This window comes from Mesorhizobium australafricanum, assembly GCF_033977265.1.
GTDB classification, from domain to species: domain Bacteria; phylum Pseudomonadota; class Alphaproteobacteria; order Rhizobiales; family Rhizobiaceae; genus Mesorhizobium; species Mesorhizobium australafricanum.
On the sequence record NZ_JAVIIT010000004.1, the window covers coordinates 229002 to 341988 of the forward strand.

The following is a 112987-nucleotide window of genomic DNA, read 5'->3' on the forward strand; positions in this document are numbered from 1 at the left end:
AACCAGAGTTCGACGACATCCATGTTCGAGCCCGAGGCAAAGATCGAATCGGGCTTGAATCGCTTGCTGACGAAATCGAAGCCGGCGGCGGCGAGCAGGCGATCCGCCTTCCAGCGATCGCCTTCGGCGGCATCCATTGCCATGAAGTCGGCGACACCAAGCCAGGTTGCATTGAAGTCGACAAGCGTGCCGTCCTTGTCGAACAGTATTCCCCTGATATCCGCCAAGCCTTTTACTCCTTGCCGCGCAATTGGTGGATATGAGCCACCAGTCCGGCAGTCGAGGCGTCGCGTTTTGCGGCAGTCTCCTTGCCCTCAACGACAGGCAGCAGGCCCGTCGCCAATTCCTTGCCGAGTTCGACGCCCCATTGGTCGAAGGAATTGATGTTGAACAGTGTGCCCTCGACGAAGACGCGATGTTCATAAAGCGCGATAAGCCGGCCCAACATGCGCGGATCGAGCTTGCGGTAAAGGATGGTCAGCGAGGGACGATTGCCCGAAAAGACGCGGTGCGGCGCGATCCTGTCGACGTCGGCCGGCTGCATGCCCTTGGCCAGCATCTGTGCGCGCGCCTCTTCCAGCGTGCGGCCCTTCATGAAGGCTTCCGACTGCGCCAGGCAGTTGGCAAGCAAGAGGTCGTGCTGGTGCTTGAGTTCCGGCTCATGCCCGACAGCGGCGGCGAGGAACTCTACCGGGATGAAGTCGGTGCCCTGGTGCAGGAGCTGGAAGAAAGCATGCTGGCCGTTCGTGCCGGGTTCGCCCCAGACCAGCGGGCCGGTCGGCGTGGTGACCGCGGTGCCGTCCAGCGTGACGCTCTTGCCGTTCGATTCCATGTCGAGCTGCTGCAGGTAGGCCGGCAGGCGCGAAAGGCGCTGGTCGTAAGGGATGACGGCGCGGGCCGGATATCTGCAGACGACGCGGTGCCACCAGCCGATCAGCCCCAGCAACACCGGCAGGTTCTTCCGCATCGGCGCGGTGCGGAAATGCTCGTCCATCTCATGCGCGCCGTCGAGGAAGGCGCGGAAGTTGCGCGGACCGACGGAAATCATCACCGGCAGGCCGATGGCGCTCCAGACCGAGTAGCGTCCGCCGACCCAGTCCCAGAAACCGAAGACGCGGTCCTGTTCGATGCCGAACTTCGCCACGAGGTCGAGGGCGGTCGAAACGGCGGCGAAATGCTTGCCGACCGCTTCCTTGCCGAGCGCCTTCTGAACCCAATCGCGCGCCGTCTGCGCATTGGTCATCGTCTCGACCGTGGTGAAGGTCTTGGAGGCGATGATGAACAAGGTCGTTTCGGGAGACAGGCCCTTCAGCGTGTCGTGGATATGGGCACCGTCGACATTGGAGACATAATGCGCGCGCGGCCCGTCATGATAGGGCGCGAGCGCAAGCGTCACCATCGCCGGGCCGAGATCCGAGCCGCCGATGCCGATGTTGACGATGTCGGTGATCTTCCTGCCGGTGGCGCCGGCCGCCTTGCCGGAGCGGATGGCGTCGGCGAAGGCGCCCATGGCGTCCAGCACGGCAATCACATCCGCCTTGGTATCCTGGCCATCGACGACGACGCTCTTGCCGGTCAGGTTGCGCAGCGCGGTGTGCAGCACGGCACGGTTCTCGGTGATGTTGATCTTCTTGCCTTCGAACATGGCGGCGCGGCGGCCTTCGAGATCGGCGGCGCCGGCGAGCTTCTCCAGCATCGTCATCGTATCTGCGTCGACCGCGCATTTCGACCAGTCGAGCAGGAGGTCGCCATCCGTGGCGGAGAATGTCTCGAAGCGCTTGGGATCAGCGGCGAAGGCGTCGCGCATCGAGCCCTTGGCCGCCGCGCGTTGATCTCGCAAGGCGGCAAGTTGCTTGTCGAAAGATGACTGGTCCACTGGCGGGCTCCTGGCGGTTTTTTAGACCATTTTAACAGGCCGGATGTTTCCGGCGCGTGTCGCGCAACACTCTATCTAGCCGATTTCCATTTCATTCAAGCGCGGCTTTGCCGCACCGCATCACGCTTTGATGAGGCGCGATATCGGACGGTGAGGGCTCGAGAATTTCAACGCGAGGGTGATGCGCTTCATAAGGCGACGATGCTCCGCATCGCGCCTTGGGACGGTGCCGCGACGGTGCTTCGCATCGCGCTTGGACGCTGCGCGTCGCGCTTGATAGATCACTGGCATAAATCCCAGCGATCAGAAAAATTCATTGGCGCAACCCCTTATGCCACCCATACACTCCACTGGTCCAGCCAAGTGAAAACAGCTGGCCGTCCGAGGAAGATTTCCCATGCCACAGCGCAATGACACGGCCATATGGTCCGGCCTGTTCCGGATTTCGGCTGAATCCGGCCAAACCCTTCAGGCGCAGATCCGCCAGGCGATCGTCGCGGCCATTCTCGACCGACAGATCGCTGCCTCGATGCCGTTGCCGTCCTGCCGAATTCTCGCGGAAAAACTAGGGGTTGCCCGCGGAACGGTGGTGCTCGCCTTCCAGCAGCTGGTCGACCAGGGTTTCCTGGTGGCGCGTGAACGGCGCGGCCATTTCGTCAATCCCGACGTGCTGGCCACCCCCGCCAAGCCGCACCAGAAGGCGCCCGACCAGCAGAACGAGATCGACTGGAAGGCGCGCCGGCAGATCGCCGCAAGCGACATGCCGCCGCCGGCCAAGCACGACAACTGGATCAAGTCCTCCTATCCGTTCGTCTACGGCCAGTTCGATCCGGCGCTGTTCCCGACCGCCGAATGGCGCGAGTGCAACCGCATGGCGCTGGCCGTGCTGGAGATCCGCAACTGGGCGTCCGACATGGTGGATCGCGACGATCCGCTGCTGATCGAGCAGATCCAGGCCAGGCTTCTGCCGCGCCGCGGCATCTTCGCCAATCCGGACGAGATCATCGTGACGCTGGGCGCGCAGAACGCGCTTTACATGCTGGCCACGCTGCTGATGACCAAGGGATCGAAGGTGGCGATGGAAGACCCGGGCTATCCCGATGCCCGCTCGATCTTCCGGCTCGCCGGCGCCGATATCCAGCCGGTTCCGGTCGATCAGTCAGGTATCGTAACGTCCTCTATTCCCAGCGATTCCGGCTTCGTCTTCGTCACGCCCAGCCACCACTGCCCGACCATGGTGCCGCTGTCGGCGGAGCGGCGGCAGGACCTCCTGGCGCGCGCCAACCGCAACAACCAGATCATCATCGAGGACGGTTATGACAGCCAGCTCCTCGACGAGGCGCCGCAGCAGGCGCTGAAGAGCCTCGATCGCTCCGGCCGCGTCATCTATGTCGGCTCGATGTCGAAGACGCTGGCTCCGGGCCTCAGGCTTGGCTACATCGTGGCCTCCGCCGGGCTGATCGCCGAGCTTCGCGCGCTGCGCCGCTTCATGCTCAGGCATCCGCCGGCGAACAACCAGCGCGCCGTGGCGCTGTTCCTGTCGCTCGGCCACCACGAGGCGCTGGTGCGCAGGCTTTCCACTGCCTTCGACGAGCGGCGCAAGCGTCTGGTCCATGCGATTTCCGCTTTCCTGCCGGAATGGCGCTCGACCGACTCGGCGGGCGGCACATCGCTCTGGCTGGAAGGACCGCGTGGCACCGATTCACGCGGTCTGGCCGAAGCTGCCGCTTCGCGCAGCGTCATCATCGAACCCGGCGACCGGTTCTTCGACCGCAGCGAAAAGCCCTCTCGTTTCATGCGCTTGGGTATCTCCTCGATCTCGCTGCAGCATATCGAGCCGGGCATCCGCGAACTCGCCACCGCCGCGGGGCGCAGGCCCGCGGCCGCCTGATCGCCACGGACTTCCCAAAAAGGGCCGGCGCTGCGCCGGCTCTTTTTTTTTGGGCGCACCCTTGTCGCTTTAGCATTCTGGCATATTCGACGGGATCGGTTGGCCCATAGGCTGTACCAATGCCGGCGGCATAGTCGGGGCCAGAAGGGGATGAGGCAGGCCGATGGTGGACCAACCGCCGCGCCCGCCTCGCAGTAAAGACAAAAAGGTGGAGTGCTTCCATGTCAGTGGCTCTGGAGAAGCAGGAAGCGTCGTCGGACCAGCGTTCGCGGCGCTCCGGCGGGCGCGAAGCGCGCCGCGCGATGCGGGCGGCGCCTTTGGCCGACGACATCCGTCCGGTGCGGGCGGGGCTTGAAGGCGGCAGCTATGGCCCATTGAGCCAGAACGACCGCGAACGCATCCACGAAGCGGTGCTGACGCTGCTGGAGACGGTCGGTTTCGCCAACGCCATCCCGTCCTGCATCGAGGCGCTGACCCGGGTCGGCGGCACCTATGGCGACGACGGCCGCATCCGGCTGCCACGCGCCCTCGTGCTCGACACGATCAGACAAGCGGCGCGCAACTTTACCCTCCACGGCCAGGATCCTAAGCACGACATGCTGATCCAGGGCAAACGCGTGCATTACGGGACGGCCGGCGCTGCGGTGCATCTGGTCGATGTCGAGAAGCGCGAATATCGCGAATCGCTGCTGCAGGATCTCTATGACGCCGCCCGTCTCGTCGATGGGCTGGACAACATCCATTTCTTCCAGCGCACCATGGTGCCGCGCGACATTCCCGACCCGCTCGATATGGATTTCAACACGCTCTATGCCTGCGTGATGGGGACGTCCAAGCATGTCGGCACCTCGTTCACCGTGCGCGAGAACGTCAAGCCGGCGCTCGAAATGCTCTATGCCATCGCCGGCGGCGAGGAGAATTTCCGGGCGCGGCCTTTCGTGTCGAACTCGAACTGCTTCGTGGTGCCGCCGATGAAGTTCGCCGAGGACGCCTGCGGCGTGCTGGAGGCCTGCGTCGAAGGCGGCATTCCGATCCTGCTCCTCTCGGCCGGCCAGGCCGGCGCCACCGCGCCGGCCGCGATTGCCGGCGCCGTCGTGCAGGCGGTGGCGGAAGTGCTGATGGGCCTGGTCTATGTCAATGCCATCAAGCCCGGGCATCCGGCGATCTTCGGCACCTGGCCGTTCGTTTCCGACCTGCGGACCGGCGCCATGTCCGGCGGCTCGGCCGAGCAGGCGGTGCTGACCGCGGCCTGCGCGCAGATGGCGCAATATTACGACCTGCCGGGTGGCTCCGCCGCCGGCATGACGGACTCGAAACTGCCCGACATCCAGTCCGGCTACGAGAAAGGCATCACCGATGTGATGGCCGGGCTTGCCGGGCTCAATCTCGTCTATGAATCGGCCGGCATGCATGCCTCGCTGCTCGGCTTCTGCCTCGAAAGCCTGATCATCGACAACGACATGCTCGGACATTGCCTGCGCTGCGTGCGCGGCATCGAGGTGACCGACGAGGCGCTGTCGATCGATACGATAACCGATGTCTGCATCAAGGGTCCCGGGCACTATCTCGGCAACGATCAGACGCTGAAGCTGATGCAGACCGAGTATTTCTATCCTGCCGTCGGCGACCGTTTCTCGCCGAAGGAATGGAACGAGAAGGGCCGGCCCGACATCCTGTCGCGGGCGATCGCCGAGAAGAAGCGCGTGCTTGCCGAGCGTTTCCCGCGCCATGTGCCGCGCCTTCTCGACGACAAATTGCGCGCCCGCTTCGGCGAGATGATCAAGTTGCCGCGCAGCGGCATGGGCGGCTAGGACACGTTGATATTTCGGTGAGGCCGGCCTGCAAATGGCGGCTTCCTGCGCTTCCGGCCTTTGCCAGCCGAAGCGTTCATAAGTGGCGGCGTGAGAGTCAAGGCTACGGCCGGCGAAGGCCGGTGCTCACGTACTTTAAGTACGCTCCGCTCCGGTTCTCGGAAACCACCATTTTCGACTCGGCCTGACCGAATATCAAAGTGCCCTACCAAGTCACTCGGCGCTCAGCCCGTAACGTTCAACCACTTCCGGGTTGATCAGCTTGGCGTGCAGCGTCATCAGCACGATCTGCGCGTCGAAACTGTCGCCGGCCTCCAGCGCCGCCTCGATGCGGCGCTCGACCTGCAATGTCGGCTCCCGCCCATTGGCCTGCTCGAACACTTCCGGCCCGGCAACGCAATAGCTGCAGAGTTGCGCCACGGATGCATAGGCGTCCGCCGGCGGCTCGTCGGGCCAGCGCTCGTTCATCAGATTGACGACGGTGAGTTTCACACCCTCCGGCACCAGGGCCGGATGCAGATCGGCCTTGCGCAAGGCGTCGTCGAGCTGCCGCAGGTCGCCGGAGCGGCCGAACATGCCGAGAAAGCCCAGGGAAGAGCGCCGTTTCGCCACGATGGTCTCTTCTTTCGCAAATCTACCGAGATCGAGCTTATCTGTGGATGCGAGGAAGCCGAAGCAAGGGCACGAGAAAAAGGGCGGCCCGCTGTCCGCGGGCCGCCCTTTGATCGAGCCGAATAAGGTCAGTGGTTGTCGCGCGGCACGCCGCTGGTATGCGCGACGTCCTGGTATTTCACCGCCGGCTTCAGCACCATGCCGGCCGAGAACTGGTCGACCATGCCGCGCTGGATCTCCTGCCAGGGCGTCTGGTGCTTGGGATAGTGATAGCCGCCATTGCCCTGCAGCGCGGCGCTCCGTTTGGCGATCTCCTCGTCGCTGACGAGGATATTGGCCGTGCCCTTCTTCAGGTCGATGCGGACGCGGTCGCCGGTCTTGAGCAGCGCCAGGCCGCCGCCGATCGCGGCTTCCGGCGAGGCATTGAGGATCGACGGCGAGCCGGAGGTGCCGGACTGGCGGCCGTCGCCGATGCAGGCCAGCGAATGGATGCCCTTCTTGATGAGGTAGGCCGGCGGCTGCATGTTGACCACCTCGGCACCGCCCGGGTAGCCGACCGGACCGGCGCCGCGCATGAACAGGATCGTATGCTCGTCGATGCCCTGCGCCGGATCGTCGATGCGGGCGTGGTAATCCTCCGGCCCGTCGAAGACCATGGCGTTGCCCTCGAAGGCTTCCGGATCGTTCGGGTTGGAGAGGTAGCGCTCGCGGAATTCCGGCGAGATGCCGCTGGTCTTCATGATGGCGGAATCGAACAGATTGCCCTTGAGGTTGATGAAGCCGGCATTGGCCTTGAGTGGCTTGGCGGCGCTCCGGATGACATCGTGATCCTCGGTGACGGCATCGCTGCAATTGTCGCCCATGGTCTTGCCGTTGGCGGTGATCGCATCGGGATGCGGCAACAGGCCGCCCTTCATCAGTTCGGCCACCACCGCCGGCACGCCGCCGGCATGGTGATAGTCCTCGCCGAGATACTCGCCGATCGGCTGCAGGTTGACGAGCAGCGGCACGTTGAGGCCGATCTTCTGCCAGTCGTCATTGTCGAGCGGCACGCCGAGATGGCGGGCAATGGCGTTGAGATGGATCGGCGCGTTGGTCGAGCCGCCGATGGCCGAATTGACGACGATGGCGTTCTCGAAGGCCTCGCGGGTCATGATGTCGGAGGGCTTCAGGTCCTCATGCACCATGTCGACGATGCGCTTGCCCGTCTCGTAGGCGATCTGGCCGCGCTCGCGATAGGGCGCCGGAATGGCGGCCGAGCCCGGCAGTTGCATGCCGAGCGCCTCGGCCAGCGAATTCATGGTGGTGGCGGTGCCCATGGTGTTGCAGTAGCCTGTCGACGGCGCCGAGGAGGCGACGATGTCCATGAACTCGTCATAGTTGATCTCGCCGGCCGAGAGCCTTTGCCGGGATTCCCAGACGATGGTGCCGGAGCCGGTGCGCTTGCCCTTGTGCCAGCCGTTGAGCATCGGGCCGACCGACAGCGCGATGGCCGGAATGTTGACGGTGGCGGCCGCCATCAGCAGCGCCGGCGTGGTCTTGTCGCAGCCGATGGTGAGCACGACACCGTCGAGCGGATAACCGTAGAGCACCTCGACGAGGCTGAGATAGGCGAGGTTGCGGTCGAGCGCCGCGGTGGGGCGCTTGCCGGTCTCCTGGATCGGATGGCACGGGAACTCGAACGGGATGCCGCCCATCGAGACGATGCCTTCGCGCACGCGCTTGGCAAGCTCGAGATGGTGCCGGTTGCAGGGCGAAAGGTCGGAACCGGTCTGCGCGATGCCGATCAGCGGCTTGCCCGACATCAGCTCGGCGCGGGTCAGGCCGTAGTTCAGATAGCGCTCGAGGTAGAGCGCCGTCATGCCCGGATTGTCGGGATTGTCGAACCACTCCTGCGAGCGAAATTTCTTCTTCTTGGTGGGGGCGCCTGCCATGGTGGTCTCCGTATTTGTATGACAAATCGATAGGACAATGCGTTCATGCAGGCAAGAGGCAGGCGCGCCGCGACCCGGACTTTGGTGCGATAGACTTGTTTGAGGCCGCGCGCTACGACCAATCAGCATCAGCAATCCGGGAGGTCTTGATGGCTTTGGTGATCGAAGGCGAGGAGCGGATCGCCGCACCCGTTGAGAAAGTATGGGAAGCCCTCAACGACCCGGAGATACTGAAAGGGTCGATTCCCGGTTGCCAGAGCCTGGAAAGGAGCTCGGACACCGAGATGGCCGCGACCGTGGTGCTGAAGATCGGGCCGATCAAGGCGACCTTCAACGGCGCGGTGACGCTGAAGAATCTCAAGCCGCCGCATTCCTACACCATCCAGGGCGAAGGCAAGGGCGGCATTGCCGGCTTCGCCAAGGGCGGCGCCGACGTCACGCTTACCGCCGACGGGCCGGCCGCGACAGTGCTCAAATACGCCGCCAAGGCCGAGGTCGGAGGCAAGATCGCGCAGCTCGGCAGCCGGCTGATCGAGTCGACATCGAAGAAATTGGCCGGGCAGTTCTTCTCGACGTTTGGCGAGAAGGTCGGCGCCTGACCCCTCCCCTCGAGGGTTATTCGAACACTATGCTCGGTACGGCCGCTTCGGCCGCGCCGCGCTCTTCCTGGACCCGATCCCAGACCTTGCTTGCGATGTCGCGATAAATCTTCGCCTCGGCGCCCTCCGGCTTGGAGGCGACGACCGGCGCGCCGGCATCCGAGCTTTCGCGAATACCCATCTCCAGCGGCACCTCGCCAAGGAAGGTGACGCCCAGGCGCTCGGCCTCGCGGCGCGCGCCGCCATGGCCGAAAATGTCGTAGCGCATGCCGGTGTCGGGCGCGAGGAAGTAGCTCATGTTCTCGACGATGCCGAGCAGCGGCACGTCGACCTTCTTGAACATGTTGAGGCCCTTGCGGGCGTCGATCAGCGCCAGGTCCTGCGGCGTCGAGACGATGACGGCGCCGGCGAGCGGTACCTGCTGGGCCATTGTGAGCTGGGCGTCGCCGGTGCCGGGCGGCATGTCGACCACCAGCACATCGAGCGGACCCCACTCGACCTCGCGCAGCATCTGGGTGAGCGCCGACATCACCATCGGGCCGCGCCAGATCATCGGCGTCTCCTCATCGACGAGGAAGCCCATCGACATCACCTTGAGGCCGTAATTCTGCATCGGCTTGAGGATTTTGCCGTCGACGGTCTGCGGCCGGCCATGGATGTTGAGCAGCCGCGGCATCGACGGGCCGTAGATGTCGGCATCGAGCACGCCGACCTTCAGTCCGTTGGCGGCGAGGCCCAGCGCCAGGTTGACCGCGGTGGTCGACTTGCCGACGCCGCCCTTGCCGGAAGCCACCGCGATGATGGCATCGATGCCGGGGACGCCGCGCTTGCCATGGCTCTGCGATGCGGGCGCGTGCGGCGCGGGACGCTGCGGCGCCGGCTGGGAAGCGACCGGCCGCGGCGCGGCCGGGCGCGGCGGAACCGGCGCTTCCATGCCGCCGCCCTTCTTCTCCGCCGTGAGCGCGACGACGGCGCTGGCGACGCCAGGGATGGCCTTCACCGCGCGCTCGGCCGCGGCGCGCAACGGCTCCAGTTCCTGGGCACGGGCGGCGGGAACGGTGATCGAGAAGAACACCTTGGAATCGGCGATGAAAATCTCGGAAACCATGCCCAGGTCGACGATGTTGCCGGTGAAGTCCGGCCCGTTCACCGTCTTCAGGCGCTCGACGACGGATTCCTTGGTAACGGTCATGATCTTTCCTCGGGTTTGGCGTTGGAGATAGTGCAGTTTCCCGGCAGAACCAAGCCGTGGCGCAATGGCTCGCCCGGCGTGCCCCGGAAAGCGACCGATGGTGTCGGATTTGCCGACCGGGTCGAGGTTCGAGCCTTTGTTTTGATGCATGTCGTGATCCCAGAGCCGTGCACACCTCTGGGCGACATGCATTAGTCATGGCCAATCGACCCGATCGCGCTATCTCCATTGCCATCACGACAATCTGTAAAGGAGACCGTCATGCTCCAGAACAGCAACGCGACAGCCAATCTCGCGGTGAAGGACCTGGAAAAGGCCAAGGCTTTCTATGAAGGAACGCTAGGCCTCAGCCAAGTGGGCGACATGGGCGGCGAACTGATCGTCTATAAAAGCGGCGACACGCTCATCAATGTCTACCATTCGCAGTACGCCGGCACCAACAAAGCGACGGCGGTGACATGGACGGTCGGCGACCAGATCGAGCCCATCGTCAAGTCGCTGAGATCGAGGGGCGTCAGCTTCGAGCACTATGATATGCCCGGCCTGACGCTCGAGGGCGACATCCATGTCGGCGACGGCATGAAAGTCGCCTGGTTCAGGGATCCCGACGGCAACATCCTGAACCTGGTGGACAAGTAACCGCGATTTCCGCTGTCGCGATTGGTATCGGTGTCGCGACTGGTATCCGTAATGCCGGCCCATCTGGCGCAGGCCTCCTGCGCTCGATAGGTTGCTCCGATGATCGACAAACTGGAGTTCTTCATCGCGCTCGCCAAGGAGGAGCATTTCGGCCGGGCCGCGGAGGTGTGCGGGGTCACCCAGCCGACGCTGTCGGCCGGTATCAAGCAGCTCGAGGAGCAGCTCGGCGTCATGCTGGTGCTGCGCGGCTCCCGCTTCCAGGGCCTGACGCCGGAAGGCAAGCAGGTGCTGGGCTGGGCGCGCCGCATCGTCGGCGACACAAGGACGATGCGCGAGGAGATGCGGGCGGCGCGCCACGGCCTTGCCGGCCGCATCCGCATCGCCGCCGTCCCGACCGCCCTTGCCATGGTGGCGCGGCTGACGACGCCGTTCCGCGAAAAGCATCCGGGCGTCACCTTTTCGGTCCTGTCGCGGACCTCGATCGAGGTGCTGTCGCTGCTCGGCAATTTCGATGTCGATGCCGGCATCACCTATCTCGACAACGAGCCGCTCGGGCGCGTCACCAGCGTGCCGCTCTATGACGAGCGCTACCAGCTGATCACGGCGGTCGGGAACCCCTATTCCGACCGCGACAAAGTGACGTGGGCCGAGATCAGCCAGCTGCCGCTCTGCCTGCTGACGCCGGACATGCAGAACCGTCGCATCATCGACCAGCACCTGGCAGAGGCCGGCGTGCAGGTGCGCCCGACGCTGGAATCCAATTCGATGATCGTCCTGTTCTCGCATATAAGGACCGGCAAATGGTCGTCAATCATGCCGCTCAACCTTGCGGAAACATTCGGCTTTTCCGAACCGATCCGGGCGATCCCGATCGTCGAGCCGGATGCCAGCCACACCGTCGGGCTGGTGGCGGCGCCACGCGAGCCGCACACGCCTTTGGTGCAGGCGCTGCTGGACGAGGCGATGGCGCTGGCGGACGATTTCCGCGCCCATCGCTAGGCTAGACACTGCGAGTTGCCGAGTTTCGATAGAAAATTTCTATCAAGCAACGGAAGCGCTTTATTGATTTCGGAGGTTTCCTCTGATTTCGTAAGGACTTAGCGATATTGCGTCCATGCATGTCGTTGCCCCAAAACCGCTACAGAATTGGGCGACATATGATTGGATGCCACGACCAAGGGAGGGCGCTGCGTGACCATGCAGGCCGCAAGTACCGAGATCACGTCGCGCACGGCGGCGATCATTGACGAGATGAAGGGCCTCGAAGGCCCGTTGCTGCCGATCCTGCACAGCATACAGGAAGAGTTCGGGCACGTTCCGAAGGACGCGCTGACGGTGATCGCCGATGGGCTGAACCTCTCGCGGGCCGAGGTGCACGGCGTCGTCAGCTTCTATCATGACTTCCGCGCCCACCCGGCCGGACGGCATGTGCTGAAGCTCTGCCAGGCTGAAGCCTGCCAGTCGATGGGCTCGGATGCCGTCGCGGCCAAGGTCAAGCAACTGCTCGGCATCGATTTCCACGAGACCACCCGCGACGGATCGGTTACACTGGAGCCGGTCTACTGCCTCGGGCTTTGCGCCTGCTCGCCGTCGGCGATGCTCGATGGCGAAGTGATCGGCCGGCTCGATGACGAAAAGATCGAAGAGATCGTCGCGGAGGTGCGTTCATGATCCCGCGCATCTACATTCCGGCTGACTCCGGCGCGCTCGCGCTTGGCGCCGAGAAGGTCGCAAAGGCGATTGAGGCGGAGCTCAAGGAGCGCGGCGTCGAGGCCAAGATCGTGCGCAACGGCTCGCGCGGCGCCTATTTCCTCGAGCCGATGGTCGAGGTGGCGACGGCCGAGGGCCGCGTCGCCTACGGGCCGGTCAAGCCGTCGGACGTCAAGAGCCTGTTCGATAGCGGCTTCCTCACCGGCGGTCATCACAAGCGCTGGCTGGGCGCCCCCGACAATATCCCCTTCTTCGCCAAGCAGACGCGGCTGACCTTCGCGCGCTGCGGCATCAACGACCCGCTGTCGCTCGATGCCTACAAGTCGCTTGGCGGCCTGAAGGGCCTGCAGAACGCCGTCGCCATGGCGCCTGCCGATATAGTCAAGCAGGTCACCGAATCCGGCCTGCGCGGCCGCGGCGGCGCAGGCTTCCCGACCGGCATCAAGTGGAAGACGGTGCTGGATACGGCGGGCGCGCAGAAATACATTGTCTGCAATGCCGACGAAGGCGACAGCGCCACTTTCGCCGACCGGATGATCATGGAAGGCGATCCCTTCGTGCTGATTGAAGGCATGGCGATCGCCGGCATCGCCACCGGCGCGACCAAGGGTTTCGTCTATGTCCGCTCGGAATATCCGCATGCGGTGGCGACGATGAACAAGGCCGTCGCGATCGCCCGCAAGGCGGGCGTTCTGGGCGTCAACGTGCTGGGCTCGCCCAACGCCTTCGACATGGAGATCCGCGTCGGCGCCGGCGCCTATGTCTGCGGCGAGGAAACCTCGCTCTTGAACAGCCTCGAGGGCAAGCGCGGCGTGGTGCGCGCCAAGCCGCCGCTGCCGGCCATCCAAGGCCTGTTCGGCAAGCCGACGGTGATCAACAATGTGATCAGCCTGGCCTCGGTGCCGATCATCATGGACAAGGGCGCCGCCTTCTACAAGGATTTCGGCATGGGCCGCTCGCGCGGCACGATCCCGATCCAGATCGCCGGCAACGTCAGGAATGGCGGCCTGTTCGAGACGGCCTTCGGCCTGACGCTCGGCGAAATCGTCGACGACATCGGCGGCGGCACGGCTTCCGGGCGTCCGGTGAAGGCGGTTCAGGTCGGCGGCCCGCTCGGCGCCTATTTCCCGCGCGCCTTGTTCGACACGCCCTTCGACTATGAAGAATTCGCCAAGCGTGATGGATTGATCGGCCATGCCGGCATCACAGTGTTCGACGACACAGCCGACATGCTGAAGCAGGCGCGTTTCGCCATGGAGTTCTGCGCCATCGAAAGCTGCGGCAAGTGCACGCCCTGCCGCATCGGCTCGACGCGCGGCATGGAGGTTCTCGACAAGGTCGCCGCGGGAATCGAGGCGGAAAAGAACCTCGCTCTGGTCACCGACCTCTGCAACACCATGAAGTTCGGATCGCTGTGTGCGCTGGGCGGCTTCACGCCCTACCCGGTGATGAGCTCGATCACGCATTTCCCCGACGACTTCAAGCCCGCGCCGGCGCGCGTGGCGGCTGAATAGGAGCTGGCAGATGAACATCAAGGCCGACTTCCCGACACTCATCGAAGAGATCGACTACGGAACGCCAGAGTCGACAGCGACGAAGCAGGTTACGCTGACGGTCGACGGGCAAAGCATCACCGTGCCGGAAGGCACGTCGATCATGCGCGCGGCGATGGAAGGCGGGGTCGAGATCCCGAAGCTCTGCGCCACCGACATGCTGGACTCCTTCGGCTCCTGCCGCGTCTGCCTGGTCGAAATCGAGGGCCGCGGCGGCACGCCGGCCTCCTGCACCACGCCGGTCGGCGAAGGCATGGTGGTGCGCACGCAGTCGGACCGGCTCGACGCCATCCGCCGCGGCGTCATGGAGCTCTATGTCTCCGACCATCCGACCGGCTGGAACGAGAAGGCCGGAACCGGCGCCAGCGAGTTCGACGCGGTGGCGAAGTCGGTCGGTCTCTCCGAGAACCGTTACGGCGTCGAAGGCCGCAACCACGTCAAGGAAGAGAACGGCGTCGCGCCCGGCCATGGCTCTTTAGCCGTCGACTATATCGCCCGCGACGAATCGAACCCCTATTTCACCTACGACCCGGCGCAGTGCATCGTGTGCTCGCGCTGCGTGCGCGCTTGCGAGGAGGTACAGGGCACCTTCGCCTTGACCATCGAGGGCCGCGGCTTCGAGTCGCGCATGGTGGCCGGCATGCATGAGGATTTCATCGCTTCCGAATGCGTGTCCTGCGGCGCCTGCGTGCAGGCCTGCCCGACCGATGCGCTGCGCGAGAAGACCGTGCTCGAAAAGGGCATGCCGGAGCGCTCGGCCGTCACCACCTGCGCCTATTGCGGCGTCGGCTGCTCGTTCAAGGCCGAGGTGAAGGATGACGAGGTCATCCGCATGATGCCCTACAAGGACGGCAAGGCCAATCACGGCCATTCCTGCGTCAAGGGCCGCTTCGCTTACGGCTATGCCACGCACAAGGACCGCATCCTGTCGCCGATGATCCGCGAGAAGATCTCCGATCCGTGGCGCGAGGTGAGCTGGGAAGAGGCGATCGCCCATACGGCGAAGGAATTCCGCCGCATCCAGTACCAGTACGGACGCACCGCGATCGGCGGCATCACCTCCTCGCGCTGCACCAACGAGGAGACCTACCTCGTCCAGAAGCTGGTGCGGCAGGGCTTCCGCAACAACAATGTCGATACCTGCGCCCGCGTCTGCCATTCGCCGACCGGCTACGGGCTCGGCCAGACCTACGGCACCTCTGCCGGCACGCAGGATTTCGATTCGGTCGAGTTCACCGATGTTGCCGTCATCATCGGCGCCAATCCGGCTTCGGCCCATCCGGTGTTCGCCTCGCGGCTGAAGAAGCGGCTGCGCCAGGGCGCCAAGCTGATCGTGCTCGATCCGCGCCGCACCGAGATGGTCAAGTCGGCGCATGTCGAGGCCGACTATCACCTGCCGCTGAAGCCCGGCACAAACGTGGCGGTGCTGACCGCGCTGGCGCATGTCATCGTCACCGAGGGCCTGTTCGACGAAGCTTTCATCCGCGAACGCTGTGACTGGGCGGAATTCCAGGACTGGGCGTCCTTCGTCGCCCTGCCGGAAAACAGCCCGGAGGTTGTCGGCAAGCTGTCCGGCGTCGATCCCGAGCTGATCCGGGGTGCTGCGCGCATGTACGCCAAGGGCGGCAATGGCGCGATCTATTACGGCCTCGGCGTCACCGAGCACAGCCAGGGCTCGACCACGGTGATCGCGATCGCCAACCTCGCCATGGCCACCGGCAATATCGGCCGGCAGGGCGTCGGCGTGAACCCGCTGCGCGGCCAGAACAATGTGCAGGGCTCCTGCGACATGGGCTCCTTCCCGCATGAGCTGCCGGGCTATCGCCATATCTCGGGCGAAGCGGTGCGCGACATCTATGAGAGCCTATGGGGCGTGAAGCTGGACGACGAGCCGGGCCTGCGCATCCCCAACATGCTGGATGCCGCCGTCGACGGCTCGTTCAAGGGCATCTACATCCAGGGCGAGGACATCCTGCAGTCGGATCCCGACACCAAGCATGTCGCCGGCGGCCTCGCCGCGATGGAATGCGTGGTCGTGCACGACCTCTTCCTCAACGAGACGGCGAACTACGCGCATGTCTTCCTGCCGGGTTCGACCTTCCTCGAGAAGGACGGCACCTTCACCAATGCCGAGCGCCGCATCAACATGGTGCGCAAGGTCATTGAGCCGAAGGCGCGCTACGCCGACTGGGAAGCGACGCAGGAGCTTGCCCGCGCCATCGGGCTCGACTGGAACTATACGCACCCGTCGCAGATCATGGACGAGATCGCCAAGACCACGCCGAGCTTCGCCAATGTCTCCTTCGATCTGCTCGACCGTGTCGGATCGGTGCAATGGCCGTGCAACGAAAAGGCGCCGCTCGGCACGCCGATCATGCATGTCGACGGCTTCGTGCGCGGCAAAGGCAAGTTCATCCGCACCGAATATGTGGCGACCGACGAGCGGACCGGACCGCGCTTCCCGCTGCTGCTCACCACCGGCCGCATTCTTTCGCAGTACAATGTCGGCGCGCAAACCAGGCGCACCGAGAACGTCATGTGGCATGCCGAGGACCGGCTGGAGATCCATCCGCACGACGCCGAAGTCCGCGGCGTCCGCGAAGGCGACTGGGTGCGGCTGGCAAGCCGTTCGGGCGAAACCACGCTGCGCGCGCTGATCACCGACCGCGTCTCGCCGGGCGTCGTCTATACGACCTTCCACCACCCGGACACGCAGGCCAACGTGATCACCACCGACTTCTCGGACTGGGCGACCAACTGTCCGGAATACAAGGTCACCGCCGTGCAGGTGGCGCCGTCCAACGGCCCGACCGACTGGCAGAAGGACTATAACGAGCAGGCGCAGCAGAGCCGTCGTATCGCTCCGCTGGCGGCGGCGGAGTAGTCTTGACCACGCGGCGCAAAGCCACGACGCAAATCTCTCGGCTGGCGCATCGCGCCGGCGGCACCGCTGCCGCGAACCGGATGGTGCCGGAGGAGACGCCGGTGGCGTTCTCCTATGCCGGCACCACGCATGCGGTGATGATGGCGAGCCCCGCCGATTTCGAGGATTTCGCGCTCGGCTTCTCGCTGACCGAAGGCATCATCGCCGACCCGGCGGAGATCGAGGCGATCGAAGTCGAGGATCTCGGCGCCGGCATCGATATCCAGATCCGGCTGAAGGACAAGGCCAACACGCGCTTCCAGGCGCGGCGGCGCAGGCTGGCCGGGCCGGTCGGCTGCGGGCTGTGCGGCATCGAATCCATCGAGGAGGCGATGCGCTCGGTCGACGCGGTTGGTGCGTCACGGCTTACGCTTCAGGCAGAGGATATTGCAAGTGCCGTCCGGCTGCTGTCGAAGGTGCAAAAGCTGCACGCGGAGACCGGCGCGGTGCACGCGGCCGGCTTCTATGTTCCCGGCAAGGGAATCGTGATGGCGCGTGAGGATGTCGGCCGCCACAACGCGCTGGACAAGCTCGCCGGCGCCTTGGCCAAGGCCGGCATCGACGGTTCGAGCGGCGCGGTGGTCGTGACCTCGCGCGTTTCGGTCGAGATGGTGCAGAAGACGGCGGCCATCGGCGCCGCGATCATCATGGCCGTTTCCGCGCCGACCGCCCTTGCCATCCGCACGGCGGATGCCGCCGGCATGACGCTGGTGGCGCTGGTGCGCGGCGACGATTTCGATATTTTCACCCACCCCGATCGGGTGGCTTCCGGAGTTGCCAAGCATGTCGCATGACGAAGACCACATCACCAGCACCAGGGAGAAGCTGGTGCGCATGGCCAACCAGATCGCCACCTTCTTCCATTCGAAGCCGCGCGAGGAAGGCATTGCCGGCGTTGCCGAGCATATCAACAAGTTCTGGGAGCCGCGGATGCGGCGCCAGTTCTTCGAGATGCTGGACGCCGGCACCGAGAACTTCGACGACCTCGTGATCGCCGCCTCGGCCAAGATCAAGCGGCCGCCGACACCGGAACAGGCCGACACGAGCATCGGTTACACCAGGCCCGCGCGGGTCGAGAACGCCGCTCCGCGGAAGTAGCCGGCAGGCGGTTTTCGGCACAAAAGGTCTTATATTTCCGCTCTCTAAAGTTTGCCTGCCTTAGACGGCCCGCTTCTGCTATGGTCGGCGACAACAAGTCGTCTGGCCGGCGGGGTAGTTTGCGTGAGGCCGATCGAGACCAGATACGCCCGCAGCGGGGATGTGCGGATCGCCTATCAGGTGGTCGGCCAGGGCTCGTTCGATCTGGTCTTCGTACCGGGCTTCATCTCCAATCTCGACCTGCACTGGGAAGACGAAGGCTACAGCCGCCTCCTGAAGCGGCTGTCCGCCTTCTCGCGGCTCATCCTGTTCGACAAGCGCGGCACGGGTCTCTCGGACCGCGTCGACGCCCACCACCTGCCCAGCCTCGAAACGCGCATGGACGACGTGCGCGCGGTGATGGACGCCGCGGGCAGCGGCCGCGCGGCGGTCCTCGGCGCCTCGGAAGGCGCGCCGATGGCGATGCTGTTCGCCGCCACCTATCCGGAGCGGACGCGGGCGCTCGTGCTCTATGGTGGCTACGCGAATTTCCACAAATGGGTGATGCCGCCGGAACGGCTGGAAGCTTTCATCGAGACGGCGGAAACATCCTGGGGTACCGGCGCCACCTTGCCCAATTTCGCCCCGGGCCGGGTCGACGATACGCATTTTTCGCAATGGTGGGCACGCTTCGAGCGGCTGTCGGCCAGCCCGACGGCCGCGGCAGCACTTGCACGCATGAACGCCGATATCGACGTCCGCAATATACTCGGGACGATCAGCGTGCCGACATTCCTGATCCATCGCCGTAACGACGCCCGCGTCGACCCCGACGCCAGCCGCTTCCTGGCCAGGAAGATCGCCGGCGCCCGCCTGGTCGAGATTTCGGGTCGCGACCACCCGATCTGGACCGGCGACGTCGACCGCGTGGCCGATCTGATCGAGGAATTCCTGACCGGAGAGCCAGCGGTAGCCGATGTAGAACGGGTGCTCGCCGCGCTGCTGGTGACACGCATCTATGACACCACGAGGCTTGGCGATCGCTTGTGGAGCGAACGCAGCCTGCGCTTTCAGGAGAACTGGCGATTGCTGGTCGGTCGCCATGGCGGGCGTGTAGCCGGATCGCATGGCGAACTGATGATCTCGCGCTTCGACGGCCCGGCCCGCGCCGTGCGCTGCGCGGCGCTGCTGCGCGAGGCGGCCCAGGAAATTGGTGTGGCAAGCGCACAAGGGACGCATGTCGGCGAGGTCGAGGTGCGCGGGCCGCCGACGGGGCTGACGGCGCGTGTGACAATGCAGCTTGCCGCCCATGCCGAACGTGGCCACATCCTCTGCTCACGGCTGGTCGCCGACCTGGCCGCAGGTTCCGGGCTGCATTTCACCGACGCCGGGCGCATCAGCCTCGACGAACTGGACGAGCCGCTGGCGCTGGTGCAGGTGACGGCCGAACAGCATCTGGAGCCGGCCTGCCGCCCCAAGCCCAAGCCGCCCGAGCCGACAGCACTGACGGCTCGCGAAAGCGAGGTGGTGAGCCTGATCGCCGACGGCAAGAGCAATGCCGCGATCGCCGCCGAACTCAGCCTCAGCGAGCACACCGTCAAGCGCCATGTCGCCAACATATTGCTCAAGCTCGACCTTCCGTCGCGGGCGGCGGCAGCGGCATTCTCGGCCAGACATGCTGGCCCGGACGGGCCATGAGAGCCATGGCGCTTTCGGGCGAAGCGGCCGGGGTGCCGTAGGAGTATCAATTCTCCCCATGCAGGCCAGGCGATGCAGCCACAAAGGCACTGCGAATGGAGGATGAAATGCTGAAACTCAATCGCAAGATCGGATTGCTGGCATTTGCCGCGGGCACATTGCTGGCCATCACCGCCGCGCGGGCCGAAGACGCTTCGGCCGCCGCCGCCTACAAGGACATCCAAGCCACGCTCGGCACGGTGCCCGACATGTTCAAGACGCTGCCGGATGTCGCGGTCGCCGGCGCCTGGGCCGAAATCAAAGGCGTGCAGCTCAATCCGAACACCGCCCTCAATGGCAAGACCAAGGAGCTGCTGGGGCTCGCGGTCGCCTCGCAGATCCCCTGCCAGTACTGCATCTATTTCCACACGCTGGCGGCCAAGGCGAACGGCGCGAGCGACGAGGAGATCAAGGAGGCCATCGCGATGGCGGCGATCGTGCGCCACTGGTCGACGATGCTCAACGGCAGCCAGGTCGACCTCGCCACCTTCAAGAAGCAGACCGACGACCTGTTCGCCGCCGTCAAGGCGAAGTCGCAGTGAAAGACCCGCAGCCCGGCGATCGTGCCGGGCTGCGGTCCCAGCAGTCGAACGCCCGGTCAGACGGGCCATGGAGACAAGAAATGTTGACCAAGACAAAGACAGTGGACGGCGCGGCGATCAAGAAGGCGATCGAGGGTCGTGATGGCAAGCTGCTGTCGAGCTTCTACACCGACGATGCGCTCGTGCGCGTCGTCGACCGCAACAACCCGCCGAGCAAGCCGCGCGAAATCCGCGGCCGCGCGGCGATCAGCACGTTCTGGGACGACATCTGCAGCCGGGCGATGACGCACAAGGTCGACACCACGATCGCCGAGGGCGACAACCTCGCCTTCATGCAAGCCTGCGCCTATCCGGACGGCACGAAGGTGGTCTGCGCGGCGATGCTGGAGCTGAAGAACGGCCTGATCGCGCGGCAGACCGTGGTGCAGGCCTGGGACGAATAGTCAACCGCGGACAAATCAGACAGCGGCCTGGGCCGCAATCATGAGGGAGAGCAAGCATGTTCAGCGCCAGATGGCAGATCGACGCCAAGTTCGGGCACAAGCAGACCGCACTTGAGCTGATGCGGAAATGGGAGCGCGAGATCGGCTCGCAGGTCGGGCTCGCTGACTTGAATTTCCGCCTCATGACCGGCTCGATCGGCGCACGCGAAGCGACGATCGAGTCCCATCACGAGGTCGAGAGCCTGGCCCAGTTGGAAGCATTCTTCGCCAAGATCGCCAAGATCGACGCGCATGCCAAGTGGGGCAAGGAGCTGGAACCCTATGTGGTGTCGGGCACCAGCCTGTGGCAGATCTTCCGGATCGTCGAGTAGTGGCCTGCTTTCTTCTCCCCGTTCACGGGGAGAAGATGCCGGCAGGCAGATGAGGGGCAGAGCCAGCGTAGCAGAAGTTTGCGCTGCCCCTCATCCGGCCCTTCGGGCCACCTCCTCCCCGTGAACGGGGAGAAGGAATTTCCTACCCGTGCGCCACCATCACATGGCGCACCGCTGTGTAGTCTTCCAGGGCGTAGAGCGACATGTCCTTGCCGTAGCCGGATTGCTTGAGGCCGCCATGCGGCATCTCGTTGGTCAGCATGAAGTGAGTGTTGATCCAGGTGCAGCCATATTGCAGGCGGGCGGCGGTGGCCATGGCGCGCGAGACATCCCTGGTCCACACCGACGAGGCAAGGCCGTAGTCGCTGTCATTCGCCCAGTTCACTGCTTCGTCGACATCCGAGAAGCGGGTGACCGAGACGACCGGGCCGAACACTTCGCGGCGCACGATCTCGTCCTCCTGCAGCGCCCCGGCGACGACTGTCGGCTGGTAATAGAAGCCGGAGCCCTCGCCCGGCTTGCCGCCGGTGGTGATCTCGATGTGCTTCAGCTCCGATGCGCGCTCGACGAAGCTCGACACGCGGTCGCGCTGGCGGCGCGAGATCAGCGGGCCGATCTCGTTCTCGGTGTCGTCGGGCTGGTTGTACTTGATGGTCGAGACCGCCGAGGAGAGATCGGCGACGAGCTTGTCGTAGATTTTCTTGCCGGCATAGATGCGGCAGGCGGCGGTGCAGTCCTGGCCGGCATTGTAATAGCCGAAGGCGCGCAGGCCGTTGACCACGGCGCCAAGATCGGCGTCGTCGAAGACGATGACCGGCGCCTTGCCGCCGAGCTCGAGATGCGTGCGCTTGACCGACTTGGCGGCTGCCTGCAGCACCTTCTTGCCGGTGGCGACGTCACCGGTGATCGAGATCATGTTGACCTTGGGGTGGTTGATCAGCGTGTTGCCGACGCTGTCGCCGCGGCCGAGCACGACGTTGACGACGCCCTCGGGCAGCACATCGGCGAGGATCTTCGCCAGCTTCAGCGCAGTCAGCGGCGTCTGCTCCGACGGCTTGAAGACGGCCGTGTTGCCGCCGCCGATCGCCGGCGCCAGCTTCCAGGCCATCATCATCAGCGGATAGTTCCAGGGCGCGATCGAGGCGACGATGCCGATCGGGTCGCGCCTGACCATCGAGGTGTGGCCCGGAACATATTCGCCGGCCACCTGGCCGGGCATCGAACGCACCGCGCCGGCGAAGAAGCGGTAGCAGTCGACGATCGCCGGTATCTCGTCATTGAGCACCGCGTTGATCGGCTTGCCGCAGTTCAGCGCCTCGAGCGCCGCGAACTCCTTCGCTTCGGCCTCGATACGGTCGGCGATCTTCAGAAGATAGCCGGAGCGCTGCGCCGGCGTCGTGCGCGACCAACTGACGAACGCGTGTTCGGCGGCACTGACAGCCGCCTCGATCTGCGCCGGGCTTGCCTCCGGCAGGTTCAGGATCGTCGCCCCGGTCTTCGGATTGAGGATCGGCTCCTCGGTCTCTGTGCCCTTCTCGAATTTCGAGCCGATCAGCATCTGGGTGTCCATCAGATTTCTCCCTTAACAGGAGCGAATAGGGAGTAGCGAATAGCGAGTAGGGTTTGGCCATCGATTTCCCTATTCGCTATTCGCTACTCCCTATTCGCTGTTTTCATTTGCCCGAGCCAGCGATCTGGTCGCCGTCGCGGGTCAGGTAATAGGCAAAGAGGATCGGCAAGAGCGTCACCAGCACGACGACCATGGCCACGACATTGGTGACCGGGCGCTGGCGCGGGCGGATCAGTTCCTCCAGCATCCAGATCGGCACCGTCTGCTGCTGGCCGGCGGTGAAGGTGGTGACGATGACCTCGTCGAAGGACAGCGCGAAGGCGAGCATGCCGCCGGCAAGCAAAGCGGTCGCGATGTTGGGCAGAACGACATGCCGGAAAGTCTGGAAACCGTCGGCGCCGAGATCCATCGAGGCCTCGATCATCGAGCCGGACGTGCGGCGGAAGCGGGCGACGGCGTTGTTGTAGACGACGACCACGCAGAAGGTGGCGTGGCCGAGCACGATCGTCCAGAACGAGAACGGAATATCGGCCAGCGCAAAGGCGGACCGCAACGCGATGCCGGTGATGATGCCGGGCAGCGCGATCGGCAGGATGACCAGCAGCGAGATGGCCTCCCGGCCGAAAAAGCGGGTTTGCGAGACGGCGGCGGCGCACAGCGTGCCGAGCACCAGCGCGATCGCCGTCGAGATGGCGGCGACGCGAACCGACAGCGACAGCGCCTCCCAGACGTCCGGCCGGTTCCAGGTGACGGCGAACCATTGCGTGGTGAGCCCTGGCGGCGGCCAGACGAAGCTCTTCTCTTCCGTCGTGAAGGCATAGACGAAGATCAAGAGGATCGGCAGATGCAGGAAGAGCAGGCCGCCGGCAGCCGCGATCTTCAGGCCGAGCGGAGCACGTTGGCCACGGTCAGAGCGCATCGAAAGCCCCCATGCGCTTGGCGCCCCAAAGGTAGAAGCCCATGATGACGATGGGCACCACGGTGAAGGCGGCAGCGAGTGGGATGTTGCCGGCGGTGCCCTGCTGCGAATAGACGGCCTGGCCGATGAACAGGCGCGAGGTGCCGATGATCTGCGGGATGATGTAGTCGCCGAGCGTCAGCGAGAAGGTGAAGATCGAGCCGGCGACGATGCCGGGCAGCGCCAGCGGGAACAGCACGTTGCGGAAGGTCTGGCCTGGCGAGGCGCCGAGATCGGACGAAGCCTCGACCAGGTTGCCGGGCACGCGCTCGAGCGCGGCCTGAACAGGGAGGATCATGAAGGGCAGCCAGACATAGACGAAGACGATAAAGGTGCCGGTGAAGGAGACGGACAGCGAGTTGCCGCCGACGATCGGCAGCGACAGCCAGCCGTCGAGCAGCCATAGAAGGTCGAGCTTGGCCAACAGCCAGGTGAGGATGCCTTCCTTGGCCAGGATCAGCTTCCAGGCGTAGATCTTGACCAGATAGCTCGACCACAGCGGCAGCATGACGCCGAGATAGAACAGGGCCTTCCAGCGGCCGCGCGCGTAGCGCGCCGCGTAATAGGCGATAGGGAAGGCGACGATCGCGGAGGCGAGCGTGACGAGCGCCGCCATCGTCACCGTGCGCAGGATGATGTCGAGATTGGCGGCCTGGAGCAGATCGCCATAGGTCTTCAGTGTGAACTCGCGGTTGATGAGGCCGGAGAACTCGTCGATGGAAAAGAAGCTCTGGGCGAGCAGCGCAAACAGCGAGCCGATGTAGACGATGCCGAGCCATAGAAGCGGCGGCAGCAGCATCAGGAACAGCAGGAATTTCGGCCGGCGCCAGAAGAGATCGGAGAACGCGCCGCGCAGGCCGCCGCTGCCCGGCAGGATGGCGGGTGCTGGATTGGAATTGAGCGCGGCGATGGTCATGGGGCCGCTCCGTCGTGACGGAGATCATATGAGGAGAAGTCGAGATCCTTCGCGCCCCCCTCTGTCCTGCCGGACATCTCCCCCTCTAGGGGGGAGATTGGGTGTCGCAGCCGCTTTCGCCAATTGTCAGCGTTGGAAAGAGTGAGCCGGCGCCGGAACTGCCAATCTCCCCCCTTGAGGGGGAGATGGCCGGCAGGCCAGAGGGGGGCGCCGTAGAGCGCTACACCTGCGCGATCTGCCATTGCTGCGAGCGCCGTCATGCCGTCTCATCCATCAGATGCAGGCTCTCCCGATTGAAGGTGAGCATCACCGCCTCGCCTTCCGCGGGCAGCGACGTTCCCGCCGGCACCACGGCATGCAGCCTCAGCCCGTCCGCATCGAGCGCCAGCCTCGTCGTGGCGCCGAGATAATTCGTGCCGACAAGCCGCGCGGCAACGCCGTCACCGCTTGCCGCGCTTGAAACGCGGATTGATTCCGGTCGCAGGCTGCCCCAGCGATGCTGGCCGGAGTAGCGCTGGACGAAATCCGGCGGCAGCACGTTGGACGAGCCGACGAAATCGGCGACGAAGCGCGTGTTCGGCCGCTGGTAGATATCTTCCGGCGTGCCGACCTGCATGATCTTGCCGTCGTTGAAGACGGCGACGCGATCGGCCATCGACAGCGCCTCGCCCTGGTCGTGGGTGACGAAGACGAAGGTGATACCGAGCACCTTCTGCAGCGACTTCAATTCCTCCTGCATGTTCTCGCGCAGCTTGAGGTCGAGCGCGCCGAGCGGCTCGTCGAGCAGCAGCACCTTGGGCTGGTTGACGAGCGCGCGGGCGAGCGCGACGCGCTGGCGCTGGCCGCCGGAGAGCTGGCCGGGGCGACGCGTGCCATAGCCCGGCAGGCGCACCAGCGACAGCGCCTCCTCCGCTGCTTTCAGCCGTTCGGCCTTGCCGACACCCTTGACCATCAGGCCATAGGCGACGTTGTCGAGCACGTTGAGATGCGGGAACAGCGCATAGTCCTGGAAGACGGTGTTGACGTTGCGGCGATAGGGCGGAACGCCTTCTGCGCGCTCGCCGAAGATCGAGATCGAACCTGCCGTCGGCTGCTCGAAGCCGGCGATCAGCCGCAGACACGTCGTCTTGCCGGAACCGGACGGCCCGAGCATGGCGAAGAACTCGCCCGCGGCGATGTCGAGATCGACAGCGTCGACGGCGCGCACGCTGCCGAAATGGCGCGAGACTTGTTTGAAGGAAACGGCAGAGGTCATGGGGCCTATCAGTTCAGTTGCCGGTTAAACGAAGGCGAGTTCGCACGACGCCCACCTCCCCCTCGATGGGGGAGGTCGCGGCGAAGCCGCGGGTGGGGTTGATTTAGCACTAACTGCCGCGCTGACCCCCACCCCGACGCTGCGCGTCGACCCTCCCCACAAGGAGGAGGGTAATGGCGTTACCGCCCGCCGATGACGCCGATATAGTCCGACACCCAGCGGTAATAGGGCACGCACTGGTCGTTCTGGCTGGCGCATTTGGTCACCGGCGTCTTCCAGAACTTGATCTTGTCGAAATTGTCGTAGCCGTTGGTCTTGCAACCTTCGTCGGTCAAAAGCTCATTGCCCTTGCAGGCGGCGGGCACGACCGGCAGCGAACCGAACCAGGCCGAGACGTCGCCCTGGACCTTCGGCGACAAGGAATGCTCGAGCCACATATAGGCGCAGTTCGGATGGGCGGCGTCGGCTTCCATCATGGTTGTGTCGGCCCAGCCGGTGACGCCTTCTTCTGGCACGGTCGAGGCGACCGGCTTCTTGGCGGCGACCAGCGTGTTCACCTGATAAGGCCATGAGCCGGAGGCGACGACACCCTCGTTCTGGAAGTCGTCGACCTGGATCGCGGCATCATGCCAGTAGCGGCCGACCAGCGTGCGCTGCGTGCGCAAGAGATCGAGCGCCGCCTTGTACTGGTCCTCGTTGAGCTCGTAGGGGTCCTTGATGCCGAGTTCCGGCTTGTGGAACATCAGATAGTTGGCAGCGTCGGCGATGTGGATCGGGCCGTCATAGGCCTGGACGCGTCCCTTGTTCGACTTGCCGTCGGGCAGCTTCATTTCCTCGAAGACGACGTTCCAGCTCTTGGGCGCTTCCTTGAAGACATCGGTGTTGTACATCAGGATGTTCGGGCCCCACTGGTAGGGAACGCCGTAATGCACCTTGTCGACGGTGAACCAGGGCGCGTCCTTCAGGCGGTCGTCGACAGTCTTCCAGCTTGGGATCAGATCGGTGTTGATCGGCTGCACGCGCTTGCCGGCGACGAGGCGCAGCGATGCATCTCCCGAAGCGGTGACCAGGTCGAAGCCGCCCTCGTTCATCAGCGAGACCATCTCGTCCGAGGTGTTGGCGGTCTTGACGTTGACCTTGCAGCCGCTTTCCTTTTCGAAAGCCGTCACCCAGTCATAGCCCTTGTCGGTCTCGCCACGCTCGATATAGCCCGGCCAGGCAACGATGTTGACTTCGCCCTCGCCCTTGCCGAGTTCCTTGACCTGGGCCATGGCCTGACCCGAGAAGGTCAGCGCGACAGTCAACGCCGTGCACGACTTCAGGAATGCATTCATCGTCGATCTCCCATTTTGGCGCATGACCCCGAAACCGCTCCGGTTTTCGGAAAGAATCATGCGCAAACTCAAAATGTCAGGACCCGCTTTGCCCTGACGGCAGCGCTTTCAGGGCGCGGCTTTGTTCCCTGAGCAAAAAGTGCTGTGAAAAATCCGGTTTCGCAAATTCATTTATCAGAAAGCCGATATCGGTTTTTCCGATATTTCTATTTGACGCAATTCAGGACGGAAGGCTACGGCGAAGTCGCCGAACCCAACCGTTTCACACTTCCTGGAATTGCTCGATCAGAGCCGCTGGCGAACCATGCGCTGCGATTGCGCGAGGCCGATGAAATCACGCGCCGACTGCGGCAGACTGGAGCCGCGGCGCCAGACCATACCGACCTGGACCACCGGCAGCGAGCCGGAAATGTCGCGCGATTCGATGCGGTCGCCTTCGAGCGACCAGGGCCGGTAGACAAGGTCTGGCAGCAGCGCCACGCCGGCGCCGGTGGCGACGAGGCTGCGCACGGCCTCGACCGAGCGGGTGCGGAACGCGACATGCGGCCGCGCGCCGATCGCCGACAGCAGCTTGCCGGTGTTCTCCTCGATCTCGTCGACTGTGAGCATGATCAGCGGCTCGGCGGCGATATCGCTGATGCCGATGATGTCGGCGCTGGCGAGCCTGTGGCTGAGCGGGATCCACAAGCGGTAGGCCGAGACTTCGAGGATTTCCGACTGCAGCGCGGTGCGATCGCGCAGGTTCGACGTGACCATGACGGCAATGTCGAGCTTGCCGCCGACCAGAAGGTGCTCGAGATAGTCGCCATTGTCCTCGATGGCCGAGACCTCGACGCCTGGATAGGCGCGGCGGTAGCGGGCGAGCAGGTCGGACAGCACATAGCCGGCGACCAGCGAGGTGACGCCGAGCTGCAGGCGGCCGCCGGTAACGGCCTGCTCGCTGAAGAAAGAACGGCGCGCATCGGAGACATCGGCCAGGATCTTGGTCGCGTGCCGCAGGAACTGGTGGCCCTTGTGGGTGATGTTCAGCCCACGCGGATGGCGCTCGAAGAGCTCGACGCCGAGATCGCTCTCCAGTTCCTTGATCGCCTCGGTGACCGAGGACTGGGAAATCGACAGGTTCTGCGCGGCGCCCGAGACGGTGCCCTGCTCGGCGACCGCGACGAAGAACTGCAATTGGCGGATGGTGAAAGCCATGGCCGGACTAAACACCGGCACGCGTGGGAAAGAAAGCCGGCGCAGCCGCCTTGCGCCGGCAGCTTTTACCCTCCTGCCGGTCTGACGCGACGCCAGTGGGAGCGCAGCGCAACGAGAAACGCGACTTCCAGCGCGAGCACGATGGCCATGATGCGAAACGCCACCGTGAGCAGATCGTGGACGCTGTCGCGCATCGCATAGCCGGCAAGAAGGAAGCCGGCGTTCCACAGCATTGCGCCAAGCAAGGTGGCGAGCGTGAAGGGCAAAGCCGGAAGCCGCAAGGCGCCGGCGGCGATCGGCAGATAGTTTCGCACCGTGGGCACGAACTGCGCCAGCAGCGACGCCCGCACGTGGTTGCGGCGGTAGGCGCCAGAAAAACGGAGATAGGTTTCATGGCGCAGGAAAATATAGCGGCCGAAACGCCGGGCCAGAACGTCGGCGCGCGCCGGTCCCAGCCGGCCGCCCAGAGCGTACCAGAACAGGCAGCCGGCCGTCGAAGCCAGCGTCGTCACCGCCAGCAGGGCGCCGAGCGCCGTAAGATCGGACGCCCGGGTCATGCCGAGAAAGAGCAGCAGGACATGCGACGGCGGCACCGGAAGGATCTTTTCGGTGAAGGCCAGACAGGCAGCGCCGAACAGGCCAAGCCCCAGCATCATCGACACGAGATCGATCATGCGAAGCGCCAATCATAGGTGCTGAGGCTCTTGATCCTGGAGACGCGATAGACCGTCGCCGGCGGGAAGTTGCGGAAGGTGCCGCCGATGCGGACAGCTTCAAGGTCGAGCCTGTCGAGGACTGCCTGATCGAACGGGCATCGGCGGCCAAAGGTAAACTGGTAAAGTGCCGCGCCCGGCCGAAGAGTGGCAAAGACACCTTCCAGAATTGCGGATGATTTGCGCGGCGATATCAGGCGAAACGGCAATCCACTGACCGCCGCGCCGACGACTGGGCCATCGAACAGCGGCAGATGGCGCAGGCTGGCCGCATCCATCTCGAAGATGCGCGCCGACGGGAAACGGCGGGTGAGCAGCGAGGCGAAATCCGGGTCGGACTCGACCAGCGTCAGGTCGTTTTCGCGGACGCCGCGCTCCAGCAAGGCGCGCGTGAAGGGACCGGTGCCCGGGCCGAGTTCCAGCACCGGACCAGTATCGGGACCGATCTCGCCCGTGATCAGCGCCGCCAGCCGCGGGCTGGAGGGCGTGACCGAGCCCATCCGGAACGGCGCCAGCGTCCAGGCCATCAGGAAGGACAAAGCGTCATTTACAGGCATGTTGACCTCATTGCTTACACGGGCGATTCGGTTGCCCGGCATTCGACGAGGGCTGTTTGCGGGCGCGGCATTGCATGGACATTGCGCATGGCGGAGCTTGGCGAAAGAAAGGTTCGACGCCGGCAGCGCAAACTGGCGCCATGTTTGCGCAATCTTGGCGCGCTAGTCGGCCGGCAAGCGATTGTAAGGGCTGGGGACTGTAAGAGGTTTTGAATGCGTATCCTGCTGGTCGAGGACGAGCCGGAAATGGTTTCGGCGCTGCGCGCGGCGCTTAGGCGGCACGACATGGTGGTCGACCATGCCGGCTCGCTGCTGGAAGCGGAAGGGTTCGTCGCCGTCGACGGTTATGACGCGATCCTGCTCGACCGGCAGTTGCCGGACGGCGACGGTCTGTCGCTGGTGCCGAAGCTTCGCGCCGCAAGGAATACGACGCCGGTGCTGATGCTGACGGCCAAAGGCGATACCGTCGACAAGGTCGAAGGGCTCGACATGGGCGCCGACGACTATCTGGCCAAGCCCTTCGCCTTCGAGGAACTGCTAGCGCGGCTCAGGGCATTGCTGAGGCGCCCGGCGGCGATCGAGACCCAGACGATCCGCGCTGGGCACCTTTCGCTCGACGTCGGCCATCGCGAGGCTTCTATCCGCGGCGAGCCGCTCGCGCTGCCGCGGCGGGAACTGCTTGTGCTGGAGGCGCTGATGCGGCGAATGGGACGGATGGTGCAGCGCGAAGCCTTGATGGAAGCGGTGTTCGGGCTCGACGACGAAATCCAGTCCAACGCGCTCGACACCCATGTCTCGCGGCTGCGCCGCAAGCTTGCCGATGCCGATGGCGGAGTCGTCATCAACGGCATTCGCGGCGTCGGCTATCTCCTGCGCGAAACGACATGAGCGCCAGGCGATGAGCATCAAACGCCCGCGTTCGCTGAAATGGAGCCTGGTGCTGCGCATCGCCTTGCTGCAATGCGCCATGCTGACGCTGATCATCGCCGGCATTCTCGGCGCCATGCTGGCCACCGGCATCATCCCACACGACTATGAAGACGGCACAATGGACGTGCTGGCGGATGCCGTGGCGCGCGACGCTGGCGGCAAGCTGGTCCTGCGTGAAACTCCGGATGTCACGAAGCTGCGCGCCGGGGTTCCCGACCTCTGGTTCATCATCCGCGACAAGCAGGGGCAGCGGCTTCAGGAAGGCACGGTGCCGGTCATTTTCCAGGCTTTTGTCGGACTGCTGGACAACATCAGCGACGCCCGTATCGACAATTCGATCGGCGAGAGCGCCCCACCGGATGCAAAGATCCGCTGGACCGACACCGCCGCCGGGAACGTCCAGATTTTTACCGGCACCAAAGGCAGGCTTTCGCTGCTGCGTTTGCTCGGGCAGGCGCCGCAATTCTTCCTGCAGGGCATATTGCCACTCGCCGGGCTGATGGCGCTGGCCACGCTGTTCGCGACGCCCTGGGTGGTGCGTGGCGCGCTGTCGGGTCTTGGCCATGCGGCCGCCGAAGCCGAGCGCATCGACATCGACCAGCGCGGCGTGCAGCTGCCGCTGAAGGATGTACCGAGGGAAGTCACACCGCTGGTGAAGGCGGTGAACGCCGCGCTTGCGCGCCTGGACAAGGGCTATGAACGGCACAAGCGCTTCCTGACCGACGCAGCGCATGAACTCAGAACGCCGGTCGCCATCCTCAACACGCGGCTCGCCGCGTTGCCGGCGACGCCGGAGCGGGCGCGGCTTCTGCAGGACGCCGCACGGCTATCGACGCTTGCCGATCAGTTGCTCGACCTGCAGCGGCTCGACCGCCAGGCCGAGCATTTCGGGCCGGTCGACCTGGTCGCCATCGCGCGCAACGTCGTGGTCGACCTGGCGCCGATGGCCTTCGCCGCCGGCTACGAGATGTCGTTCGAGCCGGCCAGCGAAAAGCTCATAGTGCGCGGCGACCGCACGGCGATCGAACGCGCCGTGACCAATCTTGTCCAGAACGCGATCGACCATGGCGGCAAGGCCGGCCGGATCACTGTCAGTGTGCGGCCGCCCGCGGCGATCGAAGTGCAGGACGAAGGCGACGGCGTGCCGACATCCGAACGCGAGCGCATCTTCGAGCCGTTCCACCGCTTGCATCGGCAGGACCATGGCGCCGGCCTCGGCCTGAACCTGGTCCGCGACCTGATGCAGCTGCATGGCGGCAAGGTCGAGGTGCTTGACGGCAAGGACGGCGGTGCCTGTTTCCGGATGATTTTTCCGGGCGTGCCGGCCGCCTAATTCAGCTTCCAACAGTCGTCGCAAGCAAGAGCGATTTGGCGCCATGGCCAGGGTCGCGGCGCATCAGCCGCTGGTGTTCGGATAGGTTCTTGTTTCTTGGGTAACATCAGGCCGTCGCAATGGCCAAGCGCGCGCCGGCCTGGCTCAGCGCGGCGGCGATGTCGCGCGGCGGCGGCTGGTCGGTCGCAAGCTCGGAAAAGCCGTCGAAGCCGCAGACCCGGACCAGGCCCTGGCGACCGAACTTGGTATGGTCGGTGATGACCAGCGAGCGCTGACCGCGCGACAGCACCATGCGGGCGAATTCCGCCTCGTCCAGATCATAGTCGGTCAGACCGGCGGCGGCATCGACCGCGCCGATCGAGATCACCGCATGATCGACCGAAAAGCGGCTGACGAACTCGATTGCCGAAATGCCGAAAGCCGCGCCTGAATCGCTGCGCAGTTCGCCGCCCGCCATATAGACCCTGTTGCCGTTCACCGTCGCCAGCGTGCGGGCAATGTCGGAGGAATTGGTGACCACCGTCAGCCGGCGATGCCCCAGCAGTTCACGCGCCAGGAAGGATGTGGTCGTGCCGGTGTCGAGCATGATCGCCTCGCCATCGCGGATCGTGGCCGCGACCATCTTGGCGATCAGGCGCTTGGCTTCGGCATTCTCGCGCATGCGCCGCTCGAACGGCGCCTCGCCCACCATCGAGGCAAGGCCCACGGCGCCGTGCATCTTCAGAACCGACCCGTCATCGGCAAGCGGCTTGACGTCGCGCCGCACCGTTTCCAGCGAGACGCCCAGCCGTTCGGCGAGGCTGGCTATGGTGATCGTGCCCTCCTCCTTGAGGAGCCGCAGGATTTCGCCATGCCGTTTCGAATGGATCATCTGAATGTCCGGGTTTTTGACCGAATTTAAGGTTTCAGCAACGCTTTGAAAGGAGTCGCTTATGTTTTCGGGCAAAACACCCAAAAAAGGTCACAGCTTTTGATTGACAGCTCTGCCACCCCGGCGTGAAACTAACCCAGTGTCAGGCTCGGAACTGCCACGGGAGGGTGATGGCAGAGCCGCAACCTAACGACCAGATTGTCTGGAACCATCCAGACTCGGGCTTTTGTCGAATCCGCGGGGGCGGACGCCGGGATACTAAACCTGGCCAAGGGGCTCGTCGGTGCGGTGCGGGATACCGATCCTGGCGTCTCGCACCGACGAGGCTTTTTCGTTTTTTCCCATCGTTGTTTTCCGGAGGACCGGCTGAGGCCGGAGCGAAACCGTGAATGCCGAGGACCGCATCCGCGCCTTGCCGTGCTGGAGCGGCGGCATCGAGATCGAGCCGTTGCCGGGCGGCCTCAGCAACGCCAATTATGTCGTCACGGACGCCGCCGGACGCCATGTCGTGCGCTTCGGCCAGGACTTCCCGTTCCACCACGTCTTTCGCGAGCGCGAGGTGATGACCGCGCGGGCCGCACACGCCGCGGGTTTCGCTCCGGCCGTGCACTATTCCGAGCCAGGCATACTGGTGACGGAATTTCTCGGCGCCAAGACTTTTCTGGGCGAGGATGTGCGCGCCAATCTCGGCCGTGTGGCGGCGTTGCTGCGCGGCTTCCATCGCGAGATGCCGAACCACGTCTCCGGCGCCGGCTTCATGTTCTGGGTGTTCCACGTCATCCGCGACTATGCGCGCACGCTCAACGAAGGCGGCAGCCGCAAGAAGGACCAGTTGCCGCGTTATCTTTCGCTCGCGGACGAGCTCGAGCGGGCGCAGAAGCTTTTGCCGATCGTCTTCGGCCACAATGATCTTTTGCCGGCTAATATCCTGGACGACGGCAGGCGGTTGTGGCTGATCGACTTCGAATATGCCGGCTTCAACACGGCGATGTTCGACCTCGCCGGCGTGGCCTCCAATGCCGGCATGAGCGACGACGAGTCCTTCGCCTTCATGACCGCCTATTTCATGAAGGAACCGGACAACGAAATCCGCCGCTCGCATGCCGCCATGCAATGCGCCTCGCTGCTGCGCGAGGCGATGTGGAGCATGGTCTCCGAGCTCTATCTCGACGCGCCCGGCATCGACTACGTCGCCTATACCGAGGAAAACCTCGTACGGCTCGATGCGGCGCTGGAGAATTACCGGACGAAGTACGGACCAAAGTCATGACGTTGCCCAGCCATGCCGAAATCGTCGTCATCGGCGGCGGCATCATCGGCTGTTCCACCGCCTATCATCTGGCGCGCGACCACAAGGCCAATGTGGTGTTGCTCGAACAGGGCAAGCTGACCTCGGGCTCGACCTGGCACGCCGCCGGCCTGGTCGGGCAGTTGCGCTCCTCGGCCTCGATCACGCGCGTGCTCAAATATTCGGTCGAGCTCTACAAGGGCCTCGAGGCCGAGACCGGCCTGGCGACCGGCTGGAAGATGACGGGGTGCCTGCGGTTGGCGACGAACGCCGACCGCTGGACCGAGTTCAAACGGCTGGCGACGACGGCCAAGAGCTTCGGCATGGACATGCAGCTTCTGTCGCCGGCGGAAGTGAACCGCATGTGGCCGCTGATGGAGACCGGCGATCTGGTCGGCGCCTCGTGGTTGCCGACCGACGGGCAGGCAAGCCCTTCCGACATTGCCCAGTCACTCGCCAAGGGCGCGCGAATGCATGGCGCAAAACTGTTCGAGGACGTGCGTGTCACCGGCTTTACGATGAAGCACGGCCGCATCGCCGCGGTGAAGACTTCAAAAGGCGACATCGCCTGCGACAAGGTGGTGAACTGCGCCGGACAGTGGGCAAGGCAGCTCGGCGCGATGGCCGGCATCAACGTGCCGCTGCAGCCGGTGAAGCACCAGTACATCATCACCGAGAAGATCGAAGGCCTTGCGACCGACGCGCCGACGATCCGCGACCCGGATCGCCGCACCTATTTCAAGGAAGAGGTCGGCGGGCTGGTGATGGGCGGCTATGAGCCCAACCCGCAGGCCTGGACGACAGGCGATGTGCCCAACGACTGGGAATTCCGCCTGTTCGACGACGACTACGATCATTTCGAACAGCATATGACCCAGGCGATCGCGCGGGTTCCCGCCTTGGAAACCGTCGGCGTCAAGCAGATGATCAACGGGCCAGAAAGCTTCACGCCGGACGGCAATTTCATTCTCGGCGTGGCGCCGGAATGCGCCAACATGTTCGTCGGCGCCGGCTTCAACGCCTTCGGCATCGCGTCCGGCGGCGGCGCCGGCTGGGTGCTGGCGCAGTGGGTGGTCGACGGCGAGGCGCCGCTCGACCTGTGGGTGGTCGACATCCGACGCTTCTCCGGCCTGCATCGCGACCGCGACTGGGTCCGCGACCGCACCCTGGAAGCCTACGGCAAGCACTACACGATCGGCTTCCCGCATGAGGAGTATCTCTCCGGCAGACCGCGCATCGTCTCGCCGCTCTATGAGCGGCTGAAGACGCATCGCGCGGTGTTCGGCTCCAAGCTTGGCTGGGAACGGCCGAACTGGTTCGCGCCGGATGGCACAGCCGCCGAAGACGTCTATTCGATGGGCCGGCAGAACTGGTTCGGCCCGGTGGGCGACGAGCACCGGCATGTGCGCGAGAAGGTCGGCATCTTCGACCAGTCGTCCTTCGCCAAATATGAGCTGACCGGCACTGACGCGCTGAAGGCGCTCGACTGGGTCTGCGCCAACGACGTCAACAAGCCGGTCGGGCGGCTGACCTACACGCAGATTCTCAACACACGCGGCGGCATCGAGGCTGATCTCACCGTATCGCGGCTGGGCGAAGACAGGTTCTACATCGTCACCGGCACCGGTTTCCGCACGCATGACCTGTCCTGGATCGGCGATCATATCGGCTCCGGCCTGGACGCGAGGCTGAAGGACGTCACCGAGGATTTCGGCACGCTGTCGCTGATGGGACCGCGCGCCCGCGACGTGCTGTCGGCGGTGACCGATGCCGACGTCTCGAACGGCGCCTTCCCCTTCGGCCATGCGCGCGAGATCGCGATTGCCGGCCATAACGTGAAGGCGCTGCGCGTCACCTATGTCGGCGAGCTTGGCTGGGAGCTGCATGTGCCGATCGCCGCCACCGGCGAGGTTTTCGACGCGCTGATGGCGACAGGCAGGAAGCATGACATCCTCCCGGTCGGCTACCGGGCGCTGGAATCGCTGCGACTGGAGAAGGGCTATCGCGCCTGGGGTTCCGACATCACGCCGAACGACACGCCGCTGGAGGCGGGCCTCGGCTGGGCGGTGAAGCTTCGCAAGAACACCGACTTCGTGGGACGCGGGGCGCTGGAGAAAGCGACAGGCAAGCCGCTGACGAAACGCTTTGCCGGCTTCACCGTGGACGACCTGGAGACCGTGCTGGTCGGGCGCGAGACGATCCTGCGCAATGGCGAGCCGGCCGGCTATCTGACCAGTGGCGGTTACGGCTACACGGTGAGCAAGAACATCGGCTACGGCTATGTGCGCAATGCCGACGGCGTCAGCGACGATTTCCTCGCCTCGGGCGATTATGAGCTGGTGGTGGCGATGGAGCGCACGCCAGCCAGGATCCATCTCGAGCCGATGTATGACCCTGCTGGGGCGAAGATAAAGTCCTGATCCACGAAGAGCGGGTCAGCTCACGCGCAGCACAAGCCCCCTGCTAGGCACGGTATGGGTTTCGCCCGGCATCGAGGCATAAGGCGACGTTTCCTCGACACGCGCCAGCGTGCCCTGCTTTTCGAGCTCGGCAATGCGCTCGGCGAAGCCGGCATGCCAAAGCGTGTTCTTGACCGTCAGCACGATGACGCCGCCGGAACGGCAAATGCGGATCAACTCGTCCAGGCCCTCGATCCCGACATGGCCGGAGGTGAAGACGCCTGCCGAAATAATCCCCGCATAGGCGCCGTCGGCGAAGGGCAAAGTGTCACCCATCGCCAGGCGATGCAGCGCCGTGTAGACGCCCTTCGCCCCGGCCTTGTCCAGCATGCCTTGCGAAATATCGAGCGCCTCGACCCGCGGGTAGCCGGTGATGGCGAGCCACTCGCCGATCAGGCCGGTGCCGGCGCCGGCGTCGAGCAAGGGTTCGGCGCCGCGCGGCAGGTGCCGGGCCAGCAGCGCCAGGCAGATCGTCGGATGGCGATAGCCGGCCGCCGACATGTCGGTGTCGTAGGTGTCCGCCCAGCCGTCATAGATCGCGGCCACTTCCTCCGGTCGCTGCGCCGCATAAGCGGCGCCCAGCGCGCTGTTGTGCTTGCCGTCTGCCATTGCCGCTCCCGACGCCCGATTCTCGTTCAACCGATGATAGCCAAGCAGCTAAAATTGTGGAACCGTCAGAACGACAACAATGGCGTGAAGGGGACACGACATGACCGACGAGCTGCGCGCGGCGCTGGCGGCTGTTCCGGTGCTGGCTGGCTATGACGGACCCCTGGAGCGGCTCGGCGGTCTCACCAACATGGTCTACAGGGCCGGCAATGTGTGCCTGCGCATTCCCGGCAAGGGCACGGAAGAATACATCAACCGCGCCAACGAGGCGGTTGCGGCGCGCGAGGCGGCCAAAGCCGGTGTCAGTCCCGAAGTGCTTTATGCCGATCCGGCATCCGGCCGGATGGCGACGCGCTTCATCGCCGGCGCCGAGACGATGTCGCCGGAGAAATTCAAGGCGAGACCGGGCAGCCCGGCGCGTGCGGGCGAGGTTTTCCGAAAACTGCATTCCTCCGGCGCGGTCTTTCCCTTCCGCTTCGAACTGTTCGCGATGATCGACGACTATCTCAAGGTTCTGTCGACGAAGGACGTGGCGCTGCCCGCCGGCTATCACGACGTGGTGCGCGAGGCAGGCGCAGTACGCGCCGCCCTTGACGCGCACCCCATCCAGCTCGCCGCCTGCCATTGCGATCCGCTGTGCGAGAATTTTCTCGATACGGGCGACCGGATGTGGATCGTCGACTGGGAATATTCCGGCATGAACGATCCGCTTTGGGACCTGGGCGATCTCTCGGTCGAAGGCAAGTTCGACGCGGGCCAGGACGAAGAAATGATACGCGCCTATTTCGGCGGCGAGGCGCGACCGGCGGAGCGCGGCCGCATCGTCATCTACAAGGCGATGTGCGATCTGCTCTGGACGCTGTGGGGCCTGATCCAGCTCGCCAGCGACAATCCGGTCGACGATTTCCGCGCCTATGCCGACGGCCGCTTCGCCCGCTGCAGGGCGCTGATGGAGACGCAGGAATTTTCACGTCACCTTGCGGCGATACGAAACGGCTAGGCAAGACTCGTCAAACCGGGCGATGCCCGACTTATCGTCCCTCGGCGCCGAGCTGCCTCAGAAAACTCCGATAATCGGTGCGGACGAACTCCTCGACCAGGCGGCCGTCGTCGGTGAATATGAAGATGTTGATCAGGTCCATGGTGATGTCGGCGCCATTCGGGGGCAGCGGCCCGGCCGGCGACATGGTGAATGCGTGGACGAAGCGGCCGGTTATCCAGGTCTGGCACGCAACCATATTCCCTTCGACCACCATAATGCCGCGCCGGATCTTGCGATCCTCGAATGCCGCGCGGATCGCGGCGAAATAGCTGTTCAGCCCATCGAAGTCGCTTTCAAAGCCGTCCGGCCCGTGAAAGCGAAAATTCTCGACGTCGAAATAGCCGGTGATTTCAGCCGCCGGCGCGCCGGCGACCTCAAGTTCACCGGCTTTGACAAGGCGGGCGACAAGTTCGTCTCGTGCCAACTGCATGCTCATGGCGATATCCCTTTCCTCTGGTGTAATCGCGCTTGCCAGCAGACTGCCACGGCAGGCGCGAACCGATCAGCCTTCGGCGAGCTGCCAGGGAGATAGACAGTTTCCATTCGTCGAATAAGATGGACAAACCCGCATGGGTTCGTGAATGGTTTTCACCAATGACTCGGCCGATTTTCAACGAGCTCGAAGCGTTCCGCGCGGTCGCCACCAAGCGCAGCTTCCGCCAGGCGGCCGACGCGGTGGGCGTATCGCGTTCAGCGCTCAGCCACACCATCATCGCGCTTGAAAAGACGCTGGGCGTGCGGCTCCTCAACCGCACCACCCGCAGCGTATCACCTACCGAGGCCGGACAGCGGCTGCTCCGGCTTTTGGAGCCGGCGCTGCGCGAGCTCGATGCCGCCCTCGACCAGCTTGCCGACGATCGCGGCGCGCCGAACGGAATATTACGCATCAATGCAAACAAGGCCGCGGCGGCATGGCTGCTCGGCCATGTCGTGCCGCATTTCCTCAGGCAATATCCAAGCGTCGAGCTCGACCTGGTTTCGGAAGGCCGCCTCGTCGACATCGTCCGCGACGGCTTCGACGCCGGTGTGCGATTGGCCGATGCGATACCGCAAGACATGATTGCGGTGCCGCTCGGTGGTCCCGCGCGCTTTGTCGCGGTTGCCGCGCCGGCCTATCTGGCTGACCGGAAGCCGCCGGCAACGCCTGAGGATCTGCGGTACCATGCCTGCATCCGCCAAAGATTGCCGAGCGGCAAACGATATTTCTGGGAGTTCAGCCGCGACGACCAGGAACTCTCGATCGATGTCCCCGGTCCGCTGTCGCTCGACGACAACGTCTTGATGGTCCAGGCTGCGGTGAATGGCCTGGGGATCGCCTACGTGCCTGAATCTTTCGCCGGCAATGAACTGCGCTCGGGCCAACTCGTGACGGTGTTGACCGAGTGGTGTCCGCCGATACCTGGGCTAGCGCTCTATTATCCCGGCTATCGTCATGTGCCGTCGACCTTGCGCGCCTTTGTCGACACGATCAAACAACACCGGCACAGCGCCGAAGATCAGGGCATAGGCGCCGGCACGATCGACGAAGCGTCTTCTGCCGATCCCTAATTCACGCCCTTCGGCACGTTCTCAGGCGGCACCTCCGTCTCCACCACCTTCTGGCGATGGAAGATGAACATGCCGGCCAGCACGACGATGGCCGCGCCGACCAGGATGCGCGGGCTGGGTACATCGCCGAAGAAGGCCAGGCCGAAGACCACCGCCCACAGAAGCAGGCTGTAATGCAGCGGCGCCAGCGTCGAGGCCGGCGCCAGCTTCAGCGCCCTTGTGATCATCAGATGGGCGGCGCAGGAGACGACGCCGAGCAGGAGCATGGCGCCGAGATCGAGCGCCGACGGCGTGCGCCAGGCGCCGATGGCAAGCACACCGCCGACCAGCAGCGTGCCTGTGGTCTGCCAGGTGACCAAGGTCGTGTCGCTGGTGCCGCGCAGCAGGCGGCTCAGGATGATGGCGAAGGCGAAAGCGATGCTGCCGACCAGCGCAAAGCCGGAAGACATGGAGAAGGCCGCCGAGGACGGCTTCAGCATGATCAGCACGCCGCAGAAGCCGACCAGGATGGCCAGCCAACGGCGCCAGCCGACCTTTTCGCCAAGCAGCAGGTGCGACAGCGCCGCGACGTAGATCGGCCCGGCCATGTAGAAGCTCATCACGTCGGCGAGCGGCAGATAGACGACCGCGGCATAAAAAAGCGCGGTATCGGTGGTGGTGGCGACGACACGCAGGACCTGTAGAAGCGGCCGTTCCATGTGAAACAGCCTGGCCGTGCCCTGGTTGGCGATCATCGGGCCGAGCACGATGAAGGCGCCGATCGAGCGGATCAGCACCACCTGTCCGACGGAGAAGGAGGCGACCAGCCATTTGCCCATCGCGTCGTTCAGCGCGAACATGAAGTCGCCGGCCAGCATCAACAGGATGCCGGCGAGCAACACGTTCCTGACCGTGAAGTTGCGGGCAAGGGATTGAGCCATGCTGGCTCCCTAGACGCAAGCAGCCGGCTTGACGAGGGAAATCCGTAAGACCAGCAGCGGAAATCGAGGTTGGCCGAGGCGCCGGAACCTCGTCATCCACGGGCGGAGCGGGAGCGAAGCTGACGCGCAGACCCGAGGATCCATGCCGTGACCTCGCGCGAAGGGCGGAAGCGGCGCAGGACAAGGTCGTTCCGCATCGCGGCGACGCTTAGAGGTAACGGCATGGATTCTATGGTCTGCGCCGCGTCGCTTCGCTCCTTGCTTCGCCATAGAATGACGAAGTCGCGAGCTAATGCGACTGGTCCAGCCGAGACGCAGAGACCTACGCTGCTTTATGCCGTCGGTTGATGCTTTCCGGCCGGCCCGCGATCGACAGCCGCGTTTCCTGCTTGGTACGTTGCGCCACGACCTTGCCTCGGGCGATGACGCAGAGCCGTTCGGGGCGCAGGCGAACGGCCTCGATCGCATTGCCTGCATCGAGCACGACGAGGCTCGCCCGCTTGCCGACGGCAAGGCCAAGATCGTCGAGCCCCATGATGGCGGCGTTGACATTGGTGACCATGTCGAAGCAGCGCGCCATGTCGGCCGGGCTCGACATCTGGGCGACATGCAGGCCCATGAAGGCGACATCGAGCATGTCGGCCGTGCCCAGCGAATACCAGGGGTCGAGCACGCAATCCTGGCCCCAGCCGACGCGGATGCCGAGCGCCAGCATCTCCTTCACCCGGGTCAGGCCGCGCCGCTTCGGGAAAGTGTCGTGGCGCCCCTGCAGCATGATGTTGATCAGCGGATTGGGGATAGCCGAAACACCGGCTTCGGCGATCAGCGGCAAAAGCTTCGAGACGTAATAATTGTCCATCGAATGCATCGATGTGAGGTGCGAGCCGGCCACCCTGCCCTGCAGGCCGAGCCGTTGCGTTTCAAAGGCGAGCTGCTCGATATGGCGCGACAGCGGATCGTCTGTCTCGTCGCAATGCATGTCGACCATCAGGCCGCGCTTGGCCGCGATCTCGCAAAGCTCCGTCACCGAGCGGGTGCCGTCGGCCATGGTGCGCTCGAAATGCGGGATGCCGCCGACGATGTCGACGCCCTTGTCGAGCGCGAGGATGGTGTTCTTGAACGCCGTCGGCGAGCGATAGAGGCCGTCCTGCGGAAACGCGACCAGCTGCAGGTCGATATAGGGCGCGACGGTTTTCTTGACATCGAGCAGCGCTTCCACCGCAAGCAGCCGGTCGTCGCAGACATCGACATGGCTGCGGATGGCGAGCAGGCCCATCGACACGGCCCAGTCGCAATAGGCAAGCGCGCGCTCGCGCACCGCCTCATGCGTCAGAAGCGGCTTCAACTCGCCCCAGAGCGCAATGCCTTCGAGCAGCGTGCCTGATGCGTTGATGCGCGGGATGCCGAAGGACAGCGTGGCATCCATGTGGAAATGCGGATCGACGAAGGGCGGCGAGACAAGATCGCCGCGCGCGTCGATCTCCGTCGGTGAAGAACCCGGCAAGTTCGGCTCTATGGCCCGGATGGTTTCGCCGGTAATGCCGATATCGGCAATCCTGCCGTCCGGCAGCGTGCCGCCGCGCACGATGAGGTCGAAATCCATCTGTCGTCACCCCTCTGAAGAATCGGCAATCATCGTGGCCGAAAAGACAGCCTGGCGCAGCCTTTTCTTTCCCCGGCGGCCGAAAGGTTCCAACGCGCCGCAACTCGCTCTATAAGCCGCGTCTCGCCCTCGTGGCGAATTCGAAATTCTTGCAGCCAGACACAGGGATCGGCCGTTGTTTCGCTTCTTCCGTTTCACGGAAAACCAGCGCCTCATCGCGAGGCTGGTGAGGGAATCCTTCCACGAGCACAAATTCGGCTATGGCTCCGCCATCGTGTCGATGCTGGTGGTAGCGGCCACGACTGCCGCCAGCGCCTGGATCCTTAGCGTAATTACCAATGAGTTCGTGATCTATAAAAGAGTCGAACGCATTAACTGGATCGCCTTGGCGGTCGCCGCGATCTTCATCGCCAAGGGCATCGCCAACTTCGTCCAAGCGTACTTCATGAGCCGCGTTGGCAACGCCATCATCGCCGACCGGCAACGCAAGATCTACGACCGTATCCTGGCGCAAGGCATCGAATTCTACCATTCGACCTCATCGTCCGACCTGATCACCCGCATGACGAACAACGCACAGGCTGCACGCGGCGTTCTTGACCTCGTCGTCACATCCTATGTACGCGATCTGGTGACTTTGATCGCCCTGGTGGCAGTCATGATCTGGAAGCAGCCGGTGCTGTCGCTGATCTGCTTTGTCGTCGGACCGGTGGCAATCTATGGCGTCAACCGCATTCTGAAGCGTGTCCGCAGCATCGCTGCCATGGAATTCCGTTCACTCGGCCAGATCGTGCATGTGATGCAGGAAACGGCGATCGGCGTGCGGGTCGTCAAGTCCTTCAACCTCGAAGGGGCGATGCGCAAGCGTATGTACAAGGCCGTGTCCGACGTCGAGAACCGCGCCAACAACATCGCTACGCTGGAGGCAGCCACCAGCCCGGTCATGGAAACGCTTGCCGGCCTGGCGATTGCCGGCGCCGTTTTCGTCAGCGGCTTCCTGGTGCTGCAAGGTGGCCAGATGCCGGGCAACATCATGGCCTTCATCGCGTCGCTGCTGCTCGCCTATGAGCCGGCAAAGCGCCTGGCCCGCGTGCGCATCTCGCTCGAGACGGGCATCGTCGGCGTGCGCATGATGTTCCAGCTCGCCGACCGGCCGCTGACGCTCGCCGAAAAGCCCGATGCCAGGCCGCTGCAGCCCGGCCCAGGTGAAATCCGCTTCGACAATGTGAGCTTCGCCTATCCGGAAAGCTCGCCGGTGTTCGAAGGCTTCAACCTGACGCTGGCAGCCGGCAAGATGACCGCGCTGGTCGGGCCATCGGGCAGCGGCAAGTCGACGATCCTGAACCTGATCATGCGCATGTATGACCCGCAAACGGGCAAGGTGTCGTTCGACGGCCAGGACATTTCCTTCGCGACACTCGATTCGCTCAGGCGCAAGATCGCCTATGTCAGCCAGGACACGTTCCTGTTTGCCGGCACCGTCATGCATAACATCCGCCTCGGCCGCGAGGATGCGACCGACGAAGAGGTGATCGCCGCAGCCAAGGCCGCCAACGCGCATGATTTCATCAGCGCCATGGCCAAGGGCTACGACACGGAGGTCGGCGAGAATGGCTCGCTGCTCTCCGGCGGCCAGCGCCAGCGCATCTCGATCGCGCGCGCCATGCTGCGCAATGCCGAGATCCTGCTGCTCGACGAGGCGACCAGCGCGCTCGACGCCGAATCGGAAGCGCTGTTTCGCGATGCGCTGCAGCAGCTTACCGTCGGGCGCACCACGATCGTGATCGCGCACCGGCTGTCCACGGTGCATCAGGCCGACACCATCGTGGTTCTGGAGAACGGCAAGGTCCAGGAAAGCGGCCCGCACAAGACCCTGCTCAAGCAGGGCGGGCTTTACCAGAAGCTTTATGAGTATCAGCTGATGCCGTAGGGCGTCCTTGCCTTCTCCCACAAGGGGAGAAGGAAAAGCGCTCCCTACTCCGGCACTTTCCTTACGGCGCCCTTATCGGCGCTGGTGGCGAAAGCCGCATAGGCGCGCAGCGCGGTCGTCACCTTGCGCTTGCGCTTTTCCGCCGGCTTCCAGGCGTCAGCGCCCTTCGCCGCCATCGCGGCGCGGCGAGCATCGAGCTCGGCGTCGCTGACGGCGAGATGGATCTTGCGGTTGGGGATGTCGATCTCGATCGTGTCGCCTTCCCGGACCAGCCCGATCACTCCACCCTCGGCGGCTTCCGGCGAGACGTGGCCGATCGACAGGCCGGACGTGCCGCCGGAGAAGCGGCCATCGGTGATCAGCGCGCAGGCTTTGCCGAGGCCCTTCGACTTCAGATAGCTCGTGGGATAAAGCATCTCCTGCATGCCCGGGCCGCCGCGCGGCCCCTCATAGCGGATGACGACGATATCGCCGGCCTTGACCTCGTTGCCGAGGATCGCCTTGACGGAGGCGTCCTGGCTTTCGAAAACGCGGGCCGGGCCAGTGAATTTCAGGATAGACTCGTCGACGCCGGCGGTCTTCACGATGCAGCCGTCGAGCGCCAGATTGCCCTTGAGCACGGCAAGGCCGCCATCCTTGGAGAACGGCGTCTTTGCCGAGCGGATGACGCCCGTCTCGCGGTTCGTGTCGAGCTCGTCCCAGCGGCGGTCCTGGCTGAAGGCGACCTGCGTCGGCACGCCGCCGGGGGCGGCGAGGAAGAAGTCGCGGACATTCTGGCTGGAGGTGCGCGAAATATCCCAATGGTCGAGCGCCTCGCCGAGCGTTGCCGTGTGCACTGTCGGCAGGTCGCGATTGATCAGGCCTGCTTCGTCGAGCTGGCCGAGGATGGCCATGATGCCGCCGGCGCGGTGGACGTCCTCCATGTGCACGTCGGACTTGGCCGGCGCCACCTTGCACAGCACCGGCACCTTGCGCGACAGCCGGTCGATGTCCGCCATGGTGAAATCGACCTCGCCCTCATGTGCCGCGGCAAGGATGTGCAGCACCGTATTGGTCGAGCCGCCCATGGCGATATCGAGCGTCATGGCGTTCTCGAAGGCGCCCTTGGAGGCGATGCTGCGCGGCAGCGCGCTTTCGTCGTCGTGCTCGTAGTAGCGCTGGGCGAGATCGACGGCGAGGTGGCCGGCCTCTACGAACAGGCGCTTGCGGTCGGCATGGGTGGCCAAGGTCGAGCCGTTGCCGGGCAGCGACAGGCCCAGCGCCTCGGTCAGGCAGTTCATCGAATTGGCCGTGAACATGCCCGAGCAGGAACCGCAGGTCGGGCAGGCCGAGCGCTCGATGACCTTGACGTCCTCGTCGGAGATCTTGTCGTCGGCGGCCGCGACCATGGCGTCGACGAGGTCGAGCGCCTGCGCCTTGCCGGCCAGCACCACCTTGCCGGCCTCCATCGGACCGCCGGAGACGAAGACTGTCGGGATGTTGAGGCGCAGCGAGGCCATCAGCATGCCGGGAGTGATCTTGTCGCAGTTGGAGATGCAGACCATGGCATCGGCGCAATGCGCGTTGACCATGTATTCGACGGAATCGGCGATCAGCTCGCGCGACGGCAGCGAATAGAGCATGCCGTCGTGGCCCATGGCGATGCCGTCGTCGACGGCAATGGTGTTGAACTCCTTGGCGACGCCGCCGGCCTTCTCGATCTCGCGCGCGACGAGCTGGCCAAGGTCCTTCAGATGCACATGGCCCGGCACGAACTGGGTGAAGGAATTGACCACCGCGATGATCGGCTTGCCAAAATCGGAGTCCTTCATGCCCGTGGCGCGCCACAGGCCGCGGGCGCCGGCCATGTTGCGGCCATGGGTGGTGGTGCGGGAACGATAGGCAGGCATCTGATTGTCCTTGCTGGCTGGCCGTGCCGATGCGCGGCAGGGCGGCGCTCAAATTTTAGTCGGCAGCGGTTATAGCGGCCATGATCCCGCCTTGCCACAATTTTGCACTGCGCCAAGATTCTTCAGGAAATTTGAAATGACTGTCGGATCGCGCCCCGCCGGTCCGTCCTTGAGAGGCGGACGGCACCAAATCGCCGGCGCGCCGTTTGAAGATGGAACCAACCTAAACAAGTCCGAGGAGCAAGACATGCAGAAGATCACCACCTTCCTTTGGTTCGACAACCAGGCCGAACAGGCGATGAACCACTACATCTCCATTTTCAGGCACTCGAAGGTGCTGAGCGTCACGCGCTGGCCCGAAGGCCATCCTCAGCAAGGCCAGGTGCTGGTCGCCTCGTTCCAGCTCGACGGCGTGACCTTCCAGGCGCTGAACGGCGGGCCGCAATACAAGTTCACCGAGGCAATCTCGCTGTCGATCGACTGCGAGACGCAGCAAGAAGTCGATCATTTCTGGACGCGGCTTACCGAAGGCGGCGGCGAGCCCGGGCCTTGCGGCTGGCTGAAGGATAAGTTCGGCGTTTCCTGGCAGGTCGTGCCGGAGCAGTTGCCGCGCCTGCTTCAGGATCCCGACCGTGCCAAGGCCGGCCGTGTCATGGACGCCATGATGAAGATGGGCAAGATCGAGATCGACAAGCTGGAGGAAGCGGCCCGAGGCTGAGCGCTTCTCCTTCTCCCCTTGTGGGAGAAGGTGGATCGGCGCGCCAGCGCCGAGACGGATGAGGGGTGTTCCAGCGGAGTGAGACGTCGGCTTTCCCTGGAACACCCCTCATCCGACCTCGCTTCGCGAGGCCACCTTCCCCCACAAGGGGGGAAGGGAAAAACAGCTTACGCCGCCTTGTCGCGGATCTGATAATCCTTGACCGCAGTGAAGCGGATCGCCTTCCAGCGCTCGGCTTCGTAGTTCAGCGAGAAGGCATGCTGGGCGAGGAAGACGGGATCGTTGTCGAGGTCGCGGGCGATATCGCCGCGATGCGCTTCGATGAAGCGCTGCACTTCCGCCTTGTCGTCGGCCGCGATCCAGCGGCAGACCGAGAAGCGCGACATCTCGAAATCCACCGGCAGCGTGTATTCGATATTCAGCCGCTCCTTCAGCACATCGAGTTGCAGCGCACCGACGACGCCGACGATGGCCGGCGAGCCGTCCTCCGGCGAGAACAGCTGCACGACGCCCTCTTCGGCCATCTGGTGCAGCGCTTCCTTCAGCTTCTTGGCCTTCATTGCGTCGCCGAGGCGCACGCGGCGCAGGATTTCCGGGGCGAAGTTCGGCACGCCGCGAAACAGGATCTCCTCGCCCTCGGTCAGCGTATCGCCGATGCGCAGCGTGCCGTGGTTGGGGATGCCGACGACGTCGCCTGCAAAGGCCTCGTCGGCGGTGACGCGGGTGCGGGCGAAGAAGAACTGCGGCGCCGACAGGCTCATCGGCTTGCCGGTGCGCACGAGCTTGGCCTTCATGCCGCGTTCCAGCTTGCCGGAGCAGACGCGCACGAACGCGATGCGGTCGCGGTGGTTGGGATCCATGTTGGCCTGGATCTTGAAGACGAAGGACGTCATCTTGTCCTCGGTCGCCTCGACCGTGCGCTCGTCGGCTTCCTGCGCCCGCGGCGGCGGGCCGTAGGCACCGAGCGCCTCGATCAGGTCGCGCACGCCGTAATTGCGCAGCGCCGAGCCGAAATAGACCGGCGTCAGATGGCCTTCGCGGAAGGCGTCGACATCGAGCGGACGGCAGGCTTCGCGCGCGAGTTCCAATTCCTCGATGAAGGCTTCGCGCTCATTGTCCGGCAACAACCCGGCGACGCGGTTGGAATCGGGCCCATTGACCGGCGTGCGTTCCTTCTCGTCGTCGCCGCGACGCACCGCGTTCTGTGCAAGGTGGTAGGTGCCCGAAAAGGTCCTGCCGCGGCCGATCGGCCAGGTGATGGGCGCGGTGTCCAGCGCCAGCTTCTGCTCGATCTCGTCGAGGATCTCGAAAGGATCGCGGCTCTCGCGGTCCATCTTGTTGACGAAGGTGATGATCGGGATGTCGCGCAGCCGGCAGACCTCGAACAGCTTCAGCGTGCGCGGCTCGATACCCTTGGCGGCATCGATGACCATGACGGCGGAATCCACCGCCGACAGCGTGCGATAGGTGTCGTCGGCGAAGTCTTCGTGGCCGGGCGTGTCGAGCAGGTTGAAGACGTTGTCGTCATATTCGAAGGTCATCACCGAGGTGACGACCGAGATGCCGCGCTCGCGCTCGATCTTCATCCAGTCGGACCGGGTCTGGATGCGATCCTTCTTGGCCTTGACCTCACCGGCAAGCTGGATGGCGCCGCCGAACAGCAGCAGCTTTTCGGTGAGCGTGGTCTTGCCGGCGTCGGGGTGCGCGATGATCGCGAACGTGCGGCGGCGCGCAACCTCTTCGGGTATTGTTTCGGGCATTTCTTTCAAGGCGTTCCGTGTGACAGGCGGCGCTTCTATCAGCGCGGCGCCGGCCTGTCGACATGGGGCGGGCAACGCTTCTTGCCCGCCGCGCCGGCTCATGCCGGTTCGGCCGTGCTTTCCGCCTGGGCAATCTGCGGCAACCAGCCGGCAATGGCCTTGCCGATCGCATCGGGGTGGTCTTCCTGCAGATAGTGAGCGCCCGGCCCCAGATCGATGAAGCGGCAGTTCTTCAGCCCGGCCGCGAATTCCTTTGCCGCCTGGGCTGAAATCAGAGCGCCGGGGTCGCCAGCGACAAGCAGTTTTGGATAGGAGGAGAGCCGCAGCGCACGGTGGTCGTGCTCGCTGATCGCGGCGACATCGGCCGGCTGGCCTTCGATCGGCAGTTCGCGCGGCAGGCGCAGTGCCGGCTTGCGCGACTGCGGCGTCGGGAACGGCGCCCGATAAGCGTCCATCTCCTCCTCGCTCATCTTGCGCAAGATAGAAGCAGGCAGGATCTTTTCGACGAAGACATTGCCCTCCAGCACCAGCTTCTCGCCGGCGCCGGGTGAGCGCAGCGCCTTGAAGAGTTCGCGCGCCTGCGGACGCTGATGGAAATCCTCCCAGCGCTCGAAGGGCCGGATGAATTCCATGAAAGCAAGGCCGAGAACACGCCGTGGCCGCCGCGCGGCGAAATGGAACGCCAGCGCCGTGCCCCAATCCTGGGCGACGATCACCATTTCCTTGAGATCGAGCGCCTCGATGAAGGCGTCGAGATAGCGGACCTGATCGAAGAAGCGATAGTCGATGTCCGGCTTGCCCGACTGGCCATAGCCGATCAGATCGGGCGCAATGCAGCGGCCAAACGGCGCGACATGCGGGATGATGTTGCGCCAGATATAGGAGGAGGTCGGGTTGCCGTGCAGGAACAACACGGTCGGGCCGGATGCCCCGGCCTCCAAGTAGGACATGGTGGAATCAAGCACAGCGATCTCGGCGCGCTGCAGCTGTTGCTTATCAGTCGTTGAATTCATCGGACTCACTCCCTCGCGAATACGGTGCTGAAGATGATTTTCTTGAACCGATCGAGCGGCTCGGGGCTGCGCTCGACCTTCATGCGCAGCATGGCGCCCTGCCAGGACGACAGCAGGAAATCGGCAAGGTCCTCCGCGTCGAAGGCCTTGGTGATCTCGCCCGCCGCCTGACCCTCGGCGATGCAGGCCGCGAATGGCTGGCGCCAGCGCTCGAAAATGTCGACCAGCCTGAGCCGGAGCGGCTCGCTGTGAACAGCCGTTTCCAGGCTGAGATTGCCGATCATGCAGCCCCGCGCCCAGTCATGCGCTTCGAGCTTGGAGGTGATGACATCGAGATAGCGGCGAAGCCTGCCGATGGGCGGCGTGCCGTCACGCGCCAGCGCGTTTTCCACCAACCCGCCGACATAAGCGAAGTAGCGCTCCAGCACCTCGCCGGCGAATTCCTCCTTGGAGGCAAAATGGTTGGTGAAGGAGCCTGGCCGGGCGCCGGCCGCAGCGACGATGTCGCGGACGCCGGCTGCGGTGTAACCGGAATTCCAGATGGTCTGGAAGCCGGCCTCGATAAGGTTTTCGCGGAGTGATTGTCTAGCCATGCCGATATAATACGTACGTACGTATTGATGTCAAGCGCACAAGTTTGCGTTGGCAAGTGCTCCCGCAAATGGCAGGTGGAGGGACCTCACCTGGAACAGGATGGAGATCAGCGTGATGAAAGAAATCATCGTCATCGGCGCCGGCATCATCGGGGCTTCGATCGCCTGGCATCTGACGAAGGCCGGCGCGCGGGTGACGGTCATTTCCGAGAGCGGCGCCGGCGGTGTCGCCACACCCAATTCCTTCGCCTGGATCAATGCCAGCTGGGGTAACCCGGAAGTCTATTTCCGGTTGCGCATCCGCGCCATGGCCGAATGGAAAAGGCTGGCGAAAGACGTGCCCGGACTGCCGCTCGCATGGTGCGGCGGCCTGTGCTTTGACCTGCCGCCGGACAGGCTCGAAGCCTATGCGGCCGAACACTCGTCATGGGGCTATGGCATCGAGCGTGTCGACCGTGAGCAGGCGGCGCAAATCGAACCCAACCTTGTCGATCCCCCTGATTTCGCCGTTTACGTCGCGGAGGAAGGCGCGGCCGAGCCGGTGTCAACCGCCAAGGCATTGCTGGCCGATGCCGAGCGGCTTGGCGCGCGGGTGATCGACGGCGCCGCGGACCGGCTGACCCTATCGGGCAGCAAGGTGACCGGTGCGGTCGTTTCGGGCGAAACCATCGGCGCCGACGAGGTGGTCGTCGCGGCCGGCACCGGTGCCCCGGCGATTGCCGCGACGGCCGGCATCAAGCTGCCGCTCGACACGCCGCCGGGTCTCATCGTGCACTCCCGCCCCTACAGGAAATTGCTCAACGGGCTGGTGCTTGCCGAGAGGTTGCATATGCGCCAGACGGTCAAGGGCCGCATCATCGTCGGCTCGGACTTCGCCGGCGGCGATCCTGGCGAAAACCCGGAAGCCGCCGCGCGGGAATTGTTCGTGGTCGCCAAGACTGCATTGCATGGCGCGGACGGGCTGGAGCTCGATTTCCACACCGTCGGTTACAGGCCGACACCGGCCGACGGCTTTCCGATCATCGGCCGCGCCGAAGGAGTCGGCGGTCTCTACATCGCCGTCATGCATTCAGGCATCACACTGGCGCCGGCCGTCGGCCTGTTTGCCACCCGCGAAATCCTCGACGGCGAGCGGGATGGGCTGCTCAAGCCTTACGCCCTGTCGCGTTTTGCTCAGTAGGCCGGCGGGCGGCGGAAACCGCCGGTGAGCGGCGCGATCGCAGCTGCGATGCCGAGCAGCTTCGCCTCCGACCAGTGCTTGCCGACCAATTGCAGGCCGATCGGCAAGCCGTTGCTGTCCTGCCCGCAAGGAAACGCGACTGCCGGATGGCCGGAATAGTTGAACACCGCGCCGTGGGCCGGCAGCATCCAATAGCTTTCGTCCCTGCCGTCCACCTTCAGCGAGCTACCCGGCTTGCAGTGTGCAAAGGCGGTTGTCATGGCGACCGGGCAAAGCAAGGCGTCGCAGCTTTCGAAGAAGCGCTCCCAGGCGAGGATCGAGCGGTCGCGGCGGGCGAGTGCCGCGAACCATTGCGACACCGGCGTCGGCTGCTCCGGCAGTTCCGGCTGGGCGGCCTCGAGCATCATGCCGATCAGCTTGCCGCCCTCGGATAAATCGTCATGCAGATCGAGCTTCGGCAAAGTTGCATCCTCGACGCGCGCGCCGGCTGACGCGAGTTGCGCAGCCAGTTTCTCCAGCGCGGCGCTGATCTCGGTGGCCGCGGGAAAGCCCGGGAAAGCACCGGCGAAGGCGATGCGCAGCGATTTCAGCTGGAGCTTCGGCATCGTCTCGATCGGCATCGGCGGCAAGTCGGTGTCCGCTCCGTCCGGCCCGGCGATGATGCGATAAATCAGCGCCAGATCCTCGGCGCTGCGCGCCAGCGGACCTGGACAGGACATCAGCCGCACACTGCGCGGCGCGCCACCAGGATTGGGGAAGGCTCCGGCAAGCGAGACGCGATGCTCGGTCGGCTTCAGGCCATAGACGCCGCAGAAGGCGGCAGGCAAGCGGACGGAATCCTGCATATCGGTGCCGACCTCGAAAGGCGTCATGCCTGTCGCAACGGCTGCCGCGGCGCCACCGCTAGAGCCGCCCGCGGTGCGCGACAAATCCCAGGGGTTGCCGGTGCGGCCGAACAGCGGGTTGTCCGACTGCCAGTCGCCCAGCATCGTGGCGACATTGGTCTTGGCCATAAGCACGCCGCCAGCCGCCTTGAGCCTGGCCACGACGGGGCTGTCCTGCCCGGCCATGTAATCGGCGAAGGGCGGGAAGCCGACGGTCGTCTTCATGCCCGCGGTCTCATGCGCGTCCTTCAGGGTGAAAGGCACGCCATGCAACGGTCCGAGCGTATCACCGCGAGCCTGCGCCGCATCGGCTTGCCTGGCGCGTTCGAGCGCCCCCTCCCGGTCGAGGATGACGACGGCGTTCACCGCTTCATTGTGCCGGTCGATCTGCGCCAGATACGCATTGAGCGCCTCGACAGCCGATATTTTGCGCCCGGCGATCGCGGCCGCGAGCTCGATGGCGGAGGAGAAGGCTAGGTCCATGGCGAAGGCTCCGGCTGCTGCCGCTACGAAGATGGAGGATCGCGCGACAGCTTCAAGCCGAGTTCAGCATCCGGAGGACGGCGGTGCTTGATCGAAATTGCGGTTCAGCCCACCAGCGCCAATGAGGCCACCGCCGGCGCGAACGGCCTGATGCTGGTGCCGCCCCTCGTCATGGTGACGAAGCTCGATGGCGGGATCGCCTGCCATTCGCCGCCGTCTCGGTCGAAGGGTTCCGAGACGATGCAATGGCCGGCGCGCTTCGTGAAGGCACCGGTATAGAGCGTCGGCGCGTGGTCGTCGGTGGCATAGCGAACGGCGTACAGCGCCTCGCCATCGGAAAAGGCCGCCGTCAGTTTCAGGGCCGGCTCGATGCCGGCGCGGCGCGAGGCCTCGACGACACGGCCGGTTGCCCGCGACACCGCGCCCTGCGGGTCGGCCGCCAGGCCCTGGTCGATCATCAGAAGGAAGAAAAGCTCGGAATCGGTGGTGCCCTCGCGCTGATCGAAGACCTGGTCGGAAAGCATGTTCTCCAACGCCCGGCGGATCTTTTCGAAGCCGCCGATCTGGCCGTTATGCATGAACGACCAGCGGCCGGAGATGAAGGGATGGCAGTTCATGCGACTGGTGGCGCCGCCGGTCGAGGCGCGCACATGGGCGAGGAACAGTCCCGATTTGATCTGCCGGCAGAGGCTCTTCAGGTTGGGGTCGGACCAGGCCGGCAGGATGTCGCGATAAAGGCCGGGCTCTGGCCGGTCGCCATACCAGGCAAGGCCGAAGCCGTCGCCATTGGTCGGCGACTTGGCTTCCTGGGCGCAGTGGCTCTGGGCGATCAGCGAGTGGCAGGGCGCGGTGATGATGTCTTCGAGGAAGACCGCTTCACCAAGATAGGCCGCCCACCGGCACATCGCTTTCCACCATCCCTAGAGCATGATGCCGAAAAGTGTGAAACGGTTTTCGGACGACATCATGCTCCACTCCTTTGATCTAGCGACGGATTCAGATTTCAGGTCGAATCGACCTGAAATCATCCGGCTCTAGGCGCGATCCATCAGAGCCGCCGGCTCGTTGACCGCATGTGAGCCTCGGTTGTGCGTGCGCTCATAGAGCTCGCGTACGATTCGGCTCGCCGTAGTTTCGAACAGAAACGGCAAGAAAGCGTGAACAAGCGCGGCACCAGCGGCCATCGACAGGCGCGAACAGAACCAGGCGGCGAAGGCCATGTGGCCGAAATAGGTCTCGCCGACCTTCTGCGGGTGAGAGGTGAACAGCGCCGTAAACCGTGTCGTCATGGTGATCCCTCCTGCCGGGATGAGCCCCGATGGTGAGTATCATGCCATGGTGCCTCGGTTCATTGGTCCCAAATTATCCTTGCATCTGGCAGTTTAATGGGACATTTATCCCAAAATGGCGACGGAAATCGATGAGATCGATCGAAGATTGCTGGCCGAGCTGCAGCGCGACGGCACGCTTTCAGTCGATCAGCTGTCGGAGCGCGTGGCGCTGTCGCGCAATGCCTGCTGGCGGCGCGTCAAGCGGCTGGAGGAAGACGGCGTCATCACCGGGCGCGTGGCGCTCGTCGACGCCGACAAGGTCGGGATCGGCCTCTCCGTTTTCATCCTGATCCGCACCTCCAACCACGATCCGGACTGGCTGCGGAAGTTCCGCGCGGCGGTGACCGGCTTTGCCGAGATCACCGGCGTCTACCGCATGTCGGGCGACCTCGACTATGTGCTGAGGGCCCGCGTCGCCGACGTGAAGGCCTATGACCGGCTCTACCAGCGGCTGATCGCCAAGGTGGCGCTGTCGGATGTCTCGGCGTCCTTCGTCATGGAGGAGATCAAGGAGACGACCGTGGTGCCGGTGGAATTGCGCTAGGTTGGCCGAAACCTACCAACTTCGTCATCCCTGGGTCATCCCTGGGCGAAGCAGGAGCGAAGCTCCGTCGCGGAGACCCTGGGATCCATTCCGTGACCTCAGCCAAAGAGTGCAGCGGAGCAGAATTCTGTACCGTAGCGGCGCTCAAGCGTCGCGGCATGGACCTCGGGTCTGCGCCGCGTCGCTTCGCTCCTTGCTTCGCCCGTGGATGACGAAGCGATGGGTGTTTTCGCCAATCGTAGATGGCGGGGTCATAGTCACGCCAGAAAGAAAGCCGTTGATAGCATGGCGGGCGAGTTGACCGAATCGCCGCTCGCGCCGATAGGATCGATTTTATGCGCACCGCTGTCTATCCTTCCTCCGTCATCGGCCCTGCCGTCGGTTTCGTCAGACTTCCGCATGGCGAAGGCCTGCCTCTGCCGGCCTATGAAAGCGCCGGCGCCGCCGGCATGGACCTGCGGGCCGCGGTGCCTGAAGACCGGCCGCTGCTGATCCTGCCCGGAAAACGCGCTTTGGTGCCGACCGGGCTGATCCTGGAAATCCCCGAAGGCATGGAAGGCCAGGTGCGGCCACGCTCCGGCCTTGCCTTCAAGCATGGCCTCACCGTCCTCAATACGCCCGGCACCGTCGACAGCGACTATCGCGGCGAGGTGAAAGTGTTGCTCATCAATCTCGGCGACGAGGATTTCTCGGTGACGCGCGGCATGCGCATCGCCCAGATCGTTTTTGCCGCGGTGACGCAGGTGGCCAGCGAGGAGCGGGCACTGGCCGGTGGCACGACGCGCGGCGCGGGCGGGTTCGGATCGACCGGCACCGCCTAAATGCAAGTTCCAAAACTGGTCATCTTCGACTGCGACGGGGTTCTGGTCGATACCGAGAACCTTGCCAATCGACGATTGGCCGAATGGCTCACTGCCGCCGGGTTTACGACCAGCTTCGAATATTGCCGCAAGCATTTTTCCGGCCGCAGCATGGTCTCGGTGCAGAAAGAGATCGAAGAGACGACAAAGGTCAGGCTCGGCGCCGACTTCGTCGAACGCTGGAATGCCGGCCTGCCGGATCTTTTCGCTCATGGCGTCGAGGCGATCCCTTATGTTCGTGAGTTCGTCGAGAAAGTCCGCGCGGCCGGCATCGCCTATTGCGTCGCCTCATCGGCGCGGGTCTCGAAGATGCACATCACGCTCGGCCAGACCGGGCTCTTGCCGTTGTTCGAGCACGCCATGTTCTCCGCCACCATGGTCAGCCGCGGCAAGCCGTTCCCGGACCTCTTCCTCCATGCGGCAGAGACGATGGGTTTCGCGCCCCCCGATTGCATCGTCATCGAGGACAGCGTCGCGGGAACTCAAGCCGGCGTCGCCGCCGGCATGCGGGTGTTCTCCTACCACGCCGATCCGCTCTCCGACCGCGACGGCCTGGCGGCGGCCGGCGGCATCCTGTTCGACGACATGCGGGAACTCGCCGGACTCGTGCCGATCCGCTGATCGCACCCGGCTGCGCGCTGCGAAACGCCGTGCTAGCGTGAGCGCATCCGAGGGGCGCGGTCCATGGTTTCCACGTTATGCCGTTTCATGCTCGCATGCCTGCTGCTGCCTTCTATTTGGACGGCTGCGCAGGCCCAGGCCGTCAGCTTTCCGGAGCTGAACAGCGCCGTTCGCGGACATCAGGACGTCACCTATTTCGACCTCGCCAAGATGATCGTGCCCGATCTCAAGGCCGGCGGAGACCGTTTCTACAAGGGCAGCGCGCCGATCGAGATGCGCGACATCCTCGGCGGCGACGACGGCGGATCGCCGCCCGAAGCGGTCAACCTGCCGAATGCGGCGGTGCTAGCCATCAAGGCCGGCGGCAAGGACCGGCTGACGATGCTTTTCGACCTCGGCCAGTCGCAGGACAGCGCCCAAGGGTTTGCCGTGCTGGCGCTCTACGACCTCACCGGCAAGCCGAAGCTGCTCGACGCCGTCAATGTCGGAACCGACCAGAGCACCTATTTTCGCGATCCGGGCAAGCTCGCGGTCAGTGCCGGCGACGATGCGCTCATCATCATGAGCACGCATTTCAATTCGAACCAGGGCTATGTCGGCACGATCCTGATCCTGGTTCGCAACGACCGCTTCGAGCCGATCGACCAGATCAATACATTCGACGAGAATGTCTGCGCCTACAAACGGACACAGGATCTCTCCTTCCAGACGCGCGGCGGTGAAAAACCCTATGCGGCGATCAAGGTGACGGTGACCGATGCCACCAAGCCCAGCGATGAAAGCTGTGAGGAGCCAGCACCCAACGCCGTCTCGCAAGACATTTCGGTCATCTATCGCTGGGACAAGGCCGGATCGCGTTACGTTCGGAATTCCGACGCCTTCGAGAAATTGTCAGTAGAAAACGCCAAACGCTTCTGAACCCCGTCGCATTCGTTTGCCCGGCTCGAACGGCCGCGATAAATTCCCCGCACGACCCCACTCATGATTGAGGACCCGCCATGGACAAGGGCAAGATTTTTCGCGATCTGCATGCCTCCGCCTTCGTCATGCCCAACCCCTGGGATATCGGCACGACCAAGCTTCTCGCTTCGTTCGGTTTCAAGGCGCTGGCCACGACCAGCGCCGGCTTCGCCTTCTCGCGCGGCCTGCCGGACGGCGCCGTGACTTTCGACGCCATGATCCACCATTGCCGCGAGGTGACCGGGGCAACCGACCTGCCGGTTTCGGCCGATCTCGAACGCGGCAAGGGTGACAGCCCCGAACAGGCTGCCGAGACCATCTTCGCGGCGGAAGCCGCCGGTCTCGCCGGCTGTTCGATCGAGGACCATACGGGCGACCCCGCCAATCCGATCTATGATTTCTCGCACGCCGTCGAACGCGTCGCGGCCGCCGTCGAGGCGGCTCGGGCGCTCAAGCACGATTTCATCTTTACCGCGCGGGCCGAGAATTTCCTCTGGGGCAAGACCGACCTCGACGACACCATCAAGCGGCTGCAGGCCTTCGAGCAAGCCGGCGCCGACGTGCTTTATGCGCCGGGAATCGGCGACGTCGAAATGGTGCGCACCATCTGCTCGTCAGTGAGCCGACCGGTCAATGTGATGGCCCGACCCGGCTTCACCACCGCCGACCTTGCCATGGCCGGCGTCAAGCGCATCTCGCTCGGACCATGGCTGACCAACTTTGCTTATGGCATGCTGGAGACGGCGGCGCGCGAGATCCAGCAAGATGGCACCTTCGGCTTCACCCGGGCGGCGATGCCGTTCGGCAAGCTGCAGGCGCTGTTCCGCAGCGGCGCGGCTGAGGAAGACTAAATCGGCTCTCGCGCCGCAACCGCCTTGTGCAGATGCACCATCATTGCGGCCGCGAAAAGCGGCGTCAGAAGGTTGAGCAGTGGCACGGCAAGGAACACGGCGATGACAAGCCCGGCCAGGAAGACCGTGCCGGCATATTTGCGGCGCAGCGCCTTGGCCTCGGCCTCGGGGCGAAACCGCATGGCGGCGAACTCGAAGAATTCCCGGCCGAGCAGATAGCCGTTGACGATGAAGAAGGCGGCAATGTTGATGCCCGGCACCAGAAGCAGCAGCAGCGCGACGATGTTGCCGAGGACCACCACGCCGAAGAATTTGATCGCCAGTGCAAGCGAATGCAGTGCCGGCACGGCGCGACCGGGCGGATCGTCGGGATAGTCGGAACGCTCGACCACTTCGGCGACATCGTCGAGGAACAGGCCGGCGACGATCGCCGTCACCGGCGCGATGAGTAGGGCCGTGCCCATCGCCAGGACGATACCGGCAATGATGCCGCCCAGCCATCCGGCCCAGGACGGCAGACCCGGCAGCAGCGTCTGCAGCCACGGCCAGGCCAGCCATTCGAGCAGGCTCTCCAGGCCGAGCCAGAGCGCCACCAAAGCGAGCAGCGTCAGCCCCAGCGTCTTCAGGAAAACTGAGCGGAATTCAGGCGAGAACAGCCGGCTGGCAGCGGCGCGGGCAGCGTCTAGGATCACGGCAGGTCCAAGCCCTCATCGAGAAGCGACGTCTCCGAGATAGGCTGCGACGGCAACCGGCGCAACTATTGCGCCAGGCGAGGGTGGTTCCCCTGAGGCTACGGCAAAGGCACCGAACCCAACCGTCTCACACTTTTCCTGGAATTGCTCCGGCCCGCCGGGCGGGAATAGTCATAGCGGCAACGCCGGCGACGACGAAGCCCATGCCGACCCAGGCCGCCGGTCCAAGGCTTTCGCCGAGGAAGACGGCGCCGATGCCGACGCCGATCGGCACGCGCAGATAGGCCTGCGAGGTGGTGCCGACCGAGCCCAGCGTGTGGATCAGACGGAAATAGATGACGAAGGCCAGCGCCGTCGAAAAGATCGACAGTCCGAGCAGGGCCAGGATCGATGCGGCCGACGGCACAAGCGTCCATGGCCGGTCGACCAGCAGGCTGAGCGGCACGAGCATCACCGCGCCGCAAAGCATCGAACCCGCGGCGGGTATCATCGGATCGAGGCCCTTGAAGCCGCGGCCGAAGATCGCCGCCCCGGCATAGGAGATCGTCGCAATGATGATCGCAAGCTGCGCCCACAGCTCATGGCCAAGTCCGCCAAGCGCTTCCGTCCCGATGATGAGACAGATGCCGACGATGCCGGCGCCGACGCCGACGAGCTTGCGCACCGTCACGGGCTCATGGCGCGTGATCAATGCGGTCAGCAGGAAGGTGAAAATCGGCGACGTCGCGTTGAGGATGGTGGCGAGGCCGGCATCGACCGAGCGTTCGGCGGCGGCGATCAGCGTGAACGGCACGACGCTGTTCAGGCAGGCCTGGAAGGCGAACCGACGCCAGGTTGACGCATCGGCGGGCATGGCAAGGCCGCGCCAGCGAATGATGGTGAAGAGAATACCCCCGGCGATCAGCGTCCGTGCGGCGATAAAGGTCACAGGCGGGATCGTCTCGACGCCGATCTTGATGAAGGTGTAGGAAGCGCCCCACAGCACCGCCAGTAGGCCAAGCAGCGCGAGATCGGTGGACATTTCGGTTTTTTGAGACATTCGTGGTTCGCGCCTTCAGCCTGTTGCCGGAACGATCCGCTTCTAGCGCATGAGCAGGCGGCAATGTTTCGATGACAGCGAAACCATAGCCGTCCGGGCGGCGCCTGATATGGGCCAGTTCGATGCGACCACTGCCGCAGCCGGCGTACAATCCCGGCCAAGATCGAGGCGACGGCGAATGGTCCCGATTTTCGGGGTAGGCAAAGCTGTTGCGACCAGCTAGACCCGCGCGCGGCCGGCATGGCAGAAGCCGGGTAGGTCCTTGGCGGAGATTTCGATGCCGGAATATGACGTGCTTTGCATCGGCAATGCCATTGTCGACATCATCGCGCAATGCGACGAGGCTTTTCTCGAGACCAACGGCATCATCAAGGGCGCGATGAACCTGATCGACGCCAGGCGCGCCGAGCTGCTCTACAGCCGCATGGGACCGGCGATCGAGGCTTCCGGCGGCAGCGCCGGCAACACGGCGGCCGGTGTCGCCAGTCTCGGCGGACGCGCCGCCTTCTTCGGCAAGGTTTCGAACGACGCGCTGGGCGAAATCTACACACACGACATCCACGCCCAGGGCGTGGCCTTCGATACCGGGCCGCTCGAGGGCGAGCCGCCGACGGCGCGCTCGATGATCTTCGTCACGCCGGATGGCGAGCGTTCGATGAACACCTATCTCGGCGCCTGCGTGGAGCTTGGCCCCGAGGATGTCGAAGCCGACAAGGCGTCCGGCGCCAAGGTGACCTATTTCGAGGGTTATCTCTGGGATCCGCCGCGCGCCAAGGAGGCTATCCGCCAGACGGCGAAGCTGGCGCATGCGGCGGGCCGCGAAGTGTCGATGACGCTGTCGGATCCCTTTTGCGTCGACCGCTACCGCGACGAGTTCCTCGAGCTGATGCGCTCGGGCACCGTCGACATCGTCTTTGCCAACAGCCACGAGATCAAGTCGCTTTACCAGACCTCTTCCTTCGAGGAGGCGCTCGACGCCATCCGCAAGGATTGCAGAATAGCCGCGGTCACCCGTTCCGAAAAAGGCTCGGTCATCGTGCGCGGCGAGGAGACTGTCGCCATCCAGGCGACAAGGATCAAGGAACTGGTCGACACGACCGGCGCCGGCGATCTCTATGCCGCCGGCTTCCTTTACGGCTACACCACCGGACGCAGCCTCAAGGATTGCGGCGACCTCGGCTCGCTGGCCGCCGGGTTGGTGATCCAGCAGATCGGCCCGCGTCCGCGCCAGAATCTGCGCCGCGAGGCCGAGCAGGCCGGGCTTCTTTAAAGCTTCTTACCTCTCCCTTGTGGGAGAAGTCGGATTGCCCCGATTTGTCCTTGCAAATCGGGATGGCAATCCGGGTGAGGGGTAAGCAGCGCCAAGCTGGAGCACCCTCATCCGTCTCGGCGCTACGCGCCGAGCCACCTTCTCCCACAGGGGGAGAAGGAAGAACGCCGGTTGTCGCGGACCTGTCACGTTGGACTTCTAAAACGCAAAATAAGGCGTTCCGCGACTGACATTTCGGCGCGCCAAAACCAGGGTGTGAAGATGCAAGCCAGCAACCTGCCGGGCCGCGGCGTCCGTTGCCGCCGCGATTTTTGTTTTCCACTATAGAGTTCAGCAAACCGCCGGTGCCTAGGGAGGAGCGCGGGCCACAAGACAGATGCATGACCAGATTCCAGAACCCGTCTGAAGGGATTTCACAAGCGGCTTTGGCCGGCCTTGTGGCCGAAGCGGTGCAACAGGCCCTGACACAGCATGGTGTCCTGTTGGACACCGAGGCGCTTGTAACGGCCGGCAAGATCGCCGGCCATGTGGCTGCCGCCCTTTTCTTCCTGCCGCCGGCACAGCGCCTTGCAATCGGTTCCTTCAAGGGTGAGTGGACCGGCCTTGCCGCCGATTTTTTCCGCGTGATGGCGGACAGGATCGCGAGCGAGGATTCGGCCGACCGCGCTTTTGAGCGCGCGCCGAAACCGGAGACGGCAAGGCTGACGGCCCAGCAGATTGCCGAACGGGCCGCGGATCTTCAGTCGATGCTGATCGAGGATTGGGCCGGCGAGGTCGCCGGCTCGACCTATCTGGAAGAGAAGCTCCGCATCCCGCGTTCCACGCTGCATCGATGGCAAAGGCGCGGCGAGGTCGTTGCGCTGCGCAAGGGCGGCCGCAAGCATGTCTTCCCGTTGGCCCAGTTCGTCGACGGCAGGCCGGTTCCGGGAATCAGCGACGTGCTGTCGGCGATCGCCAGTCCGAGGCTTGCCTGGTTCTGGCTGAGCCGGCCTTCGCCCGAGCTTGACGGCCGGGTCCCCATCGAGATGCTGAGGGAAGACATGGTCGAGGACGTGGTCCGCACCGCCCGCGCCCTGTCCTGAGCTGACCCGGCGACAACCTTCTCCGAACGGAACAAATTAGCCGGATAACTATCCACCATAGAACTGTAATGATTGGCACATTTGGCACATTGCCATGATTTCCTGACGTTTCGATTGTATAAATTGTGCAATCTGTCCCAATTTTACAAATATATGACGTGATATTTGGGCAACAAGACCTTTATAAGAGTCAAAAGGCCGCCTTTCGGACACAATCTATGTTGTGCGTGACGGCCGTTTAGGCCATGTCCGAAGCGAAGAAGCGGCGCCGGTGCGCGTACTTTTTCAACGATGGGGACGGGGGTGGCACTAGCCGAACGGCATGTCAGGCCTGTCTTGAACCTTTGACTGGAGATTCAAGAAAATGAACATCAAGAGCCTTCTTCTCGGCTCCGCTGCGGCCCTGATCGCAGTTTCGGGCGCCCGCGCCGCCGACGCGGTGACCGTCGCCGAGCCGGAACCGGCCGAATACGTCAAGATCTGCGACGTCTATGGCGCCGGCTACTTCTATATCCCCGGCACCGAGACCTGCCTGCGCGTCGGCGGCTACATCCGCTATGACGCCGGCTTCGGCGATGTCGGTTCCTTCGATGGCGCCAAGGCTATCGATCATCAAGACGGCGACGACAACAAAACGTGGCGGAAAAACGCGCGCTTCAACCTGAAAACCTGGACCGGCCAGGAAACCGAACTCGGCACGTTGAAGACCTACACCGAGACCCGCTTCAACTTCGGCAACGGCGCCGGCGTGACTGGCGGTGGCGCTGCCGCCGACAATCCGGCTGTCAACAAGTCGGTTACACTGAACTTCGCCTGGATCCAGCTCGGTGGCCTGCGCGTCGGCAAGGACGAGACCCCTTACGACCAGTTCATCGGCTATGCCGGCAGTGTCATCCAGGACACGATCATCCCGTACGGCATCAAGGATACCAACGTCGTCAGCTACTATTTCGATGCTGGCAGCGGCTTCTCGGGCGTGATCTCGCTCGAAGAAGGCTCGGACGACAAGGGCATTTCCGGCACGATCGACAGCTACGTTCCGCATGTCGTCGGCGGCTTGAAGTACAAGGGCGACTGGGGCGCGATCACCGGCGTCGTTGCCTATGACAGCTCCTACGAGGAAGTGGCCGGCAAGGTTCGCTTGGACGTCAACGTCACCAAGGAACTGTCGCTGTTCATCATGGGCGGCTACGGCACCGACGACAACCTCTCCGACGATGCGGGCAACGCTATCGACACCCATGGCCGGGGCTTCTACAAGCCGTGGGGCGGCAACTGGGCTGTCTGGGGCGGCGGCACCTACAAGTTCAACGCCAAGACCTCGTTCAACGTCCAGGCCTCGGCTGACGACGACAAGAACTACGCGCTCGCAGCCAACGTCGCCTACACCATCGTTCCTGGCTTCACGATCACGACCGAAGTCGACTGGGATCACTACGGTCACTTCGGCGACGGCACCTCGGCCGTTAACTGGACGAAGGCCGACAAGAAGGACAGCGTCGGCGGCATCGTCCGCTTCCAGCGCTCGTTCTGATCGAAGCCGCGATCTTAAAGGAAAGGCCTGCGGCATCGCCGCGGGCCTTTTTTGCTTGATCCCAAGCAGGGCCGTTGACGCGCTGGCTGCCCGTCAATTCCCCGCGGTGTAGGCCGCGATCGCAGCCATATTGACGATGTCGGAATCCTTGGCATTCAGCGACACGATCTGGACCGGCTTGTTGAGGCCGACCAGCAGCGGGCCGATGACGGTCGAGCCGCCGAGCTCCTGCAGCATCTTGGTCGAGATCGAGGCCGAGTGAAAGGCCGGCATGATCAGCACGTTGGCCGGGCCGGTCAGCCTGATGAACGGATACTGCGCCATGGCGCGCGGGTTCAGCGCCACGTCCGCCGCCATCTCGCCGTCATATTCGAAATCGACGCGGCGCTTGTCGAGGATGCGCACCGCCTCCTGGACGCGCTCGGAGCGCTCGCCCTGCGGATGGCCGAAAGTGGAGTAGGCAAGCATGGCGAGCCTCGGCTCGTAGCCCATGCGGCGGGCAAAACCGGCCGCCTCCTCGGCGATGTCGGCGATCTGTTCGGCGTTCGGCATGTCGTGCACGGCGGTGTCGGCGACCAGCACCGTCCTGCCGCGTGCGAGCACGATCGACACGCCGATGACGCGGTGGCCGGGCTTGGCGTCGATGATGCGGCGCACGTCGTCAAGCGCCGTCGAATAGTTGCGCGTTACGCCGGTGACGATGCCGTCGGCATCGCCCAGCGCCACCATGCAGGCGGCGAAATGGTTGCGGTCATTGTTGATCAGGCGCTGGCAGTCGCGGAACAGAAAACCCTTCCGCTGCATGCGCTCGTAGAGATAGTCGGTGTAGATGCCGTTGCGGCGCGACAGCCTGGCATTGATGATTTCGAGGCCCGGCTTGTTGAGGTCGATGCCGGCATTGCGGGCATTGTCCTTGATGATATCGTCGCGGCCGAGCAGGATCGCCGTGCCGAGCTTCTGGTTCACATAGGAGACGGCGGCGCGCATCACCTGCTCCTCCTCGCCTTCGGCGAAGACGATGCGTTTGGGCTGGCGGCGCACACGGTCGTAAATGCGCTGCAGCGTGGAGGCGATCGGGTCGCGGCGGGCGGACAGTTCCTGTGCATAGCGGTCGAGATCGAGGATCGGCTTGCGGGCGACGCCGGATTCCATCGCAGCCTTCGCCACCGCCAGCGGGATCGCCGAGATCAGGCGCGGGTCGAACGGCACCGGAATGATATAGTTGGGGCCGAATTTCGGCCGGTTGCCCTGATAGGCGGCGGCGACGTCGTCCGGCACGTCCTGGCGCGCCAGCTCGGCCAGCGCCCTTGCGGCAGCGATCTTCATCTCGTCATTGATGGTGGTGGCGCGCACATCCAGCGCGCCGCGGAAGATATAGGGGAAGCCCAGCACATTGTTGACCTGGTTGGGATAGTCCGAGCGGCCGGTCGCCATGATGGCGTCGGTGCGGATCTCGGCCACTTCCTCCGGCGTGATCTCCGGATCGGGATTGGCCATGGCGAAGATGATCGGGTTCTTCGCCATCGACTGCACCATGGCGGGTGTAAGCGCCCCTTTGGCGGACAGGCCGAGGAAGACGTCGGCGCCGTCCAGCGCTTCGGCCAGGCTGCGCGCCTCGGTCTTGACCGCATGCGCAGACTTCCACTGGTTCATGCCTTCGGTGCGGCCCTGATAGACGACGCCCTTGGTGTCGCACAGGATGACGTTTTCCGGCGCAAAGCCCATCGCCTTCATCAATTCGATACAGGCGATGCCGGCGGCGCCCGCGCCGTTGCAGACCATCCTGGTGGTCTTCATGTCGCGGCCGGTGACCGCCAGCGCGTTGATCAGCCCGGCCGCCGAAATGATGGCGGTGCCATGCTGGTCGTCATGGAAGACGGGGATGTCCATCAGCTCGCGCAGCCGCTGCTCGATGATGAAGCATTCCGGCGCCTTGATGTCCTCGAGATTGATGCCGCCGAAGGAAGGCCCGAGGAAGCGCACGCAGTTGATGAACTCGTCGGCGTCCTCGGTGTCGACTTCGAGGTCGATCGAATCGACGTCGGCGAAGCGCTTGAACAGCACGGACTTGCCTTCCATCACCGGCTTCGAGGCAAGCGCGCCGAGATTGCCTAGGCCGAGGATGGCTGTGCCATTGGAGATGACGGCGACCATGTTGCCGCGTGTCGTATAGTCGAAGGCGCGGCTCGGATCCTCGGCGATGGCGCGCACGGGAACGGCGACGCCCGGCGAATAGGCGAGGCTCAGATCACGTTGCGTCGCCATCGGCTTGGTGGCGACGATCTCCAGCTTGCCGGGCCGTCCCATGGCGTGGAATTCCAACGCCTCCTCGGGGCTGACGGAGGGGCCGCTGCTTTCGGTTTTCCTGGCCATGATGCTTTTGATTTCCTCGCCTTGCACGGCACCGCTTGAAATGGGTGCTTTCTTTTGGAATTTCAGGACTAAGGCTACAGGCGACAGCTGTAAACCGGCAAGCCTGGCAAAGCTCATTCAATGCGGATCCGGTGGCTCCGGCTTGGCGCCGCGACGGCATCTGGCAGCAGGACTGCCGGCTTTCCCCTGCTTTTCGAGCGGCCGGCATTAAACCCGGCTGGCCGATCTGCTAGCGTCCGGGCATGAACATGCACATGCCAGCCGATACCGACGCCCAGGAGACGACGACCCCGGCGCCCGCCGCGAGCGGTGTCACGCCGATGATGGAGCAATTCATCGAAATCAAGGCGGCAAACCCGGATTCGCTTCTGTTCTACCGGATGGGCGATTTCTACGAGCTGTTCTTCGACGACGCGGAGAAAGCAAGCCAGGCGCTCGGCATCGTCTTGACCAAGCGGGGCAAGCACCAGGGCCACGACATCCCGATGTGCGGTGTGCCGGTGCATGCCGCGGACGACTATCTGCAGAAGCTGATCACGCAAGGTTTTCGCGTTGCCGTGTGCGAACAGATCGAGGACCCGGCCGAAGCCAAGAAACGCGGCTCCAAATCGGTGGTGCGGCGCGACGTGGTGCGGCTGGTCACGCCAGGCACCATCACCGAGGACAAGCTGCTTGCGCCCTCGGAATCGAGTTTCCTGATGGCGCTCGGTCGGGTGAAGGGTGGCGGCGCCGCGACCAGCCAGGCAGGCTTTGCCTTGGCCTGGATCGACATTTCGACCGGTGCGTTCCGGGTCGCCGAGACGAGCGCCGAGCGGCTGCTTGCCGACATTTTCCGCGTCGACCCGCGCGAGCTGATCGTCGCCGAGCCGGTTTTCCACGATCCGGAGCTCAGGCCCATATTCGACGTCCTGGGGCGGGTCGCCAATCCGCAACCGCCTTCGCTGTTCGATTCGGCTTCGGCCACGGGCCGCATCGCACGCTTCTTCGAGGTCGCGACGCCGGACAGTTTCGGCATGTTTTCGCGCGCCGAGCTGTCGGCGATCTCCGGCACCATCGCCTATGTCGAAAAGACGCAGAAGGCGGAGCGCCCGCCTTTGTCGCGCCCCGAGCGCGAGGAGCAGGGCTCGACGCTGTTCATCGATCCGGCGACGCGCGCCAATCTGGAATTGCTGCGCACGCTGTCCGGCAGCCGTGACGGCTCGCTGTTCAAGGCGATCGACCGCACCGTGACGGGCGGCGGCGCGCGTTTGCTGGCCGACCGGCTGATGGCGCCGCTGACCGATTCCGCGGCGATCGCGGCCCGGCTGGATTCGGTCTCCTTCTTCCGTTCCGAAACGCGGCTCTGCCAGGGTTTGCGGGCGAGCCTGAAAAGCGTCGCCGACATGCCGAGGGCGCTGTCCAGGCTGGCGCTAAACCGCGGCGGCCCGCGCGATCTCGGCGCGCTGCGCGCCGGCTTCGAAGCGGCCGGCGCGATCGCCGAATTGTTCGCCGCGGCCGCCCTGCCCGCCGAGCTCGCTGCCGCACTGGCCGCGATCAGAGCCTTGCCGGAGGCGCTTGCCCGCCACCTCAGCGAAGCGCTCGACGACGAGTTGCCGCTGATCAGGCGCGACGGCGGCTTCGTGCGCGGCGGCTATCACGCCGAGCTAGACGAGATGCGGGCGCTGCGCGATGAATCGCGAAAAGTGATAGCCGGGCTGGAGCGCTCGCTGATCGAGGAAACCGGCATCCGCTCGCTGAAAATCCGGCACAACAATGTGCTGGGCTATTACATCGAGGTCACGGCAAACCACCACTCGATCATGACCGGCAGCGATGCCGCCAAGGCGCGCTTCATCCATCGCCAGACCATGGCCAACGCCATGCGCTTCACCACGACGGAGCTGGCGGAGCTGGAATCAAAGATCGCCAATGCCGCTGACAAGGCGCTCGGCATCGAGCTCGCCACTTTCGACCGATTGACCGCTGAGGTCGTGGGCGAAGCCGACCGCATTCGCGCCGGCGCCGAGGCGCTGGCCGTGCTCGACGTGTCGTCGGCTCTTGCGCTGCTTTCCGAAAGCGAGGGCTGGTGCCGGCCCCTGGTGGACTCCAGCCTCGCGTTCGAGATTGCCGGCGGGCGCCACCCGGTGGTCGAACAGGCGCTGCGACGTTCCGGCGAAGGCCCGTTCGTCGCCAATGATTGCGACCTGTCGCCCGAGGGCGGCGCCAAGGCCGGCGCGATCTGGCTGCTCACCGGCCCCAACATGGGTGGTAAATCGACATTCCTGCGGCAGAATGCGCTGATCGCCATCCTTGCCCAGACCGGCTCCTACGTGCCGGCGCAAAGCGCCCATATCGGCGTCGTCGACCGGCTGTTCTCGCGCGTCGGCGCCTCGGACGATCTGGCGCGCGGCCGCTCAACCTTCATGGTCGAGATGGTCGAGACGGCGGCGATCCTCAACCAGGCCGGCGAGCGGGCATTGGTGATCCTCGACGAGATCGGCCGCGGCACCGCGACCTTCGACGGGTTGTCGATCGCTTGGGCGGCGGTCGAATATCTGCATGAAAAGAACCGCTGCCGGGCAATCTTCGCCACGCATTTCCACGAGATGACGGCGCTGGCCGGCAAATTACCGCGGCTCTCCAACGTCACCATGCGGGTGAAGGAATGGGAAGGCGACGTCGTCTTCCTGCACGAGGTCGGCAGAGGAGCCGCCGACCGCTCCTACGGCGTGCAGGTGGCGCGGCTCGCCGGCCTGCCCGAAGCTGTCGTTGCCCGCGCCAGGCAAGTGCTGCACCAGCTCGAGGAAGGCGAGGTATCGGGCAAGACCAACCGGCTGGTCGACGACCTGCCGCTGTTTTCGGTGGCGGTGAAGCGCGAAGCGCCGAAGCCGGCCAAAGGCGATGCGGTGGGCGACGCGCTCGGCGCCATCAACCCCGACGAGATGACGCCGCGCGAGGCGCTGGAGGCGCTCTACCGGCTGAAGGGGCTGGCGACGAAGCAATAGCGTGTTTCCGCCATTGACTCATTGTACCAATCGGTACAATGTCGGTTATCGATGATCGAAACCGACAGGAGATTTTCAATGAGCCGTCCGCCCTTGCCGCCATTCACGGCCGAGACAGCGGCGCAAAAGGCACGCCTCGCCGAGGACGCCTGGAACAGCCGCGACCCGGAACGGGTTTCGCTCGCCTATACCGAGGACAGCATCTGGCGGAACCGGGTGGAGTTCGTCTCCGGCCGCAGCGAGATCGTCGGCTTCCTTACGCGCAAATGGGCGCGTGAGCTGGAATACCGCCTGATCAAGGAGGTGTGGACCTGGAACGGCAACCGCATCGCGGTGCGCTTCGCCTATGAATGGCATGACGACAGCGGCCAGTGGTTCCGTTCCTATGGCAACGAGAACTGGGAATTCGACGAAGCCGGACTGATGCGCCGCCGTGTGGCGAGCATCAATGACCTGCCGATTGGTGAGAGCGAGCGGAAGTATCACTGGCCGCTCGGCCGCCGGCCGGACGACCATCCCGGCCTTTCCGAACTCGGGCTCTAGAGCATGATCCCGAAAAGTGTGCAGCGGTTTTCGGAAAAGATCATGCTCAAGCAAGAGGACTAGCCCGGTGCGGCGCGTCGCTCCAGATCGCGACCAGCTGCTGGGGATCGTTGCGGAAGTTTTCCGCGAGCATGGCTATGAAGGCGCCAGCCTGGCCTTGATCGGCAAGGCGACGGGGCTCGGCAAGGGGAGCCTCTACCACTTCTTTCCCGGCGGCAAGGAAGAGATGGCGAGCGCCGTCATCGCCCATATCGACGGCTGGTTCGAGGACAATGTCTTTGCGCCTCTGCGCGACAGCACTGACCCGCAGGCCGGGATCGGGCACATGCTCGAGGCGACGGACAGCTATTTCCGCTCCGGGCGGCGGGTTTGCCTCATCGGCGCCTTCGCGCTGGATGAATCGCGAGACCTGTTCGCCGGCCAGATCAGGGACTATTTCGGCCGCTGGGTCACGCATCTCGCCGAAGCGCTGGCGCGAGGCGGACATGGACCAGCCGAAGCCATGGAACTCGCCGAGGAAACCGTCGCCGCCATCCAGGGTGCGCTTACCCTTGCCCGCGCCGCCAATGATATCGATGTATTTTCAAGGGCATTGCGGCGACTGCGGAAGCGGCTTGGGCTACCGGCTAAGATCTAGCCCCGGTTCCTACAGATGTTCGAAGCGGAAGCCTGTTTGGGTTCGGCAAACCGTGCCGACGCCCGGTGAATCGAGATGCGCTCCGGCAACGTAATAGGCGTTGTCCGCCGCAAGCGCCAAAATGCGCAGCCGGGTTGCCCTCGCCTGTTCCTGGTCGGCGTCGAATTCCCACGTGACCTCCGGCCTATCGAACTGAAGCGACGGCACATGCACGATGTCGCCCCAGACCAGCAATGTTTCGCCCTCACTCGTAACACGAAAGCAGGTATGGCCGATTTCATGGCCCGGCGCGGCGATCGCCTCGATGTTCGCGCTCAGGCGCTGTCCCGGATCCAAAGGCTGCGCTCGATCATGGAAGCGGCTCAACCTCGCTTCCGACCGGAACATGTCGAGTTCAAGCCGGGGGACAAGCAAGCGGGCGAGCTGCGGGAAGCCGTCCCGACCATCCGGAAGGATGAGCCCGTTTATATGGTCGAGATGGGTATGGGTGAAGGCGACCGTGCGTATCCGGTCGATAGCGATCTTCGCCTCGCTCAGCGCCTGCGGCAGAAAGCCCATCGTCGGATGCCAGGCATTCGAGGATCCCGTATCGATCAGGGTGATTTCTTGGCCGTCGTCGATGGCAAAGGCATTGACCGACAATCTGAGTGCGCCGTCGAAGAGCGGTACCTGCGACGGGAGATTGTCGCCGAAGGGCTTGTCGCCCGGCTGGCGCAGTCGTCCGGTCGGCATGTCGACATAGCCGTCGCGCAGCGACGTGACGTTGATGTCTCCGACCTTGTAGGTCGTGTGATGCGGCCCGGTTGAGATTCGTTCCAACGCTTGCTCTCTTTCAACCGCACATTCCGAAGTGAGGTTTTCGGTCAGATCATCTCCAGGCCGCGCTTGCGTGTCGGCGGCGGGAAGACGCGGTCGAGCTCGGCCAAATCCTCGGGCGTCAGCTCGATGTCGAGCGCGGCGGCGTTCTGACGGACATGCTCCTGTCGGCCGGCCTTCGGGATGGCGATGACACCTTCCTGCGCCATCGCCCAGGCGAGCGCGATCTGCGCGGCGGTGGCGTCGTGGCGGGAAGCGACCGCTTCAAGCCGGGCATTGCGCGCGAGCGCGCCCTGCTCCACCGGCGAATAGGCCATCAGCGGGATGCGGCGCTTCCGGCACCATGGCGCCAGATCGAATTCGGGGCCGCGCCGCGACAGATTGTAGAGGACCTGATTGGTCTGGACGTTGCTGCCGGAGACCAAGCCGACCAGTTCCTCCATCTCATCGGTGTCGAAATTGCTGACGCCCCAATGGCGGATCTTGCCTTCGGCCTTCAGCGCCTCGAAAGCCTCCACGGTTTCGGAGAGCGGCACGCTGCCCGGCCAATGCAGCAGGTAGAGGTCGATGCGGTCGGTCGCGAGCCGCTTCAAGCTGTTCTCGCAGGCACGTTTCACGCCGGCGCGCGAAGCGTTGGAGGGCAGCACCTTGGAGACCAGGAAGGTTTCGTCGCGGCGCCCGGCGATGGCTTCTGCCACCACTTCCTCGGCGCCCCCACTGGCATACATTTCGGCCGTGTCGATGAGCGTGATGCCGAGATCGAGCCCGAGCTTCAGGGCCGCCACCTCATCGGCGCGGCGCCGCCGGTCCTCGCCCATCTTCCAGGTGCCTTGGCCCAGAACCGGGACGGCTTCGCCGGATGGCAGCTTCAAGGTTCTGATTGACGAGGGCATGGCTTTCTCCGCGTGAAGCCGGATCGCAGCACAGCCCCAGTCGGAAATCCAGACCGAAGGGCGCAAATCCAGACCGAAGGCTCCTGGCCATCCGGATTTCTCTGGTGGCTACTTCACCGGATGCTTGGCGAGCCAGTCCTGCATCTCCTTGATCTCGGCTTCCTGCGCCGTGACGACGCCTTCGGCAAGCTTGCGGATCTCCGGGTCCTTGCCGTTGGCGAGCACAACCTTGGCCATGTCGATGGCGCCCTGATGATGCGGGATCATGCCGCGGACGAAGTCGACATCGGCATTGCCGGTGTATTTGACCATCATGTCCTTGTGCATCCTTTTCATCGCCGCCTCATAGCCGACGGTGGCCGGGCTCTGGGCGCCCATCGCCATCTTGGACATGTCGTGCTTCATCTCCTCCGACGAGGCCGGCACGCTTTCGAGGAAGACGGCAAGCAGCATTCCAGCCGCCATCAGCAGCAGCACGATTTTCTTGGCCAAGGTCATTCAGGATCTCCTTCTGTCGGATAGCGTATCTGGGAGTTTTGCTCAGAGTTTCAATGTTCTCAGCCGCAAAGCATTGGCGATGACCGACACCGACGACAGGCTCATCGCCGCCGCCGCAATCATCGGCGACAAAAGCGTGCCGGTGAGCGGATAGAGCACGCCGGCCGCGACCGGTACGCCGAGCACGTTGTAGAGGAAGGCGAAGAACAGATTCTGGCGGATGTTGCGGATCGTCGCCTGGGCGAGAGTGCGGGCTCTGACGATGCCGTTGAGGTCGCCCTTGACCAGCGTGATGCCGGCGCTTTCGACCGCGACGTCGGCGCCGGTGCCCATGGCGATGCCGACATCGGCGCTGGCCAGCGCCGGCGCGTCGTTGACGCCGTCGCCGGCCATCGCGACGCCGGCACCCTTGGCGCGCAGTTCTTCCACCAGCGCGCTCTTGCCGTCGGGCAGCAGGCCGGCGCGCACTTCGTCGATGCCGAGCCTGCCGGCGATGGCTTTTGCCGTGCGCTCGTTGTCGCCTGTCGCCATGATGATGCGCAGGCCCTTGTCGTGCAGGGCCTTGATCGCCTCGGCCGTGGTTGCCTTGACCGGATCGGCGACGGCAACGAAGCCGGCGAGCTTGCCGCCGACGACAACGAACATTGCCGTCTTGCCTTCGGCCTGCAACGTCTCCGCATTGGCGGAAACAGGTGCGGTGTCGACGCCAAGGTCGGCCATCATCGCCGCATTGCCGAGCGCCACTTTTTTCCCGGACACCGTGCCGGAGACCCCCTTGCCGGTGATCGCCTCGAAGTCTTCAGCATCCGCTAGCTTGGCGCCACGCTCAGCCGCGCCCTCGACGATCGCCTCGGCGAGCGGGTGTTCAGAGCCTTTTTCAAGGGCGGCAGCGAGGGCCAGCAATTCATTCCCGTCGATGCCCTCGGCGGCCACGACGTCCGTCAGCTTCGGCCTGCCCTCGGTCAAGGTGCCGGTCTTGTCGACGATCAGCGTGTCGACCGAGGCGAAACGCTCCAGCGCCGCCGCTTCCTTGATCAGCACGCCGGCATGCGCGCCGCGCCCGGTCGCGGTCATGATCGACATCGGCGTCGCGAGACCGAGCGCGCAGGGACAGGCGATGATCAGCACCGAAACGGCAGAGACGATGGCGAAGATCAGGCTTGGCTCGGGGCCGAAGGCCGCCCAGGCGATGAAGGCAATGATCGCCACCAGCACGACTGCCGGGACGAAATAGAAGGACACGCGGTCGGCCAGACCCTGGATCGGCGCGCGCGAGCGCTGCGCCTTGGCGACCAGCTCGACGATGCGCGACAGCGTGGTCTCGGCACCGACTTTCTCGGCGCGCATGATGAGCGAGCCGTTCTTGTTCAGCGTGCCGCCGGTAAGCGCGTCGCCCTCCGTCTTCTCGACCGGAAGCGGCTCGCCGGTGATCATGGATTCGTCGATCGCCGAGCGGCCCTCCAGCACAACGCCATCCACCGGCACGGCGTCGCCGGGGCGGATGCGCAGGCGGTCGCCGGTCTGGACGCTGTCGAGCGGCACATCCCTCTCGGAACCGTCGGCCCCGATCAGCCGCGCCGTCTTCGGGGCGAGGTCGAGCAGCGCGCGAATGGCCGAGCCGGTGCGCTCGCGAGCGCGCAGCTCCAGCACCTGGCCAAGGAAGACCAGCGCGACGATGACGGCGGCGGCCTCGAAATAGACCGGCACGGCGCCGTCATGACCGCGGAACTGATGCGGGAAGACATCCGGGAACAGCGTCGCGACGAGGCTGAAGAGATAGGCCGCGCCGACGCCAAGCGATATCAGCGTCCACATATTGGGGCTGCGGTTGAGGATCGATTCCCAGCCGCGATGGAAGAACGGAAACGCCGCCCACAGCACCACCGGGCTTGCCAGCGCCAGCTCTGCCCACGTCTTGGTGCGGCCATCGATGAGGTTTTCGAAGCTGAAGCCGAGCATCGGCGCCATGGCGACGATCAGGAGCGGCACGGAGAGCACCGCGCTGACCCAGAACCGGCGCGTGAAATCGACGAGCTCCGGATTCGGCCCCTCGTCGCCGGTTGGAACGCCCATCGGCTCCAGCGCCATGCCGCAGATCGGGCAGGAACCGGGCTTGTCGCGGATGATCTCGGGATGCATCGGGCAGGTGTACTGCGTGCCCTTCGGCATCGGCTGCGGCTCGGGCCGGCCGGCAAGGTACTTTGCCGGCTCCGCCTCGAACTTGCCTTGGCAAGCGGCGGAGCAGAAATAGAAGCCCTGCCCTTCATGGCGCAGAAAGTGCCTGGCGCTTGCCCGGTCGACATTCATGCCGCAAACGGGATCGATTGCCGTCAGATATTTATCCGGCTCGGCCTGGAATTTCGTGCGGCAGCGCTCGCTGCAGAAATGAAACGTCCGGCCGCCATGCTCGGCCGTCGGCTTGCCGGCCGCCGGATCGACCGTCATGCCGCAGACAGGATCGCGAATCACCACTTCGGCAGCGAGCGCGGCGCTCTTTGCGGAACAGCAGGCTGCGCCATGAGTGTGATGGTGATTGTGGTCGGAATGGGTCATGAGCAAATGCCTCGGGATTTCTCGCAATTGAAGCGGAGGTAGTCCTTCCAGTAACTGGAAGGTCAAGGGCCGGCTTCTATTTTTGGGAATTCTGGTCGCACGGCCTTGCGCTGCATCAATCGCATGGCATTCGAACGCTTCCGCCGCCCATACACAGCGCGGACAAAACGCGCTATAGACGCCGCCGAATGGCAAAGATCTCCCTGAAACTCGACGAAATCATCGATGGCGACGCCTTGCGCCGCGACTTGACCGCGCTGACGGCGGCAAGCGCCGGCGACGGCTCAGGACCCGCTGTTCGAACGGCCGTCCTTCAGCTGCTCAAAAGCAGGATGGCGGAAGGGCGAAAGATCGCCGAAGCCATGCTGAAAGGGGATGGCGGCGGCAATGCCTGCGCCGAGCGGCTCTCGCATCTGATGGATGAGCTGATCCGGGAGCTCTATGATTTCGCCGCGACCCATGTCTACCGGGTCAAGAACCGATCGGCGGCCGAGCGCATGGCGGTCGTGGCCGTCGGCGGTTACGGCCGTGGCACGCTGGCGCCGGGTTCCGACATCGACCTCTTATTCCTGCTGCCCTACAAGCAGACGCCGTGGGGCGAGCAGATCGTCGAATACATGCTCTACATGCTGTGGGACATGGGGCTGAAAGTCGGCCACGCCACCCGCAACATCGACGAATGCCTGAGGCTGTCGCGCGGCGACATCACCATCCGCACCTCGATCCTGGAAGCGCGTTTCCTATGGGGCGAACACAAGCTCTATGACGAGCTGCTCACCCGCTTCGACCATGAAGTGGTGCGCACGACCGGGCCGGAATATGTGCAGGCCAAACTTGCCGAGCGCGACGAGCGCCATGCCAAGGCGGGCGAAAGCCGCTACCTGGTCGAGCCCAACGTCAAGGACGGCAAGGGCGGCCTGCGCGACCTGCAGACGCTGTTCTGGATCGGCAAATATTTCTATCGCGTGCGCACCGGCGAGGAACTGGTCGAAAAAGGCGTCTTCACCGAGGCCGAATATCGCGAATTCCAGAAGGCCGAGGATTTCCTGTGGGCGGTGCGCTGCCACATGCATTTCCTGACCGGCAAGGCGGAAGAGCGGCTGCATTTCGACATCCAGCGCGAGATCGCCGAGCGTCTGGGCTATACGACGCATCCCGGCCTGTCGGCGGTCGAGCGCTTCATGAAGCACTATTTTCTCGTCGCCAAGGATGTCGGCGACCTCACCCGCATCTTCTGCGCGGCGCTTGAGGAAGAGCAGGCCAAGCATGTGCCGGGCTTCAACCGCATCTTCCTCACTTTCTCGCGGCGCAAGCGCAAGCTCGCCGGCACCTCCGATTTCATCGTCGACAACCACCGCATCAACATCGCCGATGACAGCGTGTTCGAGCGCGATCCGGTCAACCTGCTCCGGCTGTTCTGGTTCGCCGACAAGCACGGGCTGGAGTTCCATCCCGATGCGCTGAAGCTGCTCACCCGCTCGCTCGGCCTCGTCAACAAGTCGCTCCGGCGCGACCCGGAAGCCAACCGGCTGTTCCTCGATATATTGACCTCGGACCGCTATGCCGAGCTCAACCTCAGGCGCATGAACGAGGCGGGATTGCTCGGCCGGCTGATCCCCGACTTCGGCAAGATCGTCGCCATGATGCAGTTCTCGATGTACCACCACTACACGGTGGACGAGCATTTGATCCGCTGCATCGGCGTGCTGGCCGAGATCGAGCGCGGCGACGGCGCGAAAGTGCATCCGCTGTCGCATTCGCTGATGCCGGGACTGAAGAAGAGCCGCGAGGCGCTCTATGTCGCGGTGCTCTTGCACGACATCGCCAAGGGCCGGCCGGAAGACCATTCGGAAGCCGGCGCCAGGATCGCCCGGCGCATCTGTCCGCATATGGGACTGTCGGCAGCCGACACCGAGACGGTCGCCTGGCTGGTCGAGAACCATCTCGTGATGTCGATGACGGCGCAGACGCGCGACCTCAACGATCGCAAGACGATCGAGGATTTTGCCTCGATCGTGCAGTCGGTCGAGCGGCTGAAGCTGCTTTTGATCCTCACCGTCTGCGACATCAGGGGCGTCGGGCCGGGTGTGTGGAACGGCTGGAAAGGGCAGTTGCTGCGCACGCTCTATTTCGAGACTGAGCTGCTTCTGACCGGCGGCTTCTCGGAAGTGTCGCGTGCCGAGCGCACTGCTGCGGCGCGCGAGCGGCTGGCCGAGGCGCTGTCCGCCTGGCCGGCCAAGGAGCGCAAGCGCTATGTCGCGCAGCATTACGAGAATTACCTGCTGACGGTCGACCTGTCCGACCAGCTTCGCCATGCCGAATTCGTCCGCGAGGCGGATGCGGCGGGCAAGAAGCTCGCCACCATGGTCAAGACGCATGAGTTCGAAGCGGTGACCGAGATCACCGTGCTGGCGCCGGACCATCCGCGCCTGCTTTCGATCATTGCCGGGGCCTGCGCGGGAGCCGGCGGCAACATCGTCGACGCGCAGATCTTCACCACCTCGGACGGGCGCGCGCTGGACAGCATCCTGATCTCCAGGGAATTCGACCTCGACGAGGACGAGCGCCGCCGCGCCGAGCGGGTTGGCCGGCTGATCGAGGACGTGCTTTCCGGCAGGAGCTGGCTGCCCGAGATGATCGAGAAGCGCACCAAGCCGAAGCGCGGCGCCAAGGCGTTCCGCATTCCGCCCCGCGCCGAGATCCGCAACACGCTGTCGAACCGCTTCTCGGTGATCGAGGTCGAGGGGCTGGACCGGCCGGGCCTGCTGTCCGAGATCACCGGAACGCTGTCCGACCTTTCGCTCGACATCGCCTCGGCGCATATCACGACGTTCGGCGAGAAGGTCATCGACACGTTCTACGTCACCGACCTGACCGGCCAGAAGATCGACAGCCCGACGCGCACCGCCACCATCCACAAGCGGCTGATCGATACGCTGGAAGGCAATTCGTCCGACCGCAACGGCAAGGCCAAGGCGGCGGCCGAGTGACATCCATTTGACGCAATTTCCCTGGCAGTCGTCCCTAGGGCGTGGCGTCAGTTATGGTTTGGAGCTAGATGAGGTCAAAAATGGCTGGATGGAAGGAGCGAGCGCAGCCAAGACTTACGTCTCGGCAAGCGAAGCGACGTTGCAGACGGCCATTTTTCACCTCACCGCCTCCGGCGGCGGGGCGCTTTTGACCGATGAGCGCGTCGGCTATCGTAGCAGGCCGAAAGGCTTGCGTCCTCACCCTCCTTCTCCTCGGTCAAAATCGCTCCCGTCTAGCCCAAACCGTAACTGACGACACGCCCTAGCATGAGCCTAGTCAAGAAATTCGCCACCGTCGCATCCGGCACGCTGATGAGCCGCGCGCTTGGTTTCGGCCGCGAGATGCTGATGGCAGCGGCGCTGGGCACCGGGCCGGTCGCCGACGCCTTCAACGCCGCCTTCCAGTTCCCCAACACCTTCCGCCGGCTGTTTGCCGAAGGTGCCTTCAACGCCGCTTTCGTGCCGCTGTTCGCCAAGGAGATCGAGCAGCACGGCAACGAGGGCGCCAAGCGCTTTTCGGAGGAAGTGTTCGGCGTGCTGTTCTCCGCGCTCTTGGCGCTGACGATCGCCATGGAACTGGCGATGCCGCTGATCGTGCGCTACCTGGTGGCGCCGGGCTTTGCCGACGTTCCGGGCAAGTTCGAGACGACCGTACGGCTTGCCACGATCATGTTCCCGTACCTGATCTGCATGTCGCTCGGCGCCATGATGGCCGGCATGCTGAATTCGCTGCGCCGCTATTTCGCGGCGGCGATCGCGCCCGCCTTCCTCAACATCATCCTGATCGGCGTGCTTGCCTATGCCTGGTATCATGGGCTCGATGCGCATGATGTCGGCTTCGGCCTGTCCTGGGGCGTGCTGGCGGCGGGCATCGTGCAGCTTGCGATCGTCTGGATCGCGGTGCGCAATGCCGGCATCTCGATCGGCTTCCGTCGGCCGAAGATGACGCCGAACGTCAAGAGGCTCTTGATCCTGGCGCTGCCGGCGGCGATCACCGGCGGCATCACGCAGATCAACCAGCTGATCGGCACGGCGATCGCCTCGGCGCAGAACAGCGCCGTGTCGTCGCTGGCCTATGCCGACCGCATCTACCAGCTGCCGCTCGGCGTCGTCGGCGTGGCCGTCGCCATCGTCCTCCTGCCCGAACTGTCGCGGGCACTGAAATCGGGCAATCTTGTCGAGGCCGCCAATCTGCAGAACCGTTCGGTCGAATTCACCTTGTTCATGACGCTGCCGGCGGCGGCGGCGCTTTGGGTGATGTCGGAACCGATCGTGCGGCTGGTCTATGAGCGCGGCGCCTTCGCCGCCAATCATTCGACGCCGACGGTGGCGGCTATCCTGGCGATCTTCGGTCTCGGCCTGCCCGCCTTCGTGCTGATCAAGGCCTTCACGCCCGGCTATTTCGCGCGCGAGGACACGCGCACGCCGATGATCTTCGCAGCCATCTCGGTCGGCGTGAACGTCGCCACCGCATTGACCCTGTTCCCGTCGATGGGTGCGCCGGGCATCGCGGTGGCTTCGGCCGTCGCCGGCTGGGTCAACGCGCTGATGCTGCTCGCCATGCTGATCAAACGCGGCCACTGGGGCCGCGACGTACCGCTTTTGAAGCGTATCCCCAGGCTGGTGCTGTCAGCGGTGGTGATGGCGACGGCGCTCTATTTCGCCGAGCACTATTTGGCCGCAAGAATCGGGCCGGGCTCGCCTTTGGTCGTCAAGGCGACGACGGTGCTCGGCCTCGTCGCTGGCGGCGCGCTGCTCTACTTCATCGCCGCCTTCAGCACCGGCGGAGCCGATTTCGGCATGATCCGCAGGAACGTCAAGCGCGGAACGGGCAAGCCGGCGCCATCGGTCACGGAACAGTCTCCAGATCCGTAAGCCTGAACCCACTCGCCGTAGACAGCATCGGAACGGCGTAGTAGCGCGCGCAAGCATAGTGGAAGCAGTCCGCCATGTTCAGGCGGATCGCATTGTTGCGAAACCGCGAAGCGGCTTCAATGGATAGCGATGTTGCCTCGGGCGCGGGCGGAAGCTCGCGCAAGGCAATTGCCCGTTCTTCAAGAAAGCGGTTCACAATCTCCGCGCTTCTGGCGATCGGTATCGCTAGTTTTTCTGGTCGCGCAAGCGCCATCGCGGCCTCCCAAACGGCTATCGCCGACGTGAACGGTGTCGATGCCTCCACGATGGCCTGCGCGCATCGCTCGGCTTCCACCTCATTGCTCAGGATCGCGACGATGGCTGCGGCGTCGACAAACATCAATCGTCGCCGGAAAGTTCGTCATAGACCGACTGCGGCAACGGTTTGCGCGCTTGTTCGCTAAGCTTGATTCCAAATTCGGCGCGCAGTCGTGCCGCGGTCTCCAGCGGCGTCTCGCGATTGCGCCGCCGCTCCAGGGCTTCACGCATGGCGATCACGATTGCCTCGGTGATGCCGACGCCTTCAGCTTTGGCGAAAGCGCGCGTCAGCCTGTCGGCTTCCTTGTTATTGATGTTGATAGCCATCGCTACATTCCTTCATGTAGCTTGAAAGATGTAGTTACTGCGCGGCAATGTCAACGCCCCGCTGAGTCATAATCGGCCCAATGTGCGCCTCTTGATCGCGCGGCCCCCTTCGTCCATAAGCCCGCCGTCGAAAGACTTTCGCCTCGCGCGAAACGGCCCTCCACAAGCCATGAGGAACTCATGTCCGCCTTCAAGCCACTCGTCTTTTCGGGCGTCCAGCCGACCGGCAACCTGCATCTCGGCAACTATCTCGGCGCCATCAAGAAATTCGTCGCCCTCCAGGAACAGTCCGACTGCATCTACTGCGTCGTCGACCTGCATTCGCTGACGGCGCAGCTCGTCCACCAGGACCTCAGCGACCAGACGCGCTCGATCACGGCCGCGTTCCTCGCCTCCGGCATCGACCCGAAGAAGCACATCGTCTTCAACCAGTCGCGGGTCATGCAGCATGCCGAGCTTGCCTGGATCTTCAACTGCGTGGCGCGCATCGGCTGGATGTACCGGATGACGCAGTTCAAGGACAAAGCCGGCAAGGACCGCGAGAACGCCTCGCTCGGCCTGCTCGCCTATCCGAGCCTGATGGCCGCCGACATCCTGCTCTACCGCGCGACCCATGTGCCTGTGGGCGAGGACCAGAAGCAGCATCTGGAGTTGACCCGCGACATCGCCCAGAAATTCAACAACGACTTTTCCGAGAAGATCGCCGCGCTCGGCGTCGGCATCGAGATGAGGATAGGCGAAGAGACCGTGAACGGCTATTTCCCGATCACCGAGCCGGTGATCGGCGGCCCGGCGGCGCGCATCATGAGCCTGCGCGACGGCTCGAAGAAAATGTCGAAGTCCGACCCGTCTGACCTGTCGCGCATCAACCTGACCGACGATGCCGACACCATCTCGAAGAAGATCCGCAAGGCCAAGACCGATCCGGAGGCCTTGCCGAGCGAGCTGGACGGACTTGCAAGCCGGCCTGAGGCGGAAAACCTTGTCGGCATCTATGCCGGCCTCGCCGAGATCTCGAAGGAAGATGTGCTGAAGGAATATGGCGGCCAGCAGTTTTCCGTGTTCAAGCCGGCGCTGGCCGATCTTGCCGTGGAGAAGTTGGCGCCGATCGCTTCCGAGATGCGCCGCATCGAGGGCGACCGCGCCTATGTCGACGCCGTGCTCAAGGATGGCGGCGACCGCGCCCGCGCGATCGCCGAGGGCACGATGAAGACAGTGCGCGACATTATCGGCCTGCTGCAGGACTGATCCCGCGACCTCGTGGGACCATTGCCGCGCCGGCGGGCGGCTTGCCGCCGGTTCGCGGCGGTGGCAGATTGCGGTCGAAACCATACCGAGCAGATAGACATGGTCTCCAAACGCCTCAGCCGCGAAGCCGGCCATCGCCGCAAGTTCCTGGCGATCATCGACGACACGCCCGAATGCGAGCGCGCCGTCGCCTACGCCTCGAAGCGGGCGCAGCACACCAGCGGCGTGCTGGTGCTGCTCTATGTCATCGAGCCTGACGACTTCCAGCACTGGCTGGGTGTCGAAAAAATCATGCGCGAGGAAGCGACGGCCACCGCGCGCGCGGCGCTCGACGGCTACGCCAACAAGGTGCGCCAGGATGTCGGGATCGAGCCGGAGCTGGTGGTGCGCGAAGGCAAGCCGACCGAAGAGATCCACAAGCTGATCGAGGAAGACCAGGACATAGCCATCCTGGTGCTGGCGGCCGGCGCCGGCAAGGAAGGCCCAGGGCCGCTGGTCGGCGCGGTGGCCGGCAAGGGTGCCGCCTTCCCCATTCCGGTCACGGTGGTGCCGCAGAACCTGTCGGACGAAGAGATCGACAGCCTGGCCTGAGATGTGTTGATATTCAGGTGAGGCCGGCCTGCGAATAGCGGCTTCCTGCGCTTCCGGCCTTCGCCGACCGAAGCACTAGCGAGTGGCGTGGCAGCGAAATTAAGGCTACGGCCGGCACAGGCCGGTTCTCGGAAGCCACCATTCTCGACTCGGCCTGACCTGAATCTCGACACATCTCGACGTAGTGAAGGGTCGAAAAAACATTCCGCCAGCCAGCTATTCGCGCGACGCGTTTCGCTTGAATGTCCAGCCGATAGAGCCTATTTAGAATTATTCCAAACTATCGGCCCAGAAGGGCCTGGAGATACCTCATGTTCATCCAGACCGAATCGACGCCGAACCCGGCGACGTTGAAGTTTCTTCCCGGCAAGGAGGTGCTGCGCGAAGGCACAGCCGATTTCCGCAGCGCCGAAGCCGCGGCGGAGGCCTCGCCGCTGGCCGGCCGGCTGTTCGAGATTGCGGGCGTCACCGGCGTCTTCTTCGGCTATGACTTCATCACCGTGACCAAGGACGGCCCCGACTGGCAGCACCTGAAGCCCGCCATCCTCGGCGCCATCATGGAACACTTCATGTCCGGCGCTCCGGTCATGGCCTCGACCGCCCCGGCGAGCCAAGCTGGCGACACCGGCGAGTTCTACGACAAGGCCGACGAAGAACTGGTGCTGACCATCAAGGAGTTGCTCGACACAAGGGTGCGCCCGGCGGTTGCCCAGGATGGCGGCGACATTACCTTCCGCGGTTTCGAGAACGGCACTGTGTTCCTGCACATGAAGGGCGCCTGCGCCGGTTGCCCGTCGTCGACGGCGACGCTGAAGCACGGCATCCAGAACCTGCTTCGCCACTTTGTTCCGGAAGTCCAGCAGGTCGAGCAGGTCGCCTGACATGTTCCCTCCCGGCCGCCACGCGACCGGTTGAGCCTCATCGCAAAAACAAAAAACCGGGCCCCAACAGCCCGGTTTTCTGTTTTTGGACGTCTTGTTGTTGCCTAGACGGTCCGCTTGCGAAAGCTTTTGGCCTCGGCCTTCGTGATCACAGCACGATGACCTTGGCGCCGACCGACGTGCGGTCGTAGAGATCGATAATGTCCTGGTTCATCAGCCGGATGCAGCCTGACGACATCGCCTTGCCGATCGAGAACCATTCCGGGCTGCCATGCAGGCGGTAGCCCATGTCACCGCCCTTGTTGAAAAGATACATGGCGCGCGCGCCGAGCGGGTTCTTCAGGCCCGGCTCCATGCCGCCGGCGAACTTGGCAAGCTCGGGCTGGCGCTTGATCATCTGCGAAGGCGGCGTCCAGGTCGGCCATTCGCGCTTCAGCGCGATATGAGCGGTGCCGTGCCACTCGAAACCCTCGCGGCCGACGCCGATGCCGTAGCGCATCGCCATGCCGTCGCCCTCGATGAAGTAAAGGAACTTGTTCTGGGTATCGACGATGATGGTGCCTGGCTTCTCCGAAGAGTCATACCGCACTTCCTGGCGGTGGTACCTGGCGGGAACCTTCTCGATCGGGATGCGCGGCAGCTGATAGCCGGCATCGCTCATCGCGCCATAGTTGTTGGTGAACAACTGTCCGCCGATGGTGCTGCAGCCGCTGATCGCGGCGGACAGCGCAAGGGCGGCGAGGATTGCAAATGACTTCAAACGCATGAATAGGTCCGACGCCCTGTCTCGATGCAGCGGCACGAGTCGGCCGCTTTCTTGACATCATTCATGCTGGCATTTCTTTTGCTTGCCAAGCGTGCACTGCCTATATGCAAGGCCTCACGTGCCGGTAAGTGCCGAACTGCGGCATTTCCGCAACAGGCCTCACAGGATTGTGAAACAAAATCAATGGGGCGACTTGAGAGCCGCCGGGAACCCGAGGAGAGCGCCATGAATGTCGGTGATGCCGCCGAGCGTTCCGGGCTGCCGGCCAAGACCATCCGCTATTACGAGGAGATCGGCCTGATCCGCCCGGCGCGGGCCGAAAACGGCTATCGCGATTACTCCGGCGAGGACATCCATCGGCTGGCCTTCCTACGCCGCGCCCGCAACCTGGGCTTCTCAATCGACGATTGCAGGCAGCTGATGGCGCTTTATCAGGACCGCGACCGCGCCAGCCACGACGTGCGCGAGATCGCCGCCGCCCATGTCAGGGCGATCGAGGAGAAGGTGCGCGAATTGCAGTCGATGCGCTCGACGCTGCAGACGCTGATCCAGGCTTGCCATGGCGACCACCGGCCGGACTGCCCGATCCTGGATGACATGGCGGGAGCGGCCTGAAGCAGGACGGCCTATCAGCGCTTCCAGAAATCGCGGTGCGGGGCGAGCATCTCGTCGGCGATTTCGGGGAAAGGGCCAAAGACCTCGATCTTTTTCTGGCCGGAGGCGAATACAGTGCGCGAGGCAAGGTTCATCGTCGGATTCTCGGCGTGATCGCCGGTAAGCGCGAGAAGCGCTGTCTCCTCGAAGCCGTAGACCAGCCGCCCGATGTTCGCCCAATACATCGTGCCGGCGCACATCGCGCAGGGCTCGCCGGTCGAGACCAGCGTGCATTGCCATAGGAACTCAGGCTCGTAGGCCGCCGCGGCGCGCCGGGCCAGCTCGGTCTCGGCATGGCGCACCGTATCGAGGTTGCCCTGCCGCATCAGCACGCGATCGTCCGGGCCGACCAGCATGCAACCGAACGGATGATGCCCATGCGCCGCCGCCTCGCGCGCGACGGCGTCGGCGGATCGCAGGTGGGCGAGCATTTGATCGCGTGTCATGGGAAAAATCCGGTCACGCCGAGATTGCTGCCAAGGGGCGCGATTGGCAAGAGCTGACCATTGCTCGAGCATCCACCTTCTTCAAATAGATAATCGCCCCCACTAGGGCGATTATATATTTGACAGACCCAACGCGATATGCGATAACGAATCCAAGGAGTTATCGCTATGTCCGTCCTGTCCCGCCCCTATTTCCACGATGAAGCCGCCGCCTTCGAGCATGTCGAGGGTATGCTGTGGCCGCAGGGTCCGGTCTGCTTTCATTGCGGTTCGATGGAAAAGCACTACGCCTTGAAGGGCGGCCGCACGAAGCCTTCGAAGAAGAACCCGCACGGCGTTGAAATCCACGGCCTCTACAAGTGCTCGGATTGCCGCAAGAAGTTCACCGTCCGCATGGGCACGATCTTCGAGGAGTCCAAGCTCCCGCTGCACATCTGGCTTCAGGCTCTGCACGCGAAGTGCGCCAGCAAGAAGGGCGTTTCGGCCCATCAACTGCACCGCGCTCTGGAAATCACCTACAAGACGGCTTGGTTCCTCTGCCATCGCATCCGCGAAGCCATGCGCTCGGATGACTTCACGCCCATGGGTGGCGCTGGCAAGTTCGTAGAGGTGGACGAAACCTACATCGGCCGCTTGAAGGGCACCCCTGTTAAGTCTGGCGGCGGCGCTCACAAGAACACGGTCGTTAAGCTGGTCGAGCGCGGCGGCAAGGCCCGTTCCTTCCATGTCGATACCGCCCGCATGGGCAACGTCATGCCGATCGTGCGCGCCAACATCGCTAAGGAAAGCGCGCTCATGACCGACGAGAGCGGCATCTATCGCCGCGCCGGCCAGGATTTCGCTTCGCACGAATTCGTCACCCACTCGAAGGACGAATACGTTCGTGGCAACGTCCACACCAACACCGTCGAAGGCTATTTCTCGGTCTTCAAGCGCGGCATGAAGGGCGTCTACCAGCATTCCAGCGAGCAGCATCTGCATCGCTATCTGGCGGAATTCGACTTCCGCTATTCGAACCGCGTTGCGATGGGCGTTGATGACGTGGTGCGGTCGCTGATCGCGCTGAAAGGTGCGAAAGGCAAGCGTTTGGTGTATCGTGGGACGCCGTGAACAAGACGTAGATATCCCGACGCGAAGTTCCTACTTGAGCGTCGAAGGTTCAAGATGACCGACAGAGCGTATGACAGAAGCCGGCTAAAGACCCTACTTCACTATGTGATTTGGGAAGCGGGATCGCACGCTAATTTTGGAGCGACAAAGCTATACAAGGTCGCTTGGTTTGCAGACGCTAGACGGTTTGTGCTCACGGGCAAATCCATCACTGGCGCACCATATATCCGGCAAGAGCATGGGCCGATCCCGCGTGACGGCATGATGGTACGTGCGGACCTTGAGGCGGAGGGATCAATTCGCCAGTGGCGGGACAAGGTCTATGACCATGAGGGATGGAAGTTCAAGGCGCTTAGGCCCCCCAAAGTCGGGGTATTCGGCGACGATGAAAAAGCGCTGATCGACTATTGGATAGGGCATGTAGACAAAGATCATACCGCATCAAGCATCAGCGAGTTGTCTCACAACTACGGATGGGAAATTGCTCGCATGGGTGAACGGATACCGTTCAACTCCATCTTGGCAGAGCGGATTAGAGACCCCAACGATGAAGAGATGGAATGGGCCAAAAAAGTCCTAAAGCGAACAAGGCTGCTTTAGCTTGCACATCGTGGAGGATCCAGCAGCGCAAGCAGCGCTCGATGACGCGCTAGAGAAATGGGAGGGCACCTCCGCTGCATGGGATGCCGTTACCTGGGTGCTCGCGCGCGATCCGACACTAGGCAAACCATTGACAGAAGACGGGAAGACAAGAGCGTTCACTTACGATGGTGCGAAGTCGATCAAACAGCCGACGATAACAGTGGTGTACGAGATCACAGGAAAGCATGGGATCGTCCTTCTTGATGCAAGATTTACGGAGCCGAGACATGCCCAAGTCGGGCGAGCCTAAAACTCAAATCGACAAGTTCCGCGAACTGGCGCGTGAGATTGAAACCGTCGATTCCGAAGAGCCGTTGAACGCTGCTCTTAGGAAGGTGGCGAAGCCGCCACCCCCAAAGGACGACAAGGCGAAATCGCCTAAGTGACATTGGCCCCCGGCCCGGCAATCTGACCGGGAGCGAGCGCTGAAATCGCAAGTTGAGCGAATGACGGTGGAAGATCGCCTTTCGCCACCTTGCCGGCCAAGTAGCCCTTAAACTTGCCGCCTTCCAAATATTCATCCTGTAGCCATTCCCGATATGCACCAAGAGCAGCAAGCGGGTAGCACCACGATTCGTGCGGATTGGCTTTCGATTGAGGATGGTCGTCGGGGTAGCGATGAGGGTATTTGCGGCGAACACCGTGAATTTCCGACAGGTTGTGGTCGTCCCAATATTTTGACCAGTGTTGGCCTATCGAGATGTCCACTACGAACTTTTCGCCGATGTTGGCTCCCGCCACGATTAGCTCGTAAATGATTGTGTGGGTTTCGTTGAAGACGTGGAAATGCCCCTTGGGAGCCGACTGATAATTCAAAGCCAATCGCTCGTGCCACTTCGCGAAACGATCCTTGCCACGGCGCGGATCATAGCCGACTTGGCTATAGATCATGTCGCGAAGGCGCGAGCCGGCAAGAATGCGATAGTTGTCGCGAGCCTTCTCTGAGACGTTCACCCCCGCGTCAATGGCGTAGTATTCCATGATCGCAAGGCTGACATCCGCCGGATAGCAGTAATGGACCACGCCCCGGTGCAAGACCTCGATATGGGCGGTTGCCGGTATCTTTCCGACCTTTTCGAGGATTGCCTTTATCCTCTGAATGCGCGGCTTCTGATCAACATCATTCCATTGGCTGCTGATGGTGCCGATATGTGCGTTCTGCACGTCGCATAGCGCAGCAAGGCCGCGTTGGTTCAAGTATGGCGTTCCATCGGATAGAACGCCCATAACAACGCCGTCGATTTCGCGCTCTTTTTCGACAACAAGAGGCAAGTTGGGCTGATTTCCTTTCGGGCCGATTTGGCTCGATTTAACAGCTAAGATATTGATTTTAACTGTCATTTCGGTGATTTCCTCGATCCTAACGACACAACCTAAAGATTCGAATCACCTAAAGTAACACAACCAGAGCGATTCCTAATGTAGGTAGCGCTTTCGTGCCTGACCAAAATTGGGTGCTTCGTTATCGGTCCACGTAGCCACTTGCCAACACGCTAAACTACATAGGACCATAATCCTAGATGGGGCGATTCTCGTAGAAGGTCGCAATGGTTCGGCGCAACAAGGCAAAGCAGCTATCAGAGGTCGAGATTGAGCGGTTCATGGAGGCCGCATCGGCCATGCACACGGCAATCGTGCGGCCCCTGATATCGACGCAATGCGATCATTATCGCGCCATGGGCGATCTGCACGAAGCGCTGTTGAAAGCGGTGAAGGACGTCACCGGAAAAGATGCCGCATTCATCAAGTGGTTCGGGGCCGGATCGCGCTAGGCTAGGCTGGTACAAGGTATTGGTGCTTGAATCCTACGGCCCGTACATCAAAAACGTATTCAAATCGGCCGCTATCGCTATAGCGAAAAACATTCTGCAAATCCCCGTTGCGCCGATAGATAGCCAATCGATCACCCTCGAATACCCAGTTATGTTCGTTCTCGTTGCGACCCTCGCCAATACTCCCGTCTGGCCGGAAGGAAAGGCTCTTGCTCCCATTGTTTCCGGCCGGACTGAAATAAAAGGTCCAGCGCTGGCGGGTTAATCGATCTCTCAGTGCTTCAGGGTCTTTGATAGCTGATGCGACCCGGCGGCGCATAGCTGGCGGCCCTAGAACCGCGTCGCTAACATCATGTGTCGATAGCGTTTGCGGCGGTTTGTCGGCCTCGACAGGCTTGGGTTTGCTCCGCTCCGCTTCAAAAGCAGCAATCTTCTCGTCCCCCGCCTCGATCCGACCTTTCAGGGTTTCGATGCGCTCGCCGTACATGAAGCGGCCAATCGCCCAGCCGCCACCACCGAATAGGACGGCTAGGGTTACGAACACCCATGGCGCGGCCATTACCGCAGTCCAATTAGCTTGAAGAAAGTCGATAAGCCCCATGCGCTTTTCATATCAGCGCACCACTGATTTGGGCAATGGGTCTGTCAAATATACAATCGCCCCCACTAGCTGGGTTCAAACCGTGAACAAAATCTGGCATGGTGGCTGCCATGCCACTTGTTTCCCCGATTCCCCTCAATCCGCTGATCGACGGCCGCCAGTCGGAGCGCGCCATGCTGGTGCGGCGCGGCGTGCAGCGGCTTCTCACCGAGATGGGCGCGCATGTGCTGCCGGAACTGTCCTTGGCCACCGGGCGGCGCGCCGATCTCGTCGCGCTGACGAGGCAGGGCGATATCTGGATCATCGAGATCAAATCCTCGATCGAGGATTTCCGGGTCGACCGCAAATGGCCGGACTACCGGCTGCACTCCGACCGCTTCTTCTTCGCCACCCATCCCGGCGTTCCACAGGAAATCTTTCCGGAAGAATGCGGCTTCATCCTCTCCGACGGCTATGGCGCGGAGGTCCTGCGCGATGCGCCCGAGCACCGCATGGCGGCTGCGACGCGCAAAGCGCTGATGCTGCGGATCGCCCGCGCGGGTGCTGCCCGGCTCTTGGCGGCGGAGCTTGCCGGCGTTGCGGTGCCGGCGCTGGACGGCGAGAGCGAGTAGTAGTCGAGCGTGTGCGCCGACGTCTTGCTGCTGACACCCGGCATCAGGCCGGGCCGCAAGCCACCCCCTGCCCAAGGCCAGCGAGAATTTTCGTTCCGCACCGATGATTTCCGCCGATCGTGATTGTCTTCACCAACAGGCGCGTCCGGATGGCCGGCGGCCTGGAAAAAGAGGTGATCAAATGAAATCGCTGCAAAATCAAAATGTCGTCGTCGTCGGTGGCAGCCGTGGTGTCGGCCGCTCGATCGTGGAAGCAGCGCTTGGCGAGGGAGCGACCGTGCTTGCGGTTGCCCGTGGCGCCGCCGACCTGAAGCAACTCGCCTGGGAACGCCCGGGCTTGAGGACGCTCAGCACGGACGCGACGGCGGAGACCGCGCCGCAAGCGGTTTTCGACGCGCTGGCACCCGACGTGCTGGTGCTTTGCGCGGGGGCGCTCGCCCCTTCGGCGCCGATACAGGAGCAGAGCTGGGAGGTCTTCTCGGCGAATTGGGAAATGGACGTCAAGGCGTCGTTCCTGTTCTGCCGGGAAGCCCTTAAAGGCCGGCTCAAGCCCGGAGCCCGTGTGTTGCTGATCGCCAGCGGCGCCGCCATCAGCGGCGGACCGCCGAATTCCGGCGGCTATGCCGGCGCCAAGCGCATGCAGATATTTTTGGCCGGCCATTGCCAGAAGGAATCGGAGCGGCTCGGCCTCGGCCTGCGCTTCATGGCGCTCTCGCCGGCCCGCATCATGCCGGGCACCGGGGTCGGCGATCGCGGCATCGACAGCATTGCGGCCTATATGGGCATCCGCCCGGCCGACTTCCTGGCCAGCATGAGCGATATGCAGACGCCGGCCGATGTCGGACAAGCGGTGGTCCAGCTCGCGACGGGCAAGCCGCAGGGCTGCTCCTTCACGGTGAGCGGCAGCGGCCTTGCGGCGGCGGCATGAGACGCGCAGGATGGCAACCGAATTCAGCTCTCCGGGCTCCACATGACTAATGCTTCCGGCCCTATCGAGCCTTTGGGCCGACCAGGCCAGCCGGTCCTCGACCGGCTGGCGTTCGAGCGCCTGACCGTCGCCCACCGCCGCGAGCTGAAACTCCATTGCTACCGGATGGTGGGCTCGCTCAACGAGGCGGACGATCTCGTCCAGGAGACGTTCCTCAAAGCCTGGCGCGCGCGGTCGCAATTCGACGGACGCGGCTCGGCGCGCGGCTGGCTCTACTCGATCGCCACCAACAGCTGCCTCAATGCGATCAAGGCACGGTCGTCGGCGCGGCGCATTCTCGAGCAACCCGAGCGGCCGCCCTCCGAAGGAGGCGCGACCGATGGCCCGACCGCGGAGCTCGCCTGGCTGGAGCCATATCCGGACGCGGAACTGCCCGACATTGCCGATGACAGGCCGGGGCCGGAAGCGCGTTACGAGGCCCGCGAGGCCGTGCGGCTCGCCTTCGTCGCGGCGATTCAGCTGCTGCCGCCGAGGCAGCGCGCCGCGCTGCTGCTTTGCGATGTGCTTGGATGGTCCGCCATCGAGGCCGCGCAATTGCTGGGCGGATCGACCGCCTCGATCAACAGCGCCCTGCAGCGGGCCCGCGCGACGCTGGGCGAGCGCTACCCCCAAGGGCGCCCGCCGCAGCGATCGCTGCCCAGTGCGGACGAAGGCCTGCTGCTCGAGCGCTATATGCTGGCCTGGCAGGCCGACAATCTGGATGGGCTCGTCGACCTGCTGCGCGAGGACGCCGTCTATCACATGCCGCCATGGCGGGAATGGTACCACGGGCGCCCGGCAATCGGCGCTTTCCTGGGAAGCGTCTGGGGCAATTTTGCCGGCTACCGCGCGGTCGCCGTCGGCGCCAACGGCCAGCCGGCCGTGGGCGTTTACGCGCTTGGCCACAGGGATTCCATCTGGCGGCCGCATTCGCTGCATGTCATCGAACCCGACTACGGCAAGATCGCCTCGCTGACGATCTATGTCCCGCCGCTCGGCCCCGCTTTGTTCGCGGCCTTTGGCCTGCCGCCGGAGCCTGGCCCGCCTTGACCGAGAGGTTTGATGCATGTCGCCCAGAAGTGTGCAGCGGTTCTGGGACAACGACATGCATCAAAACAAAGACCTAAAGCGCGTCGCCTGAAGCCGGTTCAGCGCGACGCGCTTTAGCCCAGATCTTCTTCCACCCCGCCTCCCGCCGGCGCCATGAGCAGCACAGCTGCGCCCAGCAGCGCGGCAATCAGTGAGCCCGCAAGGATGCCCACCTTCACCGCATCCTGGAGCGCCGGGTCGCTGGCGAAGGCGAGCAGGCCGATGAACAGGCTCATGGTGAAGCCGATGCCGCAAAGCAGCGAAATGCCCAGCATATGCAGCCAGCCGGCATTGACCGGCAGGTCGGCGAGGCCGAACCGGATGGCTAAAGCCGAGGAGCCGAAAACGCCGACCAGCTTGCCGACGACAAGGCCGGCGGCAACGCCGAGCGTCAGCGGCTCGACAAGTGCTGCGAAGCTCACGCCGCCGAGCGAGACGCCGGCATTGGCGAAGCCGAAGATCGGAATGACGAGGAAGGGCACGAGCTTGTGCAGGCCGTGTTCCAGCCGGTGCAGGGGCGAATGTTCGAGATCGTGGCTGATGCCGGGAGAACGCTCCAGCGGAATGGTGAGCGCCAGCGCCACGCCGGCAAGCGTGGCGTGCACGCCCGACTTCAGCACGAGCACCCACAGCAGCGCGCCGAGCAGCAGATAAGGCCAGAGCTTCATGGCCCGCATGCGGTTGAGCACGACCAGCAAGGCGATGACGACGAAGGCGGCTGCCAGATAGGCGAGCGACAGGCCGCTGGTGTAGAACAGCGCGATGATGATGACGGCGCCGAGATCGTCGATGATGGCCAAGGCGGTGAGGAAGACCTTCAGCGAGGCCGGCACGCGGCTGCCGAGCAGCGACAGAACGCCGAGCGCAAAGGCGATGTCGGTGGCGGTGGGGATCGCCCAGCCGGCGATCGCGGCCGGATTGTCGCGATTGATGGCGACATAGACCAGCGCCGGCACCACCATGCCGCCGGCGGCGGCGATGCCCGGCAGCACCCGGCGCGGCCAGGTCGACAGTTGCCCGTCCAGCATCTCGCGCTTGATCTCCAGCCCGACCAGCAGGAAGAACACAGCCATCAGCCCGTCATTGATCCAGTGCGAGACGCTGAGCGGACCGAGATAGGCGTGAAGGACGGCGAAATAGGTTGCGGCCAAAGGCGAGTTGGCGACGATGAGCGCGAGGGCGGCGGCCACCATCAGGATGATGCCGCCGGCCGCCTCGCCGTCAAGGAATTCGCGCAGGATCGATTTTGGCTTTTCGTCGCGCATGCACCCCTCCATAACCCAGCCCGTTGGCCGGGAGCCTGTATTCCAATGATGCGCGGCGTCAATTGCGGCGCAAGGCTTAGTTACACCGCGGCGCACGCTTCGAAAGTTGGCTGAAACGCCAGTCCGTTCGTCATCCACGGGCGAAGCAAGGAGCGAAGCGACGCGGCGCAGACCCGAGGATCCATGCCGTTACCTGAGCCGTAGAATATGGCGGTGCAGAATTCTGCATCGTTGCGGCGCGTCGACGTCACGGAATGGATCCTCGGGTCTCCGCGTCCGCTTCGCTCCCGCTCCGCCCGTGGATGACGACGCTTGCCTAACGCGGAGCGCGTTTGGCCAGAATCCGCTGCAGGGTTCTGCGATGCATGTTGAGGCGGCGCGCCGTCTCGGAAACGTTGCGGTCGCACATTTCGTAGACGCGCTGGATGTGCTCCCAGCGCACGCGGTCGGCCGACATCGGGTTTTCCGGGGGTGCCGCGCGCTCGCCCGAGGTGCGGGTGAGCGCGGCAAAGACGTCGTCGGCATCGGCGGGCTTGGAGAGGTAATCGACGGCGCCTAGCTTCACCGCCGTCACCGCGGTGGCGATGTTGCCGTAGCCGGTCAGGATGATGGCGCGGGCGTCGTCGCGCTTTTCGCGGATGACTGCCACGACATCGAGGCCGTTACCGTCGCCGAGCCGCATGTCGACCACCGCATAGGCAGGCGGATGGGCGCGCGCCTTGGCGACCGCCTCTTCCACGCTCTCCGCCGTCTCGACCACGAAGCCTCTTGTTTCCATGGCCCGGGCAAGCCGGGTGAGGAATGGCTTGTCGTCCTCGACGATGAGCAGCGAGGTGTCCTCGCCCTCGACCATTGCACCAGTCGTTTCGTCTCCGCTCATCTTATCGGCATCCCCAAGAGCACTTCGCATCAAAACGGATTCTAGCGAATGCGCCTTAAGTCCTCGTTTCCGGGCATGTCATTTTCCCAAACACCGCCTGCACAGTTTTGGGCGATATGCCTCACTTTTACGCAGATACAGTTCCGCAACAGCAATGTCCAATTTTTAGAGCCGGCAACAGAGCTGCCATGCGGCGAATGCAAGGCTTCGTTCACCGTTTCGCAATTCCGGACGGAAGGCTACGGCGAAATCGCCTAGCCAAAACGCTGCGCACTTTTCCTGGAATTGCTATCCTTGGTTTGCCGCAATTCCGGACGGGAGGCTACGGCGAAGTCGCCGAGCCAAAACGCTGCGCGCTTTTCCTGGAATTGCTATCCTTGGTTTGCCGCAATTCCGGACGGAAAACCGCTGCGCGCTTTTCCTGGAATTGCTCTAGGCATTGTCGAACATGGTGGCCGAAGCCTGCTCCTGGTTGAGGAAGACGCCGCGCGGCCAGGCGATCTGCACCACCGCGCCTTCGCCAAGCCCGCTCGAATTGCGGAAATCGATGGTGGCGCCCGACCGTTCCAGCAGGGTCTTGGCGATGAACAGCCCGAGCCCCAGGCCGCCGCCGGCCTCGGTGCCCTGGCGCGTCGACATATAAGGCTCGCCGATGCGGTCGATGATCTCGGCCGGGAAACCCGGCCCGTCATCGGTGATCGAGAAGACGACCTTCTCGTTGTCCCAGCTCCAACTGACGGTAACCGACTGGCGGGCGAAATCGACGGCATTCTCGACCAGGTTGCCGAGCCCGTAGATGACGCCGGGGCTGCGCTGGCCGACCGGCTCCGGGCCGATGCGCTCGCCAGGCCGCAACCGGATCGAGATGCCGAAATCGCGATGCGGCGCCGTCACCTCCTCGACCAGCGACGTGAGCGGCATGCGCGACATATGCGCTTCGCCTTCCGACGAAAGGCTGGTCAGCCGCTTCAGGATTTCGCGGCAGCGTTCGCTCTGCGAGCGCAGCAACTTCACGTCCTCGCCGTATTTTGGGTCCTTGCCGAGCGCCTTTTCCATCTCCTTGGCGACGACTGTGATGGTGGCCAAAGGCGTGCCGAGCTCATGCGCGGCGGCGGCGGCCAACCCGTCCAGCGCCGACAAATGCTGCTCGCGCTGCAGCACCAGTTCGGTAGCGGCAAGCGCATTAGCGAGCAGGCGCGCTTCCGCCGCGACGCGGAAGGCATAGATGGCGGTGAAGGCGATCGAGGCGAATACCGCCATCCACATGCCGGCGACATAGATGAACGGCATCGGCAGCGGCGACCCTTCATACCAGGGCAGCGGCAGGTGGAAGAACACCAGAAGCGTGGCGGCCGCCATGACCAGCGCGCCCAGCACGGCAGTCAAGCGCAGCGGCAGCGACGCGGCGGAGATGACGACCGGCACGGAAAGCAGCACGGAAAACGGATTGGTCAGACCGCCGGTCATGTAGAGCAGGCCGGTGAGCTGGATGCCGTCGAAGGTCAGGATGGCGAAGGCCGAGAGCGGCGTCAGGCGGTGCGCCGCCGGATAGCGGAAGGTGAGCCACAGATTCATCCAGGCCGAGCAGGCGATCAGCGCAAAGCACATCGGCACCGGCAGCGGGAATTTCAGGCCGTAGGCGACGACAAGCACGGCCAGGCTCTGGCCGACGATGGCCAGCCAGCGCAGGCGGATCAGCGTGTTGAGCCGCAACCGCTGGCTTTGCTGGGAATCGGGCACGCGCAGGATGTTGATCATCGACTTACGATTATAGCCGCGGGAGAGTAAGCGCTAGTAGTGCTGTAAGGGCGACTTAACCGGGTTGGCAGCCGGTGTTTCGGTTCACCCTCATGAGTGCTTGGTGATTGGTCGAGACTCCTCGCGATTTCGTCATCCACGGGCGGAGCGGCGCGAAGCGGAGCGCAGACCCGAGGATCCATTCCGTTACCTTGACCGTAGAATGTAGCGGAACAAGATTCTGAACCATCGCAAAGCGGCGAAGTCACGGAATGGATCCTCGGGTCTGCGCGCGTCGCTTCGCTCCTTGCTCCGCCCGTGGATGACGAAGCGACGGGCGTTTGCGCCAATCGCAAAGGTATGCGGTTCGCCGTCGTAAGCCCGTCGCTAAGTCCCGCGTGGCTTGGCACGGCTGGTGGCAATCGCCAGCAGCGGATTTTCCGGCCAGACATGCCTGGGGTAGCGGCCGCGCATGTCGGTGCGCACATCGACCCAGGAGCCGCGCCAGAAGCCCGGGAGATCGCGCGTCGTCTGGATCGGCCGATGCGCCGGCGACAGCAATTCGAGCGTCAACGGCACGGTGCCGCTGGCGATCGCCGGATGTCGGTCAAGGCCGAACAGCTCCTGCACGCGGATTGCCAGCACCGGCCACTCGCCATCGTAGCGGATCGGCACGTGGCTGCCGGACGGCGCGTCGAAATGGGTCGGCGCCAGCGCGTCGACCTTGCGCTGCAGGTCGTGCGGGACCAACGCCATGAGTGCGGCCGACAGTGTCGCTGGCTTGATGGCCGCGAAGGAGGCGTCGCCGGCGAGAAACGGCAAGAGCCAATCGTCGAGGCGATCCAGAAGAGCGGCATCGGAAACGTCCGGCCAGGGCGCGCCAAGGCCGCGATTGAGCCAGCCGAGCCGCTGGCGCAGCACCTCCGCCTCCTTGCCCCAGTCGAGCAGCGACAGGCCGTGCTCGCGCAAGGCGTCTGTCACGGCGCGGTCGGCGTCCGCGCCTGACGGCGCCGGCAGCATGCGCTCTGACAGCGTGATCGCGCCGAGCCGCGCGGTTTCGCGCATGCGCACGGCACGGCGCTCTCGGTCGAAGGTCGTCTCGCGCTTCGTCTCGATGCGATCGGCAAGGGCGGCGCGGATATCGGCTTCGTCGACGGACGCGGCAGCGGTGATGCGGGCGTTCTGCGCCTTGCCCTGCAGGTCGGCGACGACCAGCCAGGTTTCATTGGCCAGCGGGTCGGCGGCATCGACCATGGCGCCCGAACCATTGGCGAGCACGAAGCGGCCACGCTCGCCGCGCGCTCTTGCCACGCGATCCGGCCAGGCATGGATGAGGAGCGAGCCGGCGCTGGCCGGTGTGTCGTTTGTTTCTCCGCCAGCCTGCCTGACCAAGCGCTCCGCCAATTGCCGAGCGGCATTGGCGCGCGGCGATCTTTCACTGCCAAAGCGCATCAGCCGGCGTTCGAGGTCGGCGCTGTCGCCGCCGAGCCCGCGCTCGGTCAACAGAACGGCGAGCGTAGCCGCTTGACGTGCCTGGCCGGTCTTCGCCGCTTCGGCCACCATATGCGCCAGCCGCACCGGCAGCGCCAATTTGCGCATCGCAGCGCCCGCCTCCGTCAGCCGGCCAGCATCCTCGATGGCGTGAAGGGCCTTGAGCAGGACCCTCGCCTCGTTGAGAGCGGGCGCCGGCGGCGCATCTAGGAACGAGAGGCTCGACGGATCGGCAACACCGAAAGCGGCGCAGTCGAGCAGCAGGCCGGACAGATCGGCCTCCAGGATCTCCGGCGGCGTGAAGGCGGGAAGCGACGCGGTCTGCTCCGCCCGCCACAGGCGCACCGCCACGCCGGGCTGGGTACGACCGGCGCGGCCGGCGCGCTGGTCGGCCGAGGCCTTGCTGACACGCACCGTCTCAAGCCTGGTCAGGCCGCTTGCCGGCTCGTAGCGCGGCAGGCGCGACAGGCCGGAATCGATGACGACACGCACGCCGTCGATGGTGATCGAGGTCTCGGCGATCGAGCTTGCCAGCACCACCTTGCGGTGGCCGGCGGGCGCCGGCTTGATCGCCGCGTCCTGCGCCTTGTTGTCGAGCTGGCCGTAGAGTGGAACGATGTCGGTGTCGGCGGCGACATTGTCTTGAAGCCGCTCGGCGGTGCGCTCGATCTCGCGCTGTCCTGGCAGGAAGGCGAGCACGCTGCCCTGCTCGCCGGCCAAAGCCGCGCGCACCGCCCTGGCCATGGCGTCCTCGATCGCCACGCCGGCCGGGCGTTCGTCGTAGCGGATCTCGACCGGGTAGGCGCGGCCCTCGCTTTCGATCACCGGCGCCTGCGCCAGAAGCCTTGCGACACGGGCGCCGTCGAGCGTCGCCGACATGACCAACAGACGCAGGTCCGGCCTCAGCGCGCCCTGCACGTCGAGCGCCAGCGCCAGGCCGAAATCGCCGTCGAGCGAACGCTCGTGGAACTCGTCGAAGATCACCGCCGAGACGCCGGGCAGTTCCGGGTCGTCGAGGATCATGCGGGAGAGCACGCCTTCGGTGACGACCAGGATTTTTGTCCGGGCCGACGTGCGGTTCTCCATGCGCATGGCGTAGCCGACGGTGCCGCCTGGCTCCTCGCCCAGCAATTCGGCCATGCGGCGTGCGGCGGCGCGGGCGGCGAGCCGGCGCGGTTCGAGCAGCACGATCCTGCCCGCGCCGAGCCACGGCGCGTCGAGCAGCGCCAGCGGCACCAGCGTCGTCTTGCCGGCGCCGGGCGGCGCCACCAGCACGGCGCTGCTGCGCCCGGCCAGTGCCGCGGCAAGCGCCGGCAGCACGGCCGTGACCGGAAGTTCAGGCAACGGTTTCGTCGTCATCGCGCCCGCATATCAGCCGTCGCGGCCGACGCGCAACTTGCGCGACCGGTGCGCGGTCAAAGCCTGGTGCGTGAAAACGGGTTCCAGCGCACGGTGCCGAGCCTTACCTCTTCGCGCACCATCGTCAGAAGGCCGGAAGCGCCAACCACCGCCAGACCGACCAACGAGAGCCAGTCGGGATATTCATGGAAGAACAGCGCGCCGAGGATAACCGCCCAGACAATTTGCGAGTAATGCGTCGGCGCGATGCGGTTTGCGGGCGCGTATTTGACCGCAAGCAGTTGCAGAAGCTGTCCGCCGGCAGTGAAAATACCGGCCAGCATCAGCCAGACCAGCTGCCCGAGATTGGGGAGAGAGAACGACGTCGCGGCCGCGCCGACGCCGTTGAAGACCAGGCCATAGCCGACCAGCGCGCCGAGGATCGTCGTGCGCTTCTCCTGCTGGGCGAGCGAGCGCATCAGGATGACGCTGGTGGCGGCGAGGAAGGCATTGGCAAAGGCGGCGAGATGGCCGAGATGCAATTCGCGAAAGCCCGGCCGCACCACCAGCATGACGCCGACAAAGCCGGCGACCACGGCCAGCCACCGCCAGGGACCGACCCTTTCCTTCAGGACGAGCGTCGACAGGATGGTGACCAGCAATGGCGCCAGAAAGATCAGCGCGTAGACTTCCGCCAGCGGAATGGTGGTGAAGGCAAAGACGCTGAGCACACCCGACGCAATACCCGCCAAGGCGCGCGCCTGCACCGCCCACGGCCTTTTGGTGCGCCAGAAGTCACGCCAGCGTTCGCCCCGGGGCTTGGTGAAGAACAGAAAGCAGCCGGCAAACAAGGTCGAGAAGAAGCCGATCTCGAAGACGGTGAACTGACCGCCCAGGCTCTTGATGACCCCGTCGCTGAACGAATAGCTTGCATAGGCGATCAGAGCGAGCAGGATTCCGTTCGGCACGATGCAATTTCCGGGAGAGACGACGAGAAGATACTGGCGCTGGGGCACATCCCGACGACATCGAGATACTCCTGTTCGGTACGCTGGCCGCCTATCCCGCGCAAGGCGCAGAACTGACTTTTGCGATAGCCACCGATGGTGCCAAGGGCGGCAAGGGAGACCCGGCAGCCGGCGCCGCCGATCCGGCCGGTGACGGCAAGCCCGAGCCCGCCAACCGGGCCAGCTGACAGCAGCGGGACGTAGCGTCCGCCGGCATTTCCCGAACGATTTCAGTCACCCGTTTCACCATGCTGCGGCGCAGCAACGAATTCGCTTGCGTTGTTTAGTAAAAAGAGCATCACTAAACAAATTACTAAACATCGGCAGCGCATTGCGCACCATGTTCAGGCCCTCGGAGGAGCGAGGGTTGAGGGCTCTTGAAACCGTCATCCGGACGCGTTTCGCAAATGGGAGGTAAGGCATGAAATCGACCTTGAAACTGGCGTTGGGACTGGCCTCGGCGATCTTTGCGTCGACAGCCGTCTCGAACGTCGCGCATGCGGAAGACCTGACGCTGTGCTGGGCGGCCTGGGATCCGGCCAATGCGCTCGTGGAACTGTCCAAGGACTTCACCAAGGAAACCGGCATCGGCATGAAGTTCGAGTTCGTGCCGTGGACCAATTACGCCGACCGCTTCCTCAACGAGCTCAACTCGCATGGCAAGCTCTGCGACCTGATCATCGGCGACAGCCAATGGATCGGCGGCGCCGCCGAGAACGGCCATTACGTGAAGCTGAACGACTTCTTCGACAAGGAGAAGATCAGCATGGACGACTTCGTGCCGGCGACCGTGGTGGGCTATTCCGAATGGCCGAAGAACACGCCGAATTACTGGGCGCTGCCGGCCATGGGCGACGTCGTCGGGTGGACCTATCGCAAGGACTGGTTCTCCAAGCCCGAGCTGCAGAAGGAATTCAAGGAAAAATATGGCTGGGACCTCGCCCCGCCGACCACCTTCGACCAGCTGAAGCAGATCGCCGAGTTCTTCCAGAAGCGGCAGATCGACGGCAAGACCGTCTACGGCGCCTCGATCTACACCGAACGCGGCTCGGAAGGCATCACCATGGGCGCCATGGACGTGCTCTACAGCTATGGCTTCCAGTATGACAACCCGAAGAAGCCCTATGAGATGGAAGGCTTCGTCAACTCCGAGAAATCGGTGAAGGGGCTGGAGTTCTACAAAGCGCTCTATGACTGCTGCACCCCGCCCGGCGCTTCCAACAGCTACATGGGCGAAGGCGTCGACGCCTTCAAATCCGGCCAGGTGGCGATGCATATGAACTTCGCCTTCACCTGGCCCGGCCTGCAGAAGGACGAGAATGTCGGCGGCGACAAGATCGGCTACTTCGTCAATCCGAAAGGTCCCGACGGCGACCAGTTCGCCCAACTCGGCGGCCAGGGCATCTCGGTGGTTTCCTACTCCGACAAGCAGGAATCGGCGCTGAAATACATCAAGTGGTTCGCCAACAAGGACGTCCAGGCCAAGTGGTGGTCGCTCGGCGGCTATTCCTGCCTGAACTCCGTCGTCAAGGACCCGAAATTCCCGTCCAGCCAGCCCTATGCGCAGGCCTTCCTCGACTCGATGGCGATCGTGAAGGATTTCTGGGCCGAACCCAGCTACGCACCGCTGCTGCAGGCCTCGCAGAAGCGCTTCCACGACTATGTCGTCGCCGGCCAGGGCTCGGCCAAGGACGCGCTCGACGGCCTGGTCAAGGACTGGACCCAGGTCTTCCAGGACGACGGGAAGATGTAGTCGGGGCAAGATGTAAGGCTCCTCCCGAGCCAGACCGACGCGTCCCGTGCCGCCCTTGGCACGGGACGCAGTTCAGATAAATTCCATCGCTGAGACCTACCCGTGACCGAAGCAGGACTTACCATGCTCAATCGGACTGCGGACAATGTTGCCCGGGCGACCCCGGAGCCGTTGGCCAAGAAGATCCGGGGCATCAGCGACAAGGGCCTCGCCTGGCTGTTCATCTCGCCGACGATCCTGTTGCTGCTTGCCATCAACATCTTCCCGCTGTTCTGGGCGATCTATCTGTCGTTCACCAACTACCGCGCCAACCGCCCCAACGAAGTGGTGAAGAATCTGGGGCTTGCAAACTACCAGCGCATCCTCGGCGACCACGACATCTGGATCGCCATGCAGACCACGGCGCATTTCGTGTTCTGGACGATCCTGTTGCAGACGGTGATCGGCTTCACGCTGGCCTGGCTGATCGACCGCAAGTTCCGCGGCCACGCCTTCTGGACGACCATCATCCTGGTGCCGATGATGCTGTCGCCGGCGGTGGTCGGCAATTTCTGGCGCTTCCTCTACGAGCCGCAGATCGGGCTGTTTTCCTATGTCATCTCGTTCGTCACCGGCATTCCGCCGACGAATGTGCAGATGCTGTCCAATGTCGAGCTGGCGCCGTGGTCGATCATCATCGTCGACACCTGGATGTGGACGCCTTACGTGATGCTGATCTGCCTCGCCGGCCTGCGCTCGATCCCGGAATACATCTACGAGGCGGCGGAGGTCGACCGCGCCTCCAACTGGCGGCAGTTCTGGTCGATCACGCTGCCGATGGCGCTGCCCTTCATTATGCTGGCGGTGCTGTTCCGCGGCATCGAGAATTTCAAGATGTTCGACATGGTCAATCTTCTGACCGGCGGCGGACCCGGCTCGACCACCGAGGTCGCCTCGATCACGCTGAAACGGCAGGCCTTCGAGAGCTGGCGCACCGGCTATTCGTCGGCCTTCGCCATCATCCTGTTCGTCGCGGTGTTCGGGCTGGCCAACATCTACGTCAAGGCGCTCAACAAGGTGAAGCAGAGATGAGCCTGACCACCGCCCATTCCGTCGTAGCACCCTCGTCGAACGCCAAGCTGATCGCCGGCACGATCATCATCGCCTATGCGCTGATCTCGATCGTGCCGCTGTTCTGGATCTTCGCCACCAGCTTCAAGACGCCGCCGGACTCGATCGCCTATCCGCCGAAAATCGTCTTCCAGCCGAGCATCGAGGGCTATTGCAACCTGTTCACCACCCGCACCAGGCAGACGCCGGAATATATCAACTCGCTCGGGCCGGCGACCGGCTTCTGCGACGAGACCGTGCGCAAGCGCAACATGGTCATCGCCGGGCCATCGAATTTCCTGCCGCGTTTCGTCAACTCGCTGATCATCGCCTTCGGCTCGACCTTCTGCGCGGTGTTCCTGGGCACGCTCTCGGCCTACGGCTTCTCGCGCTTCAAGGTGCCTTTGGCCGACGATCTTCTGTTCTTCATCCTGTCGACACGCTTCATGCCGCCGATCGCGGTGGCGATCCCGATCTACCTGATGTACCGCGAGCTCGGCCTCTCCGACACCGCGCTCGGCATGATCCTGCTCTACACCGCGGTTAACGTCTCCTTGGCCGTGTGGCTGCTCAAGGGCTTCATCGACGAGATCCCGCGCGAGTATGAAGAGGCCGCGATGATCGACGGCTATACAAGGCTGCAGGCCTTCTGGCGCACCGTGCTGCCGCAAGCGACCACCGGCATCGCCGCGACCGCCATCTTCTGCCTGATCTTTGCCTGGAACGAATATGCCTTCGCCGCGCTGCTCACCTCCGGCACCGCGCAGACCGCGCCGCCCTTCATCCCGACGATCATCGGCGAAGGCGGCCAGGACTGGCCGGCGGTGGCGGCGGGCACGACCATCTTCCTGGTGCCGATCCTCGTCTTCACCATCCTGCTCCGCAAACAGCTCTTGCGCGGCATCACCTTCGGCGCGGTGCGCAAATGATGAACAGTCAGCAAGTATGGAACCAGCGCTGCGGAAGCGCCCCTTCTCCCCGTTCACGGGGAGAAGATGCCGGCAGGCAGATGAGGGGCAGCGCCGCCGTATGCCGCAATCAGGGACGTTTGCGCCGCCCCTCATCCGACCCTTCGGGCCACCTTCTCCCCGTGAACGGGGAGAAGGAAGGGGGTGTTGCATGAGCCACTCGGTTGTCTCCAAGCGCTCCTCTTGGCCGCGTTGGGCAAGGCGCGGCCTGCTGGAAAACATAGCGACCGCGCTCATCGCGATCGGCTTCCTGATGCTGTTCCAACCTTTCGCGCTGTCGCTCTACACCTATTCCTTCGTCACCATGCTTGCCGGCACGGTCATGTTCATCATCGTCTCGAAATTTCCGGAATAGACATGGCCGAGATCCGTGTTCAGAACCTGAGGAAGGCCTTCGGCGCATTTGTCGCCGTGCAGGACTCCAATTTCGTCGTCGAGGACGGCGAGTTCTTCGTCATGCTCGGCCCGTCCGGCTGCGGCAAGACGACGACGCTTCGCATGATCGCCGGCCTCGAACTGCCGACCGGCGGCAAGATCCTGCTCGGCGGCGAGGACGTCACCATGCGCCGGGCGCGCGAGCGCGACATTGCCTTCGTCTTCCAGCTCTTCGCGCTCTACCCGCACATGAACGTGCGCAAGAATATCGGCTTTCCGCTGCTGGCGCAGGGCATGGCGTCGGCCGAGATCCGCCAGCGGGTCGAGGAGACCGCGAAGCTGCTGCGCATCGACCATTTGCTCGACAAATCCGTCTCCGGCCTTGCCGGCGGCGACCGCCAGCGCGTCGCGCTCGGCCGTGCCATCGTGCGGCGGCCGAAATGCTTCCTGATGGACGAACCGCTGGGGACCCTCGATACGGAATTCCGCGATTTGATGGTGCATGAGCTGCGCGAGCTGCACAACCGCATCCACGCCACGACCGTCTATGTCACGCACGACCAGATGGAAGCGATGTCGATGGCCGACAAGATAGCGGTGATGAACCATGGCGTCATCGAACAGTTCGGCACGCCGCGCGAGATCTATGACCGGCCGGCAACGATGTTCGTCGCAGATTTCATCGGCTCGCCGCCGATGAATTTCCTGAAGTTCGGCGGCGGCCTCGCCAAGGGCGCGAAGGAGATCGTCGTGCAGGGCGCCAAGGTCACGGTGCCGGAAGTGCGCGAGGATATCGCGCCCGCCGACATGGCGCTCGGCATCCGGCCCGAGCACATCCGCTTCGATGACGGCTCGAAGCTGCGCGGCGCTATCTACGGCACCGAATATCTCGGCACCACGCAGATCGTTGCCGTCGAGACGGCCGACGGCATCATCAAGGCACGGGTGCCGGCGGGCATTCATCTCAGTCCCGGCGAACAGGTCGGGCTGGCGCTGAACGGCGCGCGGCTGTCGCTGTTCGAGAAGGGTTCCGGCCGCGCGGTCAGGACCGCCATGCATGATCAGGCAGCGGAGGCGCGCCATGGCTGATGTCCATATCCAGGGCGTGACCAAGAGCTTCGGCGACACTGTCGCGATCAACGATCTCGACCTGCGGATCAAGGACGGCGAATTCGTCGTGCTGCTCGGGCCTACCGGCGCCGGCAAGACGACGACGCTGAGGCTTATCGCCGGGCTGGAACGGCCGGACAGCGGCGCGATCCGCATAGCCGGGCAGGACGCGACGGCCCTGTCGCCGGCGGAGCGCGATACCGCCTTCGTCTTCCAGCAATATTCGCTCTACCCGCATCTTTCGGTGTTCGAAAACCTCGCCTTCCCGCTGCGCTCGCCGGCGCGGCGGTTTCCGGAGGAAGCGGTGCGCCGCCGCGTCGAGGAAGTGGCGCGCATGGTGCGCATCGACCACAAGCTCGACAACCGCTCGACAAAACTGTCGGGCGGCGAGATGCAGCGCGTCGCCATCGGCCGGGCGCTGGTGCGCAAGCCGGCGATCTATCTGATGGACGAGCCGCTGTCCTCGCTCGACGCCAAGCTGCGCGCCGATCTCAGGCTCGAGCTGAAGCGCATCCAGTCCGAGCTCGGCGCCACCATGCTCTATGTCACGCACGACCAGATCGAGGCGATGACCATGGCCGACCGCATCGGCATTCTCGCCGATGGGGTGCTGGTGCAGATCGGTACGCCGCGCGCGATCTATTCGGAGCCGGCAAACCTCCATGTCGCGGCGCGCCTCGGCCAGCCGGCGATCAATCTTCTGCCGGCCGGGCTGCTGCCCGACGGCGGCGCGCCGGCCGGAACGGCGACGATCGGCGCCCGAACCGAGCATCTCGCGATCGAGAAGGCAATGAACGGCCATGCCGACGGCGTCGTCGACTGGGTCGAGCACCTGGGCGACCAGAACCACCTGCACGTGACGGTGGGGGTGAAAAAGCTGGTCACGCTGACCGATCCCGACACGCCGCTCGCAAAGGGGGACAAAGTGACGATCCGCTACATCGCGCCGCTCTATTTCGGCTCGGACGGGCAAAGACTGATGTAGCGGGGACTGATGTAGCCGGCTCTGACCACATATTTGCAAAACCGATTGACGACCGCAGATACGGACTGGACGAAATCCATGAAGCACTTTTTCAACCGCAAGGACACCATCGTCACCGAAGCACTCGACGGCTTCCTCGCCACGGCGGGGTCGGGCACGCTGGCCCGCCTCGACGGCTATCCCGAGATCAAGGTCGTGCTTCGCGCCGACTGGGACAAGACGAAGGTGGCTGTGGTTTCGGGCGGCGGCGCCGGGCATGAACCCTCGCATGCCGGCTTCGTCGGTGCCGGCATGCTGACGGCCGCCGTCTCCGGCGAGATCTTCGCCTCGCCGAGCGTCGAGGCGGTGCTGGCGGCGATCCGCGCCACGACCGGCCCCGCGGGCTGCCTGCTGGTCGTCAAGAACTACACCGGCGATCGGCTCAATTTCGGACTGGCCGCGGAAAAGGCGCGCGCCGAAGGTCTCGCGGTCGATATGGTGATCGTCGCCGACGACATCGCGCTGCCCGACATCGCGCAGCCGCGCGGCGTCGCCGGCACGCTGTTCGTGCACAAGATCGCCGGTCACCTCTCCGAAACCGGCCGCGACCTGGCGTCGGTCGCGGCCGCGGCGCGCGCGGCCGCGAAGGATATTGTCTCGCTCGGCATCTCGCTCTCCTCCTGCTCGATCCCCGGACAGGCGCATGAGGATCGCTTCGGCGCGGATGATGGCGAGCTCGGCCTCGGCATCCATGGCGAGCCGGGCGTCGAGCGCATCGCGCTGCAGAGCGCCGGCGCGCTGGTGGCGATCATGGCAGAGCGCCTCGCGGCGCGGCTCGATGCCGGCAGCCGTCATGCCCTGCTGGTCAACAATCTCGGCTCGGTACCTCCGCTCGAAATGTCGCTCATCGCCAATGCGGTGCTCGCCTCGCCGCTGGCGAAGGCCGTGGCGCTGACTGTCGGCCCCGGGCATCTGATGACCGCGCTCAACATGAACGGCTTTTCGCTGTCGCTGATCAAGCTGGACGCGGAGCGCGAGGCAGCCCTGCTGGCACCTGTCGGTCCGCATGCCTGGCTACCGGCGAAGCCGGTACGCGTACCGGTCGTCATGGCGATGACCAAGCCCGCCAATCTCGAGACAAAGGTGGCCAGCCGCGACACCGGCGCGCATCGACTGATCACGGCCGTCTGCGAGAAGCTGATCTCGCTGGAAGAACCGCTCAACAGTCTCGACGCCAAGGCGGGCGATGGCGACACCGGCTCGACGGTGGCGACGGGCGCGCGCAGCATTCTCGAGCGCATCGATGCACTGCCGCTTGCCGATCGCGCCGCAACTGCCGCGACGATCGGCGATACTCTGGGCACTTCGATGGGCGGTTCCAGCGGCGTACTTCTGTCGATCTTCTTCACCGCCGCATCGCAGTCGCTCGGCACCGGCGCGTCGCTCAGCAAGGCCTTGCTCGCCGGACTCGACCGCATGACTTTCTACGGCGGTGCCAAGATCGGCGACCGCACCATGGTCGATGCGCTGGAGCCGGCGCTGAAAGCCCTCGATGCAACCGGGGTGGAAGCGGCCGCCAAAGCGGCGCGGCAAGGTGCCGAGGCAACCGCCGCGATGCAGAAGGCCAAGGCCGGGCGTTCCGCCTATATCGGCAGGCAGCTCGACACAGCGGACCCCGGCGCTTTCGCGGTCGCCGAAGTTTTCGCTGCCGTGGCGGCGCTGTTCGCCCCGGCATGAAGGACAAGAAATGGCCGCATCCGATTTCTCCCGACTGATCGTGGCGGCGGCCGATACGATCGCGGCGCATGCCGAGGAGTTGACCGCGCTCGACCAGGCGATCGGCGACGGCGACCATGGCCTGAACATGAAGCGCGGCTTCGAGGCCGTGCGCGCCGAGGCGGACGCCTTCGCGGCCAAACCGCTGCCCGAGGCGCTGAAGGCGGTCGGCACCAAGCTGGTGATGACCGTGGGCGGCGCCTCCGGGCCTCTGTTCGGCACGCTGTTCATGGCGCTCGGCAAGGACCTGCCGGCGGCACCCGATCGAAACGGGCTGGCGGCGGCACTGGGCAAGGCGATCGAGGCGGTGGCGGCGCGCGGCAAATCGCAGCCGGGGCAAAAAACCATGCTCGACGTGCTGCAGCCGGTGTATGAGGCGCTGGCGCAAGGCAAGACGGCTGGCGAAATCGTCGACACCGCCGACAAGGCGGCGGAGGCCACGGTGCCGATGAAGGCCCTGCGCGGGCGCGCTTCCTTCCTGGGAGAACGCTCGATCGGGCATATGGACGCCGGGGCGCGCTCGACCGCGCTTCTGGTGCGCGCAGTCGCGGAAGCGATAGAGGGCATTTGATGAGCAATGTCGGTATCGTCATCGTGTCGCATTCACCCCTGGTTGCCGAGGGTACCGCCGACATGGTGCGCCAGATGGTGGGCGACGAAGTGCCGCTTGCATGGTGCGGCGGAAACGGCCATGGCGGGCTCGGCACCAGCGTCGAGGCGATCATGGGTGCGATCGACAAGGCCTGGTCGGAAGCAGGCGTCGCCGTCCTGGTCGATCTCGGCGGCGCCGAGACCAACTCGGAGATGGCGGTCGAGATGATCGGCGAGCCGCGTTCCCAGAAGATTGTCGTCTGCAACGCGCCGATCGTCGAGGGCGCGGTGATGGCTGCAACCGAATCCTCCGGCGGCGCCTCGCTCAAGGAAGTGGTGGCGACGGCGCATGAACTGTCGCCGTCGTGAACGAACGAGAACCGACTGAATGTCAACATCCGCCGAAGCAACCGTTCTGATTACCCACGCCGTGGGCCTGCACGCGCGCCCTTCGGTGAAGTTCACCAAGCTCGCCAAGTCGTTCGCGGCCGAGGTGGAAGTGGCGGTCGCCGCCAACGGCCCATGGTTCGACGCCAAGAGCATCGTCAAGGTAATGGCAGCGAAGGCGCCGAAGGGGACGATGCTGCACATCCGTGCCAAGGGCGACGGCGCGACCCAAGCAGTCGAGGCGCTGGTCGACCTGGTGCAGCGTGACTTCGACGAGGACGCGGATCATGCCCGCTCCGCTTGAAACGGACCTGCATGTCCACAGGCCCGCAAGGAATGCGAGCCATGCGGATTGACGGTATTCCCGCCTCTCCCGGCTATGCCGAAGGGCCGCTGTTCGACCTCGACCAGCCTCCGGCCAGTTACAAAGCCAAGGCGGGCGCGACGGGAGAAAAAGCAGCACTGGAAGGGGCGATCGGCAAGGCCGTCGGCCGGCTGGCGGCGCTGGTCGAAACCGCCGAAGGCGACGCTGCCGGCATCCTGGAATTCCACATCGCCATGCTGGAAGATGATGCACTGAGCGGTCCGGCCTTCGCGTCGATCGGCTCCGGGCAGCCGGCGGACGTCGCCTGGCGCGCTGCGCTCGACAGCGAAATCGCCGGTTACCAGGCGTCGGACCAGGACTATTTCCGCGCCCGCGCCGCCGATCTGCGCGACATTCGCGACCAGGTGCTGCGGGCGCTGAGCGAGGACAGCGAGGCCGCGGCGCCCCTGGGCGCGATCCTCTATGGCGAGGACATCGCGCCGACGCGCTTCCTCGAAACCGATTGGAGCCAAGGCGGCGGCATCGCGCTCAAGCGCGGCAGCACGGCCAGCCATGTCGCGATGCTGGCGCGCTCGCGCGGCGTGCCGATGGTCGTCGGTCTCGGCGCCCCGGCCGGACCGCTCACCGGCGCAGCGCTGCTCGATGCCGAGCGCGGCGGAATCATTTTCTCGCCGTCGCCGGCCGAGACTGAAGCCTTCCGGCAGTCCGCCTCTTTCTTCGCCGACCGCCAGGGCGCGGCGCGGACATTCCTGACGGAGCCGGCTGTGACCAAGGCCGGCACCGCTGTGCGCGTCCAGGTCAACATCGCCTACCCTTCCGACGTCGACGGCATCGATATTGCGACCTGTGACGGCGTCGGCCTGATGCGCACGGAATTCCTGTTCGGCAAGACGCTGCCCGACGAGGAGACGCAATATCATGCCTACCGCAAGGTGCTTGAATGGGCCGGCGACAAGCCGGTGACCATCCGTACCGTCGATGCCGGCGGCGACAAGCCCGTGCCCGGTTTCACCGTCGAGGAAACCAACCCGTTTCTTGGCCTGCGCGGCATCCGGCTTTCGCTGGCGCGGCGCGATACCTTCCGCGTACAGATACGGGCATTGCTGCGCGCCGCTATCCACGGCAATCTGAAGGTGATGTTCCCGATGATCGCCACGCATGACGAGTACAGCCAAGCCGCCGCGCTGTTCGCGGAAGAACAGGCAACGCTCGCCGCGCAGGGCGTGGCGCACGAGCTGCCGCCGCTCGGCATCATGGTCGAGGTGCCTTCCGTCGCGCTGGTGCCGGAAGGCTTCGCCGATGTCGCCTTCTTTTCGATCGGCTCCAACGATCTGACGCAGTATGTGATGGCGGCGGCCCGCGACAACGCCGCGGTCGCGCATCTCAACTCCGTTCGCCACCCGGCGGTATTGCGACTGATCGCTACGGTTGCCGCCTTCGGACGGGAGAAGGGAATCCCAGTCAGCCTCTGCGGCGATGCCGGCGGCGATCCGGCAGCCATCCCGGCTCTGCTTGAAGCCGGCCTGCGCGACTTGTCGGTCGCACATGCGCAACTCGCGATGGCCAAGGCGGCCATTGCGGACATCCCGGTGTAAGCGCGGCATGACCAGGGCCGAAAAGATACCGGAAGCAGGCTCGGAAGAGGCGATCCGCGCCTATAAGACGATCCTGTCGCAGGTCATCGACCAGCGCCCATCCGGCATGCGCCAGCGCCTGGCCGACGCGCTCGGCAAGCACCGCAGCTTCGTCACGCAGATTTCCAGCCCGGTCTATTCGATCCCGATCCCGTCAAAACATTTGCCGGCGATCTTTTCCGTCTGCCATTTCAGCCAGGCCGAGCGCGACCAGTTCCTCGCCGCCTATCATTTGGCGCATCCCGGCAAGATGTCCGTCGCGGCAGGCATGCGTAAAACCAGGCATGTCTCGGTCATCGTTCCCGATTTCGGCGACGACAAGCAAAACGCCGCGCTCGACCGGGCAATCAACGATTTCATCCAGAAGATCACCAGCATCACCGGCAAGAGTGGCGGCTGATCGCATGGCGTAAGGCTGTGTCGGGAGGACACATGAAGAAATTCCTGAATTCGGTCGATACGGTGCTGACGGAAAGCCTCGACGGCTTTGCGGCCGCACATGCCGATATCCTGGTCCTCGGCGAGGAGCACAAATTCATCCGCCGCAAGGAGCTGAAACCTGGCAAGGTGGCGCTGATCTCAGGCGGCGGCTCGGGTCACGAGCCGCTGCATGGCGGGCTGGTCGGCCACGGCATGCTGGACGCCGCCTGCCCCGGCCAGGTCTTCACCTCGCCGACGCCGGATCAGATGCTCGCGGCGGTGCAGGCCGTCGATACCGGCGCCGGCTGCCTGTTCATCGTCAAGAACTATGAAGGCGACGTGATGAATTTCGACATGGCGGCAGAAATGGCGGACGGCGTGCTGCAGGTCGTGACCAATGACGACGTCGCCGTCGAGAACTCGTCCTACACGACCGGACGCCGCGGCGTTGCCGGCACGCTGGTGGTTGAAAAGATCGTCGGTGCCGCCGCCGAGCAAGGCATGGCCCTGCCCGCGCTCAAGGCGCTGGGCGACCGCGTCAACGCCGCCACGCGCTCGATGGGCGTGGCGCTGACCAGCGGCACGGTGCCCGCCGCCGGCAAGCCGACTTTCGAGATCGGCGACGGCGAGATGGAGTTCGGCGTCGGCATCCATGGCGAACCCGGCCGGCGTCGCGACGCGCTGAAGAGCGCCGACGCGATCGCCGAGGAGGTCTGCGCGGCGATCACCGGCGACTTCGGTGAGCGCGCCAAAGGGCCGGCGCTGCTGTTCGTCAACGGCTTCGGCGGCACGCCGTCGATGGAGCTCTATCTGATGTACAACTGCGCCCGCAGAATATTCGAGAAACAGGGCGTGACGGTGATCCGCTCACTCGTCGGCTCCTATGTGACCTCGCTCGACATGGCCGGATGCTCGATCACGCTCACCATGCTCGACAATGACTTGACGGCGTTATGGGACGCTCCGGTGCACACGGCGGCGCTGCGCTGGGGGATGTAGCGCGCGTCGCTGGCTTCCCGGGTGCTTTTCTGGCAAGCATGCGCAAAACCTCGTTGCTGTTTTGGCGAACCGATGCTGCCCGAGCTTTCGCCTGCCCAGGAAAAACTGCTGATCAACCTTGCCGACCCCGAGGCGCCCGCCGATTGGGGCAAGGACGTTTCCGCAAGCGGCCTGATGGCGGTGCTGGCCAATGCCGAGTTCCACGGCGTGTTGCCGATCGTTCTGCGCAAGCTCAGGGAACGTGGCGACGCCAATCTACCAAGAGACACAAGCCTACTGCAGAAGCTTGCCGAGCTGCGCGACCAGGCGACGACGGCGACCGGGCAGTCGATGCTGCTGCAATACCATGGCGACCGCATCATGAAAGCGCTGGCGGCGAAAGGCGTTCCGGCCCGGATCGTCAAGGGGCCGGTATTCGCGCGCAGGCTCTATCGGCAGGTTGCCGACCGGCCGTTCACCGACATCGACATCCTCGTCGACCCCGCCGGCATCGAAGAAGCCAACAGGACGATCGCCGAATGCGGCTTCAAACTCGGCAGCGGCGAGGCCGAGTCGCACGAGTTGCAGGAGTTCAAATGGCTGGAGAAAGAGAACTCCAGCCTGCTGATCGAGCTGCACGGCAATCTGGTGCACGACACCGGCATGCGCAGGCGCTTGTCGCTCGGCTTTCGCGAGTTGCAGGCGATCGACAACGGCGAAACCGACACGCCGGCAGCGCTGCTCACCATCGGCATCGTCCACGCCGCCGGCGGCCATAAGTTCCACCGGCTGCAGCTCTGCGTCGACGTGCTGCAAGGCGTGCGGGCGCTGAAATCGCCGGAAGAGGACGCGCGGTTGCTCGAGGCCGCGCGCATGACCGGCATCGAGCTCGAGCTCGCGACGGTCCTCAACGTGACCGGACGCCTGTTCGGCGCGCCGCGCGCGATCGAGCTCGCCGACCGCATCAAGCCGGACCTTTCGATAAGGCTGGCGAAATGGCTGATCACCGGCAACATGCTGCTGCGTGTCAACTCGCGCGAAAAGCTGCGCTCGCGTCTCAGCCGCGACGCCTTCCGCTGGGTGCAGAGGCTTGCCCGGCCGAGACCTTATCCCGCCTGAGCGAGGGAACTTCGCGATCCGCTTAGAACGTTTCACCGTTTCACGGAAACGGCGAACCGCTCTATCTCTTTGTTTGACGCAATTCCGGGCGGAAAACCGCTCACACTTTTCCTGGAATTGCTCTAGAGACGCACCGCGGCGCGGATCAGCACCGCCGCCTCGGCCGGCCTCGCCCCGACTTGCAGCGTGAAGGTCGGCACCGTCTTGACCAAGGCCGCGATCGTCGCCATTCGCCTTTTCTGCAGCGGCAACAGGCCGGTCATGCCGGTCCGCACATTGTCGGTGGCCAAAGCCACCATGGCGTCGGTCCTCGCCATTGGCACGAGCCGG

The 112987-nt window shown here is 64.2% G+C and carries 105 protein-coding genes and 1 pseudogene (2 of these 106 only partly in view); 62 read left to right on the forward strand and 44 right to left on the reverse strand.

Annotated features, from left to right (window positions below; translation table 11 throughout):
• Positions 1–227 carry the 5' portion of an HAD family hydrolase gene (locus RFM98_RS10320; protein WP_320308758.1) on the reverse strand. It extends 499 nt beyond the left edge of the window, so 227 of the gene's 726 nt are visible here — the first part of the coding sequence; it begins with the start codon at positions 225–227; its stop codon lies beyond the left edge, outside the window.
• A gap of 5 nt (positions 228–232) precedes the next feature.
• Positions 233–1876 (reverse strand): glucose-6-phosphate isomerase, encoded by a 1644-nt coding sequence (gene pgi / locus RFM98_RS10325; protein WP_320308759.1) that lies wholly within the window; start codon positions 1874–1876, stop codon positions 233–235.
• A 397-nt stretch (positions 1877–2273) separates the two neighbouring features.
• Between pgi and pdxR the strand changes: the two genes are divergently transcribed.
• Both pdxR and RFM98_RS10335 read left to right on the forward strand, forming a co-directional pair.
• Positions 2274–3767 carry a MocR-like pyridoxine biosynthesis transcription factor PdxR gene (gene pdxR / locus RFM98_RS10330; protein WP_140647084.1) on the forward strand — a complete coding sequence of 498 codons (1494 nt, stop codon included), beginning with the start codon at positions 2274–2276 and terminating at the stop codon, positions 3765–3767.
• Between the two features lie 221 nt (positions 3768–3988).
• Entirely contained in the window at positions 3989–5578 is a 1590-nt protein-coding gene (locus tag RFM98_RS10335) for a trimethylamine methyltransferase family protein (RefSeq protein WP_320215107.1), read from the forward strand.
• A gap of 213 nt (positions 5579–5791) precedes the next feature.
• Here the strand turns inward: RFM98_RS10335 and RFM98_RS10340 are convergent, their stop codons facing one another.
• Both RFM98_RS10340 and RFM98_RS10345 read right to left on the reverse strand, forming a co-directional pair.
• On the reverse strand, positions 5792–6190 hold the full coding sequence (locus RFM98_RS10340; protein WP_320308760.1) for a hypothetical protein: 399 nt from the start codon (positions 6188–6190) through the stop codon (positions 5792–5794).
• Positions 6191–6318: 128 nt separating this feature from the next.
• The gene (locus RFM98_RS10345) at positions 6319–8124 is read right to left on the reverse strand and encodes an IlvD/Edd family dehydratase (protein ID WP_320308761.1); all 1806 of its coding nucleotides are present in this window, start codon (positions 8122–8124) and stop codon (positions 6319–6321) included.
• A 149-nt stretch (positions 8125–8273) separates the two neighbouring features.
• On the opposite strand from RFM98_RS10345, the gene RFM98_RS10350 reads away from it, so the two are divergent.
• The gene (locus RFM98_RS10350; RefSeq protein WP_320308762.1) at positions 8274–8723 is read left to right on the forward strand and encodes an SRPBCC family protein; all 450 of its coding nucleotides are present in this window, start codon (positions 8274–8276) and stop codon (positions 8721–8723) included.
• A 16-nt stretch (positions 8724–8739) separates the two neighbouring features.
• On the opposite strand, the gene RFM98_RS10355 is transcribed toward RFM98_RS10350, so the two are convergent.
• Positions 8740–9915, reverse strand: a complete 1176-nt coding sequence (locus tag RFM98_RS10355) for an Mrp/NBP35 family ATP-binding protein (RefSeq protein ID WP_320308763.1) — start codon at positions 9913–9915, stop codon at positions 8740–8742.
• A 261-nt stretch (positions 9916–10176) separates the two neighbouring features.
• Here RFM98_RS10355 and RFM98_RS10360 point away from each other — a divergent pair, with 261 nt between their 5' ends.
• The 11 genes from RFM98_RS10360 to RFM98_RS10410 all read left to right on the forward strand — a co-directional run bounded on the left by RFM98_RS10360 (position 10177) and on the right by RFM98_RS10410 (position 20910).
• Entirely contained in the window at positions 10177–10554 is a 378-nt protein-coding gene (locus RFM98_RS10360) for a VOC family protein (protein ID WP_320308764.1), read from the forward strand.
• 99 nt (positions 10555–10653) lie between these two features.
• Positions 10654–11553, forward strand: a complete 900-nt coding sequence (locus RFM98_RS10365; protein ID WP_320215100.1) for a LysR family transcriptional regulator — start codon at positions 10654–10656, stop codon at positions 11551–11553.
• Positions 11554–11751: 198 nt separating this feature from the next.
• On the forward strand, positions 11752–12225 hold the full coding sequence (locus tag RFM98_RS10370) for a formate dehydrogenase subunit gamma (protein ID WP_430682293.1): 474 nt from the start codon (positions 11752–11754) through the stop codon (positions 12223–12225).
• The gene (locus RFM98_RS10375) at positions 12222–13778 is read left to right on the forward strand and encodes a formate dehydrogenase beta subunit (RefSeq protein ID WP_320308766.1); all 1557 of its coding nucleotides are present in this window, start codon (positions 12222–12224) and stop codon (positions 13776–13778) included. Before RFM98_RS10370 ends, RFM98_RS10375 begins: the two co-directional genes overlap by 4 nt.
• A 10-nt stretch (positions 13779–13788) precedes the next feature.
• Complete coding sequence (fdhF, locus tag RFM98_RS10380; protein ID WP_320308767.1) at positions 13789–16701, forward strand: formate dehydrogenase subunit alpha; 2913 nt, start codon at positions 13789–13791, stop codon at positions 16699–16701.
• Between the two features lie 2 nt (positions 16702–16703).
• The gene (gene fdhD, locus RFM98_RS10385) at positions 16704–17534 is read left to right on the forward strand and encodes a formate dehydrogenase accessory sulfurtransferase FdhD (RefSeq protein ID WP_320308768.1); all 831 of its coding nucleotides are present in this window, start codon (positions 16704–16706) and stop codon (positions 17532–17534) included.
• On the forward strand, positions 17524–17838 hold the full coding sequence (locus tag RFM98_RS10390) for a formate dehydrogenase subunit delta (RefSeq protein ID WP_320308769.1): 315 nt from the start codon (positions 17524–17526) through the stop codon (positions 17836–17838). The genes fdhD and RFM98_RS10390 overlap by 11 nt, the downstream gene beginning before the upstream one ends.
• Before the next feature lie 123 nt (positions 17839–17961).
• Entirely contained in the window at positions 17962–19515 is a 1554-nt protein-coding gene (locus RFM98_RS10395; RefSeq protein ID WP_320308770.1) for an alpha/beta fold hydrolase, read from the forward strand.
• 107 nt (positions 19516–19622) lie between these two features.
• Positions 19623–20096, forward strand: a complete 474-nt coding sequence (locus tag RFM98_RS10400; RefSeq protein WP_320308771.1) for a carboxymuconolactone decarboxylase family protein — start codon at positions 19623–19625, stop codon at positions 20094–20096.
• Between the two features lie 80 nt (positions 20097–20176).
• Positions 20177–20539: a nuclear transport factor 2 family protein gene (locus tag RFM98_RS10405; protein ID WP_320308772.1), complete on the forward strand. Its 363-nt coding sequence runs from the start codon at positions 20177–20179 to the stop codon at positions 20537–20539.
• Positions 20540–20595: 56 nt separating this feature from the next.
• Complete coding sequence (locus RFM98_RS10410) at positions 20596–20910, forward strand: hypothetical protein (protein ID WP_320215091.1); 315 nt, start codon at positions 20596–20598, stop codon at positions 20908–20910.
• A gap of 142 nt (positions 20911–21052) precedes the next feature.
• Here RFM98_RS10410 and RFM98_RS10415 read toward each other — a convergent pair whose 3' ends face one another.
• From RFM98_RS10415 to RFM98_RS10450, 8 genes are all read right to left on the reverse strand, one after another.
• On the reverse strand, positions 21053–22480 hold the full coding sequence (locus RFM98_RS10415) for a gamma-aminobutyraldehyde dehydrogenase (RefSeq protein ID WP_320308773.1): 1428 nt from the start codon (positions 22478–22480) through the stop codon (positions 21053–21055).
• A 103-nt stretch (positions 22481–22583) separates the two neighbouring features.
• Positions 22584–23399 carry an ABC transporter permease gene (locus RFM98_RS10420; RefSeq protein ID WP_320308774.1) on the reverse strand — a complete coding sequence of 272 codons (816 nt, stop codon included), beginning with the start codon at positions 23397–23399 and terminating at the stop codon, positions 22584–22586.
• Positions 23389–24354 (reverse strand): ABC transporter permease, encoded by a 966-nt coding sequence (locus RFM98_RS10425; RefSeq protein WP_320308775.1) that lies wholly within the window; start codon positions 24352–24354, stop codon positions 23389–23391. The genes RFM98_RS10420 and RFM98_RS10425 overlap by 11 nt, the downstream gene beginning before the upstream one ends.
• 256 nt (positions 24355–24610) lie before the next feature.
• A complete protein-coding gene (locus RFM98_RS10430) occupies positions 24611–25609 on the reverse strand; it encodes an ABC transporter ATP-binding protein (protein ID WP_320308776.1) in 999 nt (332 codons plus the stop codon).
• A gap of 179 nt (positions 25610–25788) precedes the next feature.
• Entirely contained in the window at positions 25789–26943 is a 1155-nt protein-coding gene (locus RFM98_RS10435) for an ABC transporter substrate-binding protein (RefSeq protein ID WP_320308777.1), read from the reverse strand.
• 285 nt (positions 26944–27228) lie between these two features.
• Positions 27229–28140 (reverse strand): LysR substrate-binding domain-containing protein, encoded by a 912-nt coding sequence (locus tag RFM98_RS10440; protein ID WP_320308778.1) that lies wholly within the window; start codon positions 28138–28140, stop codon positions 27229–27231.
• Positions 28141–28205: 65 nt separating this feature from the next.
• Complete coding sequence (locus RFM98_RS10445; RefSeq protein WP_320308779.1) at positions 28206–28814, reverse strand: DedA family protein; 609 nt, start codon at positions 28812–28814, stop codon at positions 28206–28208.
• Positions 28811–29410, reverse strand: a complete 600-nt coding sequence (locus tag RFM98_RS10450; protein WP_320308780.1) for a class I SAM-dependent methyltransferase — start codon at positions 29408–29410, stop codon at positions 28811–28813. The genes RFM98_RS10445 and RFM98_RS10450 overlap by 4 nt, the downstream gene beginning before the upstream one ends.
• 213 nt (positions 29411–29623) lie before the next feature.
• Here RFM98_RS10450 and RFM98_RS10455 point away from each other — a divergent pair, with 213 nt between their 5' ends.
• Both RFM98_RS10455 and RFM98_RS10460 read left to right on the forward strand, forming a co-directional pair.
• A complete protein-coding gene (locus tag RFM98_RS10455) occupies positions 29624–30298 on the forward strand; it encodes a response regulator transcription factor (RefSeq protein WP_320308781.1) in 675 nt (224 codons plus the stop codon).
• A gap of 10 nt (positions 30299–30308) precedes the next feature.
• A complete protein-coding gene (locus RFM98_RS10460; protein WP_320308782.1) occupies positions 30309–31673 on the forward strand; it encodes a sensor histidine kinase in 1365 nt (454 codons plus the stop codon).
• A 106-nt stretch (positions 31674–31779) separates the two neighbouring features.
• On the opposite strand, the gene RFM98_RS10465 is transcribed toward RFM98_RS10460, so the two are convergent.
• A complete protein-coding gene (locus tag RFM98_RS10465; RefSeq protein ID WP_320308783.1) occupies positions 31780–32544 on the reverse strand; it encodes a DeoR/GlpR family DNA-binding transcription regulator in 765 nt (254 codons plus the stop codon).
• Positions 32545–32929: 385 nt separating this feature from the next.
• On the opposite strand from RFM98_RS10465, the gene RFM98_RS10470 reads away from it, so the two are divergent.
• Positions 32930–33814, forward strand: a complete 885-nt coding sequence (locus RFM98_RS10470) for a phosphotransferase (protein ID WP_320308784.1) — start codon at positions 32930–32932, stop codon at positions 33812–33814.
• Positions 33811–36252, forward strand: coding sequence for a GcvT family protein (locus RFM98_RS10475; RefSeq protein ID WP_320308785.1), 2442 nt, complete (start codon positions 33811–33813; stop codon positions 36250–36252). Before RFM98_RS10470 ends, RFM98_RS10475 begins: the two co-directional genes overlap by 4 nt.
• Positions 36253–36267: 15 nt before the next feature.
• Here the strand turns inward: RFM98_RS10475 and RFM98_RS10480 are convergent, their stop codons facing one another.
• On the reverse strand, positions 36268–36900 hold the full coding sequence (locus RFM98_RS10480; RefSeq protein WP_320308786.1) for a class I SAM-dependent DNA methyltransferase: 633 nt from the start codon (positions 36898–36900) through the stop codon (positions 36268–36270).
• A gap of 100 nt (positions 36901–37000) precedes the next feature.
• On the opposite strand from RFM98_RS10480, the gene RFM98_RS10485 reads away from it, so the two are divergent.
• Positions 37001–37900 carry a phosphotransferase gene (locus tag RFM98_RS10485; protein ID WP_320308787.1) on the forward strand — a complete coding sequence of 300 codons (900 nt, stop codon included), beginning with the start codon at positions 37001–37003 and terminating at the stop codon, positions 37898–37900.
• 31 nt (positions 37901–37931) lie between these two features.
• Here RFM98_RS10485 and RFM98_RS10490 read toward each other — a convergent pair whose 3' ends face one another.
• Positions 37932–38378, reverse strand: coding sequence for an ester cyclase (locus RFM98_RS10490; RefSeq protein WP_320308788.1), 447 nt, complete (start codon positions 38376–38378; stop codon positions 37932–37934).
• A gap of 158 nt (positions 38379–38536) precedes the next feature.
• Between RFM98_RS10490 and RFM98_RS10495 the strand changes: the two genes are divergently transcribed.
• Positions 38537–39490: a LysR family transcriptional regulator gene (locus RFM98_RS10495; RefSeq protein ID WP_320308789.1), complete on the forward strand. Its 954-nt coding sequence runs from the start codon at positions 38537–38539 to the stop codon at positions 39488–39490.
• Here RFM98_RS10495 and RFM98_RS10500 read toward each other — a convergent pair.
• Together RFM98_RS10500 and RFM98_RS10505 are read right to left on the reverse strand one after the other, a co-directional pair.
• Positions 39487–40410 carry a DMT family transporter gene (locus RFM98_RS10500; RefSeq protein WP_320308790.1) on the reverse strand — a complete coding sequence of 308 codons (924 nt, stop codon included), beginning with the start codon at positions 40408–40410 and terminating at the stop codon, positions 39487–39489. The genes RFM98_RS10495 and RFM98_RS10500 overlap by 4 nt on opposite strands.
• 322 nt (positions 40411–40732) lie before the next feature.
• Positions 40733–42013 carry an amidohydrolase family protein gene (locus RFM98_RS10505; protein ID WP_320308791.1) on the reverse strand — a complete coding sequence of 427 codons (1281 nt, stop codon included), beginning with the start codon at positions 42011–42013 and terminating at the stop codon, positions 40733–40735.
• Between the two features lie 175 nt (positions 42014–42188).
• On the opposite strand from RFM98_RS10505, the gene RFM98_RS10510 reads away from it, so the two are divergent.
• Entirely contained in the window at positions 42189–43943 is a 1755-nt protein-coding gene (locus RFM98_RS10510) for an ABC transporter ATP-binding protein (RefSeq protein WP_320308792.1), read from the forward strand.
• A 44-nt stretch (positions 43944–43987) separates the two neighbouring features.
• On the opposite strand, the gene ilvD is transcribed toward RFM98_RS10510, so the two are convergent.
• Positions 43988–45832: a dihydroxy-acid dehydratase gene (gene ilvD / locus RFM98_RS10515; RefSeq protein WP_320308793.1), complete on the reverse strand. Its 1845-nt coding sequence runs from the start codon at positions 45830–45832 to the stop codon at positions 43988–43990.
• A 247-nt stretch (positions 45833–46079) separates the two neighbouring features.
• On the opposite strand from ilvD, the gene RFM98_RS10520 reads away from it, so the two are divergent.
• The gene (locus tag RFM98_RS10520) at positions 46080–46550 is read left to right on the forward strand and encodes a VOC family protein (protein WP_320308794.1); all 471 of its coding nucleotides are present in this window, start codon (positions 46080–46082) and stop codon (positions 46548–46550) included.
• 167 nt (positions 46551–46717) lie between these two features.
• Here the strand turns inward: RFM98_RS10520 and RFM98_RS10525 are convergent, their stop codons facing one another.
• The 3 genes from RFM98_RS10525 to RFM98_RS10535 all read right to left on the reverse strand — a co-directional run bounded on the left by RFM98_RS10525 (position 46718) and on the right by RFM98_RS10535 (position 49916).
• The gene (locus tag RFM98_RS10525) at positions 46718–48310 is read right to left on the reverse strand and encodes a peptide chain release factor 3 (protein WP_320308795.1); all 1593 of its coding nucleotides are present in this window, start codon (positions 48308–48310) and stop codon (positions 46718–46720) included.
• Between the two features lie 98 nt (positions 48311–48408).
• The gene (locus RFM98_RS10530; protein WP_320308796.1) at positions 48409–49323 is read right to left on the reverse strand and encodes a haloalkane dehalogenase; all 915 of its coding nucleotides are present in this window, start codon (positions 49321–49323) and stop codon (positions 48409–48411) included.
• Between the two features lie 5 nt (positions 49324–49328).
• Positions 49329–49916: a TetR/AcrR family transcriptional regulator gene (locus RFM98_RS10535; RefSeq protein ID WP_320308797.1), complete on the reverse strand. Its 588-nt coding sequence runs from the start codon at positions 49914–49916 to the stop codon at positions 49329–49331.
• A 115-nt stretch (positions 49917–50031) separates the two neighbouring features.
• On the opposite strand from RFM98_RS10535, the gene RFM98_RS10540 reads away from it, so the two are divergent.
• Positions 50032–51096 (forward strand): NAD(P)/FAD-dependent oxidoreductase, encoded by a 1065-nt coding sequence (locus RFM98_RS10540; RefSeq protein ID WP_430682288.1) that lies wholly within the window; start codon positions 50032–50034, stop codon positions 51094–51096.
• Here RFM98_RS10540 and RFM98_RS10545 read toward each other — a convergent pair.
• From RFM98_RS10545 to RFM98_RS10555, 3 genes are all read right to left on the reverse strand, one after another.
• Positions 51090–52463, reverse strand: a complete 1374-nt coding sequence (locus RFM98_RS10545) for an amidase (protein ID WP_320308798.1) — start codon at positions 52461–52463, stop codon at positions 51090–51092. The genes RFM98_RS10540 and RFM98_RS10545 overlap by 7 nt on opposite strands.
• 104 nt (positions 52464–52567) lie before the next feature.
• The gene (locus RFM98_RS10550) at positions 52568–53368 is read right to left on the reverse strand and encodes a class II glutamine amidotransferase (protein WP_320308799.1); all 801 of its coding nucleotides are present in this window, start codon (positions 53366–53368) and stop codon (positions 52568–52570) included.
• Positions 53369–53497: 129 nt separating this feature from the next.
• Positions 53498–53752, reverse strand: coding sequence for a DUF6356 family protein (locus tag RFM98_RS10555; RefSeq protein ID WP_320308800.1), 255 nt, complete (start codon positions 53750–53752; stop codon positions 53498–53500).
• Positions 53753–53867: 115 nt separating this feature from the next.
• On the opposite strand from RFM98_RS10555, the gene RFM98_RS10560 reads away from it, so the two are divergent.
• The 5 genes from RFM98_RS10560 (at position 53868) to RFM98_RS10580 (ending at position 57630) form a co-directional block, all read left to right on the forward strand.
• Positions 53868–54338 (forward strand): Lrp/AsnC family transcriptional regulator, encoded by a 471-nt coding sequence (locus RFM98_RS10560; RefSeq protein ID WP_320308801.1) that lies wholly within the window; start codon positions 53868–53870, stop codon positions 54336–54338.
• Between the two features lie 335 nt (positions 54339–54673).
• Positions 54674–55159, forward strand: coding sequence for a dUTP diphosphatase (dut, locus tag RFM98_RS10565; protein ID WP_320308802.1), 486 nt, complete (start codon positions 54674–54676; stop codon positions 55157–55159).
• Complete coding sequence (locus tag RFM98_RS10570; RefSeq protein ID WP_320308803.1) at positions 55160–55819, forward strand: HAD family hydrolase; 660 nt, start codon at positions 55160–55162, stop codon at positions 55817–55819.
• A gap of 63 nt (positions 55820–55882) precedes the next feature.
• Positions 55883–56737 carry a hypothetical protein gene (locus RFM98_RS10575; RefSeq protein WP_320308804.1) on the forward strand — a complete coding sequence of 285 codons (855 nt, stop codon included), beginning with the start codon at positions 55883–55885 and terminating at the stop codon, positions 56735–56737.
• An 80-nt stretch (positions 56738–56817) separates the two neighbouring features.
• Positions 56818–57630: an isocitrate lyase/PEP mutase family protein gene (locus tag RFM98_RS10580; protein ID WP_320308805.1), complete on the forward strand. Its 813-nt coding sequence runs from the start codon at positions 56818–56820 to the stop codon at positions 57628–57630.
• Here RFM98_RS10580 and RFM98_RS10585 read toward each other — a convergent pair.
• Both RFM98_RS10585 and RFM98_RS10590 read right to left on the reverse strand, forming a co-directional pair.
• Positions 57627–58322, reverse strand: a complete 696-nt coding sequence (locus tag RFM98_RS10585; RefSeq protein ID WP_320308806.1) for a sulfate transporter family protein — start codon at positions 58320–58322, stop codon at positions 57627–57629. The two genes, RFM98_RS10580 and RFM98_RS10585, sit on opposite strands and share 4 nt — an antisense overlap.
• A gap of 127 nt (positions 58323–58449) precedes the next feature.
• Positions 58450–59343 (reverse strand): EamA family transporter, encoded by an 894-nt coding sequence (locus RFM98_RS10590; protein WP_320308807.1) that lies wholly within the window; start codon positions 59341–59343, stop codon positions 58450–58452.
• Between the two features lie 295 nt (positions 59344–59638).
• On the opposite strand from RFM98_RS10590, the gene RFM98_RS10595 reads away from it, so the two are divergent.
• The 3 genes from RFM98_RS10595 to RFM98_RS10605 all read left to right on the forward strand — a co-directional run bounded on the left by RFM98_RS10595 (position 59639) and on the right by RFM98_RS10605 (position 63247).
• Positions 59639–60631, forward strand: a complete 993-nt coding sequence (locus RFM98_RS10595) for an adenosine kinase (RefSeq protein WP_320308808.1) — start codon at positions 59639–59641, stop codon at positions 60629–60631.
• Between the two features lie 380 nt (positions 60632–61011).
• Positions 61012–61713, forward strand: coding sequence for an antitoxin Xre/MbcA/ParS-like domain-containing protein (locus RFM98_RS10600; RefSeq protein ID WP_320308809.1), 702 nt, complete (start codon positions 61012–61014; stop codon positions 61711–61713).
• Positions 61714–62077: 364 nt separating this feature from the next.
• The gene (locus tag RFM98_RS10605; protein ID WP_320308810.1) at positions 62078–63247 is read left to right on the forward strand and encodes a porin; all 1170 of its coding nucleotides are present in this window, start codon (positions 62078–62080) and stop codon (positions 63245–63247) included.
• Between the two features lie 93 nt (positions 63248–63340).
• On the opposite strand, the gene RFM98_RS10610 is transcribed toward RFM98_RS10605, so the two are convergent.
• Positions 63341–65620 carry an NADP-dependent malic enzyme gene (locus RFM98_RS10610; RefSeq protein WP_320308811.1) on the reverse strand — a complete coding sequence of 760 codons (2280 nt, stop codon included), beginning with the start codon at positions 65618–65620 and terminating at the stop codon, positions 63341–63343.
• Between the two features lie 242 nt (positions 65621–65862).
• On the opposite strand from RFM98_RS10610, the gene mutS reads away from it, so the two are divergent.
• From mutS to RFM98_RS10625, 3 genes are all read left to right on the forward strand, one after another.
• Positions 65863–68604: a DNA mismatch repair protein MutS gene (mutS, locus tag RFM98_RS10615; RefSeq protein ID WP_320308812.1), complete on the forward strand. Its 2742-nt coding sequence runs from the start codon at positions 65863–65865 to the stop codon at positions 68602–68604.
• A 78-nt stretch (positions 68605–68682) separates the two neighbouring features.
• Positions 68683–69147, forward strand: coding sequence for a nuclear transport factor 2 family protein (locus tag RFM98_RS10620; protein ID WP_320308813.1), 465 nt, complete (start codon positions 68683–68685; stop codon positions 69145–69147).
• A 67-nt stretch (positions 69148–69214) separates the two neighbouring features.
• Complete coding sequence (locus RFM98_RS10625; protein ID WP_320308814.1) at positions 69215–69784, forward strand: TetR/AcrR family transcriptional regulator; 570 nt, start codon at positions 69215–69217, stop codon at positions 69782–69784.
• Between the two features lie 9 nt (positions 69785–69793).
• Here the strand turns inward: RFM98_RS10625 and RFM98_RS10630 are convergent, their stop codons facing one another.
• From RFM98_RS10630 to RFM98_RS10645, 4 genes are all read right to left on the reverse strand, one after another.
• Positions 69794–70603, reverse strand: coding sequence for an MBL fold metallo-hydrolase (locus tag RFM98_RS10630; RefSeq protein ID WP_320308815.1), 810 nt, complete (start codon positions 70601–70603; stop codon positions 69794–69796).
• A 44-nt stretch (positions 70604–70647) separates the two neighbouring features.
• Positions 70648–71493 (reverse strand): aldo/keto reductase, encoded by an 846-nt coding sequence (locus tag RFM98_RS10635; protein ID WP_320308816.1) that lies wholly within the window; start codon positions 71491–71493, stop codon positions 70648–70650.
• A gap of 108 nt (positions 71494–71601) precedes the next feature.
• Positions 71602–71991 (reverse strand): CopM family metallochaperone, encoded by a 390-nt coding sequence (gene copM / locus RFM98_RS10640; protein ID WP_320215039.1) that lies wholly within the window; start codon positions 71989–71991, stop codon positions 71602–71604.
• A 42-nt stretch (positions 71992–72033) separates the two neighbouring features.
• On the reverse strand, positions 72034–74544 hold the full coding sequence (locus RFM98_RS10645; RefSeq protein WP_320308817.1) for a heavy metal translocating P-type ATPase: 2511 nt from the start codon (positions 74542–74544) through the stop codon (positions 72034–72036).
• 188 nt (positions 74545–74732) lie between these two features.
• Here RFM98_RS10645 and RFM98_RS10650 point away from each other — a divergent pair, with 188 nt between their 5' ends.
• Together RFM98_RS10650 and murJ are read left to right on the forward strand one after the other, a co-directional pair.
• Positions 74733–77534 carry a [protein-PII] uridylyltransferase gene (locus RFM98_RS10650; RefSeq protein ID WP_320308818.1) on the forward strand — a complete coding sequence of 934 codons (2802 nt, stop codon included), beginning with the start codon at positions 74733–74735 and terminating at the stop codon, positions 77532–77534.
• Between the two features lie 306 nt (positions 77535–77840).
• The gene (gene murJ / locus RFM98_RS10655) at positions 77841–79448 is read left to right on the forward strand and encodes a murein biosynthesis integral membrane protein MurJ (protein ID WP_320308819.1); all 1608 of its coding nucleotides are present in this window, start codon (positions 77841–77843) and stop codon (positions 79446–79448) included.
• On the opposite strand, the gene RFM98_RS10660 is transcribed toward murJ, so the two are convergent.
• Positions 79423–79827, reverse strand: coding sequence for a type II toxin-antitoxin system VapC family toxin (locus tag RFM98_RS10660; RefSeq protein ID WP_320308820.1), 405 nt, complete (start codon positions 79825–79827; stop codon positions 79423–79425). The two genes, murJ and RFM98_RS10660, sit on opposite strands and share 26 nt — an antisense overlap.
• Complete coding sequence (locus RFM98_RS10665; protein ID WP_224545118.1) at positions 79827–80072, reverse strand: type II toxin-antitoxin system VapB family antitoxin; 246 nt, start codon at positions 80070–80072, stop codon at positions 79827–79829. The genes RFM98_RS10660 and RFM98_RS10665 overlap by 1 nt, the downstream gene beginning before the upstream one ends.
• 180 nt (positions 80073–80252) lie before the next feature.
• Here RFM98_RS10665 and trpS point away from each other — a divergent pair, with 180 nt between their 5' ends.
• The 3 genes from trpS to RFM98_RS10680 all read left to right on the forward strand — a co-directional run bounded on the left by trpS (position 80253) and on the right by RFM98_RS10680 (position 82792).
• The gene (gene trpS / locus RFM98_RS10670) at positions 80253–81320 is read left to right on the forward strand and encodes a tryptophan--tRNA ligase (RefSeq protein ID WP_320308821.1); all 1068 of its coding nucleotides are present in this window, start codon (positions 80253–80255) and stop codon (positions 81318–81320) included.
• A gap of 99 nt (positions 81321–81419) precedes the next feature.
• On the forward strand, positions 81420–81911 hold the full coding sequence (locus RFM98_RS10675; RefSeq protein WP_320308822.1) for a universal stress protein: 492 nt from the start codon (positions 81420–81422) through the stop codon (positions 81909–81911).
• A 311-nt stretch (positions 81912–82222) separates the two neighbouring features.
• A complete protein-coding gene (locus RFM98_RS10680; protein ID WP_320308823.1) occupies positions 82223–82792 on the forward strand; it encodes a NifU family protein in 570 nt (189 codons plus the stop codon).
• A 148-nt stretch (positions 82793–82940) separates the two neighbouring features.
• Here the strand turns inward: RFM98_RS10680 and RFM98_RS10685 are convergent, their stop codons facing one another.
• Positions 82941–83558: a L,D-transpeptidase gene (locus RFM98_RS10685; protein ID WP_320308824.1), complete on the reverse strand. Its 618-nt coding sequence runs from the start codon at positions 83556–83558 to the stop codon at positions 82941–82943.
• Positions 83559–83783: 225 nt separating this feature from the next.
• Here RFM98_RS10685 and cueR point away from each other — a divergent pair, with 225 nt between their 5' ends.
• Positions 83784–84173, forward strand: a complete 390-nt coding sequence (gene cueR, locus RFM98_RS10690) for a Cu(I)-responsive transcriptional regulator (RefSeq protein ID WP_320308825.1) — start codon at positions 83784–83786, stop codon at positions 84171–84173.
• A gap of 14 nt (positions 84174–84187) precedes the next feature.
• Here the strand turns inward: cueR and RFM98_RS10695 are convergent, their stop codons facing one another.
• A complete protein-coding gene (locus RFM98_RS10695) occupies positions 84188–84658 on the reverse strand; it encodes a nucleoside deaminase (protein ID WP_320308826.1) in 471 nt (156 codons plus the stop codon).
• A gap of 168 nt (positions 84659–84826) precedes the next feature.
• On the opposite strand from RFM98_RS10695, the gene RFM98_RS10700 reads away from it, so the two are divergent.
• The 3 genes from RFM98_RS10700 to RFM98_RS10710 all read left to right on the forward strand — a co-directional run bounded on the left by RFM98_RS10700 (position 84827) and on the right by RFM98_RS10710 (position 86796).
• Entirely contained in the window at positions 84827–85768 is a 942-nt protein-coding gene (locus RFM98_RS10700) for an IS1595 family transposase (RefSeq protein ID WP_320308827.1), read from the forward strand.
• A 54-nt stretch (positions 85769–85822) separates the two neighbouring features.
• Positions 85823–86368, forward strand: coding sequence for a Panacea domain-containing protein (locus tag RFM98_RS10705; protein WP_320308828.1), 546 nt, complete (start codon positions 85823–85825; stop codon positions 86366–86368).
• Between the two features lie 269 nt (positions 86369–86637).
• Positions 86638–86796: a hypothetical protein gene (locus tag RFM98_RS10710; RefSeq protein WP_320308829.1), complete on the forward strand. Its 159-nt coding sequence runs from the start codon at positions 86638–86640 to the stop codon at positions 86794–86796.
• Here the strand turns inward: RFM98_RS10710 and RFM98_RS10715 are convergent.
• A complete protein-coding gene (locus tag RFM98_RS10715; RefSeq protein WP_320308830.1) occupies positions 86789–87751 on the reverse strand; it encodes a BstA C-terminal domain-containing protein in 963 nt (320 codons plus the stop codon). The two genes, RFM98_RS10710 and RFM98_RS10715, sit on opposite strands and share 8 nt — an antisense overlap.
• Before the next feature lie 206 nt (positions 87752–87957).
• On the opposite strand from RFM98_RS10715, the gene RFM98_RS10720 reads away from it, so the two are divergent.
• Entirely contained in the window at positions 87958–88182 is a 225-nt protein-coding gene (locus RFM98_RS10720; protein WP_320308831.1) for a hypothetical protein, read from the forward strand.
• Position 88183: 1 nt separating this feature from the next.
• Here RFM98_RS10720 and RFM98_RS10725 read toward each other — a convergent pair whose 3' ends face one another.
• A complete protein-coding gene (locus RFM98_RS10725) occupies positions 88184–88783 on the reverse strand; it encodes a hypothetical protein (RefSeq protein ID WP_320308832.1) in 600 nt (199 codons plus the stop codon).
• A gap of 110 nt (positions 88784–88893) precedes the next feature.
• Here RFM98_RS10725 and RFM98_RS10730 point away from each other — a divergent pair, with 110 nt between their 5' ends.
• From RFM98_RS10730 to RFM98_RS10740, 3 genes are all read left to right on the forward strand, one after another.
• Positions 88894–89394: an MmcB family DNA repair protein gene (locus RFM98_RS10730; RefSeq protein ID WP_320308833.1), complete on the forward strand. Its 501-nt coding sequence runs from the start codon at positions 88894–88896 to the stop codon at positions 89392–89394.
• Positions 89395–89575: 181 nt separating this feature from the next.
• The gene (locus RFM98_RS10735) at positions 89576–90322 is read left to right on the forward strand and encodes an SDR family NAD(P)-dependent oxidoreductase (protein WP_320308834.1); all 747 of its coding nucleotides are present in this window, start codon (positions 89576–89578) and stop codon (positions 90320–90322) included.
• Positions 90323–90364: 42 nt separating this feature from the next.
• Entirely contained in the window at positions 90365–91411 is a 1047-nt protein-coding gene (locus RFM98_RS10740; RefSeq protein ID WP_320308835.1) for an RNA polymerase subunit sigma-70, read from the forward strand.
• A gap of 113 nt (positions 91412–91524) precedes the next feature.
• On the opposite strand, the gene nhaA is transcribed toward RFM98_RS10740, so the two are convergent.
• From nhaA to RFM98_RS10765, 5 genes are all read right to left on the reverse strand, one after another.
• Positions 91525–92715, reverse strand: coding sequence for a Na+/H+ antiporter NhaA (gene nhaA, locus RFM98_RS10745; protein ID WP_320308836.1), 1191 nt, complete (start codon positions 92713–92715; stop codon positions 91525–91527).
• Positions 92716–93031: 316 nt separating this feature from the next.
• Positions 93032–93595, reverse strand: a complete 564-nt coding sequence (locus tag RFM98_RS10750; protein ID WP_320217456.1) for an ActR/PrrA/RegA family redox response regulator transcription factor — start codon at positions 93593–93595, stop codon at positions 93032–93034.
• 432 nt (positions 93596–94027) lie between these two features.
• Positions 94028–95353 (reverse strand): ActS/PrrB/RegB family redox-sensitive histidine kinase, encoded by a 1326-nt coding sequence (locus RFM98_RS10755; protein WP_320308837.1) that lies wholly within the window; start codon positions 95351–95353, stop codon positions 94028–94030.
• Positions 95354–95719: 366 nt separating this feature from the next.
• Positions 95720–98182 carry an ATP-dependent helicase HrpB gene (gene hrpB, locus RFM98_RS10760; RefSeq protein WP_320308838.1) on the reverse strand — a complete coding sequence of 821 codons (2463 nt, stop codon included), beginning with the start codon at positions 98180–98182 and terminating at the stop codon, positions 95720–95722.
• A 56-nt stretch (positions 98183–98238) separates the two neighbouring features.
• A complete protein-coding gene (locus RFM98_RS10765; RefSeq protein ID WP_320308839.1) occupies positions 98239–99129 on the reverse strand; it encodes a DMT family transporter in 891 nt (296 codons plus the stop codon).
• 59 nt (positions 99130–99188) lie between these two features.
• Between RFM98_RS10765 and RFM98_RS10770 the strand changes: the two are divergent.
• The 15 genes and pseudogenes from RFM98_RS10770 to RFM98_RS10840 form a co-directional block, all read left to right on the forward strand.
• Positions 99189–99296 (forward strand): annotated as a pseudogene (locus RFM98_RS10770) (PIG-L deacetylase family protein); the annotation flags it as partial.
• Positions 99297–99589: 293 nt separating this feature from the next.
• Positions 99590–100921 carry an ABC transporter substrate-binding protein gene (locus RFM98_RS10775; RefSeq protein WP_320308840.1) on the forward strand — a complete coding sequence of 444 codons (1332 nt, stop codon included), beginning with the start codon at positions 99590–99592 and terminating at the stop codon, positions 100919–100921.
• A 123-nt stretch (positions 100922–101044) separates the two neighbouring features.
• Complete coding sequence (locus RFM98_RS10780) at positions 101045–101992, forward strand: carbohydrate ABC transporter permease (RefSeq protein ID WP_320308841.1); 948 nt, start codon at positions 101045–101047, stop codon at positions 101990–101992.
• Complete coding sequence (locus RFM98_RS10785; protein WP_320308842.1) at positions 101989–102939, forward strand: carbohydrate ABC transporter permease; 951 nt, start codon at positions 101989–101991, stop codon at positions 102937–102939. The genes RFM98_RS10780 and RFM98_RS10785 overlap by 4 nt, the downstream gene beginning before the upstream one ends.
• 190 nt (positions 102940–103129) lie before the next feature.
• A complete protein-coding gene (locus tag RFM98_RS10790) occupies positions 103130–103333 on the forward strand; it encodes a hypothetical protein (protein ID WP_320308843.1) in 204 nt (67 codons plus the stop codon).
• A gap of 2 nt (positions 103334–103335) precedes the next feature.
• Positions 103336–104442 carry an ABC transporter ATP-binding protein gene (locus RFM98_RS10795; RefSeq protein ID WP_320308844.1) on the forward strand — a complete coding sequence of 369 codons (1107 nt, stop codon included), beginning with the start codon at positions 103336–103338 and terminating at the stop codon, positions 104440–104442.
• On the forward strand, positions 104435–105448 hold the full coding sequence (locus RFM98_RS10800) for an ABC transporter ATP-binding protein (protein ID WP_320308845.1): 1014 nt from the start codon (positions 104435–104437) through the stop codon (positions 105446–105448). Before RFM98_RS10795 ends, RFM98_RS10800 begins: the two co-directional genes overlap by 8 nt.
• A 78-nt stretch (positions 105449–105526) precedes the next feature.
• Positions 105527–107164 carry a dihydroxyacetone kinase subunit DhaK gene (locus tag RFM98_RS10805; RefSeq protein WP_320308846.1) on the forward strand — a complete coding sequence of 546 codons (1638 nt, stop codon included), beginning with the start codon at positions 105527–105529 and terminating at the stop codon, positions 107162–107164.
• Between the two features lie 10 nt (positions 107165–107174).
• Positions 107175–107774, forward strand: a complete 600-nt coding sequence (gene dhaL / locus RFM98_RS10810) for a dihydroxyacetone kinase subunit DhaL (protein ID WP_320308847.1) — start codon at positions 107175–107177, stop codon at positions 107772–107774.
• A complete protein-coding gene (dhaM, locus tag RFM98_RS10815) occupies positions 107774–108163 on the forward strand; it encodes a dihydroxyacetone kinase phosphoryl donor subunit DhaM (RefSeq protein ID WP_320217444.1) in 390 nt (129 codons plus the stop codon). The genes dhaL and dhaM overlap by 1 nt, the downstream gene beginning before the upstream one ends.
• Positions 108164–108182: 19 nt before the next feature.
• On the forward strand, positions 108183–108485 hold the full coding sequence (locus tag RFM98_RS10820) for an HPr family phosphocarrier protein (protein WP_320308848.1): 303 nt from the start codon (positions 108183–108185) through the stop codon (positions 108483–108485).
• A 41-nt stretch (positions 108486–108526) separates the two neighbouring features.
• Complete coding sequence (gene ptsP, locus RFM98_RS10825; RefSeq protein WP_320308849.1) at positions 108527–110101, forward strand: phosphoenolpyruvate--protein phosphotransferase; 1575 nt, start codon at positions 108527–108529, stop codon at positions 110099–110101.
• A gap of 7 nt (positions 110102–110108) precedes the next feature.
• Positions 110109–110540 carry a hypothetical protein gene (locus RFM98_RS10830; RefSeq protein ID WP_320308850.1) on the forward strand — a complete coding sequence of 144 codons (432 nt, stop codon included), beginning with the start codon at positions 110109–110111 and terminating at the stop codon, positions 110538–110540.
• Positions 110541–110572: 32 nt separating this feature from the next.
• Positions 110573–111559 carry a dihydroxyacetone kinase subunit DhaK gene (dhaK, locus tag RFM98_RS10835; RefSeq protein ID WP_320308851.1) on the forward strand — a complete coding sequence of 329 codons (987 nt, stop codon included), beginning with the start codon at positions 110573–110575 and terminating at the stop codon, positions 111557–111559.
• Between the two features lie 72 nt (positions 111560–111631).
• On the forward strand, positions 111632–112657 hold the full coding sequence (locus tag RFM98_RS10840) for a nucleotidyltransferase family protein (RefSeq protein WP_320308852.1): 1026 nt from the start codon (positions 111632–111634) through the stop codon (positions 112655–112657).
• 122 nt (positions 112658–112779) lie between these two features.
• On the opposite strand, the gene RFM98_RS10845 is transcribed toward RFM98_RS10840, so the two are convergent.
• Positions 112780–112987 carry the 3' end of a phosphoenolpyruvate carboxykinase (ATP) gene (locus tag RFM98_RS10845; protein WP_320308853.1) on the reverse strand. It continues 779 nt past the right edge of the window, so 208 of the gene's 987 nt are visible here — the last part of the coding sequence; the start codon falls outside the window, past its right edge — the gene reads right to left on this strand; its stop codon occupies positions 112780–112782.

Bases quoted from the DNA above. Each gene is read 5' to 3' on its own strand.
- pdxR (WP_140647084.1), top strand. From the start codon at position 2,274: ATGCCACAGCGCAATGACACGGCCATATGGTCCGGCCTGTTCCGGATT.
- RFM98_RS10335 (WP_320215107.1), top strand. From the start codon at position 3,989: ATGTCAGTGGCTCTGGAGAAGCAGGAAGCGTCGTCGGACCAGCGTTCG.
- RFM98_RS10345 (WP_320308761.1), bottom strand. From the start codon at position 8,124: ATGGCAGGCGCCCCCACCAAGAAGAAGAAATTTCGCTCGCAGGAGTGG.
- RFM98_RS10350 (WP_320308762.1), top strand. From the start codon at position 8,274: ATGGCTTTGGTGATCGAAGGCGAGGAGCGGATCGCCGCACCCGTTGAG.
- RFM98_RS10355 (WP_320308763.1), bottom strand. From the start codon at position 9,915: ATGACCGTTACCAAGGAATCCGTCGTCGAGCGCCTGAAGACGGTGAAC.
- RFM98_RS10360 (WP_320308764.1), top strand. From the start codon at position 10,177: ATGCTCCAGAACAGCAACGCGACAGCCAATCTCGCGGTGAAGGACCTG.
- RFM98_RS10365 (WP_320215100.1), top strand. From the start codon at position 10,654: ATGATCGACAAACTGGAGTTCTTCATCGCGCTCGCCAAGGAGGAGCAT.
- RFM98_RS10370 (WP_430682293.1), top strand. From the start codon at position 11,752: ATGCAGGCCGCAAGTACCGAGATCACGTCGCGCACGGCGGCGATCATT.
- RFM98_RS10375 (WP_320308766.1), top strand. From the start codon at position 12,222: ATGATCCCGCGCATCTACATTCCGGCTGACTCCGGCGCGCTCGCGCTT.
- fdhF (WP_320308767.1), top strand. From the start codon at position 13,789: ATGAACATCAAGGCCGACTTCCCGACACTCATCGAAGAGATCGACTAC.
- RFM98_RS10390 (WP_320308769.1), top strand. From the start codon at position 17,524: ATGTCGCATGACGAAGACCACATCACCAGCACCAGGGAGAAGCTGGTG.
- RFM98_RS10400 (WP_320308771.1), top strand. From the start codon at position 19,623: ATGCTGAAACTCAATCGCAAGATCGGATTGCTGGCATTTGCCGCGGGC.
- RFM98_RS10405 (WP_320308772.1), top strand. From the start codon at position 20,177: ATGTTGACCAAGACAAAGACAGTGGACGGCGCGGCGATCAAGAAGGCG.
- RFM98_RS10410 (WP_320215091.1), top strand. From the start codon at position 20,596: ATGTTCAGCGCCAGATGGCAGATCGACGCCAAGTTCGGGCACAAGCAG.
- RFM98_RS10415 (WP_320308773.1), bottom strand. From the start codon at position 22,480: ATGGACACCCAGATGCTGATCGGCTCGAAATTCGAGAAGGGCACAGAG.
- RFM98_RS10420 (WP_320308774.1), bottom strand. From the start codon at position 23,399: ATGCGCTCTGACCGTGGCCAACGTGCTCCGCTCGGCCTGAAGATCGCG.
- RFM98_RS10425 (WP_320308775.1), bottom strand. From the start codon at position 24,354: ATGACCATCGCCGCGCTCAATTCCAATCCAGCACCCGCCATCCTGCCG.
- RFM98_RS10430 (WP_320308776.1), bottom strand. From the start codon at position 25,609: ATGACCTCTGCCGTTTCCTTCAAACAAGTCTCGCGCCATTTCGGCAGC.
- RFM98_RS10435 (WP_320308777.1), bottom strand. From the start codon at position 26,943: ATGAATGCATTCCTGAAGTCGTGCACGGCGTTGACTGTCGCGCTGACC.
- RFM98_RS10440 (WP_320308778.1), bottom strand. From the start codon at position 28,140: ATGGCTTTCACCATCCGCCAATTGCAGTTCTTCGTCGCGGTCGCCGAG.
- RFM98_RS10445 (WP_320308779.1), bottom strand. From the start codon at position 28,814: ATGATCGATCTCGTGTCGATGATGCTGGGGCTTGGCCTGTTCGGCGCT.
- RFM98_RS10450 (WP_320308780.1), bottom strand. From the start codon at position 29,410: ATGCCTGTAAATGACGCTTTGTCCTTCCTGATGGCCTGGACGCTGGCG.
- RFM98_RS10455 (WP_320308781.1), top strand. From the start codon at position 29,624: ATGCGTATCCTGCTGGTCGAGGACGAGCCGGAAATGGTTTCGGCGCTG.
- RFM98_RS10460 (WP_320308782.1), top strand. From the start codon at position 30,309: ATGAGCATCAAACGCCCGCGTTCGCTGAAATGGAGCCTGGTGCTGCGC.
- RFM98_RS10465 (WP_320308783.1), bottom strand. From the start codon at position 32,544: ATGATCCATTCGAAACGGCATGGCGAAATCCTGCGGCTCCTCAAGGAG.
- RFM98_RS10475 (WP_320308785.1), top strand. From the start codon at position 33,811: ATGACGTTGCCCAGCCATGCCGAAATCGTCGTCATCGGCGGCGGCATC.
- RFM98_RS10480 (WP_320308786.1), bottom strand. From the start codon at position 36,900: ATGGCAGACGGCAAGCACAACAGCGCGCTGGGCGCCGCTTATGCGGCG.
- RFM98_RS10485 (WP_320308787.1), top strand. From the start codon at position 37,001: ATGACCGACGAGCTGCGCGCGGCGCTGGCGGCTGTTCCGGTGCTGGCT.
- RFM98_RS10490 (WP_320308788.1), bottom strand. From the start codon at position 38,378: ATGAGCATGCAGTTGGCACGAGACGAACTTGTCGCCCGCCTTGTCAAA.
- RFM98_RS10495 (WP_320308789.1), top strand. From the start codon at position 38,537: ATGACTCGGCCGATTTTCAACGAGCTCGAAGCGTTCCGCGCGGTCGCC.
- RFM98_RS10500 (WP_320308790.1), bottom strand. From the start codon at position 40,410: ATGGCTCAATCCCTTGCCCGCAACTTCACGGTCAGGAACGTGTTGCTC.
- RFM98_RS10505 (WP_320308791.1), bottom strand. From the start codon at position 42,013: ATGGATTTCGACCTCATCGTGCGCGGCGGCACGCTGCCGGACGGCAGG.
- ilvD (WP_320308793.1), bottom strand. From the start codon at position 45,832: ATGCCTGCCTATCGTTCCCGCACCACCACCCATGGCCGCAACATGGCC.
- RFM98_RS10520 (WP_320308794.1), top strand. From the start codon at position 46,080: ATGCAGAAGATCACCACCTTCCTTTGGTTCGACAACCAGGCCGAACAG.
- RFM98_RS10525 (WP_320308795.1), bottom strand. From the start codon at position 48,310: ATGCCCGAAACAATACCCGAAGAGGTTGCGCGCCGCCGCACGTTCGCG.
- RFM98_RS10530 (WP_320308796.1), bottom strand. From the start codon at position 49,323: ATGAATTCAACGACTGATAAGCAACAGCTGCAGCGCGCCGAGATCGCT.
- RFM98_RS10535 (WP_320308797.1), bottom strand. From the start codon at position 49,916: ATGGCTAGACAATCACTCCGCGAAAACCTTATCGAGGCCGGCTTCCAG.
- RFM98_RS10540 (WP_430682288.1), top strand. From the start codon at position 50,032: ATGAAAGAAATCATCGTCATCGGCGCCGGCATCATCGGGGCTTCGATC.
- RFM98_RS10545 (WP_320308798.1), bottom strand. From the start codon at position 52,463: ATGGACCTAGCCTTCTCCTCCGCCATCGAGCTCGCGGCCGCGATCGCC.
- RFM98_RS10550 (WP_320308799.1), bottom strand. From the start codon at position 53,368: ATGTGCCGGTGGGCGGCCTATCTTGGTGAAGCGGTCTTCCTCGAAGAC.
- RFM98_RS10555 (WP_320308800.1), bottom strand. From the start codon at position 53,752: ATGACGACACGGTTTACGGCGCTGTTCACCTCTCACCCGCAGAAGGTC.
- RFM98_RS10560 (WP_320308801.1), top strand. From the start codon at position 53,868: ATGGCGACGGAAATCGATGAGATCGATCGAAGATTGCTGGCCGAGCTG.
- dut (WP_320308802.1), top strand. From the start codon at position 54,674: ATGCGCACCGCTGTCTATCCTTCCTCCGTCATCGGCCCTGCCGTCGGT.
- RFM98_RS10570 (WP_320308803.1), top strand. From the start codon at position 55,160: ATGCAAGTTCCAAAACTGGTCATCTTCGACTGCGACGGGGTTCTGGTC.
- RFM98_RS10575 (WP_320308804.1), top strand. From the start codon at position 55,883: ATGGTTTCCACGTTATGCCGTTTCATGCTCGCATGCCTGCTGCTGCCT.
- RFM98_RS10580 (WP_320308805.1), top strand. From the start codon at position 56,818: ATGGACAAGGGCAAGATTTTTCGCGATCTGCATGCCTCCGCCTTCGTC.
- RFM98_RS10590 (WP_320308807.1), bottom strand. From the start codon at position 59,343: ATGTCCACCGATCTCGCGCTGCTTGGCCTACTGGCGGTGCTGTGGGGC.
- RFM98_RS10595 (WP_320308808.1), top strand. From the start codon at position 59,639: ATGCCGGAATATGACGTGCTTTGCATCGGCAATGCCATTGTCGACATC.
- RFM98_RS10600 (WP_320308809.1), top strand. From the start codon at position 61,012: ATGACCAGATTCCAGAACCCGTCTGAAGGGATTTCACAAGCGGCTTTG.
- RFM98_RS10605 (WP_320308810.1), top strand. From the start codon at position 62,078: ATGAACATCAAGAGCCTTCTTCTCGGCTCCGCTGCGGCCCTGATCGCA.
- RFM98_RS10610 (WP_320308811.1), bottom strand. From the start codon at position 65,620: ATGGCCAGGAAAACCGAAAGCAGCGGCCCCTCCGTCAGCCCCGAGGAG.
- mutS (WP_320308812.1), top strand. From the start codon at position 65,863: ATGAACATGCACATGCCAGCCGATACCGACGCCCAGGAGACGACGACC.
- RFM98_RS10620 (WP_320308813.1), top strand. From the start codon at position 68,683: ATGAGCCGTCCGCCCTTGCCGCCATTCACGGCCGAGACAGCGGCGCAA.
- RFM98_RS10635 (WP_320308816.1), bottom strand. From the start codon at position 71,493: ATGCCCTCGTCAATCAGAACCTTGAAGCTGCCATCCGGCGAAGCCGTC.
- copM (WP_320215039.1), bottom strand. From the start codon at position 71,991: ATGACCTTGGCCAAGAAAATCGTGCTGCTGCTGATGGCGGCTGGAATG.
- RFM98_RS10645 (WP_320308817.1), bottom strand. From the start codon at position 74,544: ATGACCCATTCCGACCACAATCACCATCACACTCATGGCGCAGCCTGC.
- RFM98_RS10650 (WP_320308818.1), top strand. From the start codon at position 74,733: ATGGCAAAGATCTCCCTGAAACTCGACGAAATCATCGATGGCGACGCC.
- murJ (WP_320308819.1), top strand. From the start codon at position 77,841: ATGAGCCTAGTCAAGAAATTCGCCACCGTCGCATCCGGCACGCTGATG.
- RFM98_RS10660 (WP_320308820.1), bottom strand. From the start codon at position 79,827: ATGTTTGTCGACGCCGCAGCCATCGTCGCGATCCTGAGCAATGAGGTG.
- RFM98_RS10665 (WP_224545118.1), bottom strand. From the start codon at position 80,072: ATGGCTATCAACATCAATAACAAGGAAGCCGACAGGCTGACGCGCGCT.
- trpS (WP_320308821.1), top strand. From the start codon at position 80,253: ATGTCCGCCTTCAAGCCACTCGTCTTTTCGGGCGTCCAGCCGACCGGC.
- RFM98_RS10675 (WP_320308822.1), top strand. From the start codon at position 81,420: ATGGTCTCCAAACGCCTCAGCCGCGAAGCCGGCCATCGCCGCAAGTTC.
- RFM98_RS10680 (WP_320308823.1), top strand. From the start codon at position 82,223: ATGTTCATCCAGACCGAATCGACGCCGAACCCGGCGACGTTGAAGTTT.
- RFM98_RS10685 (WP_320308824.1), bottom strand. From the start codon at position 83,558: ATGCGTTTGAAGTCATTTGCAATCCTCGCCGCCCTTGCGCTGTCCGCC.
- cueR (WP_320308825.1), top strand. From the start codon at position 83,784: ATGAATGTCGGTGATGCCGCCGAGCGTTCCGGGCTGCCGGCCAAGACC.
- RFM98_RS10695 (WP_320308826.1), bottom strand. From the start codon at position 84,658: ATGACACGCGATCAAATGCTCGCCCACCTGCGATCCGCCGACGCCGTC.
- RFM98_RS10700 (WP_320308827.1), top strand. From the start codon at position 84,827: ATGTCCGTCCTGTCCCGCCCCTATTTCCACGATGAAGCCGCCGCCTTC.
- RFM98_RS10705 (WP_320308828.1), top strand. From the start codon at position 85,823: ATGACCGACAGAGCGTATGACAGAAGCCGGCTAAAGACCCTACTTCAC.
- RFM98_RS10710 (WP_320308829.1), top strand. From the start codon at position 86,638: ATGCCCAAGTCGGGCGAGCCTAAAACTCAAATCGACAAGTTCCGCGAA.
- RFM98_RS10715 (WP_320308830.1), bottom strand. From the start codon at position 87,751: ATGACAGTTAAAATCAATATCTTAGCTGTTAAATCGAGCCAAATCGGC.
- RFM98_RS10720 (WP_320308831.1), top strand. From the start codon at position 87,958: ATGGTTCGGCGCAACAAGGCAAAGCAGCTATCAGAGGTCGAGATTGAG.
- RFM98_RS10725 (WP_320308832.1), bottom strand. From the start codon at position 88,783: ATGGGGCTTATCGACTTTCTTCAAGCTAATTGGACTGCGGTAATGGCC.
- RFM98_RS10730 (WP_320308833.1), top strand. From the start codon at position 88,894: ATGCCACTTGTTTCCCCGATTCCCCTCAATCCGCTGATCGACGGCCGC.
- RFM98_RS10735 (WP_320308834.1), top strand. From the start codon at position 89,576: ATGAAATCGCTGCAAAATCAAAATGTCGTCGTCGTCGGTGGCAGCCGT.
- RFM98_RS10740 (WP_320308835.1), top strand. From the start codon at position 90,365: ATGACTAATGCTTCCGGCCCTATCGAGCCTTTGGGCCGACCAGGCCAG.
- nhaA (WP_320308836.1), bottom strand. From the start codon at position 92,715: ATGCGCGACGAAAAGCCAAAATCGATCCTGCGCGAATTCCTTGACGGC.
- RFM98_RS10750 (WP_320217456.1), bottom strand. From the start codon at position 93,595: ATGAGCGGAGACGAAACGACTGGTGCAATGGTCGAGGGCGAGGACACC.
- RFM98_RS10755 (WP_320308837.1), bottom strand. From the start codon at position 95,353: ATGATCAACATCCTGCGCGTGCCCGATTCCCAGCAAAGCCAGCGGTTG.
- hrpB (WP_320308838.1), bottom strand. From the start codon at position 98,182: ATGACGACGAAACCGTTGCCTGAACTTCCGGTCACGGCCGTGCTGCCG.
- RFM98_RS10775 (WP_320308840.1), top strand. From the start codon at position 99,590: ATGAAATCGACCTTGAAACTGGCGTTGGGACTGGCCTCGGCGATCTTT.
- RFM98_RS10780 (WP_320308841.1), top strand. From the start codon at position 101,045: ATGCTCAATCGGACTGCGGACAATGTTGCCCGGGCGACCCCGGAGCCG.
- RFM98_RS10785 (WP_320308842.1), top strand. From the start codon at position 101,989: ATGAGCCTGACCACCGCCCATTCCGTCGTAGCACCCTCGTCGAACGCC.
- RFM98_RS10790 (WP_320308843.1), top strand. From the start codon at position 103,130: ATGAGCCACTCGGTTGTCTCCAAGCGCTCCTCTTGGCCGCGTTGGGCA.
- RFM98_RS10795 (WP_320308844.1), top strand. From the start codon at position 103,336: ATGGCCGAGATCCGTGTTCAGAACCTGAGGAAGGCCTTCGGCGCATTT.
- RFM98_RS10800 (WP_320308845.1), top strand. From the start codon at position 104,435: ATGGCTGATGTCCATATCCAGGGCGTGACCAAGAGCTTCGGCGACACT.
- RFM98_RS10805 (WP_320308846.1), top strand. From the start codon at position 105,527: ATGAAGCACTTTTTCAACCGCAAGGACACCATCGTCACCGAAGCACTC.
- dhaL (WP_320308847.1), top strand. From the start codon at position 107,175: ATGGCCGCATCCGATTTCTCCCGACTGATCGTGGCGGCGGCCGATACG.
- dhaM (WP_320217444.1), top strand. From the start codon at position 107,774: ATGAGCAATGTCGGTATCGTCATCGTGTCGCATTCACCCCTGGTTGCC.
- RFM98_RS10820 (WP_320308848.1), top strand. From the start codon at position 108,183: ATGTCAACATCCGCCGAAGCAACCGTTCTGATTACCCACGCCGTGGGC.
- ptsP (WP_320308849.1), top strand. From the start codon at position 108,527: ATGCGGATTGACGGTATTCCCGCCTCTCCCGGCTATGCCGAAGGGCCG.
- RFM98_RS10830 (WP_320308850.1), top strand. From the start codon at position 110,109: ATGACCAGGGCCGAAAAGATACCGGAAGCAGGCTCGGAAGAGGCGATC.
- dhaK (WP_320308851.1), top strand. From the start codon at position 110,573: ATGAAGAAATTCCTGAATTCGGTCGATACGGTGCTGACGGAAAGCCTC.
- RFM98_RS10840 (WP_320308852.1), top strand. From the start codon at position 111,632: ATGCTGCCCGAGCTTTCGCCTGCCCAGGAAAAACTGCTGATCAACCTT.